This is a genomic window from Pseudoalteromonas sp. G5_S1_14_S5, assembly GCF_054968605.1.
The window spans coordinates 1-87,265 of sequence record NZ_JBQKUM010000008.1 but is presented as its reverse complement, the minus strand read 5'-3'; the positions used below and the strand labels follow the sequence as shown (position 1 = coordinate 87,265).

The 87,265-nt window shown below is 43.9% G+C and carries 82 protein-coding genes and 2 pseudogenes; 37 read left to right on the top strand and 47 right to left on the bottom strand.

The genetic code is table 11. From position 1 onward, the window contains the following. Positions 1 to 321: 321 nt before the first annotated feature. The 6 genes from ACTRWI_RS04320 to ACTRWI_RS04295 all read right to left on the bottom strand — a co-directional run bounded on the left by ACTRWI_RS04320 (position 322) and on the right by ACTRWI_RS04295 (position 7,129). Positions 322 to 591 carry a hypothetical protein gene (locus tag ACTRWI_RS04320; protein ID WP_086714931.1) on the bottom strand — a complete coding sequence of 90 codons (270 nt, stop codon included), beginning with the start codon at positions 589 to 591 and terminating at the stop codon, positions 322 to 324. Positions 592 to 615: 24 nt separating this feature from the next. Then, entirely contained in the window at positions 616 to 3,597 is a 2,982-nt protein-coding gene (traN, locus tag ACTRWI_RS04315) for a conjugal transfer protein TraN (RefSeq protein WP_499129618.1), read from the bottom strand. 131 nt (positions 3,598 to 3,728) lie between these two features. After that, entirely contained in the window at positions 3,729 to 4,796 is a 1,068-nt protein-coding gene (locus tag ACTRWI_RS04310; protein ID WP_081230309.1) for a TraU family protein, read from the bottom strand. Between the two features lie 12 nt (positions 4,797 to 4,808). Then, the gene (locus ACTRWI_RS04305) at positions 4,809 to 5,036 is read right to left on the bottom strand and encodes a hypothetical protein (RefSeq protein WP_269999845.1); all 228 of its coding nucleotides are present in this window, start codon (positions 5,034 to 5,036) and stop codon (positions 4,809 to 4,811) included. A 16-nt stretch (positions 5,037 to 5,052) separates the two neighbouring features. Beyond that, positions 5,053 to 6,633: a TrbC family F-type conjugative pilus assembly protein gene (locus ACTRWI_RS04300; protein WP_499129617.1), complete on the bottom strand. Its 1,581-nt coding sequence runs from the start codon at positions 6,631 to 6,633 to the stop codon at positions 5,053 to 5,055. After that, positions 6,620 to 7,129 carry a S26 family signal peptidase gene (locus ACTRWI_RS04295; protein ID WP_499129616.1) on the bottom strand — a complete coding sequence of 170 codons (510 nt, stop codon included), beginning with the start codon at positions 7,127 to 7,129 and terminating at the stop codon, positions 6,620 to 6,622. The genes ACTRWI_RS04300 and ACTRWI_RS04295 overlap by 14 nt, the downstream gene beginning before the upstream one ends. Before the next feature lie 198 nt (positions 7,130 to 7,327). Here ACTRWI_RS04295 and ACTRWI_RS04290 point away from each other — a divergent pair, with 198 nt between their 5' ends. Together ACTRWI_RS04290 and ACTRWI_RS04285 are read left to right on the top strand one after the other, a co-directional pair. Next, positions 7,328 to 7,678 carry a hypothetical protein gene (locus tag ACTRWI_RS04290; protein ID WP_269999847.1) on the top strand — a complete coding sequence of 117 codons (351 nt, stop codon included), beginning with the start codon at positions 7,328 to 7,330 and terminating at the stop codon, positions 7,676 to 7,678. Positions 7,679 to 7,727: 49 nt separating this feature from the next. Then, positions 7,728 to 8,516, top strand: coding sequence for a hypothetical protein (locus tag ACTRWI_RS04285; protein WP_499129615.1), 789 nt, complete (start codon positions 7,728 to 7,730; stop codon positions 8,514 to 8,516). A 77-nt stretch (positions 8,517 to 8,593) separates the two neighbouring features. On the opposite strand, the gene ACTRWI_RS04280 is transcribed toward ACTRWI_RS04285, so the two are convergent. Further along, entirely contained in the window at positions 8,594 to 9,400 is an 807-nt protein-coding gene (locus ACTRWI_RS04280; protein ID WP_269999849.1) for a hypothetical protein, read from the bottom strand. 422 nt (positions 9,401 to 9,822) lie between these two features. Between ACTRWI_RS04280 and ACTRWI_RS04275 the strand changes: the two genes are divergently transcribed. Then, complete coding sequence (locus tag ACTRWI_RS04275; RefSeq protein WP_499129614.1) at positions 9,823 to 10,632, top strand: DUF4165 domain-containing protein; 810 nt, start codon at positions 9,823 to 9,825, stop codon at positions 10,630 to 10,632. A 39-nt stretch (positions 10,633 to 10,671) separates the two neighbouring features. Here the strand turns inward: ACTRWI_RS04275 and ACTRWI_RS04270 are convergent. From ACTRWI_RS04270 to hisD, 5 genes and pseudogenes are all read right to left on the bottom strand, one after another. Beyond that, positions 10,672 to 10,875 (bottom strand): annotated as a pseudogene (locus ACTRWI_RS04270) (heteromeric transposase endonuclease subunit TnsA); the annotation flags it as partial. Positions 10,876 to 11,261: 386 nt separating this feature from the next. Beyond that, positions 11,262 to 11,975 (bottom strand): alpha/beta fold hydrolase, encoded by a 714-nt coding sequence (locus ACTRWI_RS04265; RefSeq protein WP_499129613.1) that lies wholly within the window; start codon positions 11,973 to 11,975, stop codon positions 11,262 to 11,264. Continuing rightward, positions 11,975 to 12,979 carry a cupin domain-containing protein gene (locus tag ACTRWI_RS04260; RefSeq protein ID WP_499129612.1) on the bottom strand — a complete coding sequence of 335 codons (1,005 nt, stop codon included), beginning with the start codon at positions 12,977 to 12,979 and terminating at the stop codon, positions 11,975 to 11,977. The genes ACTRWI_RS04265 and ACTRWI_RS04260 overlap by 1 nt, the downstream gene beginning before the upstream one ends. Before the next feature lie 88 nt (positions 12,980 to 13,067). Beyond that, positions 13,068 to 13,802 (bottom strand): SDR family NAD(P)-dependent oxidoreductase, encoded by a 735-nt coding sequence (locus ACTRWI_RS04255; RefSeq protein WP_499129611.1) that lies wholly within the window; start codon positions 13,800 to 13,802, stop codon positions 13,068 to 13,070. A 1-nt stretch (position 13,803) separates the two neighbouring features. Continuing rightward, positions 13,804 to 15,096 (bottom strand): histidinol dehydrogenase, encoded by a 1,293-nt coding sequence (hisD, locus tag ACTRWI_RS04250; RefSeq protein WP_499129610.1) that lies wholly within the window; start codon positions 15,094 to 15,096, stop codon positions 13,804 to 13,806. A gap of 325 nt (positions 15,097 to 15,421) precedes the next feature. On the opposite strand from hisD, the gene ACTRWI_RS04245 reads away from it, so the two are divergent. The 14 genes from ACTRWI_RS04245 (at position 15,422) to ACTRWI_RS04180 (ending at position 29,281) form a co-directional block, all read left to right on the top strand. Beyond that, positions 15,422 to 16,171 (top strand): HpcH/HpaI aldolase family protein, encoded by a 750-nt coding sequence (locus ACTRWI_RS04245; RefSeq protein WP_499129609.1) that lies wholly within the window; start codon positions 15,422 to 15,424, stop codon positions 16,169 to 16,171. Positions 16,172 to 16,310: 139 nt separating this feature from the next. Next, a complete protein-coding gene (locus tag ACTRWI_RS04240; RefSeq protein ID WP_394246232.1) occupies positions 16,311 to 17,276 on the top strand; it encodes a LacI family DNA-binding transcriptional regulator in 966 nt (321 codons plus the stop codon). 296 nt (positions 17,277 to 17,572) lie between these two features. Further along, positions 17,573 to 18,568 (top strand): TRAP transporter substrate-binding protein, encoded by a 996-nt coding sequence (locus ACTRWI_RS04235; RefSeq protein WP_499129608.1) that lies wholly within the window; start codon positions 17,573 to 17,575, stop codon positions 18,566 to 18,568. A gap of 157 nt (positions 18,569 to 18,725) precedes the next feature. Next, entirely contained in the window at positions 18,726 to 19,289 is a 564-nt protein-coding gene (locus tag ACTRWI_RS04230; RefSeq protein WP_499129607.1) for a TRAP transporter small permease, read from the top strand. After that, positions 19,286 to 20,566, top strand: a complete 1,281-nt coding sequence (locus ACTRWI_RS04225) for a TRAP transporter large permease (RefSeq protein ID WP_499129606.1) — start codon at positions 19,286 to 19,288, stop codon at positions 20,564 to 20,566. Before ACTRWI_RS04230 ends, ACTRWI_RS04225 begins: the two co-directional genes overlap by 4 nt. 295 nt (positions 20,567 to 20,861) lie before the next feature. Next, on the top strand, positions 20,862 to 21,947 hold the full coding sequence (locus ACTRWI_RS04220) for an ABC transporter ATP-binding protein (protein WP_499129605.1): 1,086 nt from the start codon (positions 20,862 to 20,864) through the stop codon (positions 21,945 to 21,947). A gap of 65 nt (positions 21,948 to 22,012) precedes the next feature. Beyond that, positions 22,013 to 23,296 carry an ABC transporter substrate-binding protein gene (locus ACTRWI_RS04215; RefSeq protein ID WP_499129604.1) on the top strand — a complete coding sequence of 428 codons (1,284 nt, stop codon included), beginning with the start codon at positions 22,013 to 22,015 and terminating at the stop codon, positions 23,294 to 23,296. 9 nt (positions 23,297 to 23,305) lie between these two features. Beyond that, positions 23,306 to 24,163: a carbohydrate ABC transporter permease gene (locus tag ACTRWI_RS04210; protein WP_499129603.1), complete on the top strand. Its 858-nt coding sequence runs from the start codon at positions 23,306 to 23,308 to the stop codon at positions 24,161 to 24,163. Next, positions 24,160 to 24,990, top strand: a complete 831-nt coding sequence (locus ACTRWI_RS04205; RefSeq protein WP_499129602.1) for a carbohydrate ABC transporter permease — start codon at positions 24,160 to 24,162, stop codon at positions 24,988 to 24,990. Before ACTRWI_RS04210 ends, ACTRWI_RS04205 begins: the two co-directional genes overlap by 4 nt. Before the next feature lie 13 nt (positions 24,991 to 25,003). Continuing rightward, positions 25,004 to 25,573 carry an ester cyclase gene (locus ACTRWI_RS04200; RefSeq protein WP_499129601.1) on the top strand — a complete coding sequence of 190 codons (570 nt, stop codon included), beginning with the start codon at positions 25,004 to 25,006 and terminating at the stop codon, positions 25,571 to 25,573. Positions 25,574 to 25,582: 9 nt separating this feature from the next. Then, a complete protein-coding gene (locus tag ACTRWI_RS04195; RefSeq protein ID WP_499129600.1) occupies positions 25,583 to 26,596 on the top strand; it encodes an ester cyclase in 1,014 nt (337 codons plus the stop codon). 72 nt (positions 26,597 to 26,668) lie between these two features. Then, a complete protein-coding gene (locus ACTRWI_RS04190) occupies positions 26,669 to 27,622 on the top strand; it encodes a nuclear transport factor 2 family protein (protein WP_499129599.1) in 954 nt (317 codons plus the stop codon). A 69-nt stretch (positions 27,623 to 27,691) separates the two neighbouring features. Next, positions 27,692 to 28,708, top strand: a complete 1,017-nt coding sequence (locus ACTRWI_RS04185) for an ester cyclase (RefSeq protein WP_499129598.1) — start codon at positions 27,692 to 27,694, stop codon at positions 28,706 to 28,708. 279 nt (positions 28,709 to 28,987) lie between these two features. Then, positions 28,988 to 29,281 (top strand): hypothetical protein, encoded by a 294-nt coding sequence (locus ACTRWI_RS04180; RefSeq protein WP_499129597.1) that lies wholly within the window; start codon positions 28,988 to 28,990, stop codon positions 29,279 to 29,281. Positions 29,282 to 29,356: 75 nt separating this feature from the next. On the opposite strand, the gene ACTRWI_RS04175 is transcribed toward ACTRWI_RS04180, so the two are convergent. The 13 genes from ACTRWI_RS04175 to ACTRWI_RS04115 form a co-directional block, all read right to left on the bottom strand. Next, positions 29,357 to 33,550 (bottom strand): hypothetical protein, encoded by a 4,194-nt coding sequence (locus ACTRWI_RS04175; protein WP_499129596.1) that lies wholly within the window; start codon positions 33,548 to 33,550, stop codon positions 29,357 to 29,359. Positions 33,551 to 34,121: 571 nt separating this feature from the next. Beyond that, entirely contained in the window at positions 34,122 to 34,616 is a 495-nt protein-coding gene (locus tag ACTRWI_RS04170; protein WP_499129595.1) for a hypothetical protein, read from the bottom strand. Positions 34,617 to 34,633: 17 nt separating this feature from the next. Continuing rightward, positions 34,634 to 34,981 carry a hypothetical protein gene (locus tag ACTRWI_RS04165; protein ID WP_499129594.1) on the bottom strand — a complete coding sequence of 116 codons (348 nt, stop codon included), beginning with the start codon at positions 34,979 to 34,981 and terminating at the stop codon, positions 34,634 to 34,636. A gap of 210 nt (positions 34,982 to 35,191) precedes the next feature. Further along, positions 35,192 to 37,849: a TraC family protein gene (locus ACTRWI_RS04160; RefSeq protein ID WP_446638997.1), complete on the bottom strand. Its 2,658-nt coding sequence runs from the start codon at positions 37,847 to 37,849 to the stop codon at positions 35,192 to 35,194. Positions 37,850 to 37,862: 13 nt separating this feature from the next. Next, positions 37,863 to 38,564 carry a TraV family lipoprotein gene (locus ACTRWI_RS04155; RefSeq protein ID WP_086714968.1) on the bottom strand — a complete coding sequence of 234 codons (702 nt, stop codon included), beginning with the start codon at positions 38,562 to 38,564 and terminating at the stop codon, positions 37,863 to 37,865. After that, positions 38,561 to 39,328: a thioredoxin domain-containing protein gene (locus tag ACTRWI_RS04150; RefSeq protein WP_499129593.1), complete on the bottom strand. Its 768-nt coding sequence runs from the start codon at positions 39,326 to 39,328 to the stop codon at positions 38,561 to 38,563. The genes ACTRWI_RS04155 and ACTRWI_RS04150 overlap by 4 nt, the downstream gene beginning before the upstream one ends. Positions 39,329 to 39,498: 170 nt before the next feature. Continuing rightward, entirely contained in the window at positions 39,499 to 40,173 is a 675-nt protein-coding gene (locus ACTRWI_RS04145; RefSeq protein WP_499129592.1) for a hypothetical protein, read from the bottom strand. A 185-nt stretch (positions 40,174 to 40,358) separates the two neighbouring features. Then, entirely contained in the window at positions 40,359 to 40,694 is a 336-nt protein-coding gene (locus ACTRWI_RS04140; RefSeq protein WP_499129591.1) for a hypothetical protein, read from the bottom strand. A gap of 74 nt (positions 40,695 to 40,768) precedes the next feature. Then, a complete protein-coding gene (locus ACTRWI_RS04135; RefSeq protein WP_499129590.1) occupies positions 40,769 to 42,724 on the bottom strand; it encodes a helicase-related protein in 1,956 nt (651 codons plus the stop codon). A gap of 114 nt (positions 42,725 to 42,838) precedes the next feature. Then, on the bottom strand, positions 42,839 to 43,198 hold the full coding sequence (locus ACTRWI_RS04130; protein ID WP_086714972.1) for a hypothetical protein: 360 nt from the start codon (positions 43,196 to 43,198) through the stop codon (positions 42,839 to 42,841). Positions 43,199 to 43,312: 114 nt separating this feature from the next. Further along, positions 43,313 to 43,909 (bottom strand): lytic transglycosylase domain-containing protein, encoded by a 597-nt coding sequence (locus ACTRWI_RS04125; RefSeq protein ID WP_143691584.1) that lies wholly within the window; start codon positions 43,907 to 43,909, stop codon positions 43,313 to 43,315. 280 nt (positions 43,910 to 44,189) lie between these two features. Next, positions 44,190 to 44,786, bottom strand: a complete 597-nt coding sequence (locus tag ACTRWI_RS04120; RefSeq protein ID WP_499129589.1) for a hypothetical protein — start codon at positions 44,784 to 44,786, stop codon at positions 44,190 to 44,192. Positions 44,787 to 44,808: 22 nt separating this feature from the next. Further along, positions 44,809 to 45,396 carry a hypothetical protein gene (locus ACTRWI_RS04115; protein ID WP_086714975.1) on the bottom strand — a complete coding sequence of 196 codons (588 nt, stop codon included), beginning with the start codon at positions 45,394 to 45,396 and terminating at the stop codon, positions 44,809 to 44,811. Positions 45,397 to 45,756: 360 nt separating this feature from the next. On the opposite strand from ACTRWI_RS04115, the gene ACTRWI_RS04110 reads away from it, so the two are divergent. Continuing rightward, a complete protein-coding gene (locus ACTRWI_RS04110; protein WP_372157289.1) occupies positions 45,757 to 46,128 on the top strand; it encodes a hypothetical protein in 372 nt (123 codons plus the stop codon). Between the two features lie 158 nt (positions 46,129 to 46,286). Then, the gene (locus ACTRWI_RS04105) at positions 46,287 to 46,430 is read left to right on the top strand and encodes a hypothetical protein (protein ID WP_499129588.1); all 144 of its coding nucleotides are present in this window, start codon (positions 46,287 to 46,289) and stop codon (positions 46,428 to 46,430) included. Between the two features lie 3 nt (positions 46,431 to 46,433). Here the strand turns inward: ACTRWI_RS04105 and ACTRWI_RS04100 are convergent. Continuing rightward, a protein-coding gene (locus tag ACTRWI_RS04100; protein WP_499129587.1) for an IS3 family transposase occupies positions 46,434 to 47,611 on the bottom strand; the annotation gives its coding sequence in 2 pieces (ribosomal slippage) (positions 46,434 to 47,353 and positions 47,353 to 47,611; 1,179 coding nt in all). A gap of 75 nt (positions 47,612 to 47,686) precedes the next feature. Between ACTRWI_RS04100 and ACTRWI_RS04095 the strand changes: the two genes are divergently transcribed. After that, a complete protein-coding gene (locus ACTRWI_RS04095; RefSeq protein ID WP_499129586.1) occupies positions 47,687 to 48,982 on the top strand; it encodes a replicative DNA helicase in 1,296 nt (431 codons plus the stop codon). Here the strand turns inward: ACTRWI_RS04095 and ACTRWI_RS04090 are convergent. Beyond that, the gene (locus tag ACTRWI_RS04090; RefSeq protein ID WP_499129585.1) at positions 48,979 to 49,989 is read right to left on the bottom strand and encodes an RNA polymerase sigma factor FliA; all 1,011 of its coding nucleotides are present in this window, start codon (positions 49,987 to 49,989) and stop codon (positions 48,979 to 48,981) included. The genes ACTRWI_RS04095 and ACTRWI_RS04090 overlap by 4 nt on opposite strands. A gap of 178 nt (positions 49,990 to 50,167) precedes the next feature. Between ACTRWI_RS04090 and ACTRWI_RS04085 the strand changes: the two genes are divergently transcribed. Further along, positions 50,168 to 50,929, top strand: a complete 762-nt coding sequence (locus ACTRWI_RS04085; protein ID WP_499129584.1) for a DsbA family protein — start codon at positions 50,168 to 50,170, stop codon at positions 50,927 to 50,929. Between the two features lie 729 nt (positions 50,930 to 51,658). Continuing rightward, positions 51,659 to 51,838, top strand: coding sequence for a hypothetical protein (locus ACTRWI_RS04080; RefSeq protein WP_499129583.1), 180 nt, complete (start codon positions 51,659 to 51,661; stop codon positions 51,836 to 51,838). Positions 51,839 to 52,461: 623 nt separating this feature from the next. Here ACTRWI_RS04080 and ACTRWI_RS04075 read toward each other — a convergent pair. The 5 genes from ACTRWI_RS04075 to ACTRWI_RS04055 form a co-directional block, all read right to left on the bottom strand. Beyond that, positions 52,462 to 53,526, bottom strand: coding sequence for a replication initiation protein (locus ACTRWI_RS04075; RefSeq protein WP_086714985.1), 1,065 nt, complete (start codon positions 53,524 to 53,526; stop codon positions 52,462 to 52,464). A gap of 1,215 nt (positions 53,527 to 54,741) precedes the next feature. Then, positions 54,742 to 55,209 (bottom strand): metal-dependent hydrolase, encoded by a 468-nt coding sequence (locus ACTRWI_RS04070; protein WP_499129582.1) that lies wholly within the window; start codon positions 55,207 to 55,209, stop codon positions 54,742 to 54,744. Positions 55,210 to 55,220: 11 nt separating this feature from the next. After that, positions 55,221 to 55,832, bottom strand: coding sequence for a hypothetical protein (locus ACTRWI_RS04065; protein WP_446638987.1), 612 nt, complete (start codon positions 55,830 to 55,832; stop codon positions 55,221 to 55,223). A 4-nt stretch (positions 55,833 to 55,836) separates the two neighbouring features. Further along, the gene (locus ACTRWI_RS04060) at positions 55,837 to 56,541 is read right to left on the bottom strand and encodes a hypothetical protein (protein WP_086714988.1); all 705 of its coding nucleotides are present in this window, start codon (positions 56,539 to 56,541) and stop codon (positions 55,837 to 55,839) included. 98 nt (positions 56,542 to 56,639) lie between these two features. Continuing rightward, positions 56,640 to 57,356 (bottom strand): hypothetical protein, encoded by a 717-nt coding sequence (locus ACTRWI_RS04055; RefSeq protein ID WP_499129581.1) that lies wholly within the window; start codon positions 57,354 to 57,356, stop codon positions 56,640 to 56,642. Positions 57,357 to 57,562: 206 nt separating this feature from the next. Here ACTRWI_RS04055 and ACTRWI_RS04050 point away from each other — a divergent pair, with 206 nt between their 5' ends. The 8 genes from ACTRWI_RS04050 to ACTRWI_RS04015 all read left to right on the top strand — a co-directional run bounded on the left by ACTRWI_RS04050 (position 57,563) and on the right by ACTRWI_RS04015 (position 65,268). After that, positions 57,563 to 58,642 (top strand): PD-(D/E)XK nuclease-like domain-containing protein, encoded by a 1,080-nt coding sequence (locus ACTRWI_RS04050; RefSeq protein ID WP_086714990.1) that lies wholly within the window; start codon positions 57,563 to 57,565, stop codon positions 58,640 to 58,642. A 15-nt stretch (positions 58,643 to 58,657) separates the two neighbouring features. Then, entirely contained in the window at positions 58,658 to 59,689 is a 1,032-nt protein-coding gene (locus tag ACTRWI_RS04045) for a recombinase RecT (RefSeq protein WP_499129580.1), read from the top strand. Beyond that, entirely contained in the window at positions 59,689 to 60,774 is a 1,086-nt protein-coding gene (locus tag ACTRWI_RS04040) for a hypothetical protein (protein WP_499129579.1), read from the top strand. The genes ACTRWI_RS04045 and ACTRWI_RS04040 overlap by 1 nt, the downstream gene beginning before the upstream one ends. A gap of 143 nt (positions 60,775 to 60,917) precedes the next feature. Continuing rightward, positions 60,918 to 61,073: a hypothetical protein gene (locus ACTRWI_RS04035; RefSeq protein WP_154724030.1), complete on the top strand. Its 156-nt coding sequence runs from the start codon at positions 60,918 to 60,920 to the stop codon at positions 61,071 to 61,073. Positions 61,074 to 61,181: 108 nt separating this feature from the next. Next, positions 61,182 to 61,544, top strand: a complete 363-nt coding sequence (locus tag ACTRWI_RS04030) for an RNA-guided endonuclease InsQ/TnpB family protein (RefSeq protein ID WP_499129578.1) — start codon at positions 61,182 to 61,184, stop codon at positions 61,542 to 61,544. Continuing rightward, on the top strand, positions 61,545 to 62,267 hold the full coding sequence (locus tag ACTRWI_RS04025; RefSeq protein WP_499129577.1) for an RNA-guided endonuclease InsQ/TnpB family protein: 723 nt from the start codon (positions 61,545 to 61,547) through the stop codon (positions 62,265 to 62,267). 599 nt (positions 62,268 to 62,866) lie between these two features. Next, positions 62,867 to 64,126 carry a ParA family protein gene (locus tag ACTRWI_RS04020; protein ID WP_081230251.1) on the top strand — a complete coding sequence of 420 codons (1,260 nt, stop codon included), beginning with the start codon at positions 62,867 to 62,869 and terminating at the stop codon, positions 64,124 to 64,126. Positions 64,127 to 64,128: 2 nt separating this feature from the next. Further along, on the top strand, positions 64,129 to 65,268 hold the full coding sequence (locus tag ACTRWI_RS04015) for a ParB N-terminal domain-containing protein (RefSeq protein WP_499129576.1): 1,140 nt from the start codon (positions 64,129 to 64,131) through the stop codon (positions 65,266 to 65,268). Positions 65,269 to 65,451: 183 nt separating this feature from the next. On the opposite strand, the gene ACTRWI_RS04010 is transcribed toward ACTRWI_RS04015, so the two are convergent. The 3 genes from ACTRWI_RS04010 to ACTRWI_RS04000 all read right to left on the bottom strand — a co-directional run bounded on the left by ACTRWI_RS04010 (position 65,452) and on the right by ACTRWI_RS04000 (position 67,856). Beyond that, the gene (locus ACTRWI_RS04010) at positions 65,452 to 65,688 is read right to left on the bottom strand and encodes a hypothetical protein (protein WP_086714996.1); all 237 of its coding nucleotides are present in this window, start codon (positions 65,686 to 65,688) and stop codon (positions 65,452 to 65,454) included. A gap of 60 nt (positions 65,689 to 65,748) precedes the next feature. Further along, positions 65,749 to 67,413 (bottom strand): ATP-binding protein, encoded by a 1,665-nt coding sequence (locus ACTRWI_RS04005; protein ID WP_499129575.1) that lies wholly within the window; start codon positions 67,411 to 67,413, stop codon positions 65,749 to 65,751. A gap of 218 nt (positions 67,414 to 67,631) precedes the next feature. Further along, complete coding sequence (locus ACTRWI_RS04000; protein ID WP_081230246.1) at positions 67,632 to 67,856, bottom strand: hypothetical protein; 225 nt, start codon at positions 67,854 to 67,856, stop codon at positions 67,632 to 67,634. A gap of 391 nt (positions 67,857 to 68,247) precedes the next feature. On the opposite strand from ACTRWI_RS04000, the gene ACTRWI_RS03995 reads away from it, so the two are divergent. After that, a complete protein-coding gene (locus ACTRWI_RS03995) occupies positions 68,248 to 68,790 on the top strand; it encodes a hypothetical protein (RefSeq protein ID WP_499129573.1) in 543 nt (180 codons plus the stop codon). A 9-nt stretch (positions 68,791 to 68,799) separates the two neighbouring features. Further along, entirely contained in the window at positions 68,800 to 69,030 is a 231-nt protein-coding gene (locus ACTRWI_RS03990; protein ID WP_446638978.1) for a hypothetical protein, read from the top strand. Between the two features lie 56 nt (positions 69,031 to 69,086). Here the strand turns inward: ACTRWI_RS03990 and ACTRWI_RS03985 are convergent, their stop codons facing one another. The 6 genes from ACTRWI_RS03985 to ACTRWI_RS03960 form a co-directional block, all read right to left on the bottom strand. Further along, complete coding sequence (locus ACTRWI_RS03985) at positions 69,087 to 69,602, bottom strand: hypothetical protein (RefSeq protein ID WP_446638977.1); 516 nt, start codon at positions 69,600 to 69,602, stop codon at positions 69,087 to 69,089. Between the two features lies 1 nt (position 69,603). Then, on the bottom strand, positions 69,604 to 70,962 hold the full coding sequence (locus ACTRWI_RS03980; RefSeq protein ID WP_086715001.1) for a TraB/VirB10 family protein: 1,359 nt from the start codon (positions 70,960 to 70,962) through the stop codon (positions 69,604 to 69,606). A gap of 12 nt (positions 70,963 to 70,974) precedes the next feature. After that, positions 70,975 to 72,162 (bottom strand): hypothetical protein, encoded by a 1,188-nt coding sequence (locus tag ACTRWI_RS03975; RefSeq protein WP_499129571.1) that lies wholly within the window; start codon positions 72,160 to 72,162, stop codon positions 70,975 to 70,977. 8 nt (positions 72,163 to 72,170) lie between these two features. Further along, positions 72,171 to 72,839, bottom strand: coding sequence for a TraE/TraK family type IV conjugative transfer system protein (locus ACTRWI_RS03970; protein WP_499129570.1), 669 nt, complete (start codon positions 72,837 to 72,839; stop codon positions 72,171 to 72,173). A 62-nt stretch (positions 72,840 to 72,901) separates the two neighbouring features. After that, positions 72,902 to 73,231 (bottom strand): type IV conjugative transfer system protein TraL, encoded by a 330-nt coding sequence (locus ACTRWI_RS03965; RefSeq protein WP_081230239.1) that lies wholly within the window; start codon positions 73,229 to 73,231, stop codon positions 72,902 to 72,904. A 57-nt stretch (positions 73,232 to 73,288) separates the two neighbouring features. Then, entirely contained in the window at positions 73,289 to 73,621 is a 333-nt protein-coding gene (locus tag ACTRWI_RS03960; RefSeq protein WP_081230238.1) for a hypothetical protein, read from the bottom strand. A 405-nt stretch (positions 73,622 to 74,026) separates the two neighbouring features. Here ACTRWI_RS03960 and ACTRWI_RS03955 point away from each other — a divergent pair, with 405 nt between their 5' ends. Continuing rightward, the gene (locus ACTRWI_RS03955; protein ID WP_081230237.1) at positions 74,027 to 74,224 is read left to right on the top strand and encodes a hypothetical protein; all 198 of its coding nucleotides are present in this window, start codon (positions 74,027 to 74,029) and stop codon (positions 74,222 to 74,224) included. Positions 74,225 to 74,608: 384 nt separating this feature from the next. After that, entirely contained in the window at positions 74,609 to 74,947 is a 339-nt protein-coding gene (locus ACTRWI_RS03950) for a hypothetical protein (RefSeq protein WP_499129568.1), read from the top strand. 353 nt (positions 74,948 to 75,300) lie between these two features. Here ACTRWI_RS03950 and ACTRWI_RS03945 read toward each other — a convergent pair whose 3' ends face one another. The 5 genes from ACTRWI_RS03945 to ACTRWI_RS03925 form a co-directional block, all read right to left on the bottom strand. After that, on the bottom strand, positions 75,301 to 76,140 hold the full coding sequence (locus tag ACTRWI_RS03945) for an REP-associated tyrosine transposase (protein WP_499129567.1): 840 nt from the start codon (positions 76,138 to 76,140) through the stop codon (positions 75,301 to 75,303). Positions 76,141 to 76,250: 110 nt separating this feature from the next. Next, complete coding sequence (locus tag ACTRWI_RS03940; RefSeq protein ID WP_499129565.1) at positions 76,251 to 76,766, bottom strand: hypothetical protein; 516 nt, start codon at positions 76,764 to 76,766, stop codon at positions 76,251 to 76,253. 85 nt (positions 76,767 to 76,851) lie between these two features. Next, a complete protein-coding gene (locus ACTRWI_RS03935; protein WP_499129563.1) occupies positions 76,852 to 84,012 on the bottom strand; it encodes an RHS repeat-associated core domain-containing protein in 7,161 nt (2,386 codons plus the stop codon). Positions 84,013 to 84,095: 83 nt separating this feature from the next. Further along, positions 84,096 to 84,464 (bottom strand): hypothetical protein, encoded by a 369-nt coding sequence (locus ACTRWI_RS03930; RefSeq protein WP_499129562.1) that lies wholly within the window; start codon positions 84,462 to 84,464, stop codon positions 84,096 to 84,098. A gap of 54 nt (positions 84,465 to 84,518) precedes the next feature. Further along, the gene (locus tag ACTRWI_RS03925; protein WP_499129561.1) at positions 84,519 to 84,827 is read right to left on the bottom strand and encodes a hypothetical protein; all 309 of its coding nucleotides are present in this window, start codon (positions 84,825 to 84,827) and stop codon (positions 84,519 to 84,521) included. Between the two features lie 389 nt (positions 84,828 to 85,216). On the opposite strand from ACTRWI_RS03925, the gene ACTRWI_RS03920 reads away from it, so the two are divergent. The 3 genes and pseudogenes from ACTRWI_RS03920 to ACTRWI_RS03910 form a co-directional block, all read left to right on the top strand. Beyond that, positions 85,217 to 85,570: a hypothetical protein gene (locus ACTRWI_RS03920; protein ID WP_499129560.1), complete on the top strand. Its 354-nt coding sequence runs from the start codon at positions 85,217 to 85,219 to the stop codon at positions 85,568 to 85,570. A gap of 100 nt (positions 85,571 to 85,670) precedes the next feature. Then, complete coding sequence (locus ACTRWI_RS03915) at positions 85,671 to 85,967, top strand: transposase family protein (protein ID WP_499129559.1); 297 nt, start codon at positions 85,671 to 85,673, stop codon at positions 85,965 to 85,967. Between the two features lie 3 nt (positions 85,968 to 85,970). Continuing rightward, positions 85,971 to 86,391, top strand: a pseudogene (locus tag ACTRWI_RS03910) (IS66 family transposase); the annotation flags it as partial. A 371-nt stretch (positions 86,392 to 86,762) separates the two neighbouring features. Here ACTRWI_RS03910 and ACTRWI_RS03905 read toward each other — a convergent pair. Further along, the gene (locus ACTRWI_RS03905) at positions 86,763 to 87,104 is read right to left on the bottom strand and encodes a hypothetical protein (protein ID WP_499129557.1); all 342 of its coding nucleotides are present in this window, start codon (positions 87,102 to 87,104) and stop codon (positions 86,763 to 86,765) included. Positions 87,105 to 87,265 lie beyond the last annotated feature (161 nt).

The window sequence follows — 87,265 nt, the reverse complement described above, 5'->3', positions numbered from 1 at the left end:
TCGTCCACCCGACAGAAATGAGTTTGGCAACATCGCCTCTGTAACAACATCGCCTCTGTAACAACATCGCCTCTGTAATCACACAACATCGCCTCTGTTAGATTCCAATCAGCACAGAAAGCACTACCTCTATAAGAACTATGCCTTAGTTCAGTTCACCCTTACAACCTTAGATATTAACCATTAAGACAGACGTTACACCTTCAAGTATGCATAACAAACTATATTGTAATTAAACAATCTTAATTGGAATGACTCAAACTATATTGGCCTCTGACAAAGGGCTTAGACTGTAAGCCCTTTTTGATGTATTGAAGTAATTTACGTGTCTGAGATATAAACCATATATTTCTCCAAGCGGCACTCATAGAATTTAAGGTCATCGACCCACAGAGAAATTAGCTGTTCTTTGCCTTTAAATGGTGCGACTGACCGCAGCTTATCCAGTAAACCTGATTGCTCATTCTTTGGCGCACGTAAGGTAACGTTGATTCCAACTCCTCTAGCGTTTGCCTCCACAATAACCTTTCCCCTCGTACAATGAGCTTGTAATATTGCTAACCCAGCTTGTAGTTCAGTCAGTTGATTCATTCCATTTATCTTTGTTAAATAACTCTAATCGTCCAAAATCGATAATGGTGAGTCACACACTGGTGGTCTAGGGTATACCGAGCAATCCAAGTTACCAGGTGTTGCTGCATCATGTGTCTCTTTCAAGTTTGCGTCGGCGTCAGTTGACTCGAAACGTGCTTGGTTAAGGTCGACAGGGTTCATTGCATCATCATTGTTTGGCATCCAAGCTTGGCTCGACAGGGTATCGATATTTAAATCGTCATGTTCTACTGCAAGTCCAGAAGCCATAATCAGATTTTCCCATTCGGTTAAATCTATGGTGTCCCAATCCAACTCGCTGACTTGTTCAAGCGTCATGCCTGAACATTGTCCATTTCTCGGATCGAGGCTGATATTCAGTTGAGGCGCCGCTTGTTCCATGATGATACGCCCCAATGGACTCGGGTAGCAGCAATAGTGCTTACGCTTTATGAGACAGCCAAATGGCGTGTCTTTGTGGCAACTGGTTGAGGCATATATGCATTGTTGTTGGTCGAGCTTCATACCCATGCCCATTTCAAGGTCGTCACATTCCGAAATCATCATTGCACCCAACTTAATCAGTTGATAGGTAGCATAAACGGCCATAATAGTTGCAAATGCGCCAGAGACAGCTGGGTTGAGTGACACTGTTGTAGTAGCAGTCGAACCGGTTCCCTCCGTCACAGTATCAAAGATCGCATCTCGGATTGCATCAGGCAGCAGGTCTGCGACCTTTTTCATCAATTCACCTTTAATTTCATCGAGCAAACTCTCTGTTGCGGCCTCAGCTGCGGCCTCCCCGACTTCACCCGTGATGTTACGTACCGCAAAATCCCAACCAGCGCTCACAGCATCGGTCACATAAGTTACGGTATTGGTAACAGGAGTTGGGTAACTAGACGCCCAGGAACCAAATCCGGCACCAGAGCTTGCCAACCCAGCCAGTGATTGTTCCATCGCATAGTGATGATAGACGCCTTTGATGTAATCGAAGATATTGGTTTGTCCTGCGGATATCGTGCAGCAGTTAAAACCAAGCCCTGTCTGCTCGATACCGCAATATGACACTTCACCATTGAAGACTTTACAGGTGGAGACATCATCTGGATTTTCACACTCCATATTCGATTTAATGTCTTCCAGCATCTTGAACGTCGCCATTGCTTCCGCAAAGTCATCATTCATTTCAAGCTCTGAATAACGGCAATCTCCACCCACACACTGCATTTCACCCGTGCAAATGTCTTCCTCCATCGTGTACGAATAGTTTCCGTTTGTATAAGTGTTACATTCGTAGACTGACTCTTGGACGTATGCTCGCCCCGTTATAGGGTCAACAAAGGCTGGGTTTTGTTCAATTAACGCACAGTCGGCATTATTTCTGTAAGGCTCACAGCGATCCGGAATATTGGCGTTAAATTCAGTGAAAGAAGTGCAAACCCTCTCATTGCTTTCTGGCCAGTAAGGTTGACCACAAATTTGTTGCTTCGGTAAAGGATTGCATTCGTAGTTGACAGCATTGGCCTTTAAACACGCTTTACCATCGCTCGTTTGGCCCGGACGAGGCACGTTAATAGGCAAACCGATTAAGAACTGATCATAATCATCGATATGCGCCGCTTCGGATTCCACACATTCCCATCCTCCGTAGCTACACATCATGCCTTGTTGTCCACCACTCTGATTCAGTGGATTACTACAGTCTGGATTAATGTAGATCTGATCGCCTTCGCTACCAAACACATCACACGTCGAAGGGTCTTGAATCCAACCGAGTTCCGCAGCACAACCAACAGGAGATTGCTCAATGAATTCTTTAGGGTCAATTGGGTCCACAGTACGGACGAGAATGGTGGCTTTACCTTCCCCTCCACCGCCTACACCCAAACGCATTTTGAATTTAACGATTCCGCGATTAGAAGCACGAGCAGCTTCAAATTGGCTTGTTATGTTGGTATTTGTAGTAAACACTCGGCTGGAGCTGAATTCACAATTAGTGTGTTGGTATGGAAAGCCAGTTTCGTCTACATATGGGTGCGCCCAATTGCCGTTTTCATCGTAATCAGGGTATGAAGTACAATCGCCATCACGACAACTGCCATTGTTAAACCAATACGATTTAGTGGGTACATATTGATAAACGATTGCATTATTTAGTGTAAATTGAATGACATCATCCACCCACACTCGCTCGAACGTTACCGAACTGATACGGACATCTTCTTCAAGCTCAAATTCAACAAAGTTGATTTTGTGGTAACAGCCCATTCCATGGTCATGAGTACTGTTGTCGGTTGGGTCACCTACGGTCAGTCTAAAAGTATGTGAATCGACGATTTCTACATCGCCACTACCAGAGCGCTTTTTCAAAGGGTAGGTTGTGTGTCGTTTTAATTCACACTTCATTAGATTGGAACGGTCGGGTTCCATGCATTCATTTTTGACTTTCCCGACATACTCTCTGTTTACTGAGTACGTATTTGTTTCTGTCGTGCAAGCGCTATAAAAATCTGAATTGGCATCATCTAGGTTATTGGCCAACTCTTTAAAAATGTTGTCGGCATCGACCATGATAGAGTCATCGGACTCTAGTTTTTGGTAATTGTCGTTATAATTAAGCTTTAATGTGTTGTAAGCCTTAGCGTCATAGTCCGACTCACTACCAACGGTGTTATTCGAAAACCTATCTGAAACACCTTGTCCTGACTCTCTCAGTTTATTTTCATTTTGATAAGCTTGGTATGCGTCAAATTGCCCTTCTGATCCAACACGCTCAACATCCAATCCAAACAATTCTGAGTTGCCTAGCGAGTTACCACCTACAGTAGCATTGCCACCGCTGTAAGTAGGTGTTTGAAAGTTTCCGTATATCTCATCAAGTGACATATTCTGTGCGTAGGTCACCGTTGAGGTAGATGCATACAGCACACCGATAAACGAAACATGAAAGATCTGAACCAGAAACGCGAACAAGCTAAAGTGAGTCAGTATTCGATTAAACATAACGCCCTGCCTTTTTCTCAAAACAAGATCAGGTTAATCCCGTAACACTTAAAAAATTTCAAATAGCGAGGGCATTTTGAGTTTTTGTTAAACGAATACAAAAAACCACCCGTTAGGGTGGCTCTCTAAAGTTACCTTAAGCAGCAATCATTCCAAGAATACAGAAGATAAACGAACGCTTCCCGACCAGGGACCAATCGGCCATTACCCCACTTAAGAACGCTGTCACCGAGTTTATGACAACAACCTGTTGATAGTGGAATTGAAGATCCTCCCCCACCTTTAGGTTGCGAGCTCGCCTCTCTTACTGGGTAAAGCATGGAAGAACGATATTGTGTTTTTGGCAACATTGGCGCGTAGTTCGGTTCACAACTGTCTTGAATCATATGATTACCCATTGTCAGCTGTGCTTGCCCACGTCGGTGTAGAGTGGCCATCAAACGCGTGGTTAACAACGAAGTGCCACGTACCGGATCGTCACTGTACTGATTATTGCCAGTCATTGGGTAAAGGTTCCCTGAACACCCAGCACAAAAATAGTTTTCAACTACCTCTCCACCAGCCAGTATTTGAGCGCAATCGGCTGTACAGATAGAGGTCGCTATTGGGTTCGAAAAGATAACGGTTTCCGGAAACATCACGAACGCCAACAAATCATCTTGATACAACGGGTCGGCTTCGGAAAAGTACGCCAAATCCAATGTTGTCGCCCCATCATAGGTACAATCCGCGTTGGCAAACATTTCAATCATTTGCATTACTGGGTAAACCCAATATTTATAGTGAAAGAAAGAAGTTTCTGTATCGTCAATCGCTGTTTCTGTTCGGCCTTGTCCAGCACGGGTATTATCGTCTGCCAAACGAACACCGAATGAAGGCATGCAGTATGGCGTTGGTGAAAAAGATACGATCCTTGATGGTTGGAAGAACCCGAGCGGTATACCCCATTCAGGGACACCTAGCTCATCAGCACACATGCAAAAAGGCTTGCTCGAAGCGGCTCCTTTAGGCGCGTCCCCACCAATACCGGCTAGTCGAATTGGAAGTAAACAGCTCCAACACATACCGTCGATGACCGTACTCAAGATGTTGGCATCGGGACATAAGTCGCCTGCCTTGTCGTTATCCGCAGCCACAGAATATAAGCTCGCCATGCTTATCATTGTGGACATCAAACCAATCAAAAAGAACCTAATCATATGTTCCTCCCTTTAGTTCTTGTTCACTTGCTCTATCACAACACCAGCAGCGTCAATACCTTGTTCTTTAATGTTGTTCACGGAATTCGAGAAGTTTGGGTTATCTTTCATTAGCTGATCTGCAGCATCAATGCTTGATTCAGTAATGTCCCTCACTGAGTTGGCTAGATTAGGTTGTGTATCAGCCAACCACACACCGAGAGCGACGCCGAAACCAATAAGTACGAGACTCTTAATCATGTTGTGTTTTCCTTAACTAGTTTGTTTTGGATTGATTGAGCGGTGTAGGTTGGCCACCGTCAGCCACTTGTAGGTTGACCTGAGTGACTGTTTGCGCCGAATACTCATTTATCTGGAACATACCCTCATCGGTACTAATTAACCGAGTCGGGGTCACTTCCAAATCAAATCGGTCGATGACTTCTTTAGTCAGGATGGTCACGTCATAGGTGAACTTCTTATTTAACTCAGATATATGGTCAAACCCCCTATCCTTATCGATACGTGTAGATATGAGTTTCACTTTCCCGCGAGATTCATTGAGGGACATGTACTTTACAAACTCCACTTCCTGTTCGTCGGTCGCATCAAAGACAAACATGGTTAAATGTGCAGGTACTATGTCGTGGTTTTTAAGCGGCTTGAGGGGATTTATTAACTCTCCTTTCTTGGCCAGAATAAGACCATTGACCGCTTTCACATCACCAGTGGCTATCACTGTTGGGTCAAAGTCGAACTCACGGTCTTTCACGGCTGGTGGAAGAGTATGAAAACTGCGGTTATGCCAATGGCGTGCTATTGCTTGTTTTTGTTCCGTTTCCCAATCCACGGCCCTCATTCTATTTTTTGACTCTTCAATGAAGCTTTTTTCTGCGATAGGAAATATGGAGCCCATTTCACCAAGGAATACCTCGGAGCCGTCATAATCAGGGTTTGCTGCCGCGCTTTCCGTCTCGTTCTGTAAGTAGCTTGCGCTGATTAGACCTTTCACTTTCCCGACGAGTTTTGTGTTATCGGATAATTTGCGCTCATAAACCATCGTTGGAACTTGTTCAATGTTGAAACGCTCGAATGCCATTGGATCCATGTAAACAGCGGCTTTATTGATTCGTTTCAGTTTGTCTGGGTTCTCGGCATGCGTGCGTATGTCATCTTGAGCATTAGCCAGTTTGACCTTTAATTGCCACAAACCTTTAATCATATCTGGTACGCCCACGTCGCCAGGTCGTAAGCCGTTAAACACAACACGGCCTCCCCACTCTGCAGCGAGCTCTAGCACCTCTTTCATTTGGTGATCAGGCATTGAACTCGACACGAATATCCAAAAAACCGTGTTCGCTTCTTCATCGTCGTATTTGTTGTCTACTTTTTGACTTGGAGACGAAGGGTTCGGCTGCTCAATGCTTATCGAATCGAGATTATCAATTGTCAATGTGGAGGGATCGAATGCTAAGGGTTTTGGTTGTCCTTCATTGACAATGGAATTGGCTTGATACTGAGTTTGGTTATCATCGATAACATCTTGAAGGGCTCTGAAATTGATATCTGGCGTATCGTCCTTCCGATATTCGATAAGAGAGCCCGATTGGTCAGAAATGGTACTGTTCAACGACTTGGCGTGATCGGCCATTTCTTTCAATTCTTTCATCATTTTAGGGTTCAGGTTACTTGCATCTAAAACTGCTTGAGTACCTTGAACTTCATGGGCGTTGGATATGATGTCGTTACTGCGTTGTACATTATCCAGATCTTCTTGAGTGAGTTGTCCGTTAGCCAACGCGTAAGTCGCAATGAATAAAGTTAGTAACAAGACGTTGTGTGCCTTAGAGAAATGCATAGCCAACTCCGATAATTTGAGAGTGTGCAACTAAACCCCAGTATCTTGAATCAAAAGAGGTAGGTAGCGTGCCAAGAGCGAAATATTGCCCTTCAGGGACAACGAAAGTCTTATTGAGGGTATCGAAGTCGATTTGGGCATAATTAATCATTCGACGAGCATCAGCCGCATAACGAATGACTTCCCCATCTTTGGTGGTCACGGTGACTCCATCCAAGTCAAAGGTCACGGTATCTCCAGCAACACCAGCTGCTATTTTCAAGAAATTGGTGCCATGTGCGAAATAAGGTTGAGCGTTAAGCGACAGGAAGGACATGAGTTGCCCACGCTTGGGGAAATGATTCTTAGAGTCGATGACTGCGGCCTTGATAGGTAAACAACCCAATGCTGTTGGGACCAATGAAATCTGATACCGACCACTAAGTAGCAATACGGCCAACACTAATCCAACGAGCGTGCCGAATATTTTGATATATGTGTACTGTGTAATGTTCATACGCTTCCGTTACCGAGACATTGATAAACTGGATATACGTAATCTTCACACTTTATTTAGTCATAAAATCCAAATAGGCAGCCAAATATCGATGACTAATTGATCTATTTGCTGTGCGTTTAAAATTTATGGGAATGATAACTACAACACATATAGAAATGCTAATATATGAAATTGGATCCACCAAGACACGATGGTATGAAAAACACAGACCCTTTAACGTTGATTGACTCAGCCTCAACCCATCTGGCTCTGGTCAACTTAAAAGACGCATTAAACAAAGCACTGTTTCAATCTGAGTTAGCTTTACAGTCATCTTTAGAAGCTAATCAAACGCTGATCGATCCTTACCCTGTCATCCCGCTTCGCATTCTGACTGAAGGCATACGAGCTGCTAACTATCATCATACCGGATACACAGCAGATATGTTTTTAAGCCCTTATGCTGATGAGTCTCCCACCGTTTACTACCGCTTATGCGTCCATACAAAACAATTGGTATCGGATATCGAAAAATACATAGAACAAAGTTCACCAATAGCTAAATAGTCAGCTGTAAGTTGTATAACCCTGTTAAATATCGAACGGGGACTACTTTATGAACACTCCAACATTTTCGCCTAGCAATCGACCAATTCAGAAACCGCAAAACAACAATGCGCCATCAAGTGCGAATCTACATTCGGTCCCTGTAAATCAACAAAGATCGGCGCACCCCGAGCAACCTCAAAAGAACCAAGCGTTTTCACCAGCTACACCACCAGCGAATAACCCGCAAAATGCAGGACTAAAGCCGAACCCATTTAAAGCAAATAACCAAGAACCTGATCCTAATTCAATGCGCCAAATACGAGCTCATAGTTATAAGGTTCATGGCGGTAAAGCTGCTTTGGAAGTGAAGCCTGACGAAAAATTGAAGTCTAGCCAACAGGGTATTGTTGATGAAAATGGCGAACAAAATATTTTCTATACCATTCGTTTAGAAGCCGCCATTAGTAATAATTCAGGTGACCGCTCTTTCAATTGGAAAGATAAGGTCGCGATTCAACTCACAGACATCGAACTGCCATTGTTCATCGGGGTATGTTTCGGCTTTTACGAAAAGATTTATTTCGGTAATCATGGTGTGGGAGGTGAGAAATCATCGAAATTCTTTGGCGTAGAGCACCAAGGTTCAAAAGTCTTTTTTCAAGTAGGTCAGAAAGACAAACCGATCAGAGCCGTACCAGTCAACCTGCCACAAAGCATGCATATTGGATTAATGGCCCTAGAGATTTACTGCAAAAATTTTCCGGGAATAGATTCCAATACTGTTCTGAACTCAATTTCCAATATGTGTGGAATGTACATTTCACAAAACAGAAAGGAGATAAGGGATAAAGCATAATATCGACTGTCTAAACGCACAAAAGCTCCGATTCAGGAGCTTCTGCGGAAGTAGTAATAACAATCGGTCACTTACCTTCACGAGTCTGAATGGGTGATCTTAAACGTTTTATCAAACACGCTGATCATCACCACGTTATCATGTTGATACACGTACATCGCGTTCCCAGGTAGTTCTTTCTTCCCCTTATATTCAAGCAACCTTGTGTACTTGTATGACCCTTTAGTTGTCAAATCAAATAGCACAACGCCTATTCGTTCACCTGAACTTGTCTTTGTTTTAGCAAAACCGAGAACGTAGGGTTTGTTATCAATGGAAATGGCCGTGTCGATATACAGTTCATCAAATTGATTTGTCACCCCATGTGGAAACGTTTGAGTTTTCCATTCGCGCCTTCCTTCATACCCTTCTTTGTAAATGGGAGCTTCGATGTAGTGAAATGAGTTAGGTTGTCCAGATGACGCAATGACTGTCACCTTTTCTCCACTCGTTACTACGGTTGCGTTGTCTTTATGCTCGGCTAAGAAGGCATAGTCATACCCACTTAACCTTGAGTAGTCCATCGCGGCGTGCCTGATGACATACAAGGACTCCTTCCCATGATTGAGGCTCATCAATACGTATCGACTGGATATACGCTTAGGGTCGGTCAAATGAACTTCACCATCGATGATAAGCGCTTCGTATGACTTGCGATTGAATTCATTCAATGACAGTGGTGTTGCTGCCTTGAAATATTCACTCTCATTTTCATGTCCATGCACGGCGTCATAATTAGTTTTCATTGGTGGACAATACGCAGCATTTTCCGGCTCGCTCGAACAACCTGCAATGATGAAGACACTCGCAATTAGACCATAGAGGGGGTAACGGGATTTATTCATTGTATCGTCCTTTTTGATAATACTCAGAGCATTGTATTTAGGCGGTCTTCGTCTTTTCTCAAATAGAGAGGCGATTTTTAATTATTAATTAAGTTTCTTTTGCTAAACAACCAATCTTTCTGGTGTATACTGTTTTTGAACGAAATGAATGACATTAGTTTATTCTTAGTTCCTCCATACAAATCCGACTGGAAGGGGTTCCAGAAGGTCAATCTTCGGATTGAAGTCTCGCAGGAGAGGTCTTGCGAGCACAAGTCTCTTGGAAGGGGTTTCAAGAGCGAGAATGGGCTCACTATGAGCCCTTTTCTTTTTCCAAAGCACCAACGTCAATCAAACACCCCGATTTCTTCCTTTATTTGAATTTCCCTTAAGCCACTCTTGATAGCATCAATCTAATTCACTTTGATTTAAATAGGTCAATTATGAAATTGCGATTATGTTTTCTATCATTATGTCTCACCACATCTGGGTTCGCACATTCAGCAATTGAGGGGTTTGAGTTCACAGATACACTCGGTATATCGAAGCTTGTAAAAACGAATACTGCCGAATCCACGTTGATTAATAACGTCGGCCAATTAGGGATTCATGTAAGCGCAGGGTTAGATCGCCGCATCCGAGTGAGTATTCTTCAGAATGGCGTAGCTGTTACCACCACCACGGGCAACGTGATCACCGTTAATGATGCTTACTCTCCATTTAGCAGTGAATATTTCGGCTCATTACTTAGCGTGTCTATTCCGTCAGAAGGTAGCTATACCGTTCAGGCTGAAACATTGTCACTGGATGGAGTGGTAGTTAATTCAGAATCGACGAACATCATTAGGGATGTCACGCCACCAGCCTCCGATAATATGTCAGTAAAATACATGTATGGGGGTCACGTAAACTCTATGCTCCCTGCCGGTAGTTGGTATCTATCCGCTCAAATGGGGTCCTACACCTCAACCATTGTTGAAGTCAAAAACGTCAATGATGTATCGGGTATTGATAGTATAGAGATGGAAACCTTCACCTTTGACGCCAAAGACAATCGTATCCCATATAAATCGAAAAGCCTTGCCTACACTGAGTCAAAGTTATCCGCTGAAAAAGATTCCCCCGGGCATGCCCGGGGTACTTACCGTGACAACGCTAAAGCGTTGACCAAAATTACAAACAGCTTACGCTGTAATTTTGGAGTTGGCATTCATCCACGGGTAAACCCGTGGTTTTCTGTATGCACAGAATAAACCTTTCAGTGAACTCTAGTCTGTTCCCACTTGGTAAGTTAAGAATACGGCAAGTTCTAAATCATAGAGCAAATGATGAGTGCGCTGGCTTTTATGACCAAAGACTCGATGAGAGCGACCATCGGATGGAACATCGCGAACCGTTATCCAAGGCAGATAATCTGAGCCGCAGCCATTGCCACGGCCTTCTTTTATCCACCGTTTGTATTTTCTTTCAGAGGGTACGTACTTACTTTTTGGCATATAAAAACATCGTAACTTGCTTATAAAACAAGCATAAAAGCAGCAAATTTAGTATGCAACTTTATTACTTGTCGATTTATATCTTATGTACACAATCAATGAGCATCAAATTTTAACAAAGATTAACAATTGGTGTTATAACATGGATTTGGTACAACAGAATCGCTCGGTGATCACAACACTAAGCAGGTCGCCGTAACATTTTTTTGGAAAGAATATTCTTAGAGTAATCACTTAAATTAGAAAGATACGGGTAACTTTTGATATTGGAAAGAGGCTTCGTGAAGTGTCCTGTTAAGTAGATAGGACGCACTCTTCTTTAGCCCAGCTTTAACGGTATTGTTACCTAAATCAATTGAACCCTGTTCTAACCCACTGTGAAGCCTCTAAGCGAACTCTTCTAACCAATTCTGTATATGTTTCGATACAATCTTAGGCTGCTCCAATGTCGATAAGTGTCCACAATCCGGAATAACGTGAAGTGATACCTGCTTGATGTGTTTTGCCATCAAAAGATGATTATCGATCGGACATAGCAGGTCGTCTTTTCCGGTAATTATCAAAGTGGGTACCTGAATATCCTGAAGTAACGGCCTAGCATCAGGACGAGTCGCTAATGCTTGGGCATGAGCCTCAAACCTTTCTATGCCGACGTTATTCGCCATTTGCGTGATTCTTTGAGTCAGAGCTTGGTTTGCTAACTGGTTAGGATGAATAAGCACTGGCATTAAAATATCGGGAGTTATTGACTCGAACTCCCCTGCTTTTGCTTTATCAACTAACGCGTTTCTTTTCTCCGACACCTCTGGCTTTTCATCAGCAGAGTTTGTATCCATTAATATTAAGCCTTTTACGCGTTCTGGCGCCTGCCTGAAAACTTCAAACGCGAGGATCCCTCCCATGGATAACCCGCCAAGAATGAAACTTTTCGGGGCGTTATCTAGTACTTTACTCGCCAAGGCTTGCATGGATGTGTCAGCTCCCAAGTCACAAGTAAAAGGAGCCACCCAATCGGGCAGCTCTTTATTGACGTCTTGAAACAACGCTTCATCACATAACAAACCAGGTAACCATAGCAGTGGTACTTCTGGTTTCATCATTAGTTGCCTTGTAGTGTTTGTGGTTGGTCAGAACCTAATACCACGTAGGTGAAGCTAGTGCCTCTTAGGTTCTCAAGGCTGTACGATGCGCCCACAGGCACACTAAACACGTCACCAGTCGTCAACACTAGCTGAGCTTGCTCGCCATCCTTTACTAGATTAAGTAAGGTATCGCCTTCAAAGTTAATCAACACCTGCTTTTCATCGCGTTGATGAACTGGAATGCTCGCACCTTCGGTTAACTCGTAAGCCATGATACTCACGTCATCAACGCTTTTAACTTGGAAGTCGTAGCTCGCAGACGGGTGACCGGTTAATGCAAATTGCTTCACGCCAGGCTTGTCAAAGTCGCTGGTGATTTCTCGGTAGTCCTTTTTCAGCGCAACGAACGGCATCATTTGTTCCGCAGTGTAAGTATCAAATTTACTCAGTTCTTCTTCAGTTAGTAGTGGCATTAGTTCCGATTCATTTGGCACGGCATCACCATCAATGGTATCAACCAGTGTACCGTCTGCTTTTAGGTACAAGCCGTAACCTTGGCTGTCTTTAATCACATTCGGATGCCAAACCACGCCACCACCAGAGTTGTCGCCACCTAAAACGGAATACATAAAGCCGTAATCACGCCCTACCACCTCAAAGCCTCTAAAAAGATTGGTAGGAATTGAGATGACATCACCATGTGATAGCACCGCTTCATGTTCACCTTCGTTGCCCCAATAGAATCTAAACTGACCTTTGAAAACCACGAACAGTTCAGCGGTATGGTGTGAATGCAGAGAGTTTTTGATTCCTGGTGGCTGGCCAGCAGCACCGATGTTAAAGCCTGCTGTTTCGCGAATATGAACATGCTGACGGCTGTTTTCAGCTACACCTGCGCCGATGATACAAAAATTATCTTTTAGATCGCTTCCCGGAGTACGCGCGTCAATGAAAGCGCTAGTACCAGGTATTAGCTCCATGTAGCGCACGAGGTTATTATTAATTGTATTTTGTAGGGTCATTCTAAATTCCTTTTAACCTAACATCGCGCTTCCATTAGGTTCCGAAAGTGTGATGTTAAGTGCGTAAGCCGCTCATCGCAGCGTTATATTAATTACCTAACGGTCTTCCACCATCGACTGCAATGGTATTTCCGGTTGAAAATGTCAGTAGCTCCGCAGCTGCATAAACGGCGTTGGCGACCTCTTGATCACAGGCCAATCGTTTCAGAGGAGTTGATTGCTCTTGCGCGTTGCGCCACTCGTCATCTAGCCCTTTAACAAATTCGGTATCCACAAGACCCGGCGCCACAGCAAGCACTCGGATGTCCGGAGACAAAGTCCGACCTAATGAGCGAGTCATGTTTTCGACTGCCGACTTACTCGCGCAATACGCAACGTTGCTTCCCATGGCTGTTTGAGCCGCTATTGAAGTAATATTCACCACGCAACCTTTGGCATTGCGAAGTAGAGATTCGAACGCACGAACCATGGCAAATGGTGCACGAACGTTGACTCGGAAAATCTTGTCTATCAGCTCGTCATTTAAAGACTCTAAATCACTGTGTGCGACAAACTTTGTCATACCGGCGCAGTTCACTAGCAAGTCTAATGAAGCCGATAACTCCTTAACTTGTTCCGCTAAAGCGCTTATCTCAGAGCTGTCTTCAACATTCAATTTATACATGGCATGGCCTGATCCTTCCAAGCTATCCAAGATCTGTTGAGCGGCAATTTCGTTACTGTTGTAAGTGAACACAACGCGGTAACCGGATTGCGCTAACTTGGCACATATGGCGGCACCAATGCCGCCACTGCCGCCTGTCACTAAGGCGAGTTTTGTCATGTTATGCCTCTACTGATTTTTCTTTGTAGCGACGTACACGAATATCCGCTTGCTCTTTATGACCAGCGAAACCTTCTAGTGCACACAGACGTGAACAGTACTCACCTACTTTCAGAGAGGCTGCTTCTGTCACACGCTGGTAAGTACATGTCTTGATGAATTTACCAACCCACAGACCGCCGGTGTAGCGCGCTGCTTTGTTGGTTGGCAGTGTATGGTTAGTACCGATACATTTGTCGCCGTAAGAAACGTTGGTCTCACGGCCTAAGAACAATGCACCGTAGTTGGTCATGTTATCTAAGAAGTACTTAGGATCTTTGGTCATGACTTGAACGTGTTCAGAAGCAATATCATCTGCTACTTCAACCATCTCTTCGTAGCTATCACATACAATCACTTGACCATAGTTTTCCCACGCTTTGCCAGCCACTTCCGCAGTAGGAAGAATCGTTAGCTGACGCTCGATTTCTTTTACTGTCTCTTTCGCAAAAGTTTCGCTATTAGTTAGCAGTACCGCAGGGGAGTTGTAACCGTGCTCAGCCTGACCAAGTAAGTCTGCTGCGGCTAATTCCGGATCACAGCCCTCTTCATCAGCAATAACCAATGTTTCTGTTGGGCCAGCGAACAAATCGATACCAACACGACCAAACAGTTGACGTTTTGCTTCTGCGACAAAAGCATTACCCGGGCCAACGATCATATCTACTGGAGCAATCGTCTCTGTACCAAGCGCCATCGCGCCTACCGCTTGTACGCCACCAAAACAGTAAATCTCATCCGCACCCGCCATCGCCATTGCTGCAACGATCGCCACGTTTGGTTGGCCATTAAATGGAGGAGCACAAGCAATAACACGTTTCACACCTGCAACCTTCGCAGTAAGAACACTCATGTGCGCAGACGCTACTAATGGGTACTTACCACCAGGGATGTAACAGCCAACACTGTTCACCGGTACGTTTTTGTGCCCAAGCACAACGCCAGGCATGGTTTCAACTTCGACGTCGTGCATTGAATCGCGTTGGATCTGCGCAAAGTTACGGACTTGTGTTTGTGCAAATTCAATGTCGTGCTTGGTTGATTCGTCCAATGCGTCCACACATGCCTGAATTTGCTCATCGGTTAGGCGAAACTGCTCCGGAGACCAGTTATCAAATTTTTCTGAAAGCTCACGAACTGCACTGTCACCTTTCTTTTCAATATCAGAAAGAATGTTCTCAACCGTTTGACGTACTTGCGCGTTGTTTGATGCCGATGCTTCTTCAGTGATGCCGTGTTTTAGAATGCGAGCCATGCGTAATTCTCCTTGTGGCGTATGCCTAGTGTTTGCTTGTTATTAGTTTCAACAGTGTTTGAATTTTGTTTTTGTATGATTTTGGATACGAATGCAAAACAAACATAAACATTTTATTAACACTTGGCAAATTGATTTACCACTCAGAAAACACACACACAACCCTTTGATTTAATTAATACAAACAACAAAACCCTGCTGTAAATTGAGATTTAAAGAACAAAAAACAATCAATTAATGTTACATTGATCACATTGTTTTTACTCTTTTTTTACAACAACACATGTTAAGTTTTGCATACCTTTGCAACGGAGAGTAAAAACACATGGATAACTTTAAGCACATATTGAATAACGCAGAGCTGCTTGGCACATTTGTCAAAACGCCGCACCCACACATCATCGAAGTGCTGTCATTAGCAGAGCTTCCTTTCATTGTTTTGGATGCAGAGCACGCACCTTTCGATAGGTCGACACTGGATAGCTGCATTCTCGCGGCTCGCGCCAATCTGCTCCCTTGCATTGTTCGAGTTCAAGATAGCCAACCATCAACCATATTGAATGCGTTAGATTGCGGTGCGAGTGGAATCCAAATCCCACACGTATGCAGCGCCGAGCAAGCAGAAAAGCTGGTGAAGATGTCCCATTATGGTGAAGGAGGCCGAGGCTATGCCGGTTCAAGTCGCGCCGCTAAGTACGCAACCAAACCAATGGCAAACCACATCAAAGACAGCAAGAGCGACACCGTCGTCATTGCTCAAATTGAAGACCCAGAAGGTGTGGTAAATGCTGAATCGATCGCAAGAGTTAAAGGTATTGATGCGCTGTTCATCGGCCAAGTAGACTTAGCGGTATCGTACGGGGCAGAAAGCGTGAATGACGAATGTGTGCGTGAAGCAAGCATTAAAATAATCAAAGCGGCCCAGCAAGTTAATAAGCCTGTCGGCATGTTTGTCGCAAATGCTCAAGCAGCTCGCAACTGGAAAGAACTGGGAGTTAGCTTCTTTTGCGTCGGTTCTGAACATAAAATGATCATCGATGGCTTTCGAAATGAGCAAGCCGTCATGAATTCATAAATTTTCTTTGTGATTTCAAATGTTACACGTATTGTAATTATTAAACTCAGCTCATTATGTATGGCGTGGTACTTAGATTTATCACGATATAAGGAGATTCACCATAAAAGCGAAAGTTACCTCAATCGACGTTGCCAGAATGCTCGGCGTTTCTCAGTCTACCGTTTCTCGAGCATTTAGCCCAACGGCGAGTATTAGTGAGAAGAAACGTAAAATGGTTATGGATGCCGCAACCAAACTTGGTTACACGCCAAACGCGATTGCTCGCAGCCTTATTTCCAACCGTTCAGGGCTAGTTGCCATCGCGCTCGATTGCGAATCAAACCCAATGTACGACTTACAATCTCGTGCCCTCGCGATGGAGATTCAAAAGCGCGGCGGTCAAGTTGTACTTTGTCCAATCGACAAAGATGACTTGGATCTTGCTATCTCACGTGCGATTGAATATCAAGTTGATGGTTTGATTATCGCCACCAGCCGTCTCACCTCACGAGCGTTTGCACAATGTGAGAAATTTGGTGTGCATTTAAGCCTAATTAACCGGTATACCGAAGGCATTAACGCGAACAGCGCTGGCTTAGATAACCAACAAGCCGGCACGCAAGCCGCCGATTATTTACTCGATAAAGGCTATAAACAACTGGCTTACGTAAGTGGTGACGCAGGCTCAATGACCAGTGACAAACGTTGGTTAGGGCTCTCTGAAACAGCCAAAGCACGAGGAGCAGCTTCACCTATTTTCATTAATGCTAAATACAATTTTGAATCTGGGTTAGAAGCAGCTAAAGAGCTAATGGAGCACACTTCAAGACCTGATGCCGTGTTCTGTGCCAATGATATCCTGGCTATGGGTGTCATGGATGGATTAAGGCAGCTTGGTTGTAGCATCCCTCAAGATTTTGCAGTGATGGGGGTTGATGACATTCCAATGGCATCTTGGCCAAGCTACGATCTTACCACCATCGCTCAGCCTATTGATAAAATCGTACAAAGTGCTGTCGAAGACTTGATGCAACGAATTAACGATAACGTTGACGCTAAAGGCGAATACCTGCTCGAACCCGGAACGATTATCGAGCGTGGAAGCACCGCCAGTCACCCATAACCAGTTTGTTACCTCACAACAAACTCGCTCTAAGCCAACCGTATTTACCTCCGTGAATTTAGACTAAAAGCCCTAATCAGATATTAGGGCTTCTTTCTGTGATCCCGTTTAAAAATTCACCTGTTAATTTCAAACTTTGCTATCAAACCGCATCAATTGTTATTGACTTGTTAGTCTCATGTTTATATTTTGGATTCGTATGCAAAATTAGGATATGAAGTGCGGACAAATAACCCACTGAACAACGTGACTCAAATGAATGCACATAAAAGTCATGTGATAAACAAGGAAGAACAATGAAACGCGCAATCTTTACCTCAATCACGGCCCTCGGCTTAACGCTATCAAGCATGAATACCTTTGCAAGCAACGTCATTCGCCTAGCTCACGATAGCCAAGAAACGTCACCAGTCCACAAAGCAATGCTGCACTTTGAAAAAGAGCTAGAGTCTCGCTCTGGTGGTGAACTTGAAGTAGAAATCTACCCAGCTCGTCAACTGGGCGATGTAAGAGAAACCACAGAGCTTGTTCAGCAAGGTAACTTGCAAATGACATTTGGTGCCTCTGTACTGCTTTCCCCTTACGTACCTGAATTCAACGTGCTTGATGTCTTCTACTTGTTTGAAGATGAAGCGCAAGCTCATAAAGCACTTGATAGTGACAAGATCGGCAAACAGCTGCTCACTTCAATGGAATCAAAAGGCTTTCATGGCTTAGGCTTCATGGAAGTTGGCTTCCGCAGCATCACCAATAACAAGCAACCAATCAACAGCATTGAAGATCTTAACAGTTTAAAAATTCGTTCCGCTTCAAACCCAACACAAATCAGTGCATGGAGATCGGTAGGGACTGCCCCAACACCACTTTCTTGGGGTGAGATCTTCACTTCACTACAACAAGGCTTAATCAATTCACAAGAAAGCGCGGTTTACTCGATTTACGCCGAGCGTTTTTACGAAGCGCAAGAGTACCTATCGCTGACCAACCATATCTACACCAACTACGTGTTGTTCATGAATAAGGAGTTTTGGGACTCGCTACCAAGTGACCAACAAGCACTTATCAATGAAGTAAGCCAAGAAACCATTGCCGTTCAGCGCACTCTCGCGGCGAAACAGAACCGAGAAGTCATTAAAGAGCTTGAAGCGAAAGGCATGACAGTAAACGTCGTACCAACTGACGTGCGCGCTCAAATGAAAGAAAAAATGAATGCTGCGGTTTACCAAGAACTGCGTAGCAAAACTGGTGAAGCGCTATTCGACAGTGTGATCACAGAAATAGAGCAACTCTAATTCGTCTATCACCACTGTTAACCCTTAATGGGTGCCCGCTATTGACTCAAGCTTTAAGAGCTAGCTTTGTCGCTTTACAAATAAGCCGCTTTAAAGCCTGAGATGCTGTTCATTCATTGGCATTCAATGCCCTTTTCAGCACTCTTTGGAGTTATGTATGAAATGGTTTCGCCTGTTCGACCGTTACTTCGAACCAACACTTATCGTACTTTCTATCTCATTGATGACCGCGCTACTGTGTTTACAGATAGCGTTACGTTTATTCGACGCTTCAATCGCTTGGGCGGAAGAGCTCGCTCGCTATCTTTTCGTTTGGGCGATGTATTTGAGCATCAGCTACTGCATTCGTGACGACCGACATATACGAATTCGCCTGTTCATTGACAAGTTACCAGGCAATTTTACGCAATACAGCTTGATCCTTTCCGACCTTATCTACTTGGCCTTTAGTTGCACTGTTGCGTGCTTTGGCTTCAAAGTGATTGGTCGCAGCCTAAAGCTAGGGCAAATTGCTCCCGCAATGGAAATTCCCATCGCATGCTTATACGCTTCTGTTCTGGTTTGCGCCGTGTTAAGTGCTATTCGACTTATCGTCAGCATCAATAAACGTGTTTCAATTATTGCTTACTCGCCAAAGTCGGTGCGGCTCACGCAACACCGCTACCGTCACTTAAAAGCAAAACACCGCACATCTAACCGTTTACTGGAGCTAAGCTTATGACCTCTGCTTTGTTATTTGGCAGTTTCGGATTACTGCTTCTTATCGGTGTTCCCGTCGGTATTGCCCTCGCAGGAGCCAGTATGCTGGCTATCTTGAGCCTGCCTTTTCTGAATATCGAATTTCTAGTACAAGGTTTGGTGACAGGCCTAGACTCTTTTCCGCTATTGGCTGTAGTGCTCTTCACATTGGCTGGAAACCTAATGAGCCAAGGCGGTATATCAAAACGCCTTTTACATGTAGCAGAAGTCTTCTTCGGTCACTTCACTGGCGGCTTGGGGATTGTCGCCATCGTCGCTTGTATGTTCTTTGCTTCCATCTCTGGTACAGGTTCTGCGACTGTTGCTGCTATCGGCTTAACCATGATCCCATCTATGGTGAAAAAAGGCTACGACCGAAGCTTTGCAGGTGCGCTTATTGCCTCTTCAGGGGGGATAGGGGTGATTATTCCGCCATCTGTTGTAATGATCGTGTATGCCATTACTGCCGAAGTCTCAGTCACCAAAATGTTCATGGCAGGCATCATTCCAGGACTCGTCGTAGGGTTCGTGCTGATCGGCTACTGCTTGATTGTGTCCAAGATTCGCGGCTACAAAGGTAACGATAAAAAAGCCACATGGAGTGAGCGACTAGCCGCACTCAAAGAAGCGATTTGGGCGATGCTGTTACCTGTCATCATTCTTGGTGGCATCTACTCTGGCGTATTCACACCAACTGAATCCGCTGCGATTGGTGTCTTGTACGGCTTGTTTTTCGGTATGTTCGTCTACAAAGAACTGGATTATAAAAAGGTCGTGAAGATCATTTTAGAGTCTTCCTTGTTGGTGGGCGCAGTACTGGTGATTGTGGGCGCTTCGGTTACCTTTGGCAGAATCCTAACACTTGAACGTCTGCCAACCGAAATCGCACAGTTCATTCTCTCTATTACGGAAAACAAACTGCTCATCTTGCTATGTATCACCGCATTACTGCTTATCGTCGGTACCTTCATGGAGACATTAGCGGCGATTGTTATCTTAACTCCAATCTTATTGCCTATCGTGACAGCATTAGGAATGGACCCGATTCACTTCGGTATCGTGATGATAGTCAACTTAGCCATAGGGTTTGTGACTCCCCCACTCGGCGCCAACCTATTTATGGCCAGCCAAGTCGGTAATGTGCCCATTGAATCATTATCGCGGGCAATTCTAGGGTGGATTGGAGCGATGCTCGTCGCCCTAATGATCATCACATTCGTGCCAGCAATTTCCTTAACTTTACCCAACCTCTTAGGTTAACCCTTAGTCACATCAAAAACAGTCAACACTTGAAGTGAGCCAATCGGCTCACTTTTTTATTGCACCACTACAATGCATACCTATCCAAAACACACACCAAGCCTTACTCGCTCAAGATTCATACAATGTCAACCGGTTATTATCTAATCAAGGCTATCAAATGGTCTTAACATGATTTCTAACACACTATTGATACGAATATGTGTTAATTGTTAATTATATGTTGCCGTTTTATTCTCATTTGCCAGAATGGATTCGTATGCAAAAACATATTCAAACATGGATGGAGTAAATCATGGCATCAGTTTCACTCAAGAACATAAAGAAATACTGGGACAATTTCACAGCCATTAATGACTTGTCATTAGAGATTAAAGATAAGGAGTTTCTAGTTTTGTTAGGCCCATCAGGTTGCGGTAAAACAACCACAATGCGAATGATCGCTGGTCTTGATACTCCCAGTGAAGGCGAGGTCTATATCGATGGAGAGTACGTCAACGACACTCACCCAAGAGATCGTGATATCGCAATGGTCTTCCAAAGCTACGGTTTGTACCCACAAAAAACCGTTTACGGCAACATTGCCTTCCCTCTTGAAATGCAACGTGTTCCGAAAGAAGAGCTGTATGACCGCGTGATGCGTGCAGCTAAGCGTGTTGAGCTAGAACACCTGCTAGACCGCAAACCAGCGACACTGTCAGGAGGACAGCGCCAACGTGTTGCGTTAGCTCGAGCGATTGTTCGTGAACCTCGCATGTTCCTAATGGACGAGCCTCTATCCAACCTAGATGCAAAACTGCGTGTTTCAATGCGTGCCCTACTGAAAAATCTACACCATGAATTTCAACGCACCACGGTATACGTGACCCACGATCAAATTGAAGCGATGACATTAGCTGACCGTGTTGCCGTTCTCTACCAAGGCAAAATCCAACAGCTTGATACCCCAAAAGAAATCTACAACAACCCAGCAAGCCTATTTGTTGCAAGCTTTATCGGCTCACCAGGCATGAACTTCATTAAAGGACAACTTGCTGATGGAACATTCTCAGGCGTGAGTTGTTCAGTGTCAGGGTTCAATAGCGAAGACAATGAGGCCGTCACCTTAGGCGTTCGCCCTGAAGATGTCTCTTTGTGCCCTGTCGATGAAAGTCATTTATACGGTGATGTCTACTCGGTAGAAATGACCGGCGAATGTACGTTGATTACCGTTCAAGTCGACGAGCACTACGTTATTTGCCGAACCGATAAGCATTGCACTGTTGGTATGGGCGACCGCATAGGCTTCAAATTTAACCTTGAACATACCTACCTTTTCGATAGCGAATCTGAGCAGCGCATTTATCGCGAGCAAGCAACCAGCTGTATCCAAGCCGCTTAATTACTTTAAGACCATCAAGCGATGGTTATGAACGACCACAAATTACGTAGTAAAGGATTACCAAAATGAAGAGAACATTATCACTTCTTGCCATCTGTACTGGCGCTATCTTATCTGCTCCAAGCTTTGCGGCTTGTGACCTCGGTGACATCGAAGCGAAAGGGAAAATCTCCCTGCTGTCGAACAGCTACCCTGTACTCAAGCACTTCTCAGATAAGATGAAAGAGTGCGAAACCTCCACATTACAAGTCAAAAACAAGCTAGTGGGTGGCAGTGCCGTTCAAGAACAAGCACGAATCGTACTTTCTAGCCGCCGTGGCAATTCACCTTACGACGTGATTCAAGTATCAGCTCAAAGCTATCATGAATTCCTACTTAAAGAGCAAATTCAGCCCATCACTGACCTTGTTGAAAAATACTGGGACGAGTATGACCTAGCTGACATCCCGCCGAACATCTGGGAGCTCGCAACGTATGACGGTGAAATTTACGCGCTACCGATTCAACTAAACATGCAAGAGTTCTTCTACCGCCAAGACCTGTTCGACAAATACAACCTAGAAGTCCCGCACACCTATCAAGAAGTGGTCACCACTGGCCAAGCTCTGCAAGAAGCTGGTATCGACTACCCACTTTCTCAGGCGATGGGTAAAGGTTGGAACTTGGCGACTGAATTCACCAACATCTACCTATCTCTAGGTGGTCAGTACTTTGATGAAGACGGTAAGCCTCTGTTTGACGGCGAAAAAGGCGTAGAAGCGGCCAATATTCTGAAATCATTGTTACCTCTGATGTCTCCGAATGCTTTGTCTCTCTCTAACGATCTAGTCATGGTTAACTTCCAGCAAGATAAAGCCGCGATGGGTAACGTATGGGCCACTCGCGCTGCAGAAATGGATAACGATCAAGTATCTAAAGTGGTGGGTAAGGTGAACTACTCTATGGCACCAACGGCGAATAAGAGCACCACCATACCGTCTACAAGTATATTCTGGGATGGGTACGTATTCCCACATCGCCTCAATGCTGACCGAGAGCTTGTTTTCAAGATCATGATGGAATCGATGAGCAAAGAAAACATGAAAGAAGGGGCTGAATTGGCATTCTTGTCTCGTCAATCAGCAAACCAAGTGGAAGGTGAACAATACCGCTACTTAGGTGCGCTTGCAGAAATGATTGAAAAAGGTGCCAAACCTTTCCCAACCGAAGGTTACTACGGCCTAGCTCACACCGAGATTGGCAACAAACTCCCTGATGCCCTGCGTGGCAAAACCAGCATCGAAGTGGCACTGAACGAAGCTGCGCAAGGCTACTACAAAGAAGCGCGAGCACAAGGTTACATTGACTAAGGAGCGGTCATGAATTTACGTAATTTCCTCGGTTTCTCAGGCCCGTCTATCGCCTCAATGTCGCTGCTGATGGCAGCGCCATTGGTGATGACGCTGTACCTGTCACTAAACCGATTTAACTTTAAAGGCGAACTTCGCTTTGTGGGTTTCGAAAACTATTTAGACATATTGCAAGACGAAGCATTCTGGTCTGCTTTTGAGTTCACTTTTATCTACACAGTCTGTGTTGTGATCAGTGTTTTAGTGCTTGGCTTTATTGTTGCCCTAGCACTTAACAAACTCAGCCAGAAAATCCGTGGCTTCTTCATGGCAGCGACACTACTACCCTTCGTAGTGACGCCGGTTGTTGGCACCTTGATTTTCTCTTGGTTGTTCCAAGACTTTGGCTACATCACCTACCTACTAAATTTGGTCGGTATCCAGGTGTACTGGTTCAGTGATGTGTTTGAGTCTCGCGCTTTGATCATCCTTTACGGCATTTGGCAAGTCACACCGTTTGCAGCGATCGTGTTCTTTGCTGGCCTACAGGCGATTCCACAAGACACATTAGAGTCTTCTGTGCTCGATGGCGCTCATCAATGGGACCAAATTAAACATGTTGTCATACCGGCGCTACAGCCGCTGACTCTGTTTATCTCGATGATTTGTATCATGGATGCTTATCGTCTCTTTGACTCAGTCGCAGTAATGACTGGCGGCCTTAATGCCACAGAAACGCTGATGTATTACAACTACCGTGTCGGCATCGTGCAAGACGCCGTAGCGAAAGGCAGCGCAGTTTCAGTACTGACCATGCTAGGCATTTTCGTACTTCTGATCCCTTTCTTATACCTGACTTACAAAGAGCAAAAAGGAATTCGCGCATGAACCCAAGTAACCTAAATATTCAACGAATGATGGTGTATGGAATCATGGGCTTATGGGTTCTATTTTGTGCCTTCCCATTTTTCTGGACCATCATGACGTCCATTAAAAACCCTGTCGATGCATTCTCCAACCCACCGGTTTGGGTGTTCGAGCCAACGGCGACCAACTACGCTAATTTATGGCTAGAGTTCGGCTTTAGTCAATTTCTGATTAACTCGGTGATCGTCACCCTTGGTGTAGTAGTGATCTCATTAACGATTGGATGTTTTGCAGGCTATGCCTTAGCACGTTACCCAGGAAGGCTAGGCTTCTGGCTACTAATGCTAGCGCTGGTTTTCCGCTCGCTGCCTCACACCGTGTTCCTAATCCCGTACTACGAGTTCACTCGTATGGTTGGGCTCTATGACACGCACATTGTATTGATCCTTGTATTAGTTGCGATTAACCAACCTTTCACCATTTGGATGATGCGTTCGTTCTTTATGAACATCCCTAAAGAGCTAGAAGAATCGGCAATGATGGATGGTTGTAACCAGTTTCAAGCTTTTGCCAAAGCCATCGTCCCTGTGATGTGGCCGGGCATTATCACCACTGGCTTGTTCACTTTCTTGTTGGCGTATAACGAGTTCTTGATTCCACTTACGCTTACCGCCACCAACGCCGCGACCATGCCGGTTGCCATATCTCAGTTTGGTGCAGATGACATTAAATACTGGTCAATGACAGCGGCAGGCGCCGTTTCTATCACACTACCCATTGTCGCGTTGATCATTTTCTTCCAGAAGAAGATCGTATCAGGCTTGGTTGCCGGCGCAGTTAAAGGATAAAAGGAGATTACCAATGACACATACATGCGAACGTCCAAACACACAGCAATCAACAACGTCAGCAGCTCGCCCAGAACAAGGTGTGCTAACCAACGACAATGACCTGACCAAAACAGACGAAACACTACACGTTATTGATTCAATGGTTGACGGCCTTAATGACCATGACATCGACAATATGGGTCGCTTCTTCGCAGAAAGCTTCCGCTGGATGGGCAATGCGGGCTGTGGTTTCAAAGACAACCTCAAAGAGTTTCAAGAAAACTGGCAACGCCCTTTCCAAGCGGCCTTTTCTGAAAAAGTGTGTATTGATGAAGCGCGCCTAACTCAAGGTGAGTGGTGTGCGGCGTTTGGTCGTCAAGAAGCGATTCACTCGGGTCCTTTTATGGGCATCGAGCCAACAGGTAAAAAGGTCATTATTCGCTACATGGACTTCTGGAAAGTGGTTGACGGAAAAATCGTCGACAACTACGTGATGGTGGATTTCCCAGCGGTAATGGCTCAACTCGGCGTCGATGCGTTCTCTGGTCACGGCTGGGAGAATAAGGACTCTAAGAGCAATCCTCTTTACCAAGCTCGCTAGAGGTAATTCATGTCTAGTTCTGATAATAAAGAGCGCATTCGTGCGCTCAATCAAGCAATGTATGACTTCGAACCTGCCAACGTTGAAGCGCAACTGAACGAGTTAATCAGTGGTAGCGCGACGCTGCAATATGGCTACCCGTTCGAAACACTCGCAACCAAACAATCGGTATTTACCCATCTTTATCAGCCCCTATTGCAAGCAATTCCTGACTTGGAAAAACGCACTTATATAGAAATGGGTGGCAACGCCAATGGTGAAAATTGGGTGGGTTGCGCTGGCTATTACACCGGCAGTTTTTTGGAACCTTGGCTTGATATCCCCCCAACCGGACATCAAGTCTCGATGCGCTTTCATGAGTTCTACCGCTTTGAAAATGGAAAAGTGGTCGAAGTCCAAGCGCTGTGGGATATCCCTGAACTGATGATGCAAGCTAATGCGTGGCCAATGTCACCGAGCCTTGGTCGTGAATGGCACCCGCCCGCACCGGCGACATTAGACGGTATCGCTGGACAGACTGATGCATTAAGAGCGGATGCGAGTTTGACCGTGGTTGGCGAAATGCTAAGCGGCCTATCCAAACACGTTCAAGGCGGAGTAGACGCCATGAATCTTGAATCGTTTTGGCACCCTAAAATGAGTTGGTATGGCCCTTCTGGTATTGGTACCGGTCGTGGCATCTCTGGATTTAGAAACTGGCATCAAATTCCTTTCCTAAATGCTCTGCCCGATAGGCGAACCAAAGAAGGTAATGGCTACTTGTTTGCTGACAATAATTACGTTGCCTTTACCGCGTGGCCAGGAATGGAGATGACCGTATCAGGCAGTGGTTGGCTAGGTATTGCGCCATCTAATCAAAACATCACGATGCGAAGCCTAGATTTTTGGCGCGTTGAAGACGGCAAAATTCGTGAAAACTGGGTGTTGGTCGACCTACTCGACGTCTACCACCAGCTCGGCGTCGATGTATTGGCACGAATGAAAGAACTCAACAAAGCGCGTTACCGTCAGTTTGACAAATAAATACACTATAAAATGAGCGAGTCAGGTATTCACTTAGACTCGCCACGAGAAAATACAATCAAGGATAGAACAATGACTATGACTGGATTTGATCCTAAATGGCAAAACTTCCCCGACTACATATTAGGTATTACCAAAGAGATCTGGGAAGATCGTGGCTTACACACTCTGCATGATTATTACTCTGAAGACATCGTAGTAAGAACGCCTCAAGGCATCTCTATCGGCAACAAAGACGTGATCAACGCGACCTTAGCCGTGCTTGCGCAATTTCCAGACAGAACGCTGTTTGGCGAGGATGTTATCTGGAGCGGTACACCTGAACAAGGCATGCTGTCATCACATCGCATCATTTCTACCGCAACCGACAAAGAGACCGGCACTAAGCTCAAATTTAGAATCATTGCAGACTGTCACGCCATCAATAACCAAATCAACGATGAATGGCTAATTCGAGATCAAGGCTCTATTGCAAGGCAGTTAGGCTATACCCCAAAAGCTTATACGCAACACTTAATAGAGCAAAGCGGTGGCATCGAAAAGTGCCAGCCTGTGTTTACGCCTGAATTAGACCAACAAGGCCCTTACTTAGGTGTTGGTAATGACAACCAATGGGGACGTAAGTACGAAGACATCTTACAAGCGATCATGAACGCTCAACTGAGTGTTATTCCACGCGAGTATGACCGCGCTTGTATCGGTGAATACGCCGGTGGCCAATCTGCCCTTTCACATTCTGAAATCGACCATTTTTGGGTGCAATTACGCTCAGCTTTCCCAAATGCCGAGTTTAAGATTCACCACCGCATAGGCCTTGAAGGTGACATGATGCCACCACGAGCCGCTATCCGTTGGTCCCTTCAAGGTAAACATGAAGGCTACGGTGCCTTTGGTCAACCAACAGAAGCAGAGGTTTACATCATGGGAGCGTGCCATGCTGAATTCGGACCTTGGGGGCTGCGTCGTGAATATGTACTTTACGACGAGCTAGCGATATGGAAGCAAATAATCCAACACACTGGATAAGGCGTCACTAGAAATTCGAAAGAATTATGTCTTTTAACCCTTCCCTACTATCAGTGAACAGAGATAACTATGTCTAAATATCAACAAGCAAAACGTGTTGTGCGCGATTACTTCGACGCCATGGAAAGCGCAACCCCTGAAAATGTAGAACAAGTCCTCAAAGTGCACACATCAGAAGATTATCTTTGGCGGGGTGTCTATCCTTTTCGTGAACAAGTAGGTGCACAGGCGGCGGCAGAGACTTTCTGGTCACCGCTAATGAAATCCATCACTCGTATGCAGCGTCGTCAAGATATCTTTATCGGAGGTAATAATGACGTTGCCCCTGAAGAAATTTGGGTAATGAGTATGGGCCATTTTATGGGGCTGTTTGATGCCGAGTTCCTAGGTATGCGCCCTACCGGCAAGATCGTAAATATCCGCTACGCCGAATTTAGTTGTGTCCAAAACGGTAAGATCACCAAAACGGGGCTCTTTCTCGACTTGTTGGGCATGATGGATCAAGCAGGCTGTTACCCACTACCGCCTTCAACAGGGAAACATTTCGTCTACCCAGGGCCTCGCAACCACGATGGGCTTTTGTTCGAAGATGCTGCGCCAAACGAAGGCCAAGCTACGCTAGCTCTCGTTAATCAAATGGTCGATGACCTATCTACTCTGAACGACAGCGGCGCGATGGGGTGCCCACCAGAGGTACTAGAGAAGAGCTGGTCGAAAGATATGATTTGGTATGGTCCATGTGGCATCGGTGCGTCTTACACGATCCCTCGTTACCAACAGCAGCACCAGCTACCGTTTCGCAATAACTTAAAAGACAAAAAGTTTAATGGCCACGTATGTCGTTTCGCAGAAGGTAACTTCTCTTGCTTTTTTGGTTGGCCAAACCTGTCGAATACACCTATCGGTGGTTTCTTAGGAATGCCCGGCGGTGAGATCCGTGCAGACATGCAAGTGGTCGATGTTTACTACCGGGAAGGTAACAAGCTATCAGAAAATTGGGTACTGATTGACATCCCCTATTGGCTAAAACAACAAGGGCTCGATGTCTTCGAACGCACTCAGCAAATAGTAAATCCCGACTTATAGATACCCGTAGGCATACAGGGAATATATCTTAAGAAGCAAACGGTAAAAAGGCAGCGAGTTATAACCTTCGCTGCCTTTAGTATGATACTTTGATACTCAGTATGAATTTTTATTACTTGGTATGATGCTTTATTCTACTCACACATCAGAGAAACTGATGGGCCGACGTTTGTGCAAAGTCTGTGGTATCTACCCGTGTGATGAAATTTAGCCTTTGGAATAAACGCTAAGGAGAGAGATTATGGAACTGAATTTACAAGCCTATCGCTGCCGTCTGCAATGACTCAAGCTCGACTTGCTATAACTATGGCTCATTCAAGCAATGAGTCCCTATGGCTTCACTCCATTGAACCGATGCTAGAGCATCATATTAAGGCTTACCTTGCTTCGGAATACCCTAACGCCACTCTTGCTGTGTTTATGGCCAAAGAGATTACAGAGGCGATGCAAGACGAATGGTTGTCTGATGACAGATTGTTTGATGAAGATGACTTGGATGGGGCAACAGTTCAGTGCTTGTATTGCATTTCATTCAATGAAAACGTGGACAACCTAGCTACACCCATCCAATAAAAAAGTGCATTTAAACGGAAGAGTCTAAATGCACCAATAACGACACAAGGACGTCCTTATATCTCGGTCATAGTCTTACCAACGCACGACCATTTGTGCTGTGGCGGTATCTCCAGAATCATCATAGCCAACAACCGTCACTAACTCTGATTCGCCCGGTTGTCTTAACTCTGAAATCCGTTTACCGATATTGCGACGCACGTTATCACCAACTGTCCAATCGTATTTGACCATTTTACCATCCAAGTCTTTACATTTTGCTTCGATACGGGCGGTCTTCGAGTACATACGATAATCGATAGAGCACGTCGGTGGTTGGTTTGGCACCACTTCAATTGGAATGATGGCTTCCGCTTCCTGACCGTAGTTGGTGAGAATTTTCAATTTCAATTCATGATCACCCGTTAATAGGTTCTCAATATTCGCTGATGACTTCTCTAGCTCAGGTTGTAACTCACCATCGACATACCATTGATAGTCTGCCACTCGGTCTGATGGGTGACCACCTCGAATTGTCGGACGGACATTAACATCAAGTGGCGAACGTTGGTAACTGTTACTATACCGTGCAGTTAAATCCACAGTGATCGGCTCAGGTTCCAATACCTCCACATATTCAGTAAAGGTGTCGTAGTTACCGCGATCATCTTCTACCGTCACCGAGATCGGGTATATGCCCGGTTGTTTTGCGGTAAATCGCGCTCGATGTCCGTAATCTTTCGTCAGCTCCAGTCGGCCTTGTCCGTTCCACTCATACAAATAGTACTCGCGTAAATTCGCGCCAATTGGACGTCGTAACCAGATTTCAATCACTGAAGGTGCAACGAGCACACGCTGTTTATACGCCGCGTCGAATTGTGGGAACTGATACTCCCATACACGAACCTTATGGTCGAATTCCGCATACGTTAACGCCTTAGCATCTTTAACCCACGCACGCAGTGTGAATGTATGAAAGTCAGCTCGATCCAAATCATCATTCGTTGGGGTAAAGTCCACAACATTCGAATCGACAATGGTTCTGTCTGGTCTTACCCATTCAATTTCAAGTTCGGAGTCCATATTGGAATACGGTGTATCGACATCTCCAACCAAAGTTAACGTATCGGTGGTTTCAACATCGGTATCCCCTTTCACTCTGACTCGAACAGGTTTGGCTCGCTGAGAACGTACTGAGCGATATTCTGTTGCCCAGCTCTGTTCATCGGTTTCATAACCAAGATACGCCGCTTTTGCGATAATCTTGTTACTGCCTTCACCTGTTGCAGTGTATTCGAGTGTACTGCCACCTTCAGTGAACGTGACTCCACCATCAATAGACCATTTGATGAGCATATTACCCGCATCCGCCTCTTCACCTTGATCAAGAAGAGTGTACGTTCTTGTCATACCGGTGATCAGGTTTGCTGCCCCAACTAGTTCAGTTTGTGGCACTCGGTACGCCATGATTTGTACGACGTCCGTTTCTGCTATCTCCCCTGTGAAGCGATTTGGAACATGACCTTTCACCAACCAAATACCTTCTACTGCGGTACTGAAAGAAAAGCGCTTACCAGGTTCTCCATATAGATTCCACGTACTGCCATTGTCTTCCGATATGTACCATGACACTTCACCAGAGGCGTCTTTGTCATCACGGGTAAGATGTTGATATTGAATAGCAGCATTCATTGGTACAGAACCCGTTATACGCAGTGTACGCAGTTCACCTTCGATTGCCGTTCCTTTCATGATTTTCAATGTCCCGCGTTGAGAGCGAACCATTGAAACATAATTTTCATTTGGCGATTTTAGTTTCGCTTGTGCATAGAATCGAAGGTCACCGATGTCATCTGATGAGAAGTTTACATCAAAGTCGTTCATACCTGATTCGTTCATATCTTGCCAATCCGTCAGGCCATGTAGGTTCTTCTCTTTGTCCATGACAGCAATTCGAACAGACCAATCACCAAGCTCTTCAGATTTGTATACGACATCTCGGTAAAAGCTACTATACAGCCCAAATTTCGATTTAACCTTGAATGTGTCAACGGTGGACGTTTCACGAGAAGTTTGCTCAACCTTGAGCCTTGCTCGTGTAGAAGGAACCGCATAAGTCTTCACCGCACTCTCAATCACTTGCTCTGGTAAACGGGCGTAATGAACTTGAACGGCATAATCATCCATCTGCCACAAATCTCGGTGGTTTGCACTGTTTCTGTCTGTGATTAACTTAGTGATAGTGTGCTCGGTGTATCGATTGGACTGTTTGATGTATTGGCTTTCTAAGGTTTCACCATTTTTAAGGAGCGTAATGTAAATAGGCGATGCCGCTGATTTAACTCGATATCTCCCGATTCTAGATTGCCCCATCTCAACCGCATATATGCCATCTTCAAACATACCGTCGTCGTCGAAGATGATCTCTGGAGTATCTGGGGTATGAACGATTAGGCTTGTATCGTCGACTTTGATTAAGTTTTTTCGGCCTTCAGAGTCATGGATATAAATCTCAGCTTCCACTGTCGCAGGACCCGTATTTTCAAATACACCAATCAGCTCAGGGCTCGCAGTATCCCATGCTTCTTCCAAACCTTGAGGGATGACTGTCCAGTTCACGGAACAAGTCATTTGAGTCGGGTTTTTGATCCCTTGTACCGCCTCATGCTCTGACTTGAACATTCTACAAGCTCGACCTTTCGTTTGTGCGAATGTGATGTCTTGGTTCTGCACAAGTGCCACTTTGCGATCACTGATGTTGTCGTACTCGAAGTCTAAAGGTAAGAATGAAATGGAATACTCTCTTTGAACTACGTTGTTGTTCCCGTCCTTACCACGCACAATGACTTTATGAACTGTATTGGACTCCCATGGGGTTTCCATTTTGATCGCACGAGCCATCTTGAATTCACCAATATGCTCAACGGGTACGCCATCAAGCAAAATATCAGTGATTTCATTCTCAATACTGGTTTCATCTTGCACGGTGAAAATCATATGCTCCATGAAGTTGATTTCATCACCAGTACTAAACAGCGTGTCATTGTTGTACAGACGAATCTCAGGAGGTAAACGGTCTAACTGCATTGCAGTCACTTCCTTGTCACCTCTGTTTGCAAATCTATCTAAGGCTTTTATGTTGCCTTGATAAAATCCATCTACCACTGAACTGAGCGGAATTCGATAGACAAACTTGTTGCCAATCTGTTGAGGGATACCAAAGCTGTCTACTGTCTTCTCGGTATAGGTAACGTGTTCATTTCTGAATAAATCGCCTATATCCCTACCCTCTAGCGTAACGAAATCGGATACACCGACATGATCTGTATGCTCTTCAAAGCTCAAACTAACCTTGGATGGTAACCACCACTTATTTGCTGTATCGGTACTGTGCGGCGAACTGAGAACGACGACAGCTTCATTGTTTTGGACAACCACCGTTTCTCCACCAACATCAATCGAAATATCATTGCTAGTGGTATCTCCGACAGCTTTGACAGCATACTGCTCAATAACGGGTGGTCTGTAATCCCACGCGTATTGGATCTGACTGTTCGGGGCTGATACGACATCGTATTTATCCGAGACTTTTAATGCTGTGGTAAGATGCCCTGTCAGTGAATCGTCACCAGATAAATGAAAGGCAGAAATGGCGACCACGCAAGAATCTTGGCCTTCAGGCACCTCACACGATTCACCGAACTGAGTTAAGGCCACCACCTGATCAAATGGACGAGGCTCGACCTCAACGGTAATTTTGCGAAGTTTTTCATTCTTATCGTGCGTAATGAAGCTCAAGCCTTGATATTGAGCTGAAGTAGTGTCCGTGGTGACATTTACAATCACAGGCGGAACGGGTTCAAGGATAGTGTAGGCCACGCTGTCTTCAATTAATGTGATGCGTTCTTTCTCAATACCATTGAAGTAAGAAATGCGATATGAACTGTAATGCTCTCCTGCAGCTGCGGTAGGTCGACCATCGAGCGCTAATCCATTCGCATTCCAGCTCGGGTCGGTATCACCTGTCCATTCGAAGAAACACTTTAGATTACTACTGTCAGACGTATACGCTTCTTCTCGCACTGTTTCTAATCTACAACCGGATGCTGCGGCTTCTTTAGCTAAGGCTGAATACTCTTTCACGCCACGATAGATTTCATCAGGGTAAGTAAACTCTACTTTTGGCGGCACACTCGTTATGGAACCGATGATGTACACTGATTTCGCAACAGCAGCAGTCCCTACAACTGTTAGTGAACAACTAATAAGAATTTTGATTAACTTGTTCATAGTGCTCTTCAACTCCAAACGCAATTTCATTGGGATAGGTTAAATAAGGTCGAGAGCAATTTTTTAAATTAACAAGCCTATTTTTGAGGATTAAAGTTTTCTAGCGGCATTCATTGTAAAGGAGGGATTTGGATTGTTACCCCTTCACGACTATGAAGGGGCTGAATGAGAATGAAGACTTATGGTAAAAATATATGGATTAATAAACCTGGCGCGACCGCGATACCGAACGTGCATAAGGACAAGTAGAAGTCCGTGGCTACATATGCGCCGATGTCTTTCTTTTTATCAGAAGAAAATTGTGCATTTTTAGACAGGTGTTTAGATACTTCCGTTCCAAACTTTTCAGACAATGGATGACGTCGATTTGACTGATAAATCTCAAAGACAAATTTATCAAAATGCTTGAGTTCTTGTAAACGACATTTGATAAACGGGGAGACAAGACAGTAGCATACCGCCACCAGTAGAAAGCAAATTATTGTGAGTGACATGCTATTCAATGGGTTTGTAAAAAAACCAATTATCCCAAATTGAAGAGAGATGTATCCGACAAGAAAATGTAGCGTCTTCATTCCAATACCTCCACCACAGGGCTATTCACAAAGGGATCTGGCATGGAAAGCAACAACCGCCCCCCAGTTGCATTGAGCAATTCAATATTCAGCGGTTCACTTTCATCATTTGTCGCCCTGACTCCATATGTCATGGTATGGCTTTGGTCTTTAAAGGAAGTTTGATACGCAAAAAAGCAGGTGGCATCTGACGCCTCAGACTTACAAACTTTTGTTACCAAATTCACTGACTGCACCCCACCATGAGCGACAGCAAAATCAGGCCACTGAATCGCCTTTGAATCTATTGTTGAGTTGTCCATTGCATACAGGTTTAAAATATACTCTCGTGATGATTTTTCCATCATCGTGTAATCACTGAATCGATTCGCTCTCGTTGTCCACAACATCACGGTAACAATAGTGATTAAGGCCACAAGTCCACACACCAGAAGCCATGTCACCTTCACGTTGTTGCCTGATTTTTCATTACATTGGTTAGTACTCAACATCCATAACCTCACTCATTCTAATTACTACTTGAGACATTGGAGCCTTGGAGTCCGTTGTTTGCCTCTAGCACGAACGAGTAGTCTTCGATGGACTTAGACCACTTTTGCAAGTCCGAACAATCAAGACTCTTCAAAGCATAATTTTGCAATGAGTGAGCAAGTGGGTGTTGGACTGCAATGGAGATCGCCACAAATTGAAGTCCAGTAAGCTCCACAGACGTTTCTACGACTGAATCATAAGGAATGTTACATTGGGCGGAAGCATAGCGTGACAAATAGGCGATGGTGTCCCCACACTCCGTTCCACACGCTTCTTTGTAACGACTGATTATGTCGTCACTGGTGTTAGCCATAGCTGAACTCATGAAGACCAAAGTGCTTAAAACCATAGTTAGAATTTTCATTGTATAGTGACCATTGTTGGGGTGTGATTTTCATTGTAAGGAGCGGTAGAAATAAGTTTTTCAAACAAGGAAGGTAATTTGGACTTTAAATTGACAAGCAGGTTTTGGAGCCTGCTTGCCTATTTGGGAGATCATTTGCATAACTTATTTTCTTTCAAAGAAAGGACATTGTTATGCGGCGTTTTCGACTTGTTCTTCGTCTTCATTTTCCAAGTCATCCATGTCAGTCGCAAATGACTCGACCCGACGCGTCTCTAAAATTTTATCGATGGCTTGGTCTTGGGTGTACCCCCGTTCCATCAGAGCCGCTAATTCCATTTTGTCTTTCGGGTCCGTGGAGTACATCAGCAGCATTGCAGGAGGCGCGTAAAAACGCACAACCTCTTTGATGTCATCACCAATTTGGAAGAAGATTTCTGAGTACCTATTTTTACGGGTCCTAATCGATTTGAGAATTTCGAATTCTTGGTCTGACAATGCCACCAGCTTGTCATTTTTAACTTGATTAATCGTGTCTGATTTCTGATACAGGAAGCAACGATATACACAGTTGGCGGCTATGGCTTTACCTACAGATGAACCATACAAGTCACTCAACAATTGGGTGATAATCCAAGCACTAGCATCCACCTTCCTAAAACGCCTAAAGGCACTCTCAAGGAACGATGATACTGGGTTAGCACCTGTGGACCCTTGCTTTTCTTGAAGGAACTCCCAACACTCATCCACAATGAAGGCTTTCGAACGACGCTGAGAACCGGCTTGAGCATCACCCAAGAAGAAATGTTGGTAACACAGGTTGATGATCTGCATTAAGGCAATTACCTGCAATTCCGGTTGCGACTTCAGCTCTTCTAATTCACAGACAATGAATGGGTTGTCTAGCGTTGGGGGCGGCTTATTGACCGTAAACATATCGCCAAACATTTCGCCTTCACGGAATGGTTTTAACTGTTCACCAATGTCATTCAGCTCTTTACGAGAGCTCGCAGAACACATATCAGCGAAGATAGTGACACTTGAGTCGCGACCATGCTTATCCCACATCAGTTTCAAAATGGTCGTCATACCACGTTTCTGCAACGTCGTGAGCGTACCATTGGGCTCTGCCATCACCGACAGCATTTCCAAAATCATACCAGCCTGCCCTTCCTTACCACTGAACTCAACAATGGACGGGAAAGGGTTGAGTGAGAACTTCATATCTTGACCAAAACTGATAAATTGACCATTCAACGCTTCACACAAACGGTAGTAGCTTCGACCCACATCGATAATCATTGCCATACCACCATCGCGCTTGGCTTCAGCAATATGTCGAGCGGTCTTCATCAGCTTATCGATTTCTGACTTGGGTAAATTCATCATGTTCCATAGATGCTGGCTTGGCATCTTGCCTGACCCCAATATGCACGTCACAATGTATTGGACGAGAACCGACTTGCCCGAGCCCGACTCCGCGACAACGATACCGTTCATTGAGCCATCGGTTTCAAAAGGATTGAACCCAAACATCGACATGTCTCTGGTTACAAAGGGGATCACAGGTTTACTTGGTGAGTTGCCAGATGAACTGGAAATTATCGGGCTCATGAACGCGCAGACATCAGACGGTACTAAGTTATAGCGGTCTAATCTTTTGCGAGTCACAGGGTCTGGTGCGAAAGGTAATGAATGCAGGAACATAGGTGGAGTCATGTACTTGTCTTCTTCCAATTCGAATCCTGCAGGGGTTGAAGCTACTTTCTTGAAGCGTGCAATCTCCGTCTCTAAATGCTCCTCATCATCACCAAAAATCATAAACTGAAGATACGCATTCACCATCTTCGACTTCTTTTGCTCAATTTTGGTAAAAGCTTCATCAAAGTCAGCTCGCTGCCAACGAACAGTATCATTCCAATTTACTAATTTGTTGTTTGCCTGCATTGTCATGTATTTACGGCGACGCTTAATCTTACCCTCTTCTTTTTTAGAGTTAGGGTAATGGACATTCAATACAATCATGAAGTTCGACCATGCTGTAGAATGCCCATATCGCCAATCACTAAAGACATTCAGCATGTCACCAAAGCCCAGTGTTTTTGGGTATTCTTTGGGAGTAAGCATCGATATAGGCCGCTCATCAATGATGACCTTCGAATCGGTAAACTCGATTTTACCGCCCTGCTCCTGAACTTGATCTCGGGGCATGTAGGCTTCGTTTTTATTAACGTCTCCTTTGCGCCAAGTTGACGAGTCCTTTCTGTTCATGAGCCTTTGCATGAAGTGTAGCCAGCCCCACTGATCCATCGGGGTACAGAACAAGCCGACCTTGTTCAACGACTCTTCTGTATCAGTACGTAGATTATTGAAGTGTTTAAGTTCCTTTTTGGTAGGCACGCCAAAGTTGCCTTTGATTGGAACCTTCACTACGAAGTAACAATCAAACATGCGAGCTCGACAGTCGCTATCACCAAACCCTGATTGTGATGATTGCTGGAAGTGGTTAATCAGCCCCTTTGAAATCGAATTCAGTCTGTCGTTTGCCTCACCTGTTTGTCGACCTCCGTGGTACATAGAAAAGCTATTGGTGAAAGGGCTTAAATTATCATTCGCCCAAAACAAGACCTGAATAAACGTGTCTTCCGGCCAATCGGCCTTATAGATTTGTTCTAATAGCTCCTGTAACTCATCGTTAACGGCTGGCACCGTTTCAATCTTGTACATTAAGCCAATGTAACTGTCTTCGAGCTCGAAATATTTGTGCTTTCGGTTGTAGTCCAAGACAGGGAGAAGATCGCCAAATTTGGAGTTTTCGAATTGCTTAAAAAATCGTGAAATCGCACCCATGATATATGCCCCCTTATTGACGCAGTTGATCGATTAGCGAGTTCGCATTACTTCGCGCATTCTCTCTTAACTCAGAGTCGCTGATAGCCGGTCTTGCATTGCGTGACTCGACGCCAATCTGACCATCATCATTCACATCGTAGTTTTGCTCTTGGCTTTCCTTTCTGACATGGAAATTGACGTATTGAGAGTCATTGGTCTTAGCACTTCTATCGACGACCCAAGTTCGCTGTGTTGCTTCGATGAATCCATAACCAGGGATCTGTAAGGTTTCTTTGTCTGTATATGGACGCACCAGTGTACGGACAATATCGGCAGGCTTTCGCATGGCTAGGGGTTCTGGAGCCGGAAGAAGTAAATGCTGATATGCCGCTTCGGGTGAAGCTAACGCTGGAGCTTGAGAAAAGTTTGCGTGTTGTTGGGTTTCATTCACTGATGCTGAGTCAGCCTCAATGTCCGTTCCGTATTTCTCTTTGTATTCTTTCCCTGTGATGGTTTCGCCATCTTCGTCTGTGACCATGACACGTTCGTCACCTGTCGCCTTCGCATAGTCTTCAGCATTGTTATAGACATTGGTTAGCTCATAAACTTCTCGGACGGACGCACACGCTACACCACTTTTCGCGCCTGGACACACGCCCTCTTCTTCGCCTACGACAGAACAACCGGCTAAAGTAAGCAGCGCAAATGAGATAAATATGGATTGTTTAATCATAGGTCGATTCCTTCTACGATAATGGACGTGAGTTGAGCCTTACTCGTTGGTAGCCCAATGATGGAAGATGTTTTATTGTTAAAAAATGCAGGAAGTCCAACACGCCCCGGACTCATTATTTGGAGAGACGCGTAAGTTGAATTCACTTTGGTAATGGCTTCTTTACATTGGCTATTCGGTGGGCGGGGGTATTTCGCTTCAGACCAAGTACCTTCATATAAGGCGCGTAGAGCTTTGTCCGGAGCATCGGAACATTGTGCTAACAACGTGTTTTCATACTCCTTATCATCAAAGACTGGCACGATGGCTATACGGAACCTTTTATCTGGGTGTTGTTTCTCAAGGATTTCAACGAAGTCACCGCAATGTTTACATCCCGTTGGTGCAATAAAGAGTGTCCCTCCGAATACCTTGGCTAACGGGTTTAAGTTAAACCCCGCAAAATCTTCTTCTGGGTTGATTTTCATTTTCTTCAAGTCGACATGTGACGCCGCGTAAAGTTCTTGAGGGGAGTTAACGAATTTGGTGTGGACAGTTGAGAACAATGAACCGCCCTTAATTAGAAATTTTCCATCACCGGTGGCCAATAACATTTCACCTGTGTCCAGCTCCATCATAATCAGTTTGTCGGTTTCAATTTCATAACTGGAAACCACGTTGATGTCGGCATTGAGGAAATCTTGCGTCGGGGGTTCAGCAGTTGCTTGAGTGCTGGCAAGCAACCCTAAACCCAATATTCTGTGAATTTTGTTTGACCATTTCATAGCAACACTCCTAGTTAGTCCCACGAGTTTGCCAAACTTAGATATGCAGAATTTAAATTAGTGAGCCTTATTTCACGGCTTAATTGACTTTCTGATTGGAGAAAGAGGTGATGTGTTGCAGTTAAGAATGGATTTCAATTTGCAGTAGTGAGGAGATGGGGTTCGCTTTCTCAGTTTATATCGCACGGTATTGTGTTCATGAACTCCTCCTTTAGAGCTGGGTAATTCATTTTCTTATACTGAAATAAGAGGTCAGTATTCATTTTCATAATGTCATTGAAGCTGTCTGCCATTAATGAAGTCCCACATTTATCCATATACATGCTATCAAGTGTCACTATAAAGTGACTGATTACAGGGGAAACCCCGCTTAGTGCGTTGAGTAATATGTCCTTCTCCGGATCACCCGTATTTGGGTACTGAGCTTCTTTCGCTAAACGTGCAACAGCTAGAGAGGGATCGGTATACGACAGGGTTTCCAAATCTAGCTTTTCCTCGTAACTTAAGTGTGGTGCTAACCTCTCGATGTCATTCCATGAAATTTGAGTTTCCTCTTCGTTTTCCACGGACGGCTTTGACCAGTTTACCGTCCGAGACTTATCAGGAGTGTCACCAATTAAAGGGGGAGTAGGTGTTGTCTCTACGCGTTTATGCTCCAATGTCGATGGTATATCGGTCACATCCAATGCCGTCGTAGTCATGAAGTCTAGGGTTACCGGCACCTCAACGACTGGTCCATTATTCAGGGTATCAACAGAATGTGAAAGTTCGCACTCATCTGACAAATAATGCGTGCCTGTCACTCCGAGAATAAAGCTAACGCTACTTGAGAGTAATAATTTCATGATACCCACCTATATCAATTCTAACGCTAAATAATCACTTTTAATCATCTGCAGCAATTGTCTTCAAATTTGCAACATAAGACTTAATAGCCCTACGTTTCAGTAACTTGCATTCGTTTTATGCAGACTATTCGTGCGAATATGCGAGAACTGTGCAAACTATGAGAACATTTATTGCAAAAAAGTTACCCGTTTGATTTGTCCCTTGCTTTTAATCTCCCCTCAATATCTTTTGCACAAAAGGCTATAACCGTTACAGGCAGGCACAGCAGCACCGCCCCACCTAATAGGGCTTTAAACCAATCATCTTCATTCCCTGAAATTAACAAGTATTCCCATGGCGCATCTCCTGGAGTAATCATTTCAACTCCGGTCATAAACCATATGACCATGAACAGAACAACGCCACAGTATAATGTATGCATGTTATTGACGCTGCTGACCTTGGAACCTTTACAGATACACGCCAGAGCAATTAAAAAAGCGATCAGTTTAAATCCATAAATAATGTCGTCGTACATAAGAACTTCCTCTCATCCCTAAGTCATGATTTATACCCAATTGAGATTGCCTATTTGTTTGTCTATACCTGTCATTAGGTAAGACACCTTTCCGCTGTAGTTAGTCTTTCTAAGGTATCGGTTAGAAGACCAAGTGATAATTGCTGGTCGACCAAAATACATTTCGACGTTCCTGATTGATTGTTGCCGTTCTTCAAGTCCCCCATACCACGTAATTGCAAGTCTGCCTCGGCCAAGCTGAATCCATCAGAGTGATTTACCAACAAATCTAGTCGGTCTATGGATGGCGCTTTGAGTTTTGTTGTAGGTAGTAGGTCGCAATGTCCGATACCTCCTTCCCGCGCTACGCGGCCTCGGATTTGGTGAAGAGTCACCACCCCTAAATTTTCTGGGTTAAGCACAACGACATAGTTTAGTTTTGGTATTGTTAACCCGACCTCAATCAATGTGGTCGCAATCAATATTTTTCCCTCACCGGACTTCATCGCATTAATCGCAACTTCGTTGTCTTGTTTGGACAATCCACCATGGGACAATTTTACGATATCGCCATACATCGCTTTCCAGTCATCAAAGAGTTGTTCAGCACTGGCTCTGTGTGAAACAGCTTGAGCTTTGGATTCACCTTTCATGGTGCTAATGATTAACACCTTGTCACCACGACTGATGCGTTCTTCAACTCGACAGATAACCTCATCGATTTGGGTATGCTCGTAACGGGTAGTGATCACTTCTCTAGGTGTGTGGTACTTGGTTAATTTGAAGTACGGCAGCATGCCAAAACTCATCATCGCTTGCGTTCTAGGAATGCACGTAGCACTAGACAACAACAGATGAGTCCGGCCATGGGTTATTAATGTGGATTCTTTTTGTTCAAGCCCCATTTTTTGCTCTTCGTCGATCCAAAGGAGGTCAATAGGTATATTGTTGTGATGATGAAGCAAGGCCGTCGTACCAATCACGACAAGGGTGTCTTCTGTCATCTCGTTGATGCATCGATAGCCTTTACCTACGAAGTTGTCATGCTCACTCTCAGACAATAAAAACTCGATGCCAATATCTGGCCAACAGTTGTCGATCTCTTTATAGATTTGGGCTCCTAATATTAGGTTGGGAACCATAATGACGACACAACCACCAGCATCAACAACATGACGTGTCAGTATCGCGCCAATGACGGTTTTCCCCGTACCCACATCCCCGAATAAGACACTCCGTGGGGCTCTGTTGTTAATCGCGGCTTTGATACCGCTCACGGCATCCAATTGTTCATCCGTCAGTTGAAACGGGACGACATCATTGAAATAGGTATCGTCTTTATCGAGCTGAAATGGGTGAGTTAAATTTGGTTCGCCTTCCACTTCTGAGAACAACAAAGTAGCGGCGATTCTTTGTAGGATAGCGTTGCATTGTTCACTTTCTTCCAATGAATTTGGGAAATGCACAAATCTCAAAACGTCTTCTAAACACAGCGAGTGCGCTTCTAACAACCGTCGAATTTTCCCGTTACTCAAATTTAATTTCGCTAGTTCTTCTCGTATCTTTCTTGCCGTCAATGGGATCAGTTCGTCAATATGCTGCTCCAAAAACTCAGCATACTTCAACCCTTTGAGTTGCTTACTTTTGACTTTATAGACCGGAGTGATTTTACCAATGAATTTTTCATTCAATGGCTGCGGGTGGTTGATAAACAGCGCGTTTCCGACTTGTTTCACTTTGCACAAGTAATAACCTCGATCATTCATTCGACTTGCCAATTGTTGTCCGTATTCACTGTCTAATTTGGCAAAATGAGAAAAACGTTGAGCGACGTTTCGGGAGTCAACAATGCTTCCATTAATGACGGTCGTTCGATTGTATGATTCAGAAATAGAAGTCACAGTCCCTTGGACAACCATACAGTCACTGTCCGTAAGATAGGAAAAGTCGGATACCACTTGTCTCGTGTCCAGATACGATTGAGGTAATCGCAACAACACTTGCCAAACAGGAACTTTAAATGTGTCTTTGATGTACTTTAGATCCAGCATTCTCGCGCTTCATTCTGATTCAATAATGCAGTAGTTATACACGCCTGAGCACTATCATTTAGTTTTGATGGCTCTGAGTAATATGAAGTCGATTTAAAACATCTTTGCGAGCGCTTACTGCTTTAGAGTCAGCTCATAAATCTTCTCGACCGGTTCTTCGATGTACCTACGTGTAACAGTTAACTCAACACCGCTGGTGGTTTTGGTGATTCTAAAGTTTTGGTTTGGAGACTGAGCCAACACGGAGCCGTCATCATTAACAATCACGTCAACGGGTAATCGCTTCCCAAACGCCTCAATGTAGTCAGATCCGACGTTGAATTCTGCAGCGCCGTCTGACGATACAGAGCTCCACTGGCCAACATAGGCATGAGAATCATCGAAAGAAACAGAAGAGAACTTTAGAACCAGAACACCAGACAGTACGAGTACGCCACATAGGGTCAGTGTCTTTCTATTTATACGTATCGACATAGTGAATTCCTATAAACATGAGAACCCCATCTTACTTGTGGTAGGAGTCGATTTTGCTAAATAGCGGAGGGAATTTGAGCTACTATTTGAAATTTGGGGGAGACGAAGTTAGCTCTAATCCTGATACCAATACTCCGAGCAGTTCAAGGATGGTCGTTTCAGAATGTAATCCCAAGTTTTCATCGTTCTGATTAGATAATTGGTCTTAATGTTGACGGTCTTTGAGTTATAGCAACCGACTGCTTCCCAAACATGACCCTTAGCGTATGTAAGGCATCCTTTGAATATATCGGCACTGATGCTGATATTGAGAACAGGGTCAGTGGCAACATCTACCCAAGACTTATTAGGGTAGTTTCGTAAGATGTATTTGGAATGGATTGTATTCACCTGAGCGGGACCCAAGTCATAGGAATCGTTAGTATTTTTGACTTTACTGCCGATTTTACCCCCCTCGCCAACCACAAGTAAGTTAAGGAAGTCTCTCGGGACATACTTCTCTCCTGCGACTTCAGCGACAATGCTGCATCTACTCGCGTTTGACAGAGCAACAGTATCTAATTTGGTGTCATGGATATCTGGCAAGAAAAACACGGTGATTCTCCTTTTCGTGGCCAATGATTGAAAGTCAGTGCAAACACGCTTTTCATAAGTGCTGACTAAGTATGTTCCTGTGGTGATGCACCTTTTCTCTTCATCTTTATTCTTCATTCGTTGAGCGGAAATTGTTGATGAGGAAATTACCCGAGAAAGTGCAATCCTACCTTGCTGTTTCGACTAGCGAAGGCGCATTTCTTAGCTTTAAGCATTGAGACTCGACACAAAGCTTTGCCTCTTAAGTGGCTTACATATCTACGGTATCGGTATTTGTGAATTGGCTATGATTATAATCTTCTAAATAGTAACGCTTATTAGCACAGATACTGTTCCATTCAAGGCTTACCGCATCAAGCTTCTCAGCAAGAATTTGGTATTGTTTAATTAGGACGTTTTAAGCTTGAACATCTGAGTTTGTAGGGTGATCTATGCTTTGGATGTAGAGCTTCCTTTCTTCTAACTGAGCGCGTAAATCGAATGCTTGCGACTGATTTTGGTCTTGATAGTGCCTTATAGCCAAGCACTTTTCTATTTGCTCGACAGTTAATGTGTTTTGGTCATAATGCTTAACAATGTCGCGGTGCAAAACACCTGTACCGATATCAGGCTTGTCATTGATACTATCACTCTTCATTATTTTGACACCTACACCTCCTACTATCCCAATAAATAAGAGCGTCACTAACAGACCACGAAAGCCGCCCAATAAAAGCTTATCCGTCTCTATGTGCTGATCTTGCTCCCTATCTAGATGAAGGTTGATTTTTTTGGGGATACACCTTCTACGCAGCCATCGCCTAACGGTTACAAAAATACGAAATATCATTTTAAACAGCCAATTAACGACAAAGAGAGCCACTATAGTTGACATAGCAAAAGCCAAACGCTGATTCAGACTAAGGCCATGCACCCAAGTAACCCATCCATTAAAAAAGCTGACCACAAGATCATCAACCTGTGGCCCGTAGCTTAATCGTTCAAACCAATCCATTTAGCTTCTCCGTTCAACTCTATTACGCTGATTTGGTCACTACTTTTTTTGCTCCAACTTTCTGAATTACTACAGTCTTACGTTTCACAAGTAGTGCGTATGCATCGTTGAGAGACATGCCTTTCTTCGTGTAGTGATGTTCTGGTATGTTGGATAAGTGGATTTCGTTTCTATCTCCTCGATCCCATACGTTTATCTTGCGTATTGTTCGGTACTGGATTCCTTTTGCGTTAAAAGGTGGGTTTGCCAGTAAGTAGTCGGTAACATCACTTTTGTCAGGGTACACATGAACAGCCTGTACAGATGGCCCATTTTTAGCGCCTAGCCAGATATAATTACCACAATCTTCCACTGCTAATTCCCGAAAATAAAAATCAAAGCGAACCAAGCTCTTTCTTGGATCTACAATTTTGACATTTTTCCGAGTTTTTCCATCTCGCTTGAATTTAGATTGCTGTATTACTTGTATAACTCTCACGTATTCAATTTGTGAGTGGTGCTTCTCACATAAAGAGTATCGTTTTGCCTGGTGTCCATTTTCTACCATTGTTAGTGTGGGTTGTTTACAGACTACACACTCGCGCAGGGTGTTATTCTCGATGACTTTCATTAAAAAATCCCCAAGTCAAAAAAGATTTAGACTCTGACGGTCAGTTATACACGTCTAATTACTTGGGTTTACGAATTAGCGAGTCCATTTAAGCCCCTTATTTGACAAAGGAACTCGATTCCATCACATCATTAGGCATCGTCTTAAACGAGAGGAGGTCACTGTTTTCTATTCAAAACGGGGGAAACACTAAAAATCGTTCCACTAATTTCATTTCGGCATGACTGTCTATGCCATATTTCTGATATTGGGTTGTCTAGATGAATGGAACTGGAAAACGTTATGGAAATGAATACTAAGTGTGTCCCTGTCAGAACCACTGCGTGCTTAATTGTCGCCTTCGCGTGTTTGGCCGTGTATATGCTCACACCCAGCCGCACCGATTACTTAGATGCACGAGTAAACTTGTTATTTTCTCAATGCAGCTCAAGTCTTTTGGAAGATGAGTTCAAAATGGAACCATGTGAAGAGCTCTATCGAACCTACGCCAACATCTCGCGCAGTACCGCTTATCACTACATCTCGGATAACGTGATGTTTAAACTTCATGGCGAGATTTCGAAGCTGGGCTACTCGTTGGACATCAACCAGGTCACCGATGGATTTATGCAAAAACTTCCGTCAGGCAAATACCACACGACACGACGTAATAACATCATCGACGCATGGATTAGCTCTCCCACAGAGTCCGTCGAATTTGATTATGAGGGAGGCATCGACGCCTCGCTTTAGTAATTTGGGAAACCCAAAAATCCAATCGTTTGATTGTTGCGATTAAACCCACTCCGTTGTTAACTTTTTGGGTTTCCCTACCACCTCCCCCACTCAATTCTCTAAATTCACTCTCAAAAGTTGTATCAACTATGTCCTAGTATCCGATGGGCATTACCATGTTAAAGTTTAATTTATACCACCCTGTGATTAACCTCATCCTCTCCCATGATGGCATTATTGACGAACTCGACCTAGAAACTCACATTGTCAGTGATACAGCGACACGGGTTCTCATCGATACCTGCTTCAAATTGCTGTAGTGGTCAAGTAAAACTGTCCACGGTTTTATAAGGAAACCAGAACTGACGTTCTGATTCATTTGGTGTTAATCCACCATTATATTGATGGGGGCGATGCTGGTTGTAGTAGCCAACCAGATAATCCGTTACTGCTTGGTTCGCTTCAGTAAAACTTCTATAGCCATTCTTTGGTACCCATTCCGTCTTCAAGCTTCTGAACACTCGCTCCATAGGACTGTTATCCCAACAGTTCCCACGACGACTCATACTTTGAGTAATTCGATATCTCCATAGCAACTGACGATATTTTTTACTCGTATAGTGGCAACCTTGATCTGAGTGGAACATTACCCCTGACGGCTTTCCACGGCTCTCATAGGCCATGGTCAACGCCTTGCCAGTCAATGCGCTATCTGGTGAGTTAGACATTGCCCAGCCGATGACTTTTCGTGCGAACAAGTCAATAACAACTGCTAAATAAGACCATCTCTGTCCCGTCCAGATGTAGGTCACATCGCCGCACCAGACTTGGTTCGGTTCGGTCACCGCGAACTGACGATTTAACCTGTTAGGTATATGAACATGTTCCTGTTGTGTTTTTTTGTACGCATATTTGGGGAGTTGGCAACTGACTAAGTCTAGTTCTTTCATGAACTTACTCGCTCGATAACGACTCAGTGGAATGCCTCTCGCTGTTACTATATCAGCAATGGTTCTCGCTCCAGCGGAACCATTGCTCAGCTCATAAGCTCGGCGAACTTCAACACGAACAAGCACACGCTCTGACGACAGAGATTTATCTCTATTTACCCAATAACGATAGCTACTGCGATGAACCCCGAACACTTCACAAAGCCGTTTCACAGCATAACTCTTCTTGAGTTTCTCGATTATCGAGAATCGTTCAGGGAGTCTGACATCAAGAGAGCCGTAGCCTTTTTTAGAATTTCCTTTTCTTCTTCAATTCGCTTGATTTTCTTTTTAAGGTCGCGAATTTCTCTTTGCTCTGGAGTCAATGGTGATGCACTTGGTACCTTGCCAGCTCTTTCTGCTTTGAGCTGTCTCACCCAGCTTTCTAGCGTGGTTCTTCCAATGCCCATTGCTTCGCAGGTTTCTTTGTAAGTCCGCCCCTGGTCAAGCACCAACTGAGCACATTCAAGCTTAAATTCTGGGTTAAAAGTGCGTCTTTCACGCTTAGTCATAATGTCACCTGTTTTAGTATCGAGATGATCATACATCACCTCTTAATCAGGTGGCCAAATTCACTATGCCACTACATGCATGAAGATAAACAATCAATCGATTTAAACACGATTAAAGCGCGTGTGTACGCTGAGTATGGGCAAGAGGGTGTCGACGCGATTACTACAGTTGCCATGGAGTCACTAGCGCAACCAGCAAACATAAATGCTCTTTCTGACTATGTTTCGCAAATCAACGACACTAACAACAAACGAACACTTCAGGTGGAGCTTCAAAAGCTATTAACACAATGTTCGTCAAACAAGACGACCGATGAAATCGTAGGTTCGATGCATTCTGTTGTTGAGTCTTATGACGAAGTGGAAAAGGACAATGAGCAAGGCCCAATTTCATTGAAAGATGCCTTTGCTGCAACGCTGGACAACATGGAGCGCAGAAGCAAAGGGGAATTTAATGCATTTAAGTCGGGCTTTGCATGCTTTGAAGCACTTGGTGGATTCCGACCTGCAGATTTCATCATCTTTGCAGGCCGACCATCTCACGGCAAAACCACCTTACTCCTGAACGTTATTAAAAACTCAAGTTATCAAAACGATGCACCATTCTTATTTTTCTCCCTTGAAATGAGCTCAGAATCGATTGGCGAGAATTTGCTATCTAACTTGGCAAGCGTACCACTGAGTAATATTCGAAACGCCAGCATGAGTGATACTCAATGGGCTGATTGTTCATCTGCGCTAGGTAGATCCGGTGATTACAATATTGAGATGGATGACGGTTCAATGACCGTCGAGGAGCTGTGTCGTCGCGCACGTCGCTTTTATCGGCAGCATAATGGAAAGATTTCTGGTATTGGTGTGGACTACATTCAGTTGCTGACCAGTGAAAAATACAAAACTGATAATAGAAACTTAGAAGTCTCAGAAATATCACGACAGCTCAAAGCGTTGGGGAAAGAGTTACAAGTACCTGTTGTAGCACTATCCCAATTATCTCGCGATATCGAGAAGCGTGCTGATAAACGCCCAGTTAATTCCGACTTACGAGAGTCAGGTTCGCTAGAGCAAGATGCGGATATCATCTGCTTTATTTATCGACCGGAAATGTATGATCCTCAAAATGAACCTGGTGTCGCTCATTTAATTATTAGCAAAGCTCGTAAATCAGCTATAGGCTCTGCAAAAACAACCTTCATTGGAAAATATGCTCAAATTAAAGATTCCTTCAATTACACGCAAAGCGCACCACCAGCTGCGTCACCGATTGCTGATCAATACCAAAGGACCGACAACAAAAAGCAGAATACCGAAACTAACGATACTCTGCCAAACAATAGTCACAATGGGAGTGGAATTGAGTTCATCAACTAAGCAAGCGCACGTTCCCATGACTTAGAAAGTGACTTATGTGCGCCTAGCTTTTGTAAGGCGCTTGTCTTAACTTGGGTATATCGAGACGAGGAGAAACCGAGAGATTCAACCAAGTCGTTTCGATTCAATGTACCGGCTACTAATCCCATCTCATTCATGATCACAACTTTCTCGTTCACATTGAGGGTCTTTAACTGGGCAATCAAGTGCTGTCTCAACTTAAGATGCGTCAAATCCGACACCACATTGTCGCTACATCCACTAGCTACCCCATATCGATTATCGTTCGAACCATGCTCAAAGTCGTACAATGGTTTGGGTAAGTACGATGATGCACTGGAATCTGGGGTCAGCTTGTTGTTGGTTTTCTCGGAATTAATTTCAATTGCTTTTGAATACGCGCCTGAGATGTCCCGGTCTGATACTTTCACCATCAGTGTATGGTGGAGCTCTTTTCTTGATACAACGGTCCTAACGCGAGCGCTCGCGTAAGTATCAAAGCTCGCTATACCCGTATGCTTATAGCAGCGTGCAGCACGAATCGTTTCCAAGGCAGCCTCTTGTACACGATCTGAAAGATAGTCGATATCATAGTTATGGCGGCGTAGTAACTTGCGGAAACTGTTTAATGACTTCAGCGTTACGTTCTGGATAGCAGTATTCAAATCTTTGAGTTGAGTCGGCTCAGGGCAACCTCGTTCCACCATTTCGTAAACCACGAACGCTGTCACTTGTAATTCGTTAAGAACAAAGTCGTCAGTTGCCCGTGACTGAAGTAGCTCTGCTGGAGTGTGTCTGTTAGAGACAACGTGGCCAACATAATTGGCGCAAGTTGCATCATTGGCAATTTCTGAAAGCTTCTGCCTCCAATTCGGTGTTGTTTGAGTAATTTCTTTGAACACCTTCCTTGTTGTAGTGGCCAATGTTTCAAGCACTTCAGATTGCGATTCTTTTACAGAATTAAAGCTTTCTGTAATGAGGGAATTCATTCTGCTGATCGGGTCCATAGTAACGCTCCATACATTTTTTCATAACTGGGGTGGGTAAACTCATTATGGTTTTCCCCGATCATCGCGTCAATTTTCTCCCCCCGTTTCAATCTATCTCGAAAAAACGTTCTCTTAATTGAAAACATAACGTTGTTCATCGAGCACTATGTTACGACCACTCAAATCGAGGAATCTAATGATGGCACCTTTGTTCAAGAAGACAGGGACGACTTTATTCACAATTTTGGCAATTGGTTCTGCAGCTACCGCATCAGCTTCTGAAGTTGAAATGTCACAACAACAATTCAACTCGATGCTTATGAAAGCGTTCCAATCAAACCCTGAACTCTTAATCGCAGGAGTGGAATCCGTGAGGACATACCAAACAATGAAGCATAAACAAATGTTTTCAAAATCTTTGTATTATGATGAAGATACGCCAGTTCTTAATGAAGCTGGAGAGATCACTATCGTAGAGTTTTTTGACTACGCATGTGGGGTATGTAAGAGAGGTGCAACAGAGTTGGCTCCCCTAATAGGTAAAGACAAACGCATTCGATTCGTGTATAAAGATGTGTCGATTTTAGGCCCTAATTCGGCTGAATTAGCGAAGATAGCCATTGCTGTAAATCAGATCTCTCCCAATGCGTATCCAGCATTCCACAAAGAGCTTCTTTCAATGCAGCAGTCCATCCCACAGAAGGCATACGAGCTTGCTGAACTGATGGGGCTAGACAGTACGCTTATCAAAAAGACTGCGAATTCGTCACAAGTAAGTGCTATTTTAAATAAAAATAATAAACTTTTTAGAGATCTGAAACTTACTGGAACTCCAACTTTTTATATTGGTGAAAAAAAGTTTGGGGGCCTAATTAGTCGGCAACAGATGATCGAAGAAGTGAACCTTCAGTATAGCCAACTGGTAAACCAAACTAATAGGCAGGCAGTTAGTAAATAGGAAGCATCGTATATTGGTGTGGAGGTATTTACTCGTATGGCCCTGCAAAGTCACTCCAAGGAGGGAGTGGAGCAGACTAACTACAAGTAGTAAGGCATAACTACGAAATCACCACACATACTCCCCCGTTCTACGGGGGTTTTTTTTAGCTGTAGTACCACAACGTAATCACTATATTGCTACAAGCGTGTCATCATTGTGCCACAACCTTTCCTGCGGTTGCTTCACCAAGTTCAAAGTTACGCCAACCGCTTTGGATATAAACTATACAAAACCACCTAGCATAATTATAATTAATTCAGTTCTCAAAACCTTTTAAGTTCTCTACCACTATCCGGTAGTTCCCTTATTAGTCGGGTGATATGTCCCGTTGATCATACCAGTCCTCGACTGAATTTATTGAAAATGTATTTTTCACTGATCCCTCACCGCGTGTAGCAAACGTCACACAGCACACCTAAGCAGATTGTCACAGTCTTCTTTGGCGTGCTGTGTGGTGACAGTTACGTGTGGTGAAAAGTCGGATAACCTGGGGATAGGCTTCGACTTAACAATAATAAAAGTGCCCTGCATTGGAGCAGGGCCTTTTTTACCCACAAAAGACTCTTTACCCTTGGCATTTTTGCTTTCCACGGTTGAACAACACTTTGATTTTCACTTTCCTTCATAGAATTGGTCATTGATGTATACAAAAGAAATCAACATGAGATAAGACAAAGGTTTTCTACCATGACAAAAGTAACTTTGTACTTACTTCCGCGAGGGAACGCTCATCACACTGGCCCCGACTTCTATAAATTCATCGATTCGACTTTCAAAAAGGAATTGGAACTGCCTTCTGAGCTGATCCAAAAAGGGGGAATTCTAACGTTCGGTGATGGCGAAGATTCGTATCATGTGTGTATCTAAGAAATCCACTATCTAGTGAATGAAGAAATAACTGAGGTGCTGTGTAGCTACTGCAACAATGATTTTAATGAAATGGGTAGTATTCGGTAAAAAAGAATTCTTCGATGCCTTTATAACGCGGCTGGTGGCTGACTATTGGGTGGTTTCAGACGACAGTTAATCGAAATAAAGAACCCACGTTGGGTTCTTTATTTTTTCAACCGATTCGAATTTGAAATGTAGTTGGAGTTGTCCTGATGATGGTTAACTGTCTTAAGCAATCATGGCCTTGAACTACTGTTATTATCTACACTCTATATTAATTACTATTTATTTCTATTATTAAGTATTGAAAGTATGGGATCTATAATAACTATGAATCATCGTAAGTAACTGTTTAGAAAGAGCTTTTGGCGTTTTCAATTACACATTACCCGTATATTTGATCTCATTTTCCGAATGTATGATCATCCTACCCGAACTTATGATCTTTCTATCCGATTCTTTGATCTGTATATCCTTGTTTATTGATCTTTTAGCTCTCTTTAAAAGCACACTTTATCCGTGTAATCACCATCTTGTCACTGAATAGTTTTAAAGCATTATGTCTAGCTGTGTGTAAGTGACTTAAATTATTGTATTTATTAGTAATTATCATCAACAGATAGGTTGTTAATTTCGTTTAGGAAACTCTCAATAGATTGTGCCATTTCCACACGTTGTTCTTCTTCTTTTTCGCGACGCTTGATGGCTATATTGATCTTGCTTGCTCTGTCCTGCTCCCCAATAGACGTATAGCAATGTGCAAGGTTCTTAAGTTCGTCAGTCGTGAGGTCACTTCCACCGACACGCTTCATTTCTAATGAAGAGATTATACGTTTGATGTCATCAAGGTTGAGTTTTTGAACTGGGCCTTTCTTCTCTACCCAACGGTATAAAAATTTGATCTTAGATATCTTACGACCTTCACGGTAAACCTCATAACCATGGGTTCTGCCATCTTCAGAGTCAAAGAACATGATCTCCTGATTTGTCTCTGAGTCATCCTCTATACCTTTAATGCTGGCTTTAATGCAACGATCAATAAAGACACTGTTATTGGAAAAGGATCGCTTACCTGACTTTATCTTTCCTGCTGGGTCATGGAGCCCAAATAAGCCTTTTAAGTCTTCAATATCAAAGGTTTGCAGATAGGTACCGCCACTTTTAAAACGACTAAGGATTTCGTAAAGACGTTTAGCATACTCTTTTTTCAGGCTAAGAAAACTCTGTGTGGTAATAAGCGCATAGCTATTGTTATACTCAATGTAGGCGTCTTTCAGCTCTTCATTGGGCTTCATTGTCAGGCGTCTATCTTTGTATGTCACACGTTTGAATATCGAGATGAAGTCGAACTCCTGGATTTCTTTGGTATCATCTTCAACCAACACGCCAATGTTTTTCTTAGTCAGTCTATCGGCAACAGGTCGTAGTGTCTTTGCGAGTTCTTTGGGATCAATGTTCAACCATCTCGAAAGCTGAGTTGAGGTGAATTGATAGGTTGGAGTATTATTGTTTTCCCAGTCTTCAGGCTTCATGTGGGCTATCATCAAGGCAAACAGGTCTGCCTCACGTTGTGTAAGGTCCTGCTGCGAGAATACAAGCTTGTGCGCCTTTTTAAACTGTTTTGGAAGTGTGTGTTTCTTCGAGGTAGTGACCTTACTATCCATGCCTAATCTCAACTGTATTTTCTACTGTGTGAAAGTATAACACTTTATCCGTGTTAGTATCACAGCTTTTCCGTTATTAACTCTAGAAATCCGTGTATCCCAACAAGAAATCCGCGTTTCTTCATTTGAGAGTCCCGGCCATCTGCCATAAAGCTTTCAATTTCCTGAATACAAATTGAACACCCATTCCTTTAACCATGCTGATGTACGCAGTAGTGAGCGTTTATAGTGTACTATTTCTGTCGTTATTGATCTGTTTATCCGTGCAATAACACATATAATCCGCGTACTTATTTCATGGCAGATATCACTTCAAATTAATTGGTATGATGTTGTTTTATAACGTTTTGTCTGTGGTTGGGTACTAAGTTATAAAGGTTTTATACTTATGGTTATGCATTTTATTTGTTTGAAATTTATCCAAACCAATACCTGTATTGATCTATTTATCCGTGTTTGATTCCAAGATACACCAAAGCCCCCGTCTATTTAGAACAGTTTTCCCGTCCTATTTAACAGAGGCATTCAAATTTCGGCATTAAATGATCAATTTATCCGTGTATCATCACTCTTTATCCGTGTTTTGAAGCTGAATCGACAAATTAACTGCTTCAATGATCAGTTTACCCGTGTAGCATTACAAATAATCCGTGTTTTTCCATCGTAAACCTACTACAGAGGTTTTTTGATCAGTTTATCCGTGTTTCAACACAGATTATCCGTGTAAACACATGACATAACATTTATCGTATCCTTAATTACAACAAAAAATCCGTGCCTGAATGGTTGCTGGACGGTGTTCATACAAGCTCCGTGTCGCTATTTCATTCATTACACATTTTCCGGTGATGCCAAGACACAAGAACTTCTGTTGGTTTGATGGTTTTGTAGTCTGTATATGCACACTATTTACGCTATATCGTACTCGCTAACCGATACTTCCTATTCATAACCCTCCTTGATGATCATATTATCCGTGTAAACACTCAAATTTCCGGTTAATCACACATGTTACCCGTGTTATTTGCCAATATTAGGCGTATTCACACAAGATATCCGTGTTTGCATTACCGATACCGTGTTAAGCAATACAGTTTTTCCGTGTTATATCCCAACTCACACACAAAATCCGTGTTTTACACGGGGAATGTGTGATGTTAATCCTATCTAATGTACTTTCTTAACCTGTATTCATACCTAAACCTCAATTTGGACTTATCTCAATGCAATCCAACTCGCCATCACGACACATCCAAGCGTGGTAATTGCCTCAAAGAAGCCGTTACTTGCTGGCGTCAGCGGTACTCGATACCGAGTAGTTATCGGCCAAAAGAAATTGACGCCTGATTTGGTACAAGCATCCCCCAAAAGGTGACCTATATAGCCAAATGTTAGCGAGTACGCCCAAGGAAACTCATACGTCGCACATAAGAACCAAAGGCCGAACGCGGCAAGTAAACTATGTAGCGCTCCTCGATGCCCGAGAATGCCTTCAATCGGTATACTCAAAAACGGAACAATGCGCCCTACCCTGCTATGTCTGGTGTCAATGTCAGGCAGTAATGCTCCTAACATCGCGAAACCCATACCTGCAAATGACATCCAATAGAATGTGTCTTGCATGGTATTCATGCAGATGTAATAGGCGCTTGCTGTTGTTATTTGATGATTGATAGCCTTCACACGGCACCACCCTACTCAACAGCGTTGCCGTTTGTTGCCTTATCTACACGACGCTCTAAGTCTTTAAAAGCAATGTCCCTTGCTGCTCGAACGTCACGGAATAAGTCATCATTGCCATCATTGTTCGAATCGTATGGCATGAATGACAATAAGTAGACGCGGTACTGAGTACCTTCACGGATAATTTCTGTATCCGTTACGTCATAGTCAGAGAGCTGTGCGTTCGCCACCAGCTTATCGATTGTCTTTTCGGTCAACGATACGACTTTGCTTTCCGTCGTCGCTGAATTGGTTGTTTCTGATGTGTACGCACGTTCACTGCCCGATACGATTTGGCGATATTTCTTGGCCAATTCAAACTCAGCGTTAATCTTCGCTTTAGTTACCGCCATGTCTAAGTCAGAGCTCATTCCTGTTCCGGCTGCAAAAAAGCCTTCACCGTTAGACTTCGGTGGTTTCATGTACCAAGAAGGAATGTTACTCAGCGTCTCATCCACACGGTCAACCGTTGCGTCATGCTTCGCCTTTTCTACTTCCAATTTGGTCATGTCGTTAGATGCACAACCGACTGCCATGATTGAAATCATGAACGCAGCTAATGTTTTCTTTTGAGTCATTTTCATTGGTCTAGTCTCTTTTTAATGAATTAACGCTTTTGTTATACATACGCGAACTCATAGTTGAGAAAATAAATTGAAGTAGCGTTATAGCGACTGGGACTGTTGCGATGATTGCCCCAACACTCATCAAACCTGCCATTTCTTCCAGATAGATATTGACGCTTCTTAGAACGGTTGTGGTGTGTGAAGCTGCGTAGATTAAGCCGACATAAGTAAACACCCCAATCCACAGTGAGCCAGCCATTGCGATTTTGATGTCAGTGAGAGATGGAAGCATGTGCAGTGTTACTGAAGATAAAACCCAGATTAGAAACCACTGTTGCCACGCTGCTTTATTCATGAACAACGTTAGGTCAATTGTGTTGTTATTAAAAAGATACGGTGTCACTTGTGGTGAGAGGAAATACAGTGCGACGATGCCTGTGAAAATTGGGCCAATACTGACTATTACTTTTCGAATTGAACCGGAGATGGACATTGGGTATTCGTAATTTACGTAGCCGAGCACGGGATTATCTTGAGTCGGCATTTGAAACAGTTTCACTTCGGTTACCTTAAACCCAACCAATTTACACATCAGGTAATGTCCGAGTTCATGTAAAGGTACACCAACTATTCCCGTGATAAACACGAGTACTCTGCTCTTGTTGAAGCGCTCCATCAGATACTTAAGTACCCAAATGGCGGCAGCAATAGTTAGGAAGTGGATCATAGAGTTACCAATAAACGTAAAGACGGTAATAAGGTAACGTCTCCCTCAAACGATGTTTTCAATTAAAGAGCCAATTTTCGGGCGTTAATTGACAATATTTATTGTTGACTGTGCCGTGCGTCTATCTTTCGGACCTTTATTTTATACAACTCACACCAATGGAGCACTTGTTGAAGTCTTTCTGGTTTCGTAGATTCATCGATCAAAAGCGCAGCCGCATTAGAAAGCTGTAGCTGTTCAAAATTCAATAGCCGCCCAGCTACACGGCCATCATTGTCATAATCCGCGTTCAGCATCTTGGCTTGATATTGGCACTTTGGAAAGGTCGTATAAGGGGAGTCTGACAGTATCGCGACTTCTCCGGATACATTGCCCAGCAGCAGGCTGACTTTTTCCGTCACGGATAATTCACACTTCTGCCCACGCAGGTCGATAACAGAAAGTACAAACGGCGACTCGGGGACAAGCGTTCTTGCCCAAACACCATTGAGCTTCACATTTGAGGGCAGAGAATGTCTCGCAAAGATATTGAGAAACAACTCATCAGGAACAGCCTTTGGTCCTAAGTTTAACCGGGTGATTATAAATTTCTTCGGTATCTTACCGAGCTCCACCAGCGTGCTCGTGAGCATTGATTCCATTTCGGCTTCTTTCAACCACACCCCGCCTTGCTTTATCGGCAAGTTAAAGCAATCACCATAAAGTCCTTCACCATTTGCGAGCCCTTTCGATTTCAATATCAACGGCACACCTGCGCCACTGCCAGTATTTGTTCTGTGTTTGGCGTATGGAATTACATAGTTCATACCTAGCATATTCGTTGTCCATTTTTGATTCTGTCATCATTGGTTATACACCGATTTTGGACTGGTTTAGACAGTTAGGATTTCTTTCAAAGACATTGATATATATGGGCTAAAGACGAATTCACTAATTTTCAAAGTGGGGGGAGATTACTACTAAAAAACGGATTCCGTGATGTATATTCATAACATCACAAACAAGTTTAAGAAGGCATATTATGATTACTGAAATGATTAGCTCGCTAAGAGATTCGGTTACTCCATTCAAATTTGATGGTAGTACTTGTGATGTGCTTAAGGCATACAACAAAGATGGGTCCCCGAGCTGGCTTGATGAAAAAGATGAGCTCATCGAGGGGATTTACATTGGTATGGAGAACGAGGTTTACCATGCCCTACCCGCGTATTCATCATCTCAGTTGAAGCTGCTCGTAAAGAAATCCCCTGCCCACTTTTACAGAAAATACATAAGCGATATTGACCGTGGTAGAACCGTGTCGAAGTCGCTGCAACGCACCTTTGATGCAGGCACCTATGGTCATGAGTTGATCCTAGAGCCTCATGGGTTCTATGACCGTTATTACCGCGATATTGTGCCAGCTGATTACCCAAATGCCCTTAGAACGGTCGCAGAAATGCAAGCGCTTGTTGAGAAGCTTAACATCCCTAATGTGCCAAAAAGCGCTAATAAAGAGCGTTTGATGAAAGAGTTATTGGCAGTAGAACCGACCCTGCAATTTTGGGATACGGTTTTAGAAGAGCACAACAATAAGACTATCCATAAAGGAAAAAAAGCGATTGATGCCATTGTCTGGGACGATGCACACCGCGTACACGAAACATGTCGAGATAATGTTGATGCAGATGCATTGATTCAAGACGGGTTACCAGAGATCTCCTTTATCGCTCGTTGCCCAGAAACTGGCTTGTGGCTCAAGTGTCGCTTTGACTGGCTACGCTTCGACTGTATTGCCGTTGATGTAAAAACAACTGCGAGTACGGACCCTGATGCGTTTGCCAAGCAAGCGGGTAACTTGGGATATCACATTCAAGAAGCGTTCTATACCTACGTAGCAAGCTTGCTTGAGGTGAACTTGGGTGCCTTCTTGTTTGCATGCATTGAGTATGTCGATGCTGATTTATGTGAAGTCTATGACTTACAAAGAAAGGAAGAATCGATGATTAAGTTCAAAGATGGGCTACATTCATTGGCGACTTGCCTTTCTACAGGCGTATGGACAAAACGCGTGAATCTATCAGGAATCACTTCTATCACTATTCCGAAGTACTGCCGTTAATTGGAGGGCGCTATCATGACTAATCAATCTCTAGTATTACAAGCAGTCGAGGCTGCACGTCCTCATTTTTCGACTATCGTTGCTGAGAACCAATCGGGTCTTGATACAGACTTAGAGTTGGAATATGTCGCATACATTCTGGAAAGCTTTGGTGAGTCGATTACCTCTAATATGGATGCGAACTCAGTGTATTGGAGCATACTGAACCAAGCGACCATTGGTTTGTCTGTTGAGGAAGGCTTGAATCACGGCACCTTTTTGTATCGTCACGATTATGTATCGAATTTCTTCGTGTTGGAATTCATGCCGACATACCACGGACTGATTCACTTAGCGTTCGAGTCAGGTGAAATGGCGCAAGTTACAGCGGATCAAGTTTTTAGCAATGACCAATTTGTCTATCATGGCTCTCGTTCACTGCCTGAGCATTCTTCTCAAGGTGCCTATGCAAGTGGGGACTTACTATGTGCTTATGCTGTTGGGGAGACACTGGGAGGGCATGTTTATTGTGAAGCACTATCCCGTGAAGAGTTGGATGAGATCGAGCTTATGGCGGCTATGAGTTTCAGTTCTAACCAGTCGGTTTGGAATACTGCATTTGTTGGTCAGATGCGTAAGAAATCTGCAATTCGTAGAATGATGCGCTTGTTATTCAATCAACTCGGTTTCGATAAGCCTCATTACCGCAGTCGTATTAAAACGCTCATGAGCGTAGAAGATAATATGTGGACGAACATGAAATCCACCATGGACCACGAGATCGCTCGTGGAAAGAAAGAGAAGCAATTATTAAGTTCAAACCAAAACAACGTTCCTGTTAACACCTTTGGACAGCCAATCAAGAACACCAATACTGTGTGTACTTCAAAGGTAGTTACACACACAGGTGAGTCTGCTGCTGATTTGATTAAGCGTGCAGGTTCCACTGATGGACCAAAAATGGAATTTATTCCTCCGGTTCAAGATGCAACGGAACAACCGTCAACTGATAACCCATCGCCAACCACTCTTGGTTCTGATGGCTTTATGGGCGGGTGGGGGTACTAATGACGAACACTGAAACTTACAACGAACCTGAGCGACTGCCTACTGCGAATATCATCACGCAAGGGAAGAAGAATGTGTTCCTCACTCATTCTGTAGTGAGTGGTTGCTCCAAAAAACTGATCTACAAAACTAAGCGCAGCGATACCGGCTCTGTCAAAGAAGTTGAGTGTACTCAAGAGCAGGCCGATGTGTATATCCACCAGCAAGTCGTGAAGAGTTTGCGAACACATCCTGATGACATTAACTTGCCACGTATGTCTATGTTAGGTCTTCCCAAGGAATATAAGGCAGTGCGTGAAAGAGATGTACTGGTCCGTTTTCGAGTTCCCGAGGCGTCAATGTCTTGGATAGATAACGACATCCTCTCTGTTGACTCCACGACATGTTTCAATTCAGATTGCAGTTTTTTTCCTACTTCTGGCACAAGTAATTTTACCCTTGCTGTTCTGACCATTTACCCTGTGGATTCTGGATATTTTGCAACGTTGAAAACTGAACAAGGGTATACCGGTCTTCCTATGAGCCATTGGATGTCGTTAGTACCGATATGGCGAAAAACGATGGTGAAGACAGAAATTGCGATTCTGATTGATAGTGAAGCTCAATCTGATTTACCTGGTCTTGCAAAGATGGCGAATAAACGCGGGTATACTTGCCTCGGAGCGATATCTGGTTTCTTCAATAAAGTAGAAGGCAGTTCTGAAGCTCTCCTCAGTGAGCTATCTGCCTGTAAGCTGTTTGCTGATGCTCGTCTCCCGGTTGAACCTACTATGGACGATGAATTTGGGTTTGCCTTTTCCATGGCCACCAATTCTGTGTATCGATTCGATGCAAGACGCTCAATTTTACTGACCATCATTGATTTCGATTCAAGCACCAATACATGGGTACTTGGCTTTACTGATACCGGTGAGCGATTAACACAGATCCCTTATTTTTATGACGACTTCTTTACGATGGGTTACCAAATTGCTGTTGTGGCGAGTTTTCGTGAGCAAGAATTAGTGAAAGTCTTTAGCTATCAATTCCACTCTAGTTGTCTCGATGAAGAGTCCTCCTCAAGCCAGCTAGAGGCGACAATTTAATATTCGGTGCTCCACCTCTAAGCCATTCTCCCCCCGTTTTCTATTTTCGGCCCCTATTTATGCCTACCTAACGCCAATATGGGGGGAGGGGGTGTTTTGTTGATTTAGTATCTACTCATCAAAGACAACAAGGTGATAGATACATGAATACAACTAAAGTGCCGAGCACTCACTCTGATCACGACACACAACCTGTACCCAGTCAGTTAATTGAATCGATGGAACGCTTTGAATTTGATTCGATGACAGAAGCACAGGTAGAAACCGCTTTTGAATACCTCATGGAGCAAGTGTCGTAGAGTATATCTCCGGCATTTACCTGATTCTTGCGAAAAGCCCCTCCCTAGAATTATCTAAAGCACCTAGAGAGGAACCAACAACGTGAAAGCACTAGTTAATTGCGCCAAATGAAACGAGCATTCAAATACAGATTCTATCCTACTCAGCAGCAAGCCGAACTACTAGCAAAGTCGTTTGGCTGTTGTCGTTTTGTTTGGAATAACTCTCTTAAGCACCGTACAGATGCGTACTACGAGAGAGGTGAGTCTATTGCTCATTCAGCACTAGAGAAGCGATTAGTGCCTCTGATAGTAGAGTTTGAGTGGCTTAAAGAGGTATCGAGCGTCATCTTTCAGCAAGCATTGCGCGATCAGCAAGAAGCATTCAAAAACTTTTGGGATAAACGAGCCAAGTACCCAAAGTTCAAATCCAAACACGACAAGCAATCAATCAGACTGACCAAAGTCGCCTTTAAATATCGTGACGGTTAATTGTTCATTGCCAAGTCAAAGCAACCTTTAGATGTTCGTTGGTCGCGTGAGCTACCAAGCGAACCTAGCTCTATCACTATTTCAAAAGACAAAGCTGGTCGATACTTCGTGTCGATGCTTTGCGAGTTTGAATCTAAACCAATGCCTGTAACAGCTAAGACGGTAGGTATTGATTTGGGTTTAAATAACCTGTTCATCACAGATAGCGGTGAGAAAGTCGATAATCCTCGCCACACTAAACGCTACGAAAAGAAACTGGCATACCTACAGCGTAAACTAGCCAAGAAACAAAAAGGCAGTAAGAACCGCAACAAGGCACGCCAGAAAGTAGCACGCCTACATGTAAAAATTGCTGATAGTCGACTAGATAACCTCCACAAGTTGTCTCGCAAACTCATTAACGATAACCAAGTCGTTTGTGTCGAATCTCTAGCTGTGAAGAATATGATCCGCAATCCAAAACTGGCAAAGCATATCGCTGATGCTTCGTGGGGCGAGTTCGTCCGTCAATTGAAGTACAAAGCGGAATGGGCGGGACGCACTATCGCAGAGATAGAGCGTTTCTTTCCTAGCTCAAAGCGTTGTAATGGTTGCGGGTTCGTACACGAATCAATGCCGCTTGATATCCGTGAGTGGGACTGTCCTGATTGTGGACGCACCAATGACCGCGATATTAACGCAGCTATGAATATAAAAACCGTCGGGCTGGCGGTGTTAGCTTAGGGAGCGACTGGATCGGGGATTGGAGCAATCCAGTCTAGTGAAAGCGTGTCGAACTAAGAATTCCCTCCGTTTACGGATGGAAGAAGTCAACCGTGTTCTAATCTGTCATCATGACAGAATAGTAAGAGATTTTGATTGATTGGTGTGACTAGCTTCATTCTGGTTTGCTTTCATTTTGTTGGCATTTCCACATTCTCAACACACCTGTTTGGTCACTACTACAACAAAATTTCTTTCTCATATATTGAAGCCTAACATTCAGTCAGTTCCCGCGTTTATGTATCGCAGAGCTGACTTTTCGTATGTTAGTGGTGGCTTCAAACCCATTACTCCTTACTCACGCCCGTTTATGAATTGCACAACATGGCCGATAAATACAATGGTAGGACGCGTCCTACTATTTTAAGTTGTTGTTTTTATTGTGTTTTGTTTTTTTCTCTATCGTTTCCCTATCTTTTGCAGAAAATTACATCATTAGTTTAAAATTGTATCGTAAGTCGAATTTTAATGAATTTATCCAAAATTGACTTATTATATCTTTTCTTACCTTTAATATTGGTTCATACTAGCTTTCAAACAGGCCACTGGTGGATATTGCTATGGGAACAATGACAGAGAAACAGCTCAAGACGCTTGAATTAGTTGACGAACTTGGGGACGGAGGTGCTAAATTCTTGGAATTGCGCCGCGAAACAAATGAAAAGCAACCTCGTTCTTTCACACAAGCTGAGGCATTGAAGTACCTCGAATGTTCTCAAAAGGTATTGACCGATTTAACGAAAGCGTTAGGTATCGATCCTAAACGCTATGCTGAGGTGGGTATTCAGTACTACCTGACTCTTGAAGAGCTGTACTTGATCCGCGATAACATGCCGAATACCACCGTTCTTAAGAAAAGACACAAACCATTCCAAAGAACAGCGAAACAAAAGACGCAGATTATTGCCGTTCAAAACCAAAAGGGCGGGGTATCTAAAACGTCACTGGCCAATGCAATAGCGACAGGTTTATCGATTAACTATCATGTTGGTTACAAGATCTGTCTTATTGATATGGATGGCCAGTCAACCCTGACGAGTTTCTACCCTCCAGTTCATAAACACGAAACCAAACACATTGAGCGAAATGGTGCTAAGTATATTTCAGACGCTCGCACCAGCATTGGCGACTTGATGGCACTTGATCCAAATACAGACACGTTTCAGGACGAGGTTCGTAACGCCGTTTCAGATACGCTCATCCCCAATCTGAAAATTATCCCTGCGTCTCAGTCCGATAGAGACTCGGAATCTTTGAGTGCCAGTAACCAATTAGCGGGACAGAACGTTGACCCTACAACCCGTTTGAAAAACATCTTAGATGCTCTCGACGGTGAGTTTGACATTATCCTAATTGATACGCCGCCTTCATTGGGCTTTGCTACGTTGAACAGCTACTTCGCTGCAACTAGCGTGTTGATTCCGTGTAAGGCGGAACATAATGATACCGATGCGACCTGCGCCTACTTTCAATATCTGGATAGCATCATTGGTAACTTCATTGCTAAAGGTCATCAAGGCTACGATTTTGCGAAGATTGTCATTTCGAATTGGAAGGGCAGTGACTCGGAACTGGACATTTTCAATGCTCTAGTCAGTCAGTTTGGTGATGCAGTGTTGTCGACCAAAATGAAACACAGTGAAGCTGTTAAACGTTGTGCGTCTGAGCATAGCAGTGTTTTCGAATTCTCTAGGTCAATGGACAGTAAGAAAGGCAAAGCGTTAGAAGCGGCACAGGCGAACTGTAAAGAAGTCGTGGCCGACATTCATAAGCTGATAACGGACGTTTGGAAACAACAGGACAAAGGTGAGGAGCAATAATCATGGCCAATAATCGTCTAAAGAAAATCGCTGCAGCTAACGCTGCTAAGGCTGCTAAGGCCGCACAAGAATCACCTTCATTCGCTGAACCTGAAGTGGAGAGTGTGTCGAGCTCACAACGCAAGCCCCAAGCCTTCATGGAGGGTAATGAGCGCGAAATCACTATGACCTTAGCACAGGGGAAGTTGGCTTCCATTGAAGCTTCGCTAAAGGAGGGCGGCATTAGTCTCCAAGAGTTTTTAACTGAGACTAAGAAGCTGGACTTTACGCAAACAGGTCGCGAGATTAAGTCTATTGATGGTACAAGCTACCGTGCTATCCAACGTACCTTGTCATACGATGATATTATGACTTTGGTTAGGATTGACGTGGACAACGTTCGTGAACAGTCGAGCCGCAATACGATTCAACTCAACAAGATGAGTGATGAAATCGAGTTCGGTATGCAAATTTCACCTGTACTTGCTTACCAAGGTGAAGATGGCCTGATCTACGTCGTGGATGGCTCATGTCGTACTGATATTGCCATGGATAAAAAAGTGGGGCTGGACTTTGAAATATTAGATCAAATCCCAACACCTGAAACCATTACCTGGCTGGTGGCGTCGTCTGACATCAAAACGTCTTTCAATTACTACGAAAAGGGCAAGCTCTATTCTCGTTTGATGGAAGTGAATGATTGGTCGGCGTACAAATTAGAGAAAGAACGTCTATACGAAAAATCAGACATCTCACTCTCCCTCGCTATCTACTCGATGCCTGACAGTCTGAAGAGCCTGTTTTCAAACTATGCCTTTAGTAGCCGAGATGCCAAGTTCCTTCGTAAATTGATCGGCACGGTTTCTGAGAGTGAAGATAAGCAAAGTGCCTTCACGAAATGGATTGACGAAAACCGCTCAGAATTCGAAGCAATGAATGCAGAGGAAGTGAACAAAGAGCTTATTGCACGGTTGAAAGATTGGAGTCCTGTTTCTCCTAAATTGGGGGGCATTAATAAGGAACCTCAATCGTGGGCAAAGAATGGGAAGGTATCGGTATCATTCCAAGTCGTGAGTAAAACAAAGTCGAAAATTGAACTGAACAATGCAACGCCTGAGCAGATTGCTCAATTGGAAGAGTTCAGCAAAACTTTGTTTGGTTAGGGCGGTAATTGGGTAGTAGGACGCGTCCTACTATAAACTCAGTAGCATAATGACCTCTTGATGCTGGTGGTCAAGCAGCCATGTAATGAAAGGGCTGTGCTATAACACGATACGAACTCGACTCTGCGGTCTATTGTGGATTCAAAAAAAAAGCTCCCGATGGGAGCTTCCAATAACGATAAGTTATTGATTAAGAGCGTCTTGTAACTGCCCTAATACAAATGCCTTATCTTCTTCACTCTTTAAGTCTAGGGCTTCAATAAACCCTACACTGTTAATGAGTTCCTGCAATTTAACTTTATCCAAAGTTGGGCCAATTAACTCAAGGATATTGTGTAACATATCGACTTGAGCGTAAGGACCATATCCCCGACCCAATTCATGAGAATGGTCGATGAGGGAGTCAGTAAATGAGTTCATAGTCACTCCATACTTGGTGTTCTACCGTACAAAGACAGGTAGGTTGGCGGGTTAGTGTGGTTACTTAGTTTCGGTAACTACAATGTCAGTTCCTGAAAACGAAACAGTGAACGTCAGATTGTTGAGCGTTTGCTTCATACCAGAGCCCCTGAACGCTTCATCAAGCACTTTTTCAATCAACACTTCAGGGCTTGACGCTCTGAGGTTGCTGTACAACTTCTCAAGCAGATAATTGTCGTGGTCTTTGTCACTTTCACAAAAACATCCCCATTCATCATCGTAATCGGCATAGATCCCTAGTGCGGTCGATAAATCTTCTTTTTCTGGAATAATCAACGTTCCATAATCAAATTCATCACCTGACACGACTACGGCATCCGTTTCTATTACTACCTGCCCATATTCACCTTTCAGAATGTATTGGTCGCACAGAACGATAGGTATTGAATACTTACCATTGAGCGTGGCCACCGAAGTAGGGTTAACCAATTCGATACTGACATCGAGTTCACTCACTTCACGGATTTCACACTGGTGGATCCAATGGTCTGCATGCAAGCCCCTCACGTTGACAAACAACACATTATCTAAATACATCAGGTAGTTGATGTTGATGGTTTCGTCTTCACTATCATGCTCCGGGAGCGCAAAGAGTAAAGATGATTCCACTTCAGCGCGAGACATCGGCTGTTTAAGTTGGCTATGTTCTACGCCATCATATCCAGCGAGTCCGAGCTCGTAACTTTTGCTTTCCCCAATCTCTCGCTTCGTTAAATAGTCAACGTTGTTGAGAACTTGCGGGGCATAGTTAATGGCTTTTCTCCATAGTAATCGGTCAAACGCAAACGACTGGCCAAGACGTTTCAGTTCTTTTTGGAGGAACTGCATCATCAGGGTTTGAACACTCGTTCGAATTGATTGCTTGACAGTTTCTGCATCTAACAATTCAGCTCGATCAGGCATTCTTGCTTTTACATCGTCGTTCAAGTGAACGATATGATGAGGGTTTAACTGGTTTGAACTGGTGACCGCATTGGTGCTAGAAATCAGTGCGCCTTGCAGGTATGCCAGCCAAGATAAACCGTTGTGTTTAGTGTCAAAATAGATACTCCCGTATTCGAATTTGTGCTCGATGTATTGGGTCGAACTTTCTAAAGTCATTCTTGAGTGATGTTTAAACATCAGTACTCTATTAAGAACGACGTCAATGTCATAGCCTTCACCAATTCGATCAACCTCACGGTCATATTTGCTAGAAGTTAAATAGCCAAATAAAGCGTCGGAAATGCCTTCCATTAGAATCAATGTACCTTTACCGAGTGGGCTATCTTCGATTTCTATAGATTCACCTGAAACGATGTCTTCAGTACTTGCTGAGAGCCTTTGATGCTGACTTTGAATCGTGATGTGTTCGCACGCAAACAAAGTGCTTAAAAAGCCCATACCATATGGGTTGCATTTAGCCACATCGCTTGACCAACCGGATTCTGCAACCGACAGAAGCTTTTGCATGTCAGTGATACCTGAACCATCGTCCAGTACGGTTAAGTTCGCACGGCCATTTTCTACTGAAGTCGTGAAGGAAATGGTTGTGGCGTTGGCGCGAGAGGCGTTCTGAATCAATTCATTGATCACTTTTCCGGTGTTGGAAAAAATGGCACCAAGGTTCGCGAGAAAATTGGATTCGTTAATTTTGATTTGAACTGATTTGTTTGAGTTAGTCATAGTCTTATCCTCGATACAGGGTAGGTAATGAATCTGCGAAGTACTGGGTGAGCACAACACAAGGGGTTACAAGCCGGTTAAAAGTGCGTTCAACGAGACATCAATGTCTGAAGGAGCATTTGACCGGGAAGGTTCATCCGGTGGGATGAGGCTCGTTGTCATTGTTGGACAATGAGGTTGGTTCGTTGCTGGTGGAAGTACCAGGTACTAACAGGGGGTTAGACTCTGTGTTTGTGAATAGTAAACGTTAGCCAAAGGGTAATGCCTGCTGAAGCCCAAGAGAGTAGGGTGATCAACAAAACATGACGCCATGTTTTACAGAATTCGACCACATCATGGAATGCAGAAGGGAACTCTGTGCCACGAACAACAAGAACAGGGTGAATACAGAAATAAACCGTCGCTAAACCAAATAATATGGTGAACAAAGTGCTTAATTTCATGGATAGTTCCTCACGGGTAGGTGATATCGCAGGTACACAAAAAACACCCAAGGGTGTGTGTTGAACCGTTGATTGGGGGTAATTACGGGTAGTAATGCGAGTGAGTAACTCTTGTTGGTGTCAAAGTGCATTGACAGTAAGGGACATGCAAAGCATGGGAGAATTGGAAGCTCTCCAGCTTGGAGAAAACGATCACTAATACTAGTGATGATGTTTTCGGGTTGAACCGTATCAATCTAGCGTATGGGGCTGAAATAAATGGCAATTAACGAATCCAAAATACATGTTTCGAGCACTCGTTCAGTGGGTTACGTACTAAATGGGGGGAGATTGCTAGGCCAGGTATGGGAAACGTCGTATATTGAATTCAACGAATAGCCTGGGAGCAACAATGGAGAATGAAGTAAAGCGGGTAAAATGGCATAGCCATGGATGTCGTGAGCTGATTGATGTGATGAGTTCATTGTCTCTAGGTGACATCCAATATCTGTGTGAGCAGCCAAGCCCAGTCACCACTGAATTTATTGACGAGTTCGCTCATTCAAAATGTTATGTCTTGTGCGAGGATTTGATTGTGGCTGGAGAACGTAGCCGGTTCCCGATTCGAGGTGTGATTCTGTCTGAGTATGGCGTTGACCTTCATTACCTCAATGCTTTTGATATTGAAGGGCAAACGATATATATCGATGCCTATGGCCTATTTACACGTATTGAAGATATCTCAAGGCGCTATCAGATCGACGAAGCAAACATGACGGTTTTTGAGTTCGACTTTTATGGACTACAGTGCCGAAACCCTGACATGCCAGTCGTAGTCCTTCGGGAAACATTAGATGCGCTTAGACATGGTATTGGTTCTCCCGTGGACTACGTTCGCTTTAGAGACAATGCTTGTCGTCACTTGTTATTGAATATTCAAAATGAAATTAACTAGGAGGGAAGTATGTTAGCTCAGTATTTTGATCGTATAGATGAAAGCATCGACGCGTTGCTGGCCACCGACTTAACAGAGACTCAGAAAAAAGCGATCTTGGCGTTGGTGAAAGACTCTAGCGAAGAGGTGTTGGCCTCATACAACAGAGCGGTTCGAGCAGAAACCAAAGTCAATGTTATGAAGACGAAGTATGACTCGATCTGTTTGAGTGCGATGGATGCCGCGAGTGGGGTGCATTAAAAAAGGCCACTGTGAAAGTGGCCAAGCTGTGTTGTTTGCTTGTTTTATTGGTTTTGTTACTCCGATTGTTGCGAAGCCAGCCTGTTCATTTCATCGACGGACATTAGCTTAACGACAAGAGAATCTGGTAACTGACCATGCACACTAGCTGCAGGTAGCACCACTTTCCCTTCAGAGTTCAATATCTGGATCATGTTGTTGTTATATTTTTCTATAGCAGCAAAATCATAACCCTGAGATTTAAGAGCCGAAAACGCTTTACCAAACGGGTAAAACACAATGGGGTGTTGGCTCAATGACGTTTCACTTTGTTTGTCGATCACCATCATGGCATAAGCCATTACCCCTGATAGGACCATTAACCACACTACGATGATCTTCGGCAATAGATTTGACGTCTTACTTTCCGTTTGCGTTGGCGTTGCTTCAATCACGGTCGGTTCTTCGTCGCCTTTAGGTTCGTCGGGCATTGTTGGTTTTGATGCCTTCTCAATGAGTTGTTCAAGCTCCTGACTGGAATTCGACGCCTCAGTTGGTTGGTCATTTTTCTTTTCATTATCACCAGTGGCCATATTAGATCTCCTTAAACGTCAGTTTTAAAGGGGCTTGAAGTAGGAAGGTCACTTCTTGCATTGCTGGTACGTCAACGGTTGGCCAGATTTCTTCCAACATTTTTACGTAGTATTCCGAAATGCGGTCCAAAGATGAGGCGCCGCCTTGGAGTACTGCCGAGGTGCCTAGTGTCCCTAGATCGGGTGTTTGAAAGCCTGTTCCGTCAGAGTTGATGTCGACACCCGGCACCCTTGATGGGGCAATACCTTGTGCCAGTCCAGAAAAGAAACCCGCCCACATGGAGCCTTTCAATACTTCACCGTTTCGAGCAACTAACGTGCCTGGAATCCCTGCCTGACCGTCAGAGCCAGTAGCAAAGCCTTGCGCCGCTGCTTCTGCAGTGAGTCCGTCCTCATCGATGCAGACCACTTTTTCTAGTCTCATGTAGGCTCTGCGGTCTGACAATTGACCAATGCCGGATAATAGTGCCTGACAGTCTCTTAGGTCAGCACGATAACCATTTGGCAATAGTGCATCTGTCTTGATTCGCATGACCGCCGGAAGGGGCTCTCTCGCTGAACCAATACTGGTTGGAGCTTGCATGCCTGATAGCAAAGTGCCGGTTACAAGGCTGGTGGTTGGCAATGAAATTGAATACCCTTTTTGCTCAGGTTTTTGCTGATAGTTCTTCAAGGCAGCAGCCAACTCCATTTCTTTTTGATTCAATGCCTCACGTTTTTGCGCCTCTGACATTTCATCTTCATCGACCAGTTGGTTCGCTTCTACTAAGGTTTTTACACGCCCGTCTTGCAACAAAATCGCATCATTCCCTTCATCGACACTTCGAATGCCTGCAAGCGCTGGGGGAGGGGAGCTGCGCAACTGGCTCACTTGTTGGTTCGGCACGCCATTAGCATCGACAGTGATTTCCGTTGCGTTCCCGTGTCGATCTACAACGACTTGGCGGCCTTGTCGGATTTGGTTCGGATCATAGTTGGTTCTTTCCAATTGGCGTTTGCCTGACTTCCATTCGGCAATCTCAGCATCTTGATCTGCCATTTTTTGACGAAGACCATCGACCTCTTGTTTTAACTGGTCGTACTGGTAATTGTCATTGCGTGCCGACGACTTTTTATCGATAGCCGAAATTTCAACTAAGGCGTCACGAACTCCGTCAACGTCTTCCCTCTCTAGTTGGGTACGTGTGCTCGAAGGCATGAACACTTTTTCGATTTTATTCGCGTCGGCGTTCGGTCGTTGAATTTTGCCCGGATGAATAAATTGCATCGCAACATAGGCGGCAGGAACAATACAGACGCCAATTACCCCATATCGGAAATTTTTGTTGGTTTCCCAAAGTTCTTTAAAGTTAATCTTCATGGTTCACCTCGATTAATCCAGAAGTGATGGACGTTCATTGCGAGAATGCATACGTTGGTAGTACAGTCGGTCGCGCAATACATATACTTCGGTTTTTTCTGATGGCTTTAAGGTCGCTTTGTTTAAGATACCCGTTGCGATCACGTCATCATCTACCCAGCAATCCTGCTCTCGCAAAACCACATTGCGATTCGAAACGTTTTCAACCAATACAATGTCAACGATTCGTCGAGACGATATTAAACGTTGTTTCGTCTCTGCATATGTTCCAAACCGACAAGGACGTAACGCGTCTCGCGGAATGTTGGTCTGCAAGTCAAAACCTGTAGGTGTTGCTTTTCCTGCCGTTTGCGCAAACAGTTTGTTGATACCCTCGACGTATGCAGATGACTTAACTTCAGGATCACTGGCAATGGCCAATTCAGATTCCATATCTTGAATGCGTTTTTCTTGCTCAATTTTATCCTGTTCTTTTGACGCCAATACGCGGTTCACTTTTGCTTGTAATGCTTTGTTGTATCGGACATCGACTTGTACCATTGCAGGCATGACATCAAGTGGCCAAATCGTTAAGTTTACTTGGGTTTCAGGCACCCCTTTTTCGAACATAATGATATTAAAAGGGGCATCGTTGTTAGATGTGAAATAGATAAAGCTACCATCCACTTTCATGACCACATTGGGATCTGAACTGCGAATGTTAATTTCTTTGAAAGAGGTGCGAATACTGTTGAGAATGTACTTTGCTGCAGGCAACGTAATATTGTCTGAAGGGCGTAGTTTGTATTTCTGAACTGGCTTAAACTTTTTCGCCATTTGTCGCTGCATACGTTCGAATGCAGTCAGAGAAGGTTTCGGTGGTATGGCCGCTGATGGTGTTGCGACAATCACGTTCTTGCCTGATTGGGTGACTCTTCCAAATTCATCGACGGAATTTGTGCTGACAATAGGCTGCTTGGCAGCTGGGTCATTGACAGGAGTGAATTGACTTAATGACTCTTGCTTATCGGTCGGTAAAGATTTGACTACTTGGTCAACCATTGCCGCAACAGCCGCTTTATTTTCTGGTTGCGTTGTTTGTCGCTCCACTTTAGAGCCAACAGGTTCAATAGGGATGACGTTTTGGTTTGCCATTGCACCGAATGATAACGTGGCACAAACCAAGGTCGTATATCTGGCAAGTTGATGTAAATTTTTCATAACGGGACCTACTTGTCTTGCTTGCGTTCGATACGATTGCGTTCTATCTGCGGAGCGCCTTCGTATTGGTCAATGGACTGCATTTTTGGACTACCGTGTGCATTGGCAATCTTGAGTTCGTATGTCCAACGTACTGCACGGCGTTCATTGCTTTTATTGCCGCGTTTCTTTCGCTCGGTAAGCTTACGCTCTCCGTAAACAATCACTTTGTCGTATTTGTTGTCGTAGAAGACATCTAATACGTTGAACTCTTGCACTTGGTCCCTGATGTCTAAAGCTTTCACATGACTGATCACTTGCTCATTCAATGCTTCGTAATCTCGAATGGAGAGCATTGGTTTGAGCGTATCTAAGACAATATCCACATTACGGACATTCACGTTACCAAGCATGCTGGCAATGAATATGCCCCACTGCTTTTTGTAACCTGAGTTGGCTTTGTTGCCGATCATGACAATTTCTTCAGAGAAATTAGGCGGGGTAACAACGGTGATGGGTTTCGCTGTCATTACCTTAAACGCTAGAAACGCGCAGATAATGATGGACAGCCCCATCATTTTTGTCATTTTGTTACTGTGGTCGATGGCTGCTTGCCAAGAACGTTGGACATTCGAATCTGAATCATGCTCCAGTTCAGACTCATCCTGCCCCTTTTTTTTGCGGTTAAATATATTCATAGCAAACCTCAAACTTTTGCTAAAACAACACATAGAATTTAAAAACGGATCGCTACAAAGAGTTAGCGAAAATAAGTACGGTTAAATGCTTCTGGAAACGATTTACGGGATTTAAAGTTAATGATTCCAGCCCACCACAACATGTGTTTGAGCCGACCTTTGGGATAGTTATCTTTGACCCATGAATAGGCGAGAGCGAGAAGAATGGCGATTCCACCGATAAGTAACAGGTTCTTGCTGATGTGTCCGATAGCGATACCGACAAGCAAAATCCCCGCTGTATCCGACTCCATTCCGATCACCGATTGTTTGTCGTTTACTCGAAGTGGCACATAGGTTTGATTGTTCGGTAGTTGAGGACGAGCATCATTATTGATGTCTAACTTACTCATATGACCCCCTTATGTACTTCTGGGCCTCTTCTATAAGGCCCAGAGACATCTGTTGCTTTATACCGGAAGACCGGCAGTTAGCATGGTAGTGATAATGGTTTGAAGTTGCGCCAGCACCAGCATGATGATGACAGAAACACCAAGACCGATAAGGTTTGGTCGAACCATTGAGAAGATGATGATCCCTGCGAAAGAACAGAACGCGATAATTTGTCCAGGAACACCTTCAGCAAAGCTTACTAGTTCATCAAATAAGCCTTGGAACGCATCACCACCTGAACCGGCAATGGCCGAGACGGTAAAAAACATAAGCGCGAATGTAATTAAGCCGAGGTATGTCGTCTTTGAATCTACTTTTTGTACATCATTGACGTTGATTGTGTTTTGCATAGAAATATCTCCAATAATTCCGGTAAATACCTTTTAAGTAGGCCCTTGAATCATTGCAGGTAACCTAATTTTGAATTCCAAATAGTGAGCCCTTTTTTTAGGTTTATTTGTTTTTATTCATAAGTGCATGTTATTTAGGCTTATTTTTATGTCAGAAAATCTTGGTTCCCCAAATTTCGTTGTTGACAATCAATATGCTTTATTGAGTTCCATGCATCGACGAACTGTGACTTTCATATTTCAGACGGATGACGGGTTCTAAGTACAGAGCTGCAGCCAGAATAGAAAGGGCTTCGATGGCGATGATTTCAACCACCAGCGATACTAAACGGGGGGAGCTTTCTAGGTACTCTGACGAGGGGACGTTACTATCAATAGACAGCGTTTCTGCCGAGGAGAAGAATCATGAATGAACGATATTTGGCTTTCAAACAATGGTGTCCAACTGGCACCAATTGGGAGTTCATGGCTTTTATTGCTAAACGAAAAGCGGAGTTTACGGGGCAACCGGCTTGCTCGGGGCATATCTCTGACCAGAGTGCATTTTCGGCGTATATCAAAGATTGGGTATCCGCTAATACCACCAGCAGCGCCCATTCTTAGATTCAATTATCTAATGGGTTTCTTCATGTGTATGCGATTTGTATACCCGTTCCACTTGAAGTTGCAGGTTTCAACATCAGAAAATTATCCGTAATTCTGGATACCTGTGATCTTGCACGGGTTCTGTCGCAAATATAGCTAGAGGTGTGACAGACCAATCCTTTCACATCGCTCCGTTAAGCTAAAGTTTGAAAACACCCTGAGGGGTATGTATTTTAATACCTAGTGAATTCTTATACTTGTCTAGTCTTCAAAAGTGGTGCAAATCATAATTCATTTGACTAGTACTAAAAGTATTATTCAATCACATCTATATAACTATCAAGTCGATTTCGCCTCTCATTTAGAGGCGAGGAAAACCATCCAACCAATAGAGAGGAATATATGAAAATTTACAAAAATATAGCTTTAGTATTTTATATCATGTCAAGTACAGTTTTTGCAGGGTCTCAAACAGGTAAAGTTAGTACACTTTATGCGAGAGCTTCTGATAACTTACACTTAGTAAGCTTAACTGGCGGGACAGCCAAAATTGATTCACCAGCATGTGCAACACAGAGGTATTGGATTATTCGGGATGAAAACTCAGTCGCAGGAAAGTCGCAATTTAGTCAACTATTAGCGGCAAAAATGGCAGGTAAAACGGTATCTATTTCTGGTTTAAACAGTTGTATCAGATGGGGGGATGGAGAAGATATTAACACTATTGTGATAAAAGATTAGTTTAAGAAAATCAAAACTAAAACCAACTCTCATGTTTAGAGGCTGCCACTTTACCTCCGAGGTTATTCTCGAAACCATACGTTATTATCTTGCATATAAACTCAGTCATCGTGAAATTGAAGAGATTCAGAGTGAGCGCGATGTTGTTGATCACGCTACTACTAATCGTTGGATGGTCAAATTTTCACCTATCTAGAGGTGGTTGTTGCAAAAAATTTATATTGGAATTTTCTTTGCAACAACCCACATCAACTGGGCTTGTTGCAAAAACCTCACGAGCCGCCAGACTTTAACTATGATTCATCACTGAGCAACACGTTATGGTCTAGTCTGAATTCAAACATCACTTAGGGTCAGGCCTTGCTTTTTGCCACGATCCTACTGATTCTCGAGTAGTGTAACCCAAAGAAATCACCTAGTTGCTTTTGGGTGTAACCACCACTAGCGAACGCGCTTGTTATTGCTTCATCTCGCGTACTCGCATTGATAGTATACTGTTGCAACGAAAGCGGCTTAGGACGACGCTGTTTAGCGGGGATTTCTGCAATATCGCCCTCTTCCACGTTTGAACTTTCCATATGGCTGTGGATGAAATCTTCACTACCCAAGAATACTTGTTGTTTTAGGTTGTTCCATAAAGGTTTGCCTATGCCTGAAAGTACAAAGTCATGATACTTTTGGCTCGCTATTGTTCGTTGACTATCGAACAATAGCAGTGTTTGATTCACTGCCAACCACTCTGGAGCTTCGTCTTCACCCATGATGGCGTGCCAGCTGCTCCACTGATACTCTGCTGGACTGTCAACCATATGGGCGCGAATAGGGTTCAAGAGGATATACCGCCCTACTTCCAACAAGTATGACTCTTTATCAACCAAAATAGCTTTGTACCGACCTTGATATAAATGGCCAACTCGGCGATGTTTACGATTGAATCTTTGAGTATAAACACCATTCAACTGTCGCATGCCTTTACTCAAGTTGCCATCTGGAGTTTCTAACAACAAGTGGTAATGATTGGTCATCAAGCAGTAGCTATGAACTACCCAATTAAACCGTTCACACACTTTCGCCAATACTTCCAAAAACAGGTCAAAGTCTTGCTCTTCTAAATATATGGGTTGCCGAGCGTTACCCCGAGAGGTCACATGATACAGCGCTCCCGCGAACTCTATCCGTAAAGGTCTACTCATTGCTTTCCCTACAAAAAATGGCCTAACTAAAAGCTAGACCATTTCCTTAAAATAGCAAAAGGCAAGACCTGACCCTATTTGTGTTACTGAATTATTGATGATAAATCATTTCACCAAGACTTTAACGCTTCGGTAATATCAGAAGTAATGATCGGATCTTCATTTTTTTCCTGAAGGAAAGTCAACATTTTTTCTTTAGCGTAGCTACCACCAATAAAATGTAAAGAGGATATTACGTGGCGTTTAACAATAATTTCATCATCACTTAATTGCATATATATATCTTCTAATTTATTAACCGAATTATTATCTCTAAAGGCTTTAGTAGCATTAACCAACTCAATCATTTCAGCTCTATCTGCGGTATAGTTAATGCTGCCAATTGAATCCCAAAGATATTTTCTTTCATCAAACTGTAAAGCTTTCACATTTACTCTACCGATTACAGAAAGATAAAACAAAGTACGATTTCTATTCACAAAGCGAAAGTCTTTATAAGGTTCAAGGCATTCGGATAGCTTTCCAACATCCAAAAAATGATAGCGATTTGAGTAGACATGATTAAGAATTGAATCAACACTTCTAATTTCATTCAGATCACGTTCGACTCCAAACATTCTTTCCATTATTTCCCCTTGCCTAATCTTTGTATCTTTTAAATCGATTATTCTCTGGCAAACATTTGCATAGAGAGCAGTCGGAAAAACAGCACTACCAATTAGGCAAAGGAAAAGAAACATGGACATCTTCATATGTTGTTTCATGCCAACCCTTATATTCATCTATAACATCTTCCCTGTATTCTCGTTTGACCTCTTCAGATGGTTCTAACCTATCTAGTTCACCATCAAGATCTACATCCATGTCTTTATAATACCTTAGCCTAGTCTTTAGCGTCGATGTAGTTCTGATTACTTTAAAAGTTCCGTAGGTTGAACTTGTAACAGTTGACGTTGCATTTAAAGACATACCTACAATACTCTTACCTGCCATCGGTGCATTGCCAGGTAACCCCATTCCATTAGCCAATGTCCAGTCAGTATATGTGGGATATGCATAACTAAGTGTAAATGGTCCCAGAGAAAGAGGCTCAAAATGTATGTAAGAAGATACTACAGTTATTTCACTCCAACGCCCAACAAATTTTAATTCGGGAATTCTATTTTCATATGAGTCATCCGACCCATGTGAACTATCATGTTCTTTGTCATCCGACCCATGTGAACCATCATGTTCTTTGTCATCACTTCCATTATTAACTGTTTGAGAAGGGCCAATATCGTCAGGCATATCTACAGTAGATCTATGGCCAGTGTCAACATCAGTTTCTTCGACGCTCCAAAAACCAGTCGGATCGACATATTTTAAAGGATTATTCCACACATACGAATAACGGTTGAAGCTATTCGTCACATATGGCGCTTGGATAATTGGATCTGGGCTAATGAATCGACCCAATTCCTGATCGTAAACCCGGCCATTCATATGCACTAAGCCCACCTCCACAATCTCTTCGTGGCCGGTGTAACCGCGGTTGGTGATCGCTTGTTGCACGACATCCAACGGGCCATCTTCACGCCATGCGACTTTACGCTGCTTACCCCACGTGTCGTAACTGCGGCGCTCGACCACTGTGCCGTAGCCATCGGTGATCATATCGACCGAGTTGAGGGCATCATAGTGAAGGTAGCGTGTTTGCTTATCTTTCAGCGCTTGCTTACCATCATCCGTTTGAGTATTGAGCGCGATTAACTTGCCATCAGCATAGATAAAGTGCTTGTGCTGCACGATGCCTGTTGCTGTATCGGTCACGCGTTCATAACTCTTACCGAAGTAGAAAGTTTCAACACCGTCACTGTTCTTCTTCAGATAGCGATTGTGGTTGGCATCGTAGAAAAACTCCACCGTTTTCCCGTTCCGCGTGATCTTAGTTGGCTTGTTGAAATCAGACCACTCCAATTCCCGCTCCGAACCTTTCGCCCCTGCCGCCCAAGCACGCAGCATGTTGCCGTTTGCATCATACTGGTAATTAAGACCATTGGCTTTGGTCACCGCGTGTGGGCCAGCGTGTTGGTTACTGTATTCGTAGTCACCAACACCGGTCTTAAACTCTAGGTTGCCAAGCTTGTCATATTGATAGCTAAATGGGCCGGCTAAGTCCGGATTATTCAAGCCATGCTGCGCTTTGTCCGTTAATGCAATACGGTTTTCGGTGACTCGATCGAGGCCATCGTATTCCCACGTGTCGGTGATGCCCAGCTTTTCATCATAGCGATACGTCACGTTGTTGTGATTATCATAACGGTAATGAATCAAACGCACGTTGCGCCCTTTACGGGTGCTCCCTGACAAACGGGTATCAAACAACTGGCTCGCTTTGTGCGTCGCAATGTAGTTCGGCCTGCCCGTTCGCGCATTGTGGCTATACGTGTTGACTAGCCCATTCCCTAACGTTTCCGACAAGGTGTGATCGTACGCATCCGTTTCACGGCGCTGCCAATAATAGATGTAGGCCGGGTTCCCTATCGATTCCGCCAATTGAGATTGAGTCAAGATCAAGTTGAGGTGATCGGCTTGGCTCGACTGCTGTGTGTTCTCACAGCTACGGCGTTGATTCGCGGCTAGGTGATTCCCACCTAACTGATTGGCGAATTCGCAATACAAGCCGCTCAATTCAGCGACTTTTTCAGACAACGAGATCAGTTGGCTCGCCAAGTCGGTGTAGAACTTGTAACGCGAACCCGCGATACTGGCTGCCTGAGAGAGGTCATCTGCGGCAAACAATAACTCGTTGGTGGTGGCACTATCGGCCTTTGCAATGTACAGGTCTTTATTGCTCATGAGATCTTTCTGACCATTACTGTCGTAGTCGGTCAAAATGAAATCATGCGCAGACTTAAGTGTTTGCGATGCGAACTCAGCCTGTGACACTCGGTGCACGCTGGCGTTATAGTTTCGAGTCCCTTTCTTTGAGCTTTTCGCCAGTGAGGTCGATAAGCGATAGATGGCGCCCTCTAACGTAATGTCTAGCGGGATAGCCACATCATCATGCAACAGTACCCAAGTTGCTGGGCGCAAATAACATTCACCTTGTGCGTTACACCATTGTTTATAACGGTATCCATTGCCGAGCAACGCCTGTGAGGAGCGATCCAGGTTATGAACATTCACCGTTTTGCGATTGTACTCCGCGGCTTTGTTCGCAAAGAAATGTTCTTGAATTGAGTAACGCTCTGCTTTATTCAAGTACACTTGCGCTTGTGCTATCGCTTCATCCAGCAACTGCTTGATATCTTCTCGGAAGCTCGCACTGGTGAACGCTTTATCAGCATAGGTTTTCGGGCTGCGCACCGCCGAGACATAACCATGCGGGTTGTACACGTACTCAACCGCTAGCTTGTCTTCGCTGTTTTTCTTGTTTAGCTGTTTGGCTGCGCCCGCTAACGTAGTGTCGACGCCATTGGGACGAACTTCACGCGCCACTCTTTCAAAACTGTCGTAGAAATAGTATGTGCTGAACTTTTCTTTGTTGACTTTAACGGCCACCTCTTCGGTTAAACCCGCCGCGTTGTAATAGTAGTTGGTCTCGCTGCCATTACCGGCAAAGCCAGATAGGGTGCCAAGCGCACCGCGCTCATCGTAGCGCCAAGTCGATACCTTCCCGTTTTCCGTTTGCTTCGTTTTCCGGCCCAAGCGGTCGTATTGAATGGTAGTGAGCGTGCCTTTTGCATCGCGCTTTTCAATCAGCTCACCGGCCGCATTATAAATGTATGACCACTTGCCCATATCTGGATCATCGAGGTAGCTTCGATGCCCCAAATTGTCATAACGCACCTGAGTACGATTGCCAGCGGAATCGGTGCTCGCTCTGAGCTTACCATCGGGGTAATACTGATAGGTTTGATACGCGTCATGTGGCTCCTCTTTACGCAGAATGTGGCCCATCACATTGGTGTGCGTACTGTGCTCATAACCGCGCGCATCAGTAACACTGGTTTTGTACCCTTGATAGCGCGTGACAAAGGTTGCGATGCCGCCATTACTTGCAGGCTCGCGCTTTGTGATTTCGCGATTCAGTTCGTCATAAACAAACGTCACCACGGGTGCTGCCGTTTTATTACCCACAAACTGCGGGCGAGTCACGCTGACTTTACGCCCATTACGGTCCCAACGCGTATCCACGACAACCAGCTGGCCGCTAAAACCAGTGTGCAGTTTACGTACTTCTCGACCAGCATAGTCGAAGAAGGTGGTGACCTGCCCTCCAGAGGCCGGTTTCGTTGTTATACAGCTGACAGTCGTTGAAGTGGTATGCTCGCCACATTGTGCGCCAAGTCGGTATTGTGTCTCATTAACATTGCCCTCGCCTGGCAAGCTTTCACTGGTCACACGACCAAAAGCATCATACTCAAAGCTGCTAGTGCGGCCTTTCAAAGCACTGACCGCTGTTTCCAACAAGCCTTGCGCATTAAACTGAGTCGAAGAACGATGCCCTAGTGCATTCGCTGTCGAAGTCACGTATAACCCTTGAGGGTCATATTGAGTCGTTGACGTGCGAGCAGCTAAGTCCGTTCCCTCAACGCTTTGTTCAATGACATTCCCCCACTGATCATAACGGTAACGATTGGTGATGGATTTGCCACCCGTTTCAATATCCGCCGTGGATTCATAATCTGAGCTGGTTGTGGTTGTTGAACCTAGGAAACCACGGCCCGTGTAATGAAACACATTGTGAGTGGTTCGCTTGAGACGAGTCGTATTGTCCGTCAGCGTTGAGGTTGAAGAGGCCACGGCGCCGACTTTCCAAAAATTGTCGCCTGCATCGTGAATAAATTGACCATGATTGAGGTTTGACGAGGTGAGTTCGAGGTTGCCATCGCCATCAAAATCCTTGGTGCTGACGGATCCACATGCCTTGGGCTTAGCGGCATTAAAGGTGGCTGCCGACACTTTCGATAGCTCCCCAGAATAAACCTTTAAACCACTTGAACCTTTTTTAACTTCGCCAGAAACTCGGTATTTAAAATAAGTATTGTAACGCTGCAGAACTATTGGGATATCAATTTCACCGTGGATTAGCACCACGTTGTCATTCGCTTTAAAATACACATCCCCGTTAGCAGCGCAGTAGCGCCCTAACCCTGCTTTGAAAGAGCTAAGCAAAGCCTTGATGTTGTTGACATTGCTCACCTTCGTAACATCGTACACATAATCGTTGGTCACGCCGTTTGAGAGGTAGTCAAGCTTGCGGCTGCTCGTAAAAGAGCCAGCGCCTTTAACACCACTGGAAATCACAGAGGTTTCATTCACAACATTACCAAAGCCATCGAGCGTGCGTTTGATTTCTTCCTGTCGCTGGATCACGCTGCTCTTCAAGTCGTACGTTTTTTTCACCACTTGATCGGCATAAACTTGGTAATACTTCGCCCCATAGCCTTGTTGAGTTAACTTTTTGTAATTGTAAGATGCCTCTGACACTTTTTTGTCATTTTTGAATACAGAAACCCGTTTAAGCTTGCCGACTTTTGCCAGATCCAACTGCTCAAATACGCTTTCTGTTCTGGTCGTTACATCGGCAAACTCTGTTTTGATAATTTTTTCAAACCCAAGGAACCCCCCCCCTAAATAGTGCGACTTAGCGCCTTCATATTGATAGGTGAAAGAAGTAGCTCCGTATCCTTTTGGCTTTTGAATAACCTTTGATACCAAGTATGAACGTGGTGTTGAGTTAACAAAGGGGAAGCGATAGTAGGGTTTCTGCTTGTGAAGTGAGGCATTTGCCGCCACTGAATAACCAACATGATACTCATTAGCTAACTCTTCAATTATCGAAATCTTGTCGGTTGGGTAGGAGGTCGACTTGAGCAGGTACAGCTTATCGTCATCACCTTTTTTAACAAAATCAAGAACTCCATCAGAGTTGTAATCCCCTGACTTGACGATATTCTCTATTTTTGGGCCGATAGTTGTCTCTAAATCAATCTGCCCAAAATGGTTTTTGTAAAAGCGCCCATTGAGGTAGATCTCTGGGTACCCGTCGGAGTTATAATCAATAGCCTTAATTAAGCCTTGATACTTTTCACCATGAACTTCTCCCGTCGAGAACGTCTTGATAAAGCGCTGGCCATCGAATAGGTAGGCACTAATTGATTCGTCAAAGCCTCCAGCGCCAGAGTTTACAACGAGATCTAAATAACCATCGTTATTTAAGTCAGTCAAAACAGAGTTGCTTACACTGTGAAAAGCAATATCCCCGACTATCACTAACTCGTTATAAGACCGACTGGATAAATAAACAAGGACCTTAGAATCATTTTCCGAGTAGTAATCATCTTTTCCATCGTTATCAATATCACCCACCCCCGCTATCGGAAGAGAAAAATCCTTTGGGTTAATGAACAACGTTTGTTTGCCATCACCATTCAGGTCAGCTGCTGACTTATAAGCAAGATCAACGGAATTATCTCCAGCTACGCTTACCCAACCGCCAAGGTCTGAGGCTCTTGAATAGGTTCTCAGCGTACCATTGTTACTTGGTGAATAGGTGCCCAACGGTCTACTTTGCAGATAATAATTGTACATAGAGCGCTCACGGTCTGGCGGACCATACTCACCACACTTCTCACCTTTAACATAACGAAACTGTTCTGTGTTCAATACAGGATTATCTAAAGTACCCGAGAGCGCATAAGTACCGATATAAGAGTAACTTTCTCCTTTAGGTCCTTTAGCCATACCAGAGTTAACTGAAGGCTTGCTTCTACTACAGACAGGAGAGCTTGGTTTTTCAGTGAACCCATAAGGTTCAAAATGCCCGTCTCGATTGCTATCAAAAAAGTCGACTTCTGCAAAGTCCAAAAGGGATGATGTTCTCTGTGGGGAGCTGCTAGAAAAGGCAGAAGGCCGATATTTTCTATCGTGAGGTCTGATAGCCATTTTGCCTCCATTCCACCTAAAATGAAGCGCCGTAGAACATTGACCAGAAGCGCAGTAATCAACTTGAGCCAGCAGGCTTCGAGATGTGGAATTAGACACCCTGTAGGATAGGTTATAGCGGCCGATTTTGTTTCCACGGCTATCAAAGGTATCTATCTGCTTCAAACGCTCGGTTCGATTCAGTAATTGGCCACCTAGATATTTGGCAGTACGGTCTGGACGAGCCTCATAACCCAACTTGACCTTACCGCCTACATAAGTGATGGTCGATAATTTATGTTTGCCCGCTTTGTTATCTTCTGCGTAAGTAAAATCGATATGGTTGGCTTTGCTTGCATCGGTGATTTTACTCAGTGCCCACTTATAAACCTCAACACGTGTTGGCAACTCAACACGAGAGCTGTCCGTTGTACCATACTGATAAACGGACCCATCTTTTCGCCACACTTTAAAACTCACCGGCCCAATGCCCGCACGGCCAAAAGACACAATTTTGTCATAGCCATTATGCTCGACACGGTACTCCGTTAAGTTTTCCCCATCTTTACCCGATATTGCGATAAGTCGTTTGCCATCCAAACAGTAGCGATCGTCACTTTTAAATCGAACACCTCCCCATCTCCCATCTTTATTGAGGTTTTTCCCACAACGATAAACCGATGAAAGGCCACCCAAGCTCCAACCCATGCCTAACATGCCATTAGGTGAGTCACTGCGGTATTCAAGGCTTAATTCGGGTTGGTGACCAGCACGTCCAGGAGATACGGATATAGGTAGCGTATAAGTCGCTTGACCACCCGAGACTGAAAAGTCACCAGAGAGCTCGATGCTTTTTCCTGCCCCAGTGGTTAACGACAACGCCGGCTGAGAAACGAATGCCAAAAGCAACGTGGCAGAAAAAAGTGCAAAGGAGTGTGTGAAACGGATTGATTTCATATTGACCACTACTGTTTTCATTCTGAATTTGGAATATCAGCGCCTCAATCATGGTACTCAGGCGCGATTGAATCGGTAATCTTTTATTGACGGAGTGATTGAAGATTGCTCAAACGTTGCTTTAAATTTTCTAACTCCGGTGGTGAGGGGTATTCCTCACTAATGTTGTGTTGTGAGAACTCGGAAAGCTCGCCATTTAATAGAGGAAAATCCACTTTTACAGCTTCGACTAAACCATGGGCAAGGGTCTGCTGGAGCTGAATCACGGGAGTTGGAAACTCCGCGTCGGCACTCAAGATTAATGGTTCAGGTTCATTCACTATGTTTGATGATGGCTCACTACTTGTATTTTGGGTAAATAACGGCAACGGCTTTAAGAAGGTTAAAAAGGAACCGATTAACAATACAAGTAACAACAGCCCCAGTTTTAGGGCATTGGAGAGGCTAAACATCTTAACTCCTTGCTGAACTCTTTCTGTCATTCAATTTAAACAATGACAACTGACCTATTCACTCACGATGTGTATATGTTGCCCTTTACACTCTGTATCATTGTCGTTCATGTGAAATCGAACCCTCTTTCCACTGGCTAATGCTGCCATTAATGTCGAATATACAATTTTATTGTTCTCTTCCGTCTTCTCCCATTTCAGCCAAGTTCCTGCAGGGCATGTCGCATTACCATTGTCCAACGCAAACACAACTAAACCGGGCAAATAAGAGGGCTCTAAAGTCGTAACTTTTCCAAGAAACTGTTCCAGGGCAAAAGCGTTAAAGCTTGCTAACAGCGTAAAAGTAATAAGCGTCTTTCTCATGATGCACTCCTTAATTTATAAACAAATCAAATACTGAACTCACAAGGAATCAGCCTTGCTAATGCACAAGGTGCTTAAGATACACAAAAAATAGCCAAATTCACAGCCCCACCTGCCCAAATGTCAGGTTTATGTAAATGTTATGCAAAATGATTATTTCGATGTATTATCGAAGGAATTGGTGTGGTTGAGGAAGCCTACTTTGTTAGGCAGAGATACGCTGTATGAGCTGGATCAAATACTTAAGATATTAGCTTATGTGTCCAACTATTGGGGTCCACTTCTTTGCAACCAATTTTGTAACTAGAAAAACGTATTCATTCGATATGTAAATTACTAGTTTTTAAGCAGTTAATGTGGACGTTGAGAAAAGAACAAGGATTATTTATATGATGGTTAGATTAGTTTTATTTGTGTTAGTGACGTTTGCTAGCAACAACAGTTATGCCGCTTGGCTAAACACCACTGGTAATGTCACTAAGATTATGACTTACGCACACTTAAACACTATTCTCGTTACTTTGTCAAATAACGGGCAACGCATAAATGGGTGTTCTAACGACAGTGAATTTGCAATTAGTAGTGCAATGGATTCAGAAGCACGTAGCCGGATGTACTCTATGTTGTTGGCCGCAAAGTCTGCAAATAAAGCAGTGACTATCTCGTATAGCGATGTAGGTAACTGTGAACCTTGGGGCACTAACGGAAGCGAATATAGAAGAATCGTGCGTCTATCTCACTAAAAATTGGGTCATCGCGGATTAACGGGAACTAAAAACAAAAACGGTAGTAAGTGATATGGTTTAGTCGCCAAACAAAAATCATACACAAACTACCGTTTTCATGCCGAATCATACTTTCCTATCTTCATTCTGGGAAGGCTTTAAAATAGTAAAGTCTCACCAGACAGCCTCACTTATTACCCTAACTCTTAAACCTAACTCTGAGGCGAAATGCTCTTGTGGTCTCGAGGCCCAGGCTATCCATGAGTATCAATGGCGTCATGTAAAAGAAGCCATGTTGCTCGGTGTTCCTGTTGAACTTTCCCTGCAAACTCGAAGGATTAAGTGCCGTGAATGCGGCATAAAAACAGAGGCTTTATCTTGGTTCATCGCGGCTGTCCGGGGAAAGCCGCGATGAACCTTAAAAGTTAAGTCTGCTGAAAAAAGAAAAACAGAGCGTCAACTGCATGTCAAACCGATACTGGATGAGTTATACGGGTGGATGGCGTCTCAACGAGTGATAGAGTCTAGCCCGCTAGGTGAGGCGATAAAATACACTCGGTCAATAGCCGAAAATTATCCGTTATATCGATGACGGTCACTTATCGATAGACAATAATCGTGCTGAGCGGGCAATTAAACCGCTGGTCATTGGCAGGAAGAACTGGCTCTTCTCGAACACAGCAAATGGCGCTGATGCGAGTGCGGTGCTTTATAGCATAGTCGAGACAGCGAAAGCCAATGGACTCATCCTCTACAACTACATGATTAAGTGCATGCGGGAGTTAGCGAAAGCTAAGTCAGATATCGATGTACTCCTACCTTGGAACTTCAAACATTAGCAAGATAATAGCCCCGTGGGTTCGTGGGGCACATACAAATGAACAATATTTTAAAAACGTATGTTCCTTTTAACTCCCTTGCTCTGTCTCATGCCATCCTTATTTTAAGTGACAAGGCGAAACAGCCGTTGCTCGTGGAGTCACAAGTAAAGATCCTTGGCGTAGCTCGAAAACATCGGGAATACAGCAAGCGCTGAGTAACGAATATCTGAACAGAGCGGGATTGTATTCACTAAGAGATGGATGGATCGCAGTTCATTTTCCTAGCCAAATAAAAGGTTAGGTGTCTAAATGAACCGCCCTGTGCGGAGCCACATGCAGGGCGGTATGGGAGCTGGAGGTTAGATACCTCCGGCTACCCGATTGTAAGGTTATCTGATATATACAGCTTGATCACTTCGATTCTCGTTGATTACATCTCCAGACCAATGAAAGTAAACTGAGGTACAGGTATTCGAGTAAAATTGCATTTCCCTATTCCCCATCAAAGCTGCAAGGGCCATTGACAATACAGAGTCATATCGGCTATCACTTTCACTTACGTATATATAGTTTGGTTTACCGCATTTATTTGGATCACCGAAAGCACCAGAAATTAACACGCCTCCACTGACTAACTCCACATTAGTTGGTACAGCCCAGTCAGAGTAGCCACCCGCATATGCGGAAACACTCATTAACATGAAAAATAAACCTATAAATACTTTCTTCATTTAATCTTATCTCCTTGTAACATTTTATTCGTGCGCATCAACGTTTATCTCATTGGATCAGTTAAAAGGCGCACACCTAACTATCTGTGAAAAATAAACTTATCAGCTTTCTGCCAAATATAATATAGGCTTTGATGTGATGGACGCACCTCCTTTCTAGT

Bases quoted from the DNA above. Each gene is read 5' to 3' on its own strand.
- ACTRWI_RS04320 (WP_086714931.1), bottom strand. From the start codon at position 591: ATGAATCAACTGACTGAACTACAAGCTGGGTTAGCAATATTACAAGCT.
- traN (WP_499129618.1), bottom strand. From the start codon at position 3,597: ATGTTTAATCGAATACTGACTCACTTTAGCTTGTTCGCGTTTCTGGTT.
- ACTRWI_RS04310 (WP_081230309.1), bottom strand. From the start codon at position 4,796: ATGATTAGGTTCTTTTTGATTGGTTTGATGTCCACAATGATAAGCATG.
- ACTRWI_RS04305 (WP_269999845.1), bottom strand. From the start codon at position 5,036: ATGATTAAGAGTCTCGTACTTATTGGTTTCGGCGTCGCTCTCGGTGTG.
- ACTRWI_RS04300 (WP_499129617.1), bottom strand. From the start codon at position 6,633: ATGCATTTCTCTAAGGCACACAACGTCTTGTTACTAACTTTATTCATT.
- ACTRWI_RS04295 (WP_499129616.1), bottom strand. From the start codon at position 7,129: ATGAACATTACACAGTACACATATATCAAAATATTCGGCACGCTCGTT.
- ACTRWI_RS04290 (WP_269999847.1), top strand. From the start codon at position 7,328: ATGAAAAACACAGACCCTTTAACGTTGATTGACTCAGCCTCAACCCAT.
- ACTRWI_RS04285 (WP_499129615.1), top strand. From the start codon at position 7,728: ATGAACACTCCAACATTTTCGCCTAGCAATCGACCAATTCAGAAACCG.
- ACTRWI_RS04280 (WP_269999849.1), bottom strand. From the start codon at position 9,400: ATGAATAAATCCCGTTACCCCCTCTATGGTCTAATTGCGAGTGTCTTC.
- ACTRWI_RS04275 (WP_499129614.1), top strand. From the start codon at position 9,823: ATGAAATTGCGATTATGTTTTCTATCATTATGTCTCACCACATCTGGG.
- ACTRWI_RS04265 (WP_499129613.1), bottom strand. From the start codon at position 11,975: ATGATGAAACCAGAAGTACCACTGCTATGGTTACCTGGTTTGTTATGT.
- ACTRWI_RS04260 (WP_499129612.1), bottom strand. From the start codon at position 12,979: ATGACCCTACAAAATACAATTAATAATAACCTCGTGCGCTACATGGAG.
- ACTRWI_RS04255 (WP_499129611.1), bottom strand. From the start codon at position 13,802: ATGACAAAACTCGCCTTAGTGACAGGCGGCAGTGGCGGCATTGGTGCC.
- hisD (WP_499129610.1), bottom strand. From the start codon at position 15,096: ATGGCTCGCATTCTAAAACACGGCATCACTGAAGAAGCATCGGCATCA.
- ACTRWI_RS04245 (WP_499129609.1), top strand. From the start codon at position 15,422: ATGGATAACTTTAAGCACATATTGAATAACGCAGAGCTGCTTGGCACA.
- ACTRWI_RS04240 (WP_394246232.1), top strand. From the start codon at position 16,311: ATGCTCGGCGTTTCTCAGTCTACCGTTTCTCGAGCATTTAGCCCAACG.
- ACTRWI_RS04235 (WP_499129608.1), top strand. From the start codon at position 17,573: ATGAAACGCGCAATCTTTACCTCAATCACGGCCCTCGGCTTAACGCTA.
- ACTRWI_RS04230 (WP_499129607.1), top strand. From the start codon at position 18,726: ATGAAATGGTTTCGCCTGTTCGACCGTTACTTCGAACCAACACTTATC.
- ACTRWI_RS04225 (WP_499129606.1), top strand. From the start codon at position 19,286: ATGACCTCTGCTTTGTTATTTGGCAGTTTCGGATTACTGCTTCTTATC.
- ACTRWI_RS04220 (WP_499129605.1), top strand. From the start codon at position 20,862: ATGGCATCAGTTTCACTCAAGAACATAAAGAAATACTGGGACAATTTC.
- ACTRWI_RS04215 (WP_499129604.1), top strand. From the start codon at position 22,013: ATGAAGAGAACATTATCACTTCTTGCCATCTGTACTGGCGCTATCTTA.
- ACTRWI_RS04210 (WP_499129603.1), top strand. From the start codon at position 23,306: ATGAATTTACGTAATTTCCTCGGTTTCTCAGGCCCGTCTATCGCCTCA.
- ACTRWI_RS04205 (WP_499129602.1), top strand. From the start codon at position 24,160: ATGAACCCAAGTAACCTAAATATTCAACGAATGATGGTGTATGGAATC.
- ACTRWI_RS04200 (WP_499129601.1), top strand. From the start codon at position 25,004: ATGACACATACATGCGAACGTCCAAACACACAGCAATCAACAACGTCA.
- ACTRWI_RS04195 (WP_499129600.1), top strand. From the start codon at position 25,583: ATGTCTAGTTCTGATAATAAAGAGCGCATTCGTGCGCTCAATCAAGCA.
- ACTRWI_RS04190 (WP_499129599.1), top strand. From the start codon at position 26,669: ATGACTATGACTGGATTTGATCCTAAATGGCAAAACTTCCCCGACTAC.
- ACTRWI_RS04185 (WP_499129598.1), top strand. From the start codon at position 27,692: ATGTCTAAATATCAACAAGCAAAACGTGTTGTGCGCGATTACTTCGAC.
- ACTRWI_RS04180 (WP_499129597.1), top strand. From the start codon at position 28,988: ATGACTCAAGCTCGACTTGCTATAACTATGGCTCATTCAAGCAATGAG.
- ACTRWI_RS04175 (WP_499129596.1), bottom strand. From the start codon at position 33,550: ATGAACAAGTTAATCAAAATTCTTATTAGTTGTTCACTAACAGTTGTA.
- ACTRWI_RS04170 (WP_499129595.1), bottom strand. From the start codon at position 34,616: ATGTTGAGTACTAACCAATGTAATGAAAAATCAGGCAACAACGTGAAG.
- ACTRWI_RS04165 (WP_499129594.1), bottom strand. From the start codon at position 34,981: ATGAGTTCAGCTATGGCTAACACCAGTGACGACATAATCAGTCGTTAC.
- ACTRWI_RS04160 (WP_446638997.1), bottom strand. From the start codon at position 37,849: ATGGGTGCGATTTCACGATTTTTTAAGCAATTCGAAAACTCCAAATTT.
- ACTRWI_RS04155 (WP_086714968.1), bottom strand. From the start codon at position 38,564: ATGATTAAACAATCCATATTTATCTCATTTGCGCTGCTTACTTTAGCC.
- ACTRWI_RS04150 (WP_499129593.1), bottom strand. From the start codon at position 39,328: ATGAAATGGTCAAACAAAATTCACAGAATATTGGGTTTAGGGTTGCTT.
- ACTRWI_RS04145 (WP_499129592.1), bottom strand. From the start codon at position 40,173: ATGAAATTATTACTCTCAAGTAGCGTTAGCTTTATTCTCGGAGTGACA.
- ACTRWI_RS04140 (WP_499129591.1), bottom strand. From the start codon at position 40,694: ATGTACGACGACATTATTTATGGATTTAAACTGATCGCTTTTTTAATT.
- ACTRWI_RS04135 (WP_499129590.1), bottom strand. From the start codon at position 42,724: ATGCTGGATCTAAAGTACATCAAAGACACATTTAAAGTTCCTGTTTGG.
- ACTRWI_RS04130 (WP_086714972.1), bottom strand. From the start codon at position 43,198: ATGTCGATACGTATAAATAGAAAGACACTGACCCTATGTGGCGTACTC.
- ACTRWI_RS04125 (WP_143691584.1), bottom strand. From the start codon at position 43,909: ATGAAGAATAAAGATGAAGAGAAAAGGTGCATCACCACAGGAACATAC.
- ACTRWI_RS04120 (WP_499129589.1), bottom strand. From the start codon at position 44,786: ATGGATTGGTTTGAACGATTAAGCTACGGGCCACAGGTTGATGATCTT.
- ACTRWI_RS04115 (WP_086714975.1), bottom strand. From the start codon at position 45,396: ATGAAAGTCATCGAGAATAACACCCTGCGCGAGTGTGTAGTCTGTAAA.
- ACTRWI_RS04110 (WP_372157289.1), top strand. From the start codon at position 45,757: ATGCTCACACCCAGCCGCACCGATTACTTAGATGCACGAGTAAACTTG.
- ACTRWI_RS04105 (WP_499129588.1), top strand. From the start codon at position 46,287: ATGTTAAAGTTTAATTTATACCACCCTGTGATTAACCTCATCCTCTCC.
- ACTRWI_RS04095 (WP_499129586.1), top strand. From the start codon at position 47,687: ATGCATGAAGATAAACAATCAATCGATTTAAACACGATTAAAGCGCGT.
- ACTRWI_RS04090 (WP_499129585.1), bottom strand. From the start codon at position 49,989: ATGGACCCGATCAGCAGAATGAATTCCCTCATTACAGAAAGCTTTAAT.
- ACTRWI_RS04085 (WP_499129584.1), top strand. From the start codon at position 50,168: ATGATGGCACCTTTGTTCAAGAAGACAGGGACGACTTTATTCACAATT.
- ACTRWI_RS04080 (WP_499129583.1), top strand. From the start codon at position 51,659: ATGACAAAAGTAACTTTGTACTTACTTCCGCGAGGGAACGCTCATCAC.
- ACTRWI_RS04075 (WP_086714985.1), bottom strand. From the start codon at position 53,526: ATGGATAGTAAGGTCACTACCTCGAAGAAACACACACTTCCAAAACAG.
- ACTRWI_RS04065 (WP_446638987.1), bottom strand. From the start codon at position 55,832: ATGAAAATGACTCAAAAGAAAACATTAGCTGCGTTCATGATTTCAATC.
- ACTRWI_RS04060 (WP_086714988.1), bottom strand. From the start codon at position 56,541: ATGATCCACTTCCTAACTATTGCTGCCGCCATTTGGGTACTTAAGTAT.
- ACTRWI_RS04055 (WP_499129581.1), bottom strand. From the start codon at position 57,356: ATGCTAGGTATGAACTATGTAATTCCATACGCCAAACACAGAACAAAT.
- ACTRWI_RS04050 (WP_086714990.1), top strand. From the start codon at position 57,563: ATGATTACTGAAATGATTAGCTCGCTAAGAGATTCGGTTACTCCATTC.
- ACTRWI_RS04045 (WP_499129580.1), top strand. From the start codon at position 58,658: ATGACTAATCAATCTCTAGTATTACAAGCAGTCGAGGCTGCACGTCCT.
- ACTRWI_RS04040 (WP_499129579.1), top strand. From the start codon at position 59,689: ATGACGAACACTGAAACTTACAACGAACCTGAGCGACTGCCTACTGCG.
- ACTRWI_RS04035 (WP_154724030.1), top strand. From the start codon at position 60,918: ATGAATACAACTAAAGTGCCGAGCACTCACTCTGATCACGACACACAA.
- ACTRWI_RS04030 (WP_499129578.1), top strand. From the start codon at position 61,182: ATGAAACGAGCATTCAAATACAGATTCTATCCTACTCAGCAGCAAGCC.
- ACTRWI_RS04020 (WP_081230251.1), top strand. From the start codon at position 62,867: ATGGGAACAATGACAGAGAAACAGCTCAAGACGCTTGAATTAGTTGAC.
- ACTRWI_RS04015 (WP_499129576.1), top strand. From the start codon at position 64,129: ATGGCCAATAATCGTCTAAAGAAAATCGCTGCAGCTAACGCTGCTAAG.
- ACTRWI_RS04010 (WP_086714996.1), bottom strand. From the start codon at position 65,688: ATGAACTCATTTACTGACTCCCTCATCGACCATTCTCATGAATTGGGT.
- ACTRWI_RS04005 (WP_499129575.1), bottom strand. From the start codon at position 67,413: ATGACTAACTCAAACAAATCAGTTCAAATCAAAATTAACGAATCCAAT.
- ACTRWI_RS04000 (WP_081230246.1), bottom strand. From the start codon at position 67,856: ATGAAATTAAGCACTTTGTTCACCATATTATTTGGTTTAGCGACGGTT.
- ACTRWI_RS03995 (WP_499129573.1), top strand. From the start codon at position 68,248: ATGGAGAATGAAGTAAAGCGGGTAAAATGGCATAGCCATGGATGTCGT.
- ACTRWI_RS03990 (WP_446638978.1), top strand. From the start codon at position 68,800: ATGTTAGCTCAGTATTTTGATCGTATAGATGAAAGCATCGACGCGTTG.
- ACTRWI_RS03985 (WP_446638977.1), bottom strand. From the start codon at position 69,602: ATGGCCACTGGTGATAATGAAAAGAAAAATGACCAACCAACTGAGGCG.
- ACTRWI_RS03980 (WP_086715001.1), bottom strand. From the start codon at position 70,962: ATGAAGATTAACTTTAAAGAACTTTGGGAAACCAACAAAAATTTCCGA.
- ACTRWI_RS03975 (WP_499129571.1), bottom strand. From the start codon at position 72,162: ATGAAAAATTTACATCAACTTGCCAGATATACGACCTTGGTTTGTGCC.
- ACTRWI_RS03970 (WP_499129570.1), bottom strand. From the start codon at position 72,839: ATGAATATATTTAACCGCAAAAAAAAGGGGCAGGATGAGTCTGAACTG.
- ACTRWI_RS03965 (WP_081230239.1), bottom strand. From the start codon at position 73,231: ATGAGTAAGTTAGACATCAATAATGATGCTCGTCCTCAACTACCGAAC.
- ACTRWI_RS03960 (WP_081230238.1), bottom strand. From the start codon at position 73,621: ATGCAAAACACAATCAACGTCAATGATGTACAAAAAGTAGATTCAAAG.
- ACTRWI_RS03955 (WP_081230237.1), top strand. From the start codon at position 74,027: ATGAATGAACGATATTTGGCTTTCAAACAATGGTGTCCAACTGGCACC.
- ACTRWI_RS03950 (WP_499129568.1), top strand. From the start codon at position 74,609: ATGAAAATTTACAAAAATATAGCTTTAGTATTTTATATCATGTCAAGT.
- ACTRWI_RS03945 (WP_499129567.1), bottom strand. From the start codon at position 76,140: ATGAGTAGACCTTTACGGATAGAGTTCGCGGGAGCGCTGTATCATGTG.
- ACTRWI_RS03940 (WP_499129565.1), bottom strand. From the start codon at position 76,766: ATGGAAAGAATGTTTGGAGTCGAACGTGATCTGAATGAAATTAGAAGT.
- ACTRWI_RS03935 (WP_499129563.1), bottom strand. From the start codon at position 84,012: ATGAAATCAATCCGTTTCACACACTCCTTTGCACTTTTTTCTGCCACG.
- ACTRWI_RS03930 (WP_499129562.1), bottom strand. From the start codon at position 84,464: ATGTTTAGCCTCTCCAATGCCCTAAAACTGGGGCTGTTGTTACTTGTA.
- ACTRWI_RS03925 (WP_499129561.1), bottom strand. From the start codon at position 84,827: ATGAGAAAGACGCTTATTACTTTTACGCTGTTAGCAAGCTTTAACGCT.
- ACTRWI_RS03920 (WP_499129560.1), top strand. From the start codon at position 85,217: ATGATGGTTAGATTAGTTTTATTTGTGTTAGTGACGTTTGCTAGCAAC.
- ACTRWI_RS03915 (WP_499129559.1), top strand. From the start codon at position 85,671: ATGCCGAATCATACTTTCCTATCTTCATTCTGGGAAGGCTTTAAAATA.
- ACTRWI_RS03905 (WP_499129557.1), bottom strand. From the start codon at position 87,104: ATGAAGAAAGTATTTATAGGTTTATTTTTCATGTTAATGAGTGTTTCC.